This is a genomic window from Aquabacter sp. DMC10 (assembly GCF_056314145.1).
On the sequence record NZ_JBQUYX010000006.1, the window covers coordinates 113,994 to 225,035 of the forward strand.

At 67.2% G+C, this 111,042-nt stretch carries 107 protein-coding genes, 1 tRNA gene and 1 riboswitch (2 of these 109 running past the window's edge); of the genes, 58 read left to right on the top strand and 50 right to left on the bottom strand.

Translation table 11 applies throughout. The annotated features are described in order from the left end of the window. From tssG to thiC, 3 genes are all read left to right on the top strand, one after another. Window positions 1-919: the 3' portion of a type VI secretion system baseplate subunit TssG gene (tssG, locus tag ACT54L_RS16835; protein ID WP_476086797.1), read on the top strand. It extends 86 nt beyond the left edge of the window; only the last 919 of its 1,005 coding nucleotides appear in the window; its start codon lies off the left edge, out of view; the stop codon is at window positions 917-919. Between the two features lie 29 nt (window positions 920-948). Beyond that, on the top strand, window positions 949-2,508 hold the full coding sequence (locus tag ACT54L_RS16840; RefSeq protein ID WP_476086798.1) for a class I SAM-dependent methyltransferase: 1,560 nt from the start codon (window positions 949-951) through the stop codon (window positions 2,506-2,508). A 65-nt stretch (window positions 2,509-2,573) separates the two neighbouring features. Next, window positions 2,574-2,709, top strand: a riboswitch (TPP riboswitch). A gap of 88 nt (window positions 2,710-2,797) precedes the next feature. Continuing rightward, window positions 2,798-4,663 carry a phosphomethylpyrimidine synthase ThiC gene (gene thiC / locus ACT54L_RS16845; RefSeq protein WP_476086799.1) on the top strand — a complete coding sequence of 622 codons (1,866 nt, stop codon included), beginning with the start codon at window positions 2,798-2,800 and terminating at the stop codon, window positions 4,661-4,663. A 101-nt stretch (window positions 4,664-4,764) separates the two neighbouring features. Here thiC and ACT54L_RS16850 read toward each other — a convergent pair whose 3' ends face one another. Together ACT54L_RS16850 and ACT54L_RS16855 are read right to left on the bottom strand one after the other, a co-directional pair. Next, window positions 4,765-5,718, bottom strand: a complete 954-nt coding sequence (locus ACT54L_RS16850; protein ID WP_476086800.1) for a DnaJ C-terminal domain-containing protein — start codon at window positions 5,716-5,718, stop codon at window positions 4,765-4,767. Window positions 5,719-5,800: 82 nt separating this feature from the next. Next, window positions 5,801-6,310, bottom strand: a complete 510-nt coding sequence (locus ACT54L_RS16855; protein ID WP_476086801.1) for an RT0821/Lpp0805 family surface protein — start codon at window positions 6,308-6,310, stop codon at window positions 5,801-5,803. Window positions 6,311-6,327: 17 nt separating this feature from the next. Between ACT54L_RS16855 and pdxH the strand changes: the two genes are divergently transcribed. Both pdxH and ACT54L_RS16865 read left to right on the top strand, forming a co-directional pair. Further along, on the top strand, window positions 6,328-6,966 hold the full coding sequence (gene pdxH, locus ACT54L_RS16860) for a pyridoxamine 5'-phosphate oxidase (RefSeq protein ID WP_476086802.1): 639 nt from the start codon (window positions 6,328-6,330) through the stop codon (window positions 6,964-6,966). A 42-nt stretch (window positions 6,967-7,008) separates the two neighbouring features. Continuing rightward, window positions 7,009-7,758: an SDR family NAD(P)-dependent oxidoreductase gene (locus tag ACT54L_RS16865; protein WP_476086803.1), complete on the top strand. Its 750-nt coding sequence runs from the start codon at window positions 7,009-7,011 to the stop codon at window positions 7,756-7,758. Between the two features lie 6 nt (window positions 7,759-7,764). On the opposite strand, the gene ACT54L_RS16870 is transcribed toward ACT54L_RS16865, so the two are convergent. Together ACT54L_RS16870 and ACT54L_RS16875 are read right to left on the bottom strand one after the other, a co-directional pair. Then, on the bottom strand, window positions 7,765-8,742 hold the full coding sequence (locus ACT54L_RS16870; protein WP_476086804.1) for a magnesium transporter CorA family protein: 978 nt from the start codon (window positions 8,740-8,742) through the stop codon (window positions 7,765-7,767). Window positions 8,743-8,832: 90 nt separating this feature from the next. Then, window positions 8,833-9,039 (bottom strand): hypothetical protein, encoded by a 207-nt coding sequence (locus ACT54L_RS16875; protein ID WP_476086805.1) that lies wholly within the window; start codon window positions 9,037-9,039, stop codon window positions 8,833-8,835. A gap of 401 nt (window positions 9,040-9,440) precedes the next feature. On the opposite strand from ACT54L_RS16875, the gene ACT54L_RS16880 reads away from it, so the two are divergent. Continuing rightward, the gene (locus ACT54L_RS16880; protein ID WP_476086806.1) at window positions 9,441-9,953 is read left to right on the top strand and encodes a L,D-transpeptidase; all 513 of its coding nucleotides are present in this window, start codon (window positions 9,441-9,443) and stop codon (window positions 9,951-9,953) included. A gap of 334 nt (window positions 9,954-10,287) precedes the next feature. On the opposite strand, the gene ACT54L_RS16885 is transcribed toward ACT54L_RS16880, so the two are convergent. Continuing rightward, the gene (locus ACT54L_RS16885) at window positions 10,288-11,517 is read right to left on the bottom strand and encodes an extensin family protein (RefSeq protein WP_476086807.1); all 1,230 of its coding nucleotides are present in this window, start codon (window positions 11,515-11,517) and stop codon (window positions 10,288-10,290) included. Window positions 11,518-11,727: 210 nt separating this feature from the next. On the opposite strand from ACT54L_RS16885, the gene ACT54L_RS16890 reads away from it, so the two are divergent. The 3 genes from ACT54L_RS16890 to ACT54L_RS16900 all read left to right on the top strand — a co-directional run bounded on the left by ACT54L_RS16890 (window position 11,728) and on the right by ACT54L_RS16900 (window position 14,007). Further along, a complete protein-coding gene (locus ACT54L_RS16890; protein ID WP_476086808.1) occupies window positions 11,728-12,432 on the top strand; it encodes an HAD family hydrolase in 705 nt (234 codons plus the stop codon). 7 nt (window positions 12,433-12,439) lie between these two features. Further along, window positions 12,440-13,225, top strand: coding sequence for a DUF1499 domain-containing protein (locus ACT54L_RS16895; protein WP_476086809.1), 786 nt, complete (start codon window positions 12,440-12,442; stop codon window positions 13,223-13,225). A 209-nt stretch (window positions 13,226-13,434) separates the two neighbouring features. After that, on the top strand, window positions 13,435-14,007 hold the full coding sequence (locus ACT54L_RS16900; RefSeq protein ID WP_476086810.1) for an HPP family protein: 573 nt from the start codon (window positions 13,435-13,437) through the stop codon (window positions 14,005-14,007). Between the two features lie 6 nt (window positions 14,008-14,013). Here the strand turns inward: ACT54L_RS16900 and clcA are convergent, their stop codons facing one another. From clcA to ACT54L_RS16915, 3 genes are all read right to left on the bottom strand, one after another. Next, entirely contained in the window at window positions 14,014-15,381 is a 1,368-nt protein-coding gene (gene clcA, locus ACT54L_RS16905) for a H(+)/Cl(-) exchange transporter ClcA (RefSeq protein ID WP_476086811.1), read from the bottom strand. Between the two features lie 122 nt (window positions 15,382-15,503). Next, window positions 15,504-17,261: an ABC transporter ATP-binding protein/permease gene (locus ACT54L_RS16910; protein WP_476086812.1), complete on the bottom strand. Its 1,758-nt coding sequence runs from the start codon at window positions 17,259-17,261 to the stop codon at window positions 15,504-15,506. Window positions 17,262-17,431: 170 nt separating this feature from the next. Continuing rightward, complete coding sequence (locus ACT54L_RS16915) at window positions 17,432-19,057, bottom strand: acyl-CoA synthetase (RefSeq protein WP_476086813.1); 1,626 nt, start codon at window positions 19,055-19,057, stop codon at window positions 17,432-17,434. A 193-nt stretch (window positions 19,058-19,250) separates the two neighbouring features. Between ACT54L_RS16915 and ACT54L_RS16920 the strand changes: the two genes are divergently transcribed. After that, the gene (locus tag ACT54L_RS16920; RefSeq protein WP_476086814.1) at window positions 19,251-21,170 is read left to right on the top strand and encodes a propionyl-CoA synthetase; all 1,920 of its coding nucleotides are present in this window, start codon (window positions 19,251-19,253) and stop codon (window positions 21,168-21,170) included. A gap of 95 nt (window positions 21,171-21,265) precedes the next feature. Here the strand turns inward: ACT54L_RS16920 and ACT54L_RS16925 are convergent, their stop codons facing one another. Beyond that, on the bottom strand, window positions 21,266-21,577 hold the full coding sequence (locus ACT54L_RS16925) for a hypothetical protein (RefSeq protein WP_476086815.1): 312 nt from the start codon (window positions 21,575-21,577) through the stop codon (window positions 21,266-21,268). Between the two features lie 253 nt (window positions 21,578-21,830). On the opposite strand from ACT54L_RS16925, the gene ACT54L_RS16930 reads away from it, so the two are divergent. Further along, window positions 21,831-22,742, top strand: coding sequence for an MBL fold metallo-hydrolase (locus tag ACT54L_RS16930; protein WP_476086816.1), 912 nt, complete (start codon window positions 21,831-21,833; stop codon window positions 22,740-22,742). On the opposite strand, the gene ACT54L_RS16935 is transcribed toward ACT54L_RS16930, so the two are convergent. Both ACT54L_RS16935 and ACT54L_RS16940 read right to left on the bottom strand, forming a co-directional pair. Then, complete coding sequence (locus tag ACT54L_RS16935) at window positions 22,739-23,554, bottom strand: ChbG/HpnK family deacetylase (protein WP_476086817.1); 816 nt, start codon at window positions 23,552-23,554, stop codon at window positions 22,739-22,741. The two genes, ACT54L_RS16930 and ACT54L_RS16935, sit on opposite strands and share 4 nt — an antisense overlap. Before the next feature lie 15 nt (window positions 23,555-23,569). Next, window positions 23,570-24,616, bottom strand: coding sequence for a glycosyltransferase family 2 protein (locus ACT54L_RS16940; protein WP_476086818.1), 1,047 nt, complete (start codon window positions 24,614-24,616; stop codon window positions 23,570-23,572). A 304-nt stretch (window positions 24,617-24,920) separates the two neighbouring features. Between ACT54L_RS16940 and ACT54L_RS16945 the strand changes: the two genes are divergently transcribed. Beyond that, window positions 24,921-25,751: a universal stress protein gene (locus ACT54L_RS16945; RefSeq protein ID WP_476086819.1), complete on the top strand. Its 831-nt coding sequence runs from the start codon at window positions 24,921-24,923 to the stop codon at window positions 25,749-25,751. A gap of 108 nt (window positions 25,752-25,859) precedes the next feature. On the opposite strand, the gene ACT54L_RS16950 is transcribed toward ACT54L_RS16945, so the two are convergent. Next, window positions 25,860-26,801, bottom strand: coding sequence for a diacylglycerol/lipid kinase family protein (locus ACT54L_RS16950; RefSeq protein WP_476086820.1), 942 nt, complete (start codon window positions 26,799-26,801; stop codon window positions 25,860-25,862). Between the two features lie 311 nt (window positions 26,802-27,112). Between ACT54L_RS16950 and ACT54L_RS16955 the strand changes: the two genes are divergently transcribed. From ACT54L_RS16955 to ACT54L_RS16965, 3 genes are all read left to right on the top strand, one after another. After that, window positions 27,113-27,511 (top strand): hypothetical protein, encoded by a 399-nt coding sequence (locus tag ACT54L_RS16955; protein WP_476086821.1) that lies wholly within the window; start codon window positions 27,113-27,115, stop codon window positions 27,509-27,511. Window positions 27,512-27,664: 153 nt separating this feature from the next. Continuing rightward, on the top strand, window positions 27,665-27,874 hold the full coding sequence (locus ACT54L_RS16960) for a DUF1328 domain-containing protein (protein WP_476086822.1): 210 nt from the start codon (window positions 27,665-27,667) through the stop codon (window positions 27,872-27,874). Between the two features lie 162 nt (window positions 27,875-28,036). Further along, window positions 28,037-29,143 (top strand): polyamine ABC transporter substrate-binding protein, encoded by a 1,107-nt coding sequence (locus tag ACT54L_RS16965; RefSeq protein WP_476086823.1) that lies wholly within the window; start codon window positions 28,037-28,039, stop codon window positions 29,141-29,143. A 180-nt stretch (window positions 29,144-29,323) separates the two neighbouring features. On the opposite strand, the gene rnhA is transcribed toward ACT54L_RS16965, so the two are convergent. The 3 genes from rnhA to ispH are packed head-to-tail and all read right to left on the bottom strand — an operon-like array spanning window position 29,324 to window position 31,755. After that, window positions 29,324-29,785, bottom strand: coding sequence for a ribonuclease HI (gene rnhA / locus ACT54L_RS16970; RefSeq protein WP_476086824.1), 462 nt, complete (start codon window positions 29,783-29,785; stop codon window positions 29,324-29,326). Beyond that, window positions 29,782-30,747: a homoserine kinase gene (gene thrB, locus ACT54L_RS16975; RefSeq protein WP_476086825.1), complete on the bottom strand. Its 966-nt coding sequence runs from the start codon at window positions 30,745-30,747 to the stop codon at window positions 29,782-29,784. The genes rnhA and thrB overlap by 4 nt, the downstream gene beginning before the upstream one ends. A gap of 3 nt (window positions 30,748-30,750) precedes the next feature. Next, a complete protein-coding gene (ispH, locus tag ACT54L_RS16980) occupies window positions 30,751-31,755 on the bottom strand; it encodes a 4-hydroxy-3-methylbut-2-enyl diphosphate reductase (protein WP_476086826.1) in 1,005 nt (334 codons plus the stop codon). Between the two features lie 240 nt (window positions 31,756-31,995). Here ispH and ACT54L_RS16985 point away from each other — a divergent pair, with 240 nt between their 5' ends. Then, the gene (locus tag ACT54L_RS16985; RefSeq protein WP_476086827.1) at window positions 31,996-32,676 is read left to right on the top strand and encodes a DUF1013 domain-containing protein; all 681 of its coding nucleotides are present in this window, start codon (window positions 31,996-31,998) and stop codon (window positions 32,674-32,676) included. Between the two features lie 138 nt (window positions 32,677-32,814). Here the strand turns inward: ACT54L_RS16985 and eno are convergent, their stop codons facing one another. Continuing rightward, complete coding sequence (gene eno, locus ACT54L_RS16990) at window positions 32,815-34,098, bottom strand: phosphopyruvate hydratase (RefSeq protein WP_274773945.1); 1,284 nt, start codon at window positions 34,096-34,098, stop codon at window positions 32,815-32,817. Between the two features lie 186 nt (window positions 34,099-34,284). Here eno and queF point away from each other — a divergent pair, with 186 nt between their 5' ends. From queF to moaB, 4 genes are all read left to right on the top strand, one after another. After that, on the top strand, window positions 34,285-34,737 hold the full coding sequence (queF, locus tag ACT54L_RS16995; protein ID WP_476086828.1) for a preQ(1) synthase: 453 nt from the start codon (window positions 34,285-34,287) through the stop codon (window positions 34,735-34,737). Between the two features lie 41 nt (window positions 34,738-34,778). Further along, window positions 34,779-35,795, top strand: coding sequence for a hypothetical protein (locus ACT54L_RS17000; protein WP_476086829.1), 1,017 nt, complete (start codon window positions 34,779-34,781; stop codon window positions 35,793-35,795). A gap of 142 nt (window positions 35,796-35,937) precedes the next feature. Beyond that, a complete protein-coding gene (ypfJ, locus tag ACT54L_RS17005) occupies window positions 35,938-36,819 on the top strand; it encodes a KPN_02809 family neutral zinc metallopeptidase (protein ID WP_476086830.1) in 882 nt (293 codons plus the stop codon). Then, window positions 36,819-37,382, top strand: a complete 564-nt coding sequence (gene moaB / locus ACT54L_RS17010; protein ID WP_476086831.1) for a molybdenum cofactor biosynthesis protein B — start codon at window positions 36,819-36,821, stop codon at window positions 37,380-37,382. Before ypfJ ends, moaB begins: the two co-directional genes overlap by 1 nt. 3 nt (window positions 37,383-37,385) lie before the next feature. On the opposite strand, the gene ACT54L_RS17015 is transcribed toward moaB, so the two are convergent. Next, a complete protein-coding gene (locus ACT54L_RS17015; RefSeq protein ID WP_476086832.1) occupies window positions 37,386-38,159 on the bottom strand; it encodes an HXXEE domain-containing protein in 774 nt (257 codons plus the stop codon). Window positions 38,160-38,262: 103 nt separating this feature from the next. On the opposite strand from ACT54L_RS17015, the gene ACT54L_RS17020 reads away from it, so the two are divergent. From ACT54L_RS17020 to ACT54L_RS17105, 18 genes are all read left to right on the top strand, one after another. After that, on the top strand, window positions 38,263-39,915 hold the full coding sequence (locus tag ACT54L_RS17020; protein WP_476086833.1) for an acyl-CoA dehydrogenase family protein: 1,653 nt from the start codon (window positions 38,263-38,265) through the stop codon (window positions 39,913-39,915). Between the two features lie 107 nt (window positions 39,916-40,022). Next, window positions 40,023-41,081: a histidinol-phosphate transaminase gene (hisC, locus tag ACT54L_RS17025; RefSeq protein WP_476086834.1), complete on the top strand. Its 1,059-nt coding sequence runs from the start codon at window positions 40,023-40,025 to the stop codon at window positions 41,079-41,081. Between the two features lie 180 nt (window positions 41,082-41,261). Next, entirely contained in the window at window positions 41,262-41,543 is a 282-nt protein-coding gene (locus ACT54L_RS17030) for an acyl carrier protein (RefSeq protein ID WP_209098436.1), read from the top strand. A 15-nt stretch (window positions 41,544-41,558) separates the two neighbouring features. Beyond that, window positions 41,559-42,032: a 3-hydroxyacyl-ACP dehydratase FabZ family protein gene (locus tag ACT54L_RS17035; RefSeq protein WP_476086835.1), complete on the top strand. Its 474-nt coding sequence runs from the start codon at window positions 41,559-41,561 to the stop codon at window positions 42,030-42,032. Further along, complete coding sequence (locus ACT54L_RS17040) at window positions 42,025-43,218, top strand: beta-ketoacyl-ACP synthase (RefSeq protein ID WP_476086836.1); 1,194 nt, start codon at window positions 42,025-42,027, stop codon at window positions 43,216-43,218. Before ACT54L_RS17035 ends, ACT54L_RS17040 begins: the two co-directional genes overlap by 8 nt. Before the next feature lie 147 nt (window positions 43,219-43,365). After that, on the top strand, window positions 43,366-44,649 hold the full coding sequence (locus tag ACT54L_RS17045; RefSeq protein ID WP_476086837.1) for a beta-ketoacyl-ACP synthase: 1,284 nt from the start codon (window positions 43,366-43,368) through the stop codon (window positions 44,647-44,649). A 25-nt stretch (window positions 44,650-44,674) separates the two neighbouring features. After that, window positions 44,675-45,439, top strand: coding sequence for an SDR family oxidoreductase (locus ACT54L_RS17050; RefSeq protein WP_476086838.1), 765 nt, complete (start codon window positions 44,675-44,677; stop codon window positions 45,437-45,439). A gap of 14 nt (window positions 45,440-45,453) precedes the next feature. Continuing rightward, window positions 45,454-46,476, top strand: a complete 1,023-nt coding sequence (locus ACT54L_RS17055; RefSeq protein WP_476086839.1) for a zinc-binding dehydrogenase — start codon at window positions 45,454-45,456, stop codon at window positions 46,474-46,476. Between the two features lie 17 nt (window positions 46,477-46,493). Further along, window positions 46,494-47,429 (top strand): lipid A biosynthesis lauroyl acyltransferase, encoded by a 936-nt coding sequence (locus ACT54L_RS17060; RefSeq protein WP_476086840.1) that lies wholly within the window; start codon window positions 46,494-46,496, stop codon window positions 47,427-47,429. 203 nt (window positions 47,430-47,632) lie between these two features. Next, window positions 47,633-48,511, top strand: a complete 879-nt coding sequence (locus ACT54L_RS17065; protein ID WP_476086841.1) for a diguanylate cyclase — start codon at window positions 47,633-47,635, stop codon at window positions 48,509-48,511. A 208-nt stretch (window positions 48,512-48,719) separates the two neighbouring features. Next, window positions 48,720-49,202, top strand: coding sequence for a 5-(carboxyamino)imidazole ribonucleotide mutase (purE, locus tag ACT54L_RS17070; RefSeq protein ID WP_476086842.1), 483 nt, complete (start codon window positions 48,720-48,722; stop codon window positions 49,200-49,202). Window positions 49,203-49,207: 5 nt separating this feature from the next. Beyond that, complete coding sequence (locus ACT54L_RS17075; protein WP_476086843.1) at window positions 49,208-50,302, top strand: 5-(carboxyamino)imidazole ribonucleotide synthase; 1,095 nt, start codon at window positions 49,208-49,210, stop codon at window positions 50,300-50,302. Window positions 50,303-50,516: 214 nt separating this feature from the next. Further along, window positions 50,517-51,506 (top strand): sialic acid TRAP transporter substrate-binding protein SiaP, encoded by a 990-nt coding sequence (locus ACT54L_RS17080; protein WP_476086844.1) that lies wholly within the window; start codon window positions 50,517-50,519, stop codon window positions 51,504-51,506. Window positions 51,507-51,618: 112 nt separating this feature from the next. Continuing rightward, window positions 51,619-52,203 (top strand): TRAP transporter small permease, encoded by a 585-nt coding sequence (locus ACT54L_RS17085; protein WP_476086845.1) that lies wholly within the window; start codon window positions 51,619-51,621, stop codon window positions 52,201-52,203. A 1-nt stretch (window position 52,204) separates the two neighbouring features. Continuing rightward, window positions 52,205-53,611, top strand: a complete 1,407-nt coding sequence (locus tag ACT54L_RS17090) for a TRAP transporter large permease (protein WP_476086846.1) — start codon at window positions 52,205-52,207, stop codon at window positions 53,609-53,611. Between the two features lie 180 nt (window positions 53,612-53,791). After that, window positions 53,792-54,205: a DUF5330 domain-containing protein gene (locus tag ACT54L_RS17095; RefSeq protein ID WP_476086847.1), complete on the top strand. Its 414-nt coding sequence runs from the start codon at window positions 53,792-53,794 to the stop codon at window positions 54,203-54,205. A 104-nt stretch (window positions 54,206-54,309) separates the two neighbouring features. After that, entirely contained in the window at window positions 54,310-54,729 is a 420-nt protein-coding gene (locus ACT54L_RS17100) for a SufE family protein (protein WP_476086848.1), read from the top strand. Window positions 54,730-55,039: 310 nt separating this feature from the next. Next, window positions 55,040-56,056 carry an NAD-dependent epimerase/dehydratase family protein gene (locus ACT54L_RS17105; protein WP_476086849.1) on the top strand — a complete coding sequence of 339 codons (1,017 nt, stop codon included), beginning with the start codon at window positions 55,040-55,042 and terminating at the stop codon, window positions 56,054-56,056. Window positions 56,057-56,070: 14 nt separating this feature from the next. Here the strand turns inward: ACT54L_RS17105 and pdxR are convergent, their stop codons facing one another. Then, window positions 56,071-57,498 (bottom strand): MocR-like pyridoxine biosynthesis transcription factor PdxR, encoded by a 1,428-nt coding sequence (gene pdxR / locus ACT54L_RS17110; RefSeq protein ID WP_476086850.1) that lies wholly within the window; start codon window positions 57,496-57,498, stop codon window positions 56,071-56,073. A 90-nt stretch (window positions 57,499-57,588) separates the two neighbouring features. On the opposite strand from pdxR, the gene ACT54L_RS17115 reads away from it, so the two are divergent. The 4 genes from ACT54L_RS17115 (at window position 57,589) to ku (ACT54L_RS17130) (ending at window position 60,691) form a co-directional block, all read left to right on the top strand. After that, window positions 57,589-58,293: a glutamine amidotransferase gene (locus ACT54L_RS17115; RefSeq protein WP_476086851.1), complete on the top strand. Its 705-nt coding sequence runs from the start codon at window positions 57,589-57,591 to the stop codon at window positions 58,291-58,293. Then, complete coding sequence (locus ACT54L_RS17120; protein WP_476086852.1) at window positions 58,290-58,988, top strand: MOSC domain-containing protein; 699 nt, start codon at window positions 58,290-58,292, stop codon at window positions 58,986-58,988. The genes ACT54L_RS17115 and ACT54L_RS17120 overlap by 4 nt, the downstream gene beginning before the upstream one ends. Window positions 58,989-59,095: 107 nt before the next feature. Further along, a complete protein-coding gene (locus tag ACT54L_RS17125) occupies window positions 59,096-59,815 on the top strand; it encodes a GntR family transcriptional regulator (protein ID WP_476086853.1) in 720 nt (239 codons plus the stop codon). 60 nt (window positions 59,816-59,875) lie between these two features. Beyond that, a complete protein-coding gene (gene ku / locus ACT54L_RS17130; protein WP_476086854.1) occupies window positions 59,876-60,691 on the top strand; it encodes a non-homologous end joining protein Ku in 816 nt (271 codons plus the stop codon). A 6-nt stretch (window positions 60,692-60,697) separates the two neighbouring features. On the opposite strand, the gene ligD is transcribed toward ku (ACT54L_RS17130), so the two are convergent. Both ligD and ku (ACT54L_RS17140) read right to left on the bottom strand, forming a co-directional pair. Next, the gene (gene ligD, locus ACT54L_RS17135) at window positions 60,698-63,247 is read right to left on the bottom strand and encodes a DNA ligase D (protein ID WP_476086855.1); all 2,550 of its coding nucleotides are present in this window, start codon (window positions 63,245-63,247) and stop codon (window positions 60,698-60,700) included. Between the two features lie 18 nt (window positions 63,248-63,265). Beyond that, the gene (gene ku, locus ACT54L_RS17140; protein ID WP_476086856.1) at window positions 63,266-64,147 is read right to left on the bottom strand and encodes a non-homologous end joining protein Ku; all 882 of its coding nucleotides are present in this window, start codon (window positions 64,145-64,147) and stop codon (window positions 63,266-63,268) included. 146 nt (window positions 64,148-64,293) lie between these two features. Here ku (ACT54L_RS17140) and ACT54L_RS17145 point away from each other — a divergent pair, with 146 nt between their 5' ends. The 5 genes from ACT54L_RS17145 (at window position 64,294) to fghA (ending at window position 68,068) form a co-directional block, all read left to right on the top strand. Next, on the top strand, window positions 64,294-64,611 hold the full coding sequence (locus ACT54L_RS17145) for a hypothetical protein (protein ID WP_476086857.1): 318 nt from the start codon (window positions 64,294-64,296) through the stop codon (window positions 64,609-64,611). A 182-nt stretch (window positions 64,612-64,793) separates the two neighbouring features. Continuing rightward, window positions 64,794-65,036, top strand: coding sequence for a hypothetical protein (locus ACT54L_RS17150; protein ID WP_476086858.1), 243 nt, complete (start codon window positions 64,794-64,796; stop codon window positions 65,034-65,036). 103 nt (window positions 65,037-65,139) lie between these two features. Further along, a complete protein-coding gene (locus ACT54L_RS17155; protein ID WP_476086859.1) occupies window positions 65,140-66,021 on the top strand; it encodes a DMT family transporter in 882 nt (293 codons plus the stop codon). An 89-nt stretch (window positions 66,022-66,110) separates the two neighbouring features. Next, window positions 66,111-67,223: an S-(hydroxymethyl)glutathione dehydrogenase/class III alcohol dehydrogenase gene (locus ACT54L_RS17160; RefSeq protein ID WP_476086860.1), complete on the top strand. Its 1,113-nt coding sequence runs from the start codon at window positions 66,111-66,113 to the stop codon at window positions 67,221-67,223. An 8-nt stretch (window positions 67,224-67,231) separates the two neighbouring features. Next, complete coding sequence (gene fghA, locus ACT54L_RS17165; protein ID WP_476086861.1) at window positions 67,232-68,068, top strand: S-formylglutathione hydrolase; 837 nt, start codon at window positions 67,232-67,234, stop codon at window positions 68,066-68,068. A gap of 75 nt (window positions 68,069-68,143) precedes the next feature. Here fghA and ACT54L_RS17170 read toward each other — a convergent pair whose 3' ends face one another. From ACT54L_RS17170 to ACT54L_RS17185, 4 genes are all read right to left on the bottom strand, one after another. Then, a complete protein-coding gene (locus tag ACT54L_RS17170; RefSeq protein WP_476086862.1) occupies window positions 68,144-69,472 on the bottom strand; it encodes a hypothetical protein in 1,329 nt (442 codons plus the stop codon). 346 nt (window positions 69,473-69,818) lie between these two features. Further along, on the bottom strand, window positions 69,819-71,105 hold the full coding sequence (locus ACT54L_RS17175) for a hypothetical protein (RefSeq protein WP_476086863.1): 1,287 nt from the start codon (window positions 71,103-71,105) through the stop codon (window positions 69,819-69,821). A gap of 339 nt (window positions 71,106-71,444) precedes the next feature. Continuing rightward, window positions 71,445-72,728: a hypothetical protein gene (locus tag ACT54L_RS17180; protein WP_476086864.1), complete on the bottom strand. Its 1,284-nt coding sequence runs from the start codon at window positions 72,726-72,728 to the stop codon at window positions 71,445-71,447. Between the two features lie 147 nt (window positions 72,729-72,875). After that, window positions 72,876-73,250, bottom strand: a complete 375-nt coding sequence (locus ACT54L_RS17185; protein WP_476086865.1) for a tautomerase family protein — start codon at window positions 73,248-73,250, stop codon at window positions 72,876-72,878. Between the two features lie 95 nt (window positions 73,251-73,345). Between ACT54L_RS17185 and ACT54L_RS17190 the strand changes: the two genes are divergently transcribed. After that, window positions 73,346-74,203: a LysR family transcriptional regulator gene (locus ACT54L_RS17190; protein ID WP_476086866.1), complete on the top strand. Its 858-nt coding sequence runs from the start codon at window positions 73,346-73,348 to the stop codon at window positions 74,201-74,203. 76 nt (window positions 74,204-74,279) lie between these two features. Here the strand turns inward: ACT54L_RS17190 and ACT54L_RS17195 are convergent, their stop codons facing one another. Then, window positions 74,280-74,963: a L,D-transpeptidase gene (locus tag ACT54L_RS17195; protein ID WP_476086867.1), complete on the bottom strand. Its 684-nt coding sequence runs from the start codon at window positions 74,961-74,963 to the stop codon at window positions 74,280-74,282. 239 nt (window positions 74,964-75,202) lie between these two features. On the opposite strand from ACT54L_RS17195, the gene ACT54L_RS17200 reads away from it, so the two are divergent. The 3 genes from ACT54L_RS17200 (at window position 75,203) to ACT54L_RS17210 (ending at window position 78,164) form a co-directional block, all read left to right on the top strand. Further along, window positions 75,203-75,865: a response regulator gene (locus ACT54L_RS17200; RefSeq protein ID WP_476086868.1), complete on the top strand. Its 663-nt coding sequence runs from the start codon at window positions 75,203-75,205 to the stop codon at window positions 75,863-75,865. Beyond that, window positions 75,862-77,172, top strand: coding sequence for an ATP-binding protein (locus ACT54L_RS17205; protein WP_476086869.1), 1,311 nt, complete (start codon window positions 75,862-75,864; stop codon window positions 77,170-77,172). Before ACT54L_RS17200 ends, ACT54L_RS17205 begins: the two co-directional genes overlap by 4 nt. Window positions 77,173-77,246: 74 nt before the next feature. Next, window positions 77,247-78,164, top strand: coding sequence for an NAD(P)-dependent oxidoreductase (locus ACT54L_RS17210; RefSeq protein WP_476086870.1), 918 nt, complete (start codon window positions 77,247-77,249; stop codon window positions 78,162-78,164). Window positions 78,165-78,238: 74 nt separating this feature from the next. Here the strand turns inward: ACT54L_RS17210 and ACT54L_RS17215 are convergent. The 5 genes from ACT54L_RS17215 to ACT54L_RS17235 all read right to left on the bottom strand — a co-directional run bounded on the left by ACT54L_RS17215 (window position 78,239) and on the right by ACT54L_RS17235 (window position 81,921). Next, window positions 78,239-78,315 (bottom strand) — tRNA-Arg (locus ACT54L_RS17215). A 201-nt stretch (window positions 78,316-78,516) separates the two neighbouring features. Continuing rightward, on the bottom strand, window positions 78,517-78,822 hold the full coding sequence (locus ACT54L_RS17220; protein ID WP_476086871.1) for an ETC complex I subunit: 306 nt from the start codon (window positions 78,820-78,822) through the stop codon (window positions 78,517-78,519). A 152-nt stretch (window positions 78,823-78,974) separates the two neighbouring features. Next, entirely contained in the window at window positions 78,975-79,391 is a 417-nt protein-coding gene (dksA, locus tag ACT54L_RS17225) for an RNA polymerase-binding protein DksA (protein WP_209098356.1), read from the bottom strand. Between the two features lie 249 nt (window positions 79,392-79,640). Further along, complete coding sequence (locus tag ACT54L_RS17230) at window positions 79,641-80,504, bottom strand: MipA/OmpV family protein (RefSeq protein WP_476086872.1); 864 nt, start codon at window positions 80,502-80,504, stop codon at window positions 79,641-79,643. Between the two features lie 121 nt (window positions 80,505-80,625). Further along, window positions 80,626-81,921, bottom strand: a complete 1,296-nt coding sequence (locus ACT54L_RS17235; RefSeq protein ID WP_476086873.1) for an FAD-dependent oxidoreductase — start codon at window positions 81,919-81,921, stop codon at window positions 80,626-80,628. A 247-nt stretch (window positions 81,922-82,168) separates the two neighbouring features. On the opposite strand from ACT54L_RS17235, the gene ACT54L_RS17240 reads away from it, so the two are divergent. Genes ACT54L_RS17240 through ACT54L_RS17250 form a run of 3 tightly spaced genes read left to right on the top strand, consistent with a single transcriptional unit; the run spans window position 82,169 to window position 85,214 of the window. Then, a complete protein-coding gene (locus ACT54L_RS17240; protein WP_476086874.1) occupies window positions 82,169-82,690 on the top strand; it encodes a SixA phosphatase family protein in 522 nt (173 codons plus the stop codon). A gap of 4 nt (window positions 82,691-82,694) precedes the next feature. Further along, a complete protein-coding gene (locus ACT54L_RS17245) occupies window positions 82,695-84,152 on the top strand; it encodes a YcjX family GTP-binding protein (RefSeq protein WP_476086875.1) in 1,458 nt (485 codons plus the stop codon). Window positions 84,153-84,176: 24 nt separating this feature from the next. Further along, window positions 84,177-85,214 carry a YcjF family protein gene (locus tag ACT54L_RS17250; protein ID WP_476086876.1) on the top strand — a complete coding sequence of 346 codons (1,038 nt, stop codon included), beginning with the start codon at window positions 84,177-84,179 and terminating at the stop codon, window positions 85,212-85,214. Here the strand turns inward: ACT54L_RS17250 and ACT54L_RS17255 are convergent. Together ACT54L_RS17255 and ACT54L_RS17260 are read right to left on the bottom strand one after the other, a co-directional pair. Next, a complete protein-coding gene (locus tag ACT54L_RS17255; protein ID WP_476086877.1) occupies window positions 85,172-85,762 on the bottom strand; it encodes a hypothetical protein in 591 nt (196 codons plus the stop codon). The genes ACT54L_RS17250 and ACT54L_RS17255 overlap by 43 nt on opposite strands. A 75-nt stretch (window positions 85,763-85,837) precedes the next feature. Beyond that, window positions 85,838-86,323, bottom strand: a complete 486-nt coding sequence (locus ACT54L_RS17260) for an SAM-dependent methyltransferase (protein ID WP_476086878.1) — start codon at window positions 86,321-86,323, stop codon at window positions 85,838-85,840. Between the two features lie 85 nt (window positions 86,324-86,408). On the opposite strand from ACT54L_RS17260, the gene mazG reads away from it, so the two are divergent. Both mazG and ACT54L_RS17270 read left to right on the top strand, forming a co-directional pair. Next, window positions 86,409-87,236 (top strand): nucleoside triphosphate pyrophosphohydrolase, encoded by an 828-nt coding sequence (mazG, locus tag ACT54L_RS17265; RefSeq protein WP_476086879.1) that lies wholly within the window; start codon window positions 86,409-86,411, stop codon window positions 87,234-87,236. A gap of 101 nt (window positions 87,237-87,337) precedes the next feature. Next, window positions 87,338-87,760, top strand: coding sequence for a YciI family protein (locus tag ACT54L_RS17270; protein WP_476086880.1), 423 nt, complete (start codon window positions 87,338-87,340; stop codon window positions 87,758-87,760). A 36-nt stretch (window positions 87,761-87,796) separates the two neighbouring features. Here the strand turns inward: ACT54L_RS17270 and hflX are convergent, their stop codons facing one another. From hflX to dusB, 10 genes are all read right to left on the bottom strand, one after another. Beyond that, window positions 87,797-89,173: a GTPase HflX gene (hflX, locus tag ACT54L_RS17275; RefSeq protein WP_476086881.1), complete on the bottom strand. Its 1,377-nt coding sequence runs from the start codon at window positions 89,171-89,173 to the stop codon at window positions 87,797-87,799. A 6-nt stretch (window positions 89,174-89,179) separates the two neighbouring features. Beyond that, the gene (gene hfq, locus ACT54L_RS17280) at window positions 89,180-89,431 is read right to left on the bottom strand and encodes an RNA chaperone Hfq (RefSeq protein ID WP_209105373.1); all 252 of its coding nucleotides are present in this window, start codon (window positions 89,429-89,431) and stop codon (window positions 89,180-89,182) included. 146 nt (window positions 89,432-89,577) lie between these two features. After that, window positions 89,578-90,438, bottom strand: a complete 861-nt coding sequence (locus ACT54L_RS17285) for a D-amino-acid transaminase (RefSeq protein ID WP_476086882.1) — start codon at window positions 90,436-90,438, stop codon at window positions 89,578-89,580. An 11-nt stretch (window positions 90,439-90,449) separates the two neighbouring features. Continuing rightward, entirely contained in the window at window positions 90,450-91,868 is a 1,419-nt protein-coding gene (locus tag ACT54L_RS17290; RefSeq protein ID WP_476086883.1) for a hypothetical protein, read from the bottom strand. Window positions 91,869-91,881: 13 nt separating this feature from the next. Further along, complete coding sequence (gene trkA, locus ACT54L_RS17295) at window positions 91,882-93,258, bottom strand: Trk system potassium transporter TrkA (RefSeq protein ID WP_476086884.1); 1,377 nt, start codon at window positions 93,256-93,258, stop codon at window positions 91,882-91,884. Window positions 93,259-93,358: 100 nt separating this feature from the next. Next, the gene (gene ntrX, locus ACT54L_RS17300; RefSeq protein WP_476086885.1) at window positions 93,359-94,723 is read right to left on the bottom strand and encodes a nitrogen assimilation response regulator NtrX; all 1,365 of its coding nucleotides are present in this window, start codon (window positions 94,721-94,723) and stop codon (window positions 93,359-93,361) included. Between the two features lie 3 nt (window positions 94,724-94,726). Next, complete coding sequence (locus ACT54L_RS17305; RefSeq protein WP_476086886.1) at window positions 94,727-97,138, bottom strand: sensor histidine kinase NtrY-like; 2,412 nt, start codon at window positions 97,136-97,138, stop codon at window positions 94,727-94,729. Between the two features lie 176 nt (window positions 97,139-97,314). Then, the gene (gene ntrC, locus ACT54L_RS17310; protein ID WP_476086887.1) at window positions 97,315-98,757 is read right to left on the bottom strand and encodes a nitrogen regulation protein NR(I); all 1,443 of its coding nucleotides are present in this window, start codon (window positions 98,755-98,757) and stop codon (window positions 97,315-97,317) included. 7 nt (window positions 98,758-98,764) lie between these two features. Further along, the gene (locus tag ACT54L_RS17315; protein WP_274774007.1) at window positions 98,765-99,892 is read right to left on the bottom strand and encodes a two-component system sensor histidine kinase NtrB; all 1,128 of its coding nucleotides are present in this window, start codon (window positions 99,890-99,892) and stop codon (window positions 98,765-98,767) included. Next, on the bottom strand, window positions 99,889-100,890 hold the full coding sequence (dusB, locus tag ACT54L_RS17320) for a tRNA dihydrouridine synthase DusB (protein ID WP_476086888.1): 1,002 nt from the start codon (window positions 100,888-100,890) through the stop codon (window positions 99,889-99,891). The genes ACT54L_RS17315 and dusB overlap by 4 nt, the downstream gene beginning before the upstream one ends. A gap of 229 nt (window positions 100,891-101,119) precedes the next feature. Between dusB and ACT54L_RS17325 the strand changes: the two genes are divergently transcribed. Together ACT54L_RS17325 and ACT54L_RS17330 are read left to right on the top strand one after the other, a co-directional pair. After that, a complete protein-coding gene (locus ACT54L_RS17325) occupies window positions 101,120-102,289 on the top strand; it encodes a bifunctional 2-C-methyl-D-erythritol 4-phosphate cytidylyltransferase/2-C-methyl-D-erythritol 2,4-cyclodiphosphate synthase (RefSeq protein ID WP_476086889.1) in 1,170 nt (389 codons plus the stop codon). Continuing rightward, window positions 102,286-102,777 carry a CinA family protein gene (locus ACT54L_RS17330; protein ID WP_476086890.1) on the top strand — a complete coding sequence of 164 codons (492 nt, stop codon included), beginning with the start codon at window positions 102,286-102,288 and terminating at the stop codon, window positions 102,775-102,777. Before ACT54L_RS17325 ends, ACT54L_RS17330 begins: the two co-directional genes overlap by 4 nt. A gap of 3 nt (window positions 102,778-102,780) precedes the next feature. On the opposite strand, the gene ACT54L_RS17335 is transcribed toward ACT54L_RS17330, so the two are convergent. From ACT54L_RS17335 to ACT54L_RS17370, 8 genes are all read right to left on the bottom strand, one after another. After that, window positions 102,781-103,494, bottom strand: coding sequence for a GntR family transcriptional regulator (locus ACT54L_RS17335; protein ID WP_476086891.1), 714 nt, complete (start codon window positions 103,492-103,494; stop codon window positions 102,781-102,783). A gap of 75 nt (window positions 103,495-103,569) precedes the next feature. Then, a complete protein-coding gene (gene hpxZ, locus ACT54L_RS17340) occupies window positions 103,570-103,956 on the bottom strand; it encodes an oxalurate catabolism protein HpxZ (RefSeq protein ID WP_476086892.1) in 387 nt (128 codons plus the stop codon). Window positions 103,957-103,964: 8 nt separating this feature from the next. Next, window positions 103,965-105,407, bottom strand: a complete 1,443-nt coding sequence (locus ACT54L_RS17345) for an AtzE family amidohydrolase (RefSeq protein WP_476086893.1) — start codon at window positions 105,405-105,407, stop codon at window positions 103,965-103,967. 14 nt (window positions 105,408-105,421) lie between these two features. Further along, on the bottom strand, window positions 105,422-105,634 hold the full coding sequence (locus tag ACT54L_RS17350) for an AtzG-like protein (protein ID WP_476086894.1): 213 nt from the start codon (window positions 105,632-105,634) through the stop codon (window positions 105,422-105,424). Window positions 105,635-105,685: 51 nt separating this feature from the next. Beyond that, window positions 105,686-107,434, bottom strand: a complete 1,749-nt coding sequence (locus tag ACT54L_RS17355) for a dipeptide ABC transporter ATP-binding protein (RefSeq protein ID WP_476086895.1) — start codon at window positions 107,432-107,434, stop codon at window positions 105,686-105,688. An 11-nt stretch (window positions 107,435-107,445) separates the two neighbouring features. After that, window positions 107,446-108,345 (bottom strand): ABC transporter permease, encoded by a 900-nt coding sequence (locus ACT54L_RS17360; protein WP_476086896.1) that lies wholly within the window; start codon window positions 108,343-108,345, stop codon window positions 107,446-107,448. Beyond that, on the bottom strand, window positions 108,342-109,355 hold the full coding sequence (locus ACT54L_RS17365; protein ID WP_476086897.1) for an ABC transporter permease: 1,014 nt from the start codon (window positions 109,353-109,355) through the stop codon (window positions 108,342-108,344). Before ACT54L_RS17365 ends, ACT54L_RS17360 begins: the two co-directional genes overlap by 4 nt. A gap of 180 nt (window positions 109,356-109,535) precedes the next feature. After that, a protein-coding gene (locus tag ACT54L_RS17370) for an ABC transporter substrate-binding protein (RefSeq protein ID WP_476086898.1) crosses the window boundary here: on the bottom strand, window positions 109,536-111,042 show its 3' portion. Its footprint extends 110 nt past the window's final position; 1,507 of the gene's 1,617 nt are visible here — the last part of the coding sequence; its start codon lies off the right edge, out of view; its stop codon occupies window positions 109,536-109,538.

Below are 111,042 nucleotides of genomic sequence, written 5' to 3' on the forward strand. Positions count from 1 at the left end.
GGGAGAGGCGGCGAGGGATCCCGTGCGCTTTATCGGCGAGGTATCGCTGCGCTACCCGGAGGCAGCGATCTCGGATGCCCGGCGCATGGACGACGGCCGGGTCCGCCTGACGGTCGCGCTCATGGGCCTCATGGGTCCGCAGGGCGTCCTGCCGTTCAGCTACACCACCCATGCCATCCAGTCGCGGCATGAGAATGACGAGGCGCTCAACGACTTCCTGGATATTTTCCAGCATCGGGCCATCAGCCTGTTCTGCGAGGCCGCCCGGAAATACCGCATCGCCCTGGCGCAATATCCGGGCGATGAACAGAACAACACGTTCAACACCGTATTGGAAAGCCTCGCCGGGCTCGGCTTTGCGACCATGCAGGGGCGCATGGAGGTGCACCATAGCGCGCTGTTGGGCAGCGCCGGGCTTCTCAGCGCCCAGGCGCGGCCAGTGGCGGGCCTGCAGGCCCTGCTGACGCTGGCGCTGGGCGAACCGGTAACCATCCATCCCTTCGTTGGCACCTGGATGGCCTTGCCCCCTTCCGAATGCACGCGGCTCGGCGGCGCGGTCGACCCGGAGGGCCAGCACGCACGCCTTGGCGCCGGCGCCATGCTGGGCGATCGCGCCTTTGTGGCGCAGCAGCATTTCCGCATCGAGATCGGGCCCGTAGACTGCGCGCGCCTTCACGCCTTGCTTCCGGGCACGCCGGCGGCTGCGCGTGTGCGCGATCTGGTGGAGCTGTATTGCGGCCTGGAATTTTCCTTTGAGCTGAATGTGAAGGTGGCCGCGCCCGAAGTGCCCGCCGCCCGGCTGGCCGCCGGAGCGGACGATCCCGGCGCGGCCCGCCTCGGCCAGACCGCCTGGCTGCTAGATGCGCCGAGCCCCGTCTCCCGCCACGATGCCCTGTTTCGCCCGGGCACGCTTGGCTGAGCTCATTTCCGACCCCTAGAGGCCCCCCCATGACGTGCAATTGGTCGTCCGGCTATGTGAGTGACGTGGAGTATCTGCCTGGTCTCTATGTTGAGCAGGCGCCGGGCCATGTGATCCTGACCTGCCTTCTCAACGGCATCGCCCCGCCGCGCGTCGGACCGGACTTCACCTATTGCGAGCTTGGATGCGGGCAGGGCGTCACGGCCCTCGTGATCGCGGCCGCCAATCCCGGCATCCAGGTGGTAGCCACCGATTTCAACCCCGCGCACATCGCCCGCGCCCGCGACGCCGCGGCCTCGGCCGGCATCGACAACATCACCTTCCTGGAATTGAGCTTCGCGGACATGGCCAGTGGCGAGGGCCTGCCCGATTTCGACATGGTGACCATGCACGGTGTCTGGTCCTGGATCGGTGCAGCCGACCGCGCCCATATCACCGCATTCCTGGCCCGGCGGCTCAAACCCGGCGGTGCTGTCTCCCTGTCCTATAATGCCATGCCCGGCTGGACGGCCCTCCTGCCCATGCAGCGTCTTCTGGCAAGCCAGGCGGGCCTCATGCATGGACGCTCGGACGAGCGGGTCCTGCACGCCCTGGACTTCGCACGTCGCGTTCAGGACGCAGGCTCCGGCGTGGTGGGCGGACCGGCCCTGCTGGACCAGATCCGCACCGGCAGCGGCAAGGTGGCGGCGGCGGACCGGGCGGTCTATCTCGCCCATGAATATCTCAATGCCAATTGGCAGCCCCAGTACCACATGGATACGGCGACGCTCTTGGCGGAAGCCAAGCTCGCTTTCGCAGGGTCGGCGGCGCTGATGGAGAATTTCGCTGATCTCAATCTCAAGCCCGCCCAGCGGACCCTGCTGGACGAGGTGCCGCCCGGCCCCTATCGCGAGACGCTGAAGGACTACATGGTCAACCGCCCGTTCCGGCGCGACGTGTTCGTGCGCGGTGCGCGGCGCCTGTCGGACCGCGAGCGGGATGCGCAACTGGCGTCATTGGGCCTTGTCCTCACCGCCGTGCGCAGCGCCTGCCGGCTGACGCTCGACGTGCCGGTCGGCACCGCTCAGTTGCCGGCCCGTCACTACGACCCCATCCTGGACGCTCTCGCTACGCGGCCGCACACCTTGGGTGAGCTGGCTTCTCTGCCCGCCCTGAAGGACGACCCCGCGGCCCCCTCTTTGGTGGAGATGGCGGGCATCCTGATCGGCTCGGGACAGGCCCTGCCGGCGCCGAGTGGCCTCACCCCCCCGCCGAGCACCTCCGCCCGCCGGCTCAACCAGGCGGCGGCGCGGGCGGTGGCGGAACAGCGTGCGGCGTCGGCGGAGATGGCGTCCCCGCTGACCGGCTCCGGCACCACTCTCACCACTGTCGAAGCGCTGGTGTTCGATGCGCTCGCTCACGGCGCGCACCGCGAGGCGACCGCGATCTTTGCCCACATCACGCCGGCCCTTCTGGGTTCGAGCACGCCCCTCATGCGCGATGGAAAGGTGATCTCCGCGCCAGAGGAGCGCTTGGAGGTGGTACGGGACGCGGTCGGCTGGACGCTGGCGAATCGCGTGCAGCTCTGGGAGGCGATGGGGCTCTTGTGAGCCCCGCGCCCGCGGCATTGCTGCAGCGCAAGATTGACAGAAAAATCCTCCATGGCCCATGCTGGCATTATTCCAAGGGGAGCCCTGCGAGGGGGCTGAGAGATCGCCTTCCGGTTTGGTCGTCATGACCGCCGGCGCCGCGATGACCCTTCGAACCTGATCCGGGTCATGCCGGCGAAGGGATCGGAACCAGCCCAAGCCAGTGCTCCCGGTGGGAGTCCTATTGGGCAAACCGCCTCCTGAAGCTCATCCCGGATCTCATTTGCAGCGCGAGCTGAAGGAGATCCGCATGCTTGACGAAGCCTCGACCTCGTCCCTGAAGGTCACGACCGGGCCCCTGCCCCACTCCAGGAAGGTCCACATCGCCTCCGGCCGTCCCGACGTGCAGGTGGCCATGCGGGAGATCACGCTCTCCGATCCGGCTGAGCGCCCCGTTCGGGTCTATGACACGTCCGGCCCCTATACCGACCCCACCACCCTCATCGACCTCACCAAGGGCCTGCCGGACCTGCGTCGCGCCTGGATCCTGGAGCGGGGCGACGTGGAAGAGGTGGAGGGCCGCGCCCGCAAGCCCGAGGATGACGGCCTCAAGCCCGGCCAGGTGAGCCACCTGCCCGCTTTCGACCGCGGCGACCGCAAGCCCTTGCGCGCCAAGGCGGGCAAGCGCCCCACCCAGATGGCCTATGCCCGCGCCGGCATCATCACGCCCGAAATGGAATATGTGGCCGCGCGCGAGAATCTCGCCCGCGCCAATGGCGGGGCCCATCCCCATCACCAGGCCATGAGCCTCGGCGCCGCCATCCCCACCGATATCACCGCCGAGTTCGTGCGCCAGGAAGTGGCGCGCGGGCGGGCCATCATCCCGGCCAACATCAACCATCCCGAAATCGAGCCGATGGCCATCGGCCGCAACTTCCTGGTGAAGATCAACGCCAATATCGGCAACTCAGCCGTCACCTCCGGCGTCGCCGAGGAAGTGGACAAGCTGGTGTGGGCCATCCGCTGGGGCGGCGACACGGTCATGGACCTGTCCACCGGCAAGAACATCCACACCATCCGCGAGTGGATCGTCCGCAACTCGCCGGTGCCGATCGGCACCGTCCCGATCTACCAGGCGCTGGAAAAGGTCGGCGGCGTGGCGGAGGACCTGACCTGGGACATCTTCCGGGACACCGTCATCGAGCAGGCCGAGCAGGGCGTGGACTATATGACGGTGCATGCCGGCGTCCGGCTGCCCTATATCCCGCTGACGGCCAACCGCGTCACCGGCATCGTCTCGCGCGGCGGGTCGATCATGGCCAAGTGGTGCCTCGCCCACCACAAGGAGAGCTTCCTCTACGAGCATTTCGAGGAATTGTGCGAGATCCTGTCCTGGTACGACGTGTCCTTCTCGCTGGGCGATGGCCTGCGTCCCGGCTCCATCGCCGATGCCAATGACGCCGCCCAGTTTGCCGAGCTGGAGACGCTGGGCGAACTGACCGAGATCGCCTGGAAGTATGATTGCCAGGTGATGATCGAGGGCCCCGGCCATGTGCCGCTCCACCTCATCCGCGAGAATGTGGAAAAGCAGCTCAAGGTCTGCCACGAGGCGCCCTTCTATACGCTTGGCCCGCTGGTCACCGACATCTCCCCCGGCTACGACCACATCTCCTCGGCCATCGGCGCGGCCATGATCGGCTGGTTCGGCACCGCCATGCTCTGTTACGTGACCCCCAAGGAGCATCTGGGCCTGCCCAACCGGGACGACGTGAAGGCCGGCGTCATCTCCTACAAGATCGCCGCCCACGCGGCGGACCTGGCCAAAGGCCATCCGGCCGCCCGCATCCGGGACGACGCGCTCTCCCGCGCCCGCTTCACCTTCCGCTGGCGCGACCAGTTCGCCCTCTCCCTCGACCCGGAGACGGCCGAATCCTTCCACGACGAGACCTTGCCGGCGGAGGGCGCCAAGGTGGCGCACTTCTGCTCCATGTGCGGGCCGAAATTCTGCTCCATGAAGATTTCCCAGGAGCTGAAGATCGAGGCCGGCGACATCGCCCGCGCCGAGGCCGACAACCAGGCGGCGGCCGGCATGGCCGAGATGTCCAAGAAGTTCCGCGACGGCGGCAGCGAGATCTATCGCCCCGCCCCCGACGTGGCCCCCCCGCCCTCCGCCTGAGAAAGGCCGGGCTCATCCCATCGGGGATGAGCCCGCAAACGCGAAAAGCCCGCGCCGGTCGAACCGGCGCGGGCTTTTTCATGGAGTGGTGTGGGCCGCGCTCAGGCGCTGGCGGCGCCGCGGCGCTTGCGCATGAGCTCGGCCAGCGCCTCGTCATGGTCGGGCGGCAGCGCCACATTGACGGTCACCAGCAGGTCGCCATGGCCACCGGCCGCCTTGGGCAGCCCCTTGCCGCGCAGACGGAAGGTGCGCCCGCCGGAGGTCCAGGCCGGAATGTTCAGGTCTACGGCGCCGGACAGGGTTGGCACGCGCACCTTGGCGCCGAGCACCGCATCTTCAAGGGGGACCGGCGCCTCGTAGCGGATGTCCTCGCCTTCGCGCTTGTAGCTGGCGTGGGGCGCATAGGAGATGGTCACATAGGCATCGCCCGGCGCGCCGCCCATGGGGCTCGGCTCGCCCTGGCCCTTCATGCGCATGCGGTGGCCTTCCAGCGTGCCGGCGGCGATCTTCACCTCCACCTGCTTGCCGTTGGGCAGCACCACGCGCTTGGTGGCGCCGTGCACCGCTTCCTCATAGCTGACGGCCAGCGTCAGCTCGGTGTCGGCGCCCGCCTGGGGCGCGAAGCCCCCGCCCGCAGACCGCCGCTGCTTGCCGAAGCCGCCGAAAATGTCGCCCAGGTCCTCGAAGGCCGCGCCAGCGCCCCTGCGGCCCTGGCGGCGCACGCCTTCCGGACCAAAGGAGAAGCTTTCGAAAATGGTATCGCCATCGAAGCCGGAAAAGCCGCCGGGACCCCGCCCGCCACCGCCGAAACCGGCGAAATCGTGCATCTTGGGCTTGCCGTCGGCATCGATCTCGCCGCGGTCATATTGGCCGCGCTTGTCCTTGTCGGACAAGATCTCATAGGCGGAGTTCAGCTCCGCAAACTTGTCCTGCGCCTTCGGGTCATCCTTGTTGGCGTCAGGATGCAGCTTCTTCGCCAGACGCCGATAGGCGCGCTTGATCTCGGCTTCGTCGGCGCCCTTGGCAACGCCGAGGATGTCGTATGGATCGCGCATGAATTCTCACCTCTGGGTCCCCGCTCCCGGGGGACCGCACCCGTCATTTGGGGGCGATGTTGCCCGATTGCAACGCCCCTGCTCAAGCGCGTCCGAGAACCCGGACCTGCGACAGACTGGTCTCGCCCCTGCCGTCCTTGCACGCCTCGCCCTGCACCCAATGTTCGCCCGTCGTGTCGACAATGCCAATGCGGAAATCGCGGCAGCCATTGTCTTTCACCGCGCCGAGCGGGGTCGCCGTGCCCCGGGCACCGGTGGCGGGGTTATCCCACGGCATGCTTGCGCCGGCCTCGCGCACCTGGAGCGCCTGGGCCAGCGCCAGCTTGGCGTGGGACCAGTCGCTGGCGCCGATGCCCTGGGGCACCGGACCGTCCGGCACCGGAGCTGAGACGGGCTGCACCTTGACCGAGCCCGTCACCATGGAATCGGAGTCCAGGAAGGACAGAGTCCCGCAGCCGCCAACACTCGCCACCGCCAGCAGGCCCAATGCGCCTTTCAGGCACAGGCGCAGTGCTGGGCGCAGGCTGCCAATACCCTTATATAGGCCCGATCTCGCACGGCCGTACGCCGGACTGACTTCAAGACGCGACACGGGAAGGGCCCCCATACATGACCGATGCCACCAAGGAAGCCCCAAATCCCTTAACGTCCGGTGATTTCACCCTCGCCGACGAACCATTTCGTCTTTTTTCTGAATGGCTTTCGGACGCCGAGCGGTCCGAGCCGAATGACCCGAACGCCATGACGCTGGCGACCGTGGACGAGACCGGCCTGCCCGACGCCCGCATGGTGCTGCTGAAGGGCCTTGATCCCCGCGGCTTCGTCTTCTTTACCAACACCGAGAGCGCCAAGGGCCGCGAACTGGCCGGCAATCCGAAGGCGGCCCTGGTGTTTCATTGGAAGTCGCTCCGCCGCCAGGTGCGGGTGCGCGGACCTGTTGAGCAAGTCACCGACCAGGAGGCGGACGACTATTTCGCCACCCGTCCCCGCCTGTCTCAGATCGGCGCTTGGGCGAGCCGCCAGTCGCGCCCGCTGGAGGGCCGATTCGCCCTCGAGGCTGCGGTCGCGACCACCACGGCCAAATACGCCATCGGCACCGTGCCGCGCCCACCCCACTGGACGGGCTTCCGCATCGTGCCGGTGGCGGTTGAGTTCTGGCACGATCGCCCGTTCCGCCTACATGACCGGGTGGTGTTCCGCCGCCCCTCGCCCGATACCCCTTGGGAGCGCACGCGCCTCTTCCCCTGAGCCCGGCGCCTGCCTTTTTCTCTCTGTCACAGGACGAACCCGATGCCCCCCGCCTCCAACCAGCCTCCGCGCATCATGCTGCTGACCGGCGCTTCCCGGGGGATCGGGCATGCGACGGTGAAGCGATTCTCCAGCGCGGGATGGCGGGTCATCACCTGCTCGCGCCATCCCTTCCCGGAGCAATGCCCCTGGGCGGCGGGCCCGGAGGACCATATCCAGGTGGACCTGTCCGACCCCGACAACACCATGGAAGCCGTGCAGGAAATCAAGAATCGCCTGCCGGCCGGCGAATTGCATGCCCTGGTCAACAATGCCGGCATCTCGCCCAAGGGGCCGGGCGGCGTACGGCTGGATACGCTCGACACCAAATGGAGCACCTGGACCCAGGTCTTCCAGGTGAATTTTTTCGCCCCCATCCTGCTGGCAGGCGGTCTGCGGGAAGAGCTGCGCAAGGCCAAGGGGTCGGTGGTGAACGTGACCTCCATCGCCGGCTCGCGGGTGCACCCTTTCGCGGGGGCGGCCTATGCCACGTCCAAGGCGGCGCTGGCGGCCCTGACACGGGAGATGGCGCGGGACTTCGGCCCCATCGGCGTGCGCGTGAACGCCATCGCGCCGGGCGAGATCGACACGGCGATCCTTTCACCGGGCACGGAAAAGATCGTCGCCGAAATCCCGATGCGGCGCCTCGGCACCCCGGACGAGGTGGCCAAGATCATCTATGTGTTGTGCACGGAGACCTCATCCTACCTGAATGGGGCGGAGATCCACATCGACGGCGGCCAAGCGGTGTGAACGGCGTTAAAGCCAGCCGCGCCACTTGAAGAACAGGTAGGGCGTGATCGCCGACACCACCATGGCGGTCAGCGCCAGGGGATAGCCGATCGTGGCATGAAGCTCCGGCATGTGCTGGAAATTCATGCCGTAGATGGAGGCGATGAGGGTCGGCGGCATCAGCACCACCGAGAGCACCGCGAAAATCTTGATGATGTTGTTCTGCTCGAGGCTGACCATGCCGATCGTGCCGTCCAGCAGGAATTGCAGCTTGTTGGCCAGGAAGTTGGCATAATCCGCAAGACCCGCCACGTCGCGGTTCATGGATTTGAGGGCCGAGCGCTGCTCCTTGGAGATGGGTGGCGCATCCTCCAGCTCCGCCCCCAGGAACGCCAGCATGCGGCTCAGGGACGACAGGCTCTCGCGGGCATAGGAGGTGAGCCCCTCCTTGCGTCCCACATGGGTGAGGATGGCGCGATAGTGCCGGTTGGCCTTGCTCCCCTCTTCCCGCTCGAACACCCGCTTGGAGAGCCGCTCGATGTCGGCAGCGCAGTGCTCCAGCACGTCGGCGGTGCGATCGATGATGGTGTCGAGGAACTCGAACAGCAGCACCTCTCCCGTCACCCGTGCCGGGCAGGCCTTCTGCATGCGCTGGGCGAGAAGAGGAAACGCCCGCGGCTCGGCATAGCGCACGGTCACCAGCTTGCCATTGGCCAGGATGAAGCTCACCGGTGTCACGGAGGGCGTGTCCGTCAGCGCACCGCACAGGACGGACAGCGTCATGTAGCGCGCCCCGCCCTGCACATAGAGCCGGCTCGACGGCTCGATCTCCTGCATTTCTTCCCGCGTCGGGATTTCTACCCCGACGGCGGCTTCCACCCGATCATCCTCGTTTTCCACCGGCGATACGAGATCAAGCCAGACGGCATCCGAGGGGGCCGCATCCTGCGGACCCACGACCTGGGCTTTGAGAACCCCATCTTGGGCAACATAGGCAACGAGCATCTACCGCATTCCACTCCGGGCCGGCGCGCGCGAGGCTAGTGTTGTGGGGTTCGGGCATCGCCCCCGGCGGCGGAGCGCCGGGGCGTGCGATCAGCCCGCGAAATAGTCGAGGTCGCGGAGGGTTACGACCTTGTTCTGCTTGGCAGCGGCGGCGGTCTTGGTGTCGCCGGCGTAACGGGCGGCGGCGGCCACGGCGGTGATGCCGATATCGCGCCACTGGCTGACCTGGGCGGCGTGACGCTCCTGGTGCGATTCAGGACGGGCCTGCTGCTGCTGGCTCGGCTGGGACTGGTCCATCTACCCTTCTCCGTAATGGGGCGCTCTGCCTAAGCCAGATGCGCCTTGCTGTGAAGACACCTCACAGATGGTGAGCAACTGCGTCGAAACTGTGCAAACGCAGGGGCGTCACCAAGGTCTTAGTTCGTAAGCATCGCCCAAAGCTTGCAATGACGTGTTAACGGGACGGAAAGGGGAAACGCTGAGACATTTTTGCTACACCCTTGCCGCACTGCATCGTGGCGCGTTTGCGGCCTCTTCAAGGCTGCCTCGCATTCCGGTAATCCATTCGCCACAAGTTGATTCCGTTCACCATAATTCACGAGGCGGTCATGACGATGCGGACGGTCCCGGCTGTTCTGCTCGCGGTTTTGCTGGCAGGTTGTGTCACGGAGACCCCTTCTCCGGCGCCTGAAGCCGCGATGAAGCCTCGGGACAAGCAGCTCCTGGCGAGCGCGCCCTATGCCAAGGTCAAGCCCGACGGCCAGTATGCTCGGCACATCGTCGAGTATAAGGGCCCCGAGAAGCCCGGTACGGTCATTGTCGATACCGACAAGAAGTTCCTGTATCTGGTGCAGGCCGATGGCACGGCCATCCGCTATGGCGTGACGGTGGGCGAAGAAGGCCTCGCCTTCCACGGCACGGCGAAGGTTGGCCGCAAGGCGGAATGGCCGAGCTGGACGCCCACTCCTGAAATCCACCAGCGCATTGCCGGCCTGCCGGCCTATGTGGGCCCCGGGCCGCACAATCCGATGGGCGCCCGGGCGCTGTATCTCTATCAGGGTCCCAAGGACACCCTGTTCCGCATCCACGGCACCAACCAGCCGGAACTGCTGGGTCAGGCTATCTCCTCCGGCTGCATCCGCATGCTGAATGAGGACGTGATCGATCTTTATAACCGCGTGCCCACGGGCGCGACGGTGGTGGTTCTCTGAGGACTTCGTCCTTCAGGGGCTGGGGAAGATGGCCGGCGCTCCTGCGAGCGCCGGCCATCTTTGTTTTTGGGGCGACGTGGCAGCCGCCAGTGCACAGCCGCACTCCCATGGAGGCGGGCATCCTCGTCACATGTCCCGCTAAAACAAGTGGATGCCCCGAGAACTTCAGATCTCGCCGCAACATAGGCAGCGGTCAGCGGCGGACAATGCAGGCCGGCTCCCTGCCGATAGACGGCCAAAGAAGCGAGCTTTCAGCCGGCATCACCGCCGCACGCCGCTCTCCGCGCAAGGGTCGGCCGGTTGGCACAGCCACTGACAGCGTCGCTGGAGGTCCCTAGCCGCCCTTGGCCCGGCTCGGCCTGTCGCCCGGCAAGGGCGGCCGGGGGGTGGGGAATGGCACGGGCGAGGCATCGGCCACCCGCTGGTCTGGCGCGCCGGCCGCCGGATTTGCCGCACGCGCCACGACGGGATCAGCCGGCGGCGCGCCCTTGATGGTCCAACGGCACAGGCGGATGTCGAGGCGCCGCTTGGCGATGTCCACGTGGATATGATCCTCGTGGTAGCCGTCTGAACCTGGTCCGAGCACGGTGGTAAAACGCTCGCAGGCTGAGGTCTTCATGGCCGTCTGGAGGCTCACCGGGAGACCATTCTGCTTCACCTCCAGCACGCGCTGGTCGGACAGGACGAACCCGCCCACATCAATGGCATTGCCACGCCCGTGTTCGCTGATCTGCGCCCCCCGGATGCGATTGCGCGGACGGCAGTCATAGGACGCCGCCACCTTGATGGCCTCCAGCTTGGCTCCGAGGGTCTCTATGGCCGGCGCCATGTCCTCCCGCATCCAGTTGGTGAAATCCACAGCGGTCTCGCAGGCCAGAACGGCGGCGGGCTGGAGGGTGGCCAGATTGCCATCCTGGAGGCGAATGGCAGACACCTTCACCGCCACCGGCAAGCCGCAGGCACCGTTTGATTCGATGGGCGCAACCCGGACCGCCATCATGGCCTGCTGGGCCACCAGGCTGGCGCAGGGCCCCGGCAAGTCCTCCCCGGCCACCGCCTCCACGGGCGGCGGCCTTTGGGGACGTCCCACCTGGCTGCCGCTCGGCGGCGGGGGCGGAACGAGAAGCGGAGCCACCTCCGGCTCGGGAGTGGCAGCTGCCTGGGCGGCGGGAGCGGCGGCTGCGGCCGCCGGGACGTCCTCCTCGGTCTCGTCCAATTCCAGCGGCCGGGGTTCGGGCAGGGGCACATAAGCCACGCGCTTCCCGCCGATCATGAGCGGCTGGGACTTGGCCGAGTTCCCCGACGCCGGGCGCAGCTCAGGCTCCTCGGCGGCGGCTGTCGCCTCGGGCGCCGGCTGCGGGGTGGGCGATTGGAAGATCTGGAAAAAATTCGGCGCCGGCTGGGCCGGTGCAACCTCAGCCTGGGTCTCCGTCTCGCTCTCTTCCCCCAGTTCCGCCTCGATGTCCGGGCGCGGCACCGGCAGGGGAACCGCCCGCGCAGGTGCCATGGGCATCAAAAGGAAGGCAAAGGCCAGTGCGGCGGAGGTGGCTCCCGGCGACGGCATGAAAAGGCCGGGACGGGAGGGCGTCCACCGGCGGCGCGGCGGAGGGGGGACGGTGGATCGCAGGCACATTCGGGGCATTATAGTTAAAAAAGCCTGAAAAATGAATTCCCCTCCGTCGCGCCCGCCGGCTGGTTGTCCCGCGCGCCGGATCATGGTTCTTGAAGACGTGGTGGCACCGCCGTTTCGATCGGTGCCGATGCAAGGTGATTCATGCGCGGCCTGAAGGCGCTCCTGTTCGACAAGGACGGCACGCTGGTGCATTTCGACCGCACCTGGGGGCCCTCGGCCGGCCATGTCATGCGCGTGCTCGCGGACGGGGACGCCGCCGCTCTTGCCCGACTGGAAGCGGTCAGCCACTATCTGCCGGACCAGGAGCGCTTCCTGCCCTCTTCTCCCCTGGTGGCCGGCTCCTCGGCCCATTACGGCCCCCTCTGGGCGGAGGCCCTTGGCCTTCAGGCCGAGCAGGGCCTGTATGACCGCATCGACCATCTGTTCCGCGAAGCCGGCATGCGCCACCTGACCCCCATCGGCCACCCGGCACAGGCGCTGGGCGCGCTGCACGCGCGGGGCCTGCGCCTTGCCATCGTCACCAATGATGCCGAAGCCAATGCCCGCGAGCAGGCCGCAGCCCTCGGGCTGACACCGTTCGTCGACCGCGTGCATGGCTATGATTCCGGCTTCGGCTCCAAGCCCGATCCCGGCATGGTCACCGCGGCGGCGGAGGCCTTCGGCTTGGCGCCCGACGCGGTGGCGGTGATCGGCGACAGCGCGCATGATCTGTCCGCGGCGCGGGGGGCGGGCGCGCGCTTCATCCTGGTGCGCTCCGGTCCGGCTTCGGTGGAGGACTTGCTGCCCCACTCCGACCTGGTGGTCGATTCCATCGACGACCTGCCCTTCCAGCTGCAGAACGGGTGACGCCCCCATGGTGCTGAAGCGCAGCCTCTATGTGGAAGAACGCCAGTCCGCCCTTGCGGCCTGGAGCCTGCGGCTCGCCGTATTTGCCATCCCGGTCATCGCGCTCGCCGCCGGACTTTATCGGGCGGGGCTCCTGACCTTCGAGCCGGCCCTCGCGGCGCTCGGCACCGGCCTCGTGCTTGCCCTGTGCGGAGGGGTGCTGGGGCTGGTCGCCTTCATCTCCGTCTGGGAGAGCGGGTGGAAAGGCATGGGAAAGGCCATCGGGGCGATCTCCATCGCGCTGGCGCTGCTGGCGGGACCCGCCGCGGTGCTGGCGCGCGGGGTGATGCTTCCCCCGATCACCGACATCACCACGGACCCATCCGACCCGCCCCGCTTCCGGGCCATGGGCTTTGCCCGCCCGCGAGATGCCAATCCCGTGGATTATGCCGGCGCCACGGCCGCCGCCCTGCAGCGGGCCGCCTATCCGAGCATCAAGCCCATTGATCTTGATGCGACCCCGGAGGAGGCCTTCAACACGGTCCTGGCCCTGGTGCAGAAACGGCACTGGCGCATCGTCGATCTCGTCCCGCCCCGCGGCGGAGTGCGGGACGGGCAGATTGAGGCGATTGCCACCAACCCCATCATGGGCTTTCGCACGGACGTGGTGATCCGGGTGCGGCCGACCGCCAAGGGCGCGCGGGTGGACGTGCGCTCGGCGTCCCGCTACGGCATTCACGATCTCGGGGAAAATGCCTGGCGTGTCACCAGCCTGATGACAGACCTCAGTGCCGAGCGCCGAAAGAAACGCTGAGTCGTCCGGTCTCGGGCCGCAAGCCTTGCTCCCCAGACGCCCCGCGCCTATCCCGCTCCATGCCTCAGCCCGTCGTGAGGGTCGGAGATGCCGGCACGCCGGCCCGAACGGAGAAACGGCGCGGCGCTTGTGCAACACGGGTCGAGAACGACGGCCGCCTCCCCTCTTGCCTGTTGCTGCATGGGCTTAGCTCTTATTTGATGGCGGTCATGACTTCGGAACGCCCGCCTCGCCAGGACCATCACGGCTCTCACTTCTATGCCCGGACCATGGAGCAGGGGCGGGAAGAGGACGGGGAATCGGCGCGCGCCCTCCCCCTGGGCCGACAGCTTTTGATCTGGGGGTGGCGCGCGCTCGGCGCGGCGCTGGCGGTGGGGGCCATGGAACTGGCCGCGAAGCTGGGGGAGACTCCGGTCTCCCTCATCCCCTTCGCCACCTCCATTGCTGTGGTCATGGGCATGCCCGACGCCGACCCCGCGCAGCCGCGCGCCCTGATCGGAGGCCATGTGATTTCCAGCCTCATCGGGCTGTCGGTCTTGTGGGTGGCGGGTCCATCCTATCCCGCGGCCGCTGTGGCAGTGGGCATCGCCTTCTTCGCGATGCAGGCCACGCGGACCTTGCACCCGCCGGCGGGTATAGATCCGCTCATCATCGTCCTTGAGCAGCTCTCGCCGAGCTTCCTGCTGGTCCCGGTGGCAGCGGGCTGCGTCCTCCTGACCGCTTATACCTATGTCTGGCACACCCTCGGCGGGGGTCCAGCCTGGCCCCGCCGCTGGCTTTGAGGCCGGTCAGGACCGCCGCTCCGTCTCGTCCCATCCCCCGATCTGATCTTCAGAAACCGGCGGAGGCGGCGTCTGCCCGGCCAGGCGCAGGGTCCGGTTGAGCAGCAATTCATAAATGGGCTCACCGCCAAGTGCGTCCGCCACCATGTTGGCGAAGACGCAGGTCAGGATCACCGGAACAAGCAAGGTGTAGGCACCGGTCAACTCGGCCACCAGCACCATGCCCACCAGCGGCGCCCGCACGGCGGAGGAAAACAGCCCGCCCATGGCGGCGATTCCCAAGGCGGCCAAGGCCCCCGCAGGCAGGCCGACCACCGCGTCCAGCGCGGTGCCGAACAGCACGCCGATGGACGTGGCCAGCGCCAGGATCGGCGCGAAGATCCCACCAGGAACGCCCGTGGAATAGCTGGCCATGGTCATCACGAAACGGATGACCACGATGCCCGCCAGGACAAGGAGCGGAAGGCGCTCCTGAGCCAGGGCCACGGCGAGCAGTTCGCCGCCCAAAGTGGCTTCCGGCCGCACGATGAGCAGCACGCCAATGATCGCGCCCACCACCGCCGGCACCAGGTAGAAGGACGCTTTGAGCCCCACCGATCGGGCGGCATCCAGCGACCACAGCACCGCCCTGTTGAACACGACGCCCACCGCGCCCAGGATGGCGCCCAGCACCACGAAAGCCGGGAGCATGGCCAGCGGCATGCCGGGCACATCGATCCGCATGTCCGGCCCGACGCCGGCAATGCTTTCGGTGACGATGGCGCTCATCACCGAGGCCAGGATCACCGCCGTATAGGTGCGCAGGCCATAGGGAAACTGGCGCCGTGTCTCCTCGATCACGAACAGGATGGCGGCAAGCGGCGCGTTGAAGGCGGCCGCAAGGCCCGCGGCGCCGCCAGCCGCCAGGAGGCCGCGCAGGTCGCGCTCAGACAGGCCGAATTTCTCGGCGCAGGCCTGGGCCACCGAGGCGCCCATATGGATGGTGGGACCTTCGCGGCCCACCACCAGGCCGGACCCGAGCGCCAGGACGCCGCCGACGAACTTCACCGGCAGGATACGCCGCCAGCGCACCTGCCGCAGGCCCTCCATGGCGCCCTCGATCTCCTGCACGCCGGAGCCCGCCGCTTCCGGGCAATAGGTGCGCACCAGCCAGACGGCGGCGACCACCATGATGGCGGCGATGGCCGCCATGCCCGGCAGGAGGAAGGGACCGCTCAAGGTGTCGTGCACAAGAGAAGGCCAGTTGGCCGCGCCGGACGTTGCCAGGTGAAAGCAGGTCCCGATGGCCCCCACCACCGCCCCGACCAGCAGGGCGATGGCGTAATAGGCGGAATCATGCACGCGGCCGGTTGTCTCGGTTGTCCTCTCGTGCACGGATCCCGCCTCCCCTTACCGCGGAGACGCGCGTCTCCCCAAGGACGAGATAAAGGAGGCCGCTCGCCCCTCGCAAGGCCAATCGACGCGGGTCTGCCGCGCCCGATGGGATCCCGGCGCCTTTAGGCCTCCGCCGCCAGCACCGGTGTGCCTGCCTCCGCAAGGTGGCGGGGCGCACCGTCCCCTTGCAGGACCAGGATGCGGTCATGCAAGCCCTTCAGCGTGGCCCGGTGGCCGATGGACAAAAGCGTGGTGCCGGGCATGCGGTGGCGCAGCAACTGATAGACGGCGGCTTCGGAGGGCTCGTCCAGCGCGGCGGTGGCTTCATCCAGCAGCAGGATGGCGGGCTTGACGAGCAGCGCGCGGGCGAGTGACAGGCGCTGTTGCTCGCCCAGCGAGAGCACGTGGGGCCACAGGCCCGTTTCCTCCAAACGCCCGCACAAGGCGGCCAGCCCCACGGCGTCCAGCGCCGCGCACAGCTCGTCGCGGGTATGGATCTGCGGATCCTGCGGATAGGCCAGGGCGGCATCCAGCCGTCCGACGGGAACGTAGGGCTTCTGGGGCAGGATCATGAGGCGGCCGGGAGCGCCGATGCTCAGGCGCCCCGACCCAAACGGCCAGATGCCGGCGACGGCGCGGAACAATGTGGTCTTGCCCGAGCCGGACGGCCCCATCACCAGCACGTGCTCACCGGGCCGAATGGCAATGCCCGCCACCTTGATGATGGGGGCATCGGTGGGCAGGCGGATGTCCATGTCCTCCATCACCACCGCCTGGGATCCGTCAGCAGGCGCTGGCGTGCGCACGAAGGCCGGGGCCTTTGCCTGCACCTTCGCCGCGGTCATGGAGGCCTCGAAGCCGGTCAGCCGGTTCACCACCGCGGTCCATTCGGCGAGGGTGGAATAAGAGGTTATGAAGAAGGAAAAGGAGCCCTGCACCGAGGAGAAGGCGCTCGCCGTCTGCATGAGCGGCCCCAGCAGGATTGCGCCGGAGAAATAGGCCGGCGAGACCACAACGAAGGGAAAGATGGTGGAGATCTGGTTGTAACCGGCGGTGAACCAGGTGAGTCGCTTCTGCGCCCGCATCAGGTCGAAGAAATTGCCCCAGATGCGCTCGAAGCGGCCGGACAGGTGCCGCTCTTCGGCCTGCTCGCCCTTCAGCAGCGCGATCTGCTCGCTGTTCTCGCGCACCCGGACGAGATCGACGCGGAAATCGGCTTCATAGCGCTGCTGATTGTAATTGAGCCGCACCAGGGGACGGCCGATGAGATGGGCCAGCCAGGTGCCCACGGCCGCATAGATGAGGGCGGCCCAGAACAGATAGCCGGGCACCACCATGTCGGTGCCGAACAATTGCAGGTCATAGGACCCGGACAGGCCCCAGAGGATGACGCTGAAGGAAGCCAGCGAAACCACCGTCCCCAGGAGGCCGATGCCCACTCCGATGGTCTGCGACACGAACAGATTCACGTCCTGCGCGATGCGTTGGTCGGGGTTGTCGGCCGGGTCGCCGGACAGGCGCAGGCGATAATGGGTATCGTCGGAAAGCCAATGGCCCATATAGCGCGTGGTCAGCCATCGCCGCCAGCGGATCTCTAGCCATTGCTTCAGGTAGATCTGATACACCGCCACAGCAATGGCACAGACGGCAATGGCGCAGAAGATCAGCAATTGATGCTTGAACTCGGCGTAATTCTTTTCCTGGATGGCATTATAGAAGGCGGAGTTCCACTCATTGAGTAGAACGGTGGCATAGACCCACGCCAGCTCCAGCGCGATCACTGCGCCGAGAAGGCCGAGCGCGATCCAGCGCTCCTCGCTCTTGAAGTAGGGAATCGCCAGCCGGCGGATGTCGCCGAGGAGAGTGAAGAAGGCTTTCATGCGGGCAAGGTTCCGATTCAGGCCGGCACCTTACTCCACTTTCTCCCGGCAGAAGGATGACCGGCACATTACCGGTTCTTCATTTCCCGCAACCGTGATCGGGCGCGGCGCCGACCTGACGCTCCGGCATGGAGACTTCCGGTCGGCCTCCGCGCGCGGGTCTGCCCCCCTCAGATCTCCTTGGCCATCTCGCGCAAGCGGAACTTCTGGATCTTGCCGGTGGAGGTCTTGGGGATCTCCTCGAACACCAGATGGCGCGGGCACTTATAGTGGGCCAGATGGGCGCGGCAGTGGGCGAGCAGTTCCTCCACCGTCGCCGTAGCCCCCTCGCGCAATTCCACAAACGCCACCGGTGTCTCGCCCCACTTGTCATCGGGGCGCGCCACCACTGCCGCGGCGGCCACGGCCGGATGCTTGTAGAGCGCATCCTCCACCTCGATGGATGAGATGTTCTCGCCACCGGAGATGATGATGTCCTTGGATCGATCCTTCAGCTGCACATAGCCGTCGGGATGCTTGACGCCCAGGTCCCCGGAATGGAACCAGCCCCCTTCGAACGCCTTCTGCGTGGAAGCGGGGTTCTTCAAATAGCCCTTCATCACAACGTTGCCGCGGAACATCACCTCACCCAGGGTGGTCCCGTCCGCCGGCACCGGCTCCATGGTTTCCGGGTCCAGCACGTCGAGCGCCTCAAGGGCGGAATAGCGCACGCCCTGCCGTGCCTTCTTCACCGCGCGCTCGTCCGCCGGCAGGTCGTTCCATTCCTCGTGCCAGTCATTGACCACGGCCGGTCCATAGACCTCCGTCAGGCCATAGACATGGGTCACGTTGAAGCCGGCCTCCTGCATGGCTGCCAGCACCGCTTCGGGCGGCGGCGCGGCGGCGGTGATGAACTCCACCACATGCGGCAGGGGCCGCTTGTCGGCCGCCGGCGCATTCAGCAGCGTCGACATGACGATGGGCGCGCCGCACATGTGGGTGACGCCGTGGTCGGCAATGGCGTCGAAGATGGGCTTTGCCCGCACCTGGCGCAGGCACACATGGGTGCCGGCCACCACCGAGACGGACCAGGGGAAGCACCAGCCGTTGCAGTGGAACATGGGCAGCGTCCACAGATAGACCGGATGCTTGCCGAGCGTGCACGTCACCACATTGCCCACCGCCAGCAGATGGGCGCCCCGATGGTGATAGACCACGCCCTTGGGATCGCCGGTGGTGCCCGACGTGTAGTTGAGCGCAATGGCATTCCATTCGTCGGAAGGCATGGCCCAGGTGTAATTGGCGTCGCCGCCGGCGAGGAACTCCTCGTACTCCAGGGCACCGATGCGCTCGCCCGCGCCGGTAAACTCGGGGTCGTCATAGTCGATCACCAGCGGCTTGACCTTGGCGATGGCCAGCGCGGCCTTGATGACCGGCGAGAACTCCCGGTCCGTAATCAGCACCTTCGCCTCGCCATGGTCGAGCGTGAAGGCAAGAATGGCGGCGTCGAGCCGGGTATTGAGGGAGTTCAGCACGGCGCCGCACATGGGCACGCCGTAATGGGCCTCCAGCATCGCCGGCACATTCGGCAGCATCACGGCGACCGTGTCGCCGACGCCGACGCCCCGTTGCTCCAGCGCCGAGGCCAGCCGGCGGGTGCGGGCGTAGAAGTCGGCATAGGTGCGGCGCAGCTGGCCGTGGATGATGGCCGTGCGATCCGGGAACACCCGCGCCGCCCGCTCCAGGAAACCGAGCGGGGTCAGAGGCTGGTGATTGGCCGGGTTCCGGTCGAGATCCCTGTCATACATGCCCACCATCGCTTTCCCCCTCGGCCTGTGCGTTTATGATCTGGTCCGCCAGCGCGGCCGGCGCTGAAACTAGCTGAGCGGTTCGCCCGCACGCAATCGTCCGGCGGATCGACGAAGGTCTTACGCATTAGAGCGGACTTGTGCGGGCGCAACTTCCGCGCATCATCCGCCACAATCACAAGACTCGCGAGGGGAGGTCGCCATGGTCGAGCCCACATCCAGCCGGTATTCCGAGGTCTATGCCCGGTGGAAAGCCGACCCGCAGGCCTTCTGGTCGGAGGCCGCAACCAACATCGATTGGATTGCCCAGCCGCGCGCGGTGTTCGACGCCAATCTAGGCGTCTACGGTCGCTGGTTCGTCGGCGGCGTCTGCAACACCTGCTACAACGCGGTGGACCGGCATGTGGCGGCCGGGCGCGGCGGCCAGGTGGCGCTGATCCACGACAGCCCGGTCACGGGCAGCAAGTCCGCCCTCACCTATTCGGAACTGCTCGCGGAGGTGCGTACACTCGGTGCCATCCTGCGCGACATGGGCGTGGAGAAGGGTGACCGCGTGGTCATCTATATGCCCATGGTGCTGGAGGCGGTGATCGGCATGCTGGCCTGCGCCCGCATCGGCGCGGTGCATTCGGTGGTGTTTGGCGGCTTTGCGGCCAAGGAGCTGGCGGCGCGTATCGATGACGCCGCCCCCAAAGTCATTCTCGCCGCCTCCTGCGGCATCGAGCCCAACCGCATCGTGCCCTACAAGCCCCTGCTGGATGCCGCCATCGACATGGCGGAGGCCAAGCCGTCCGCGTGCCTGATCCTCCAGCGCCCGCAACTCCATGGCGAACTGGTGGAAGGTCGCGATTTCGACTGGGCCGCCCGTCGGGCTGCGGCGGCCGCCGAAGGCCGCGGCGTGGATTGTGCCCCCATGGGGGCCACTGATCCGCTCTATGTGCTCTATACCTCCGGCACCACCGGCAAGCCCAAGGGCGTGGTGCGCGACAACGGCGGCCACATGGTGGCGCTGCGCTGGACCATGGAAAACCTCTATGGGCTCAAGGAGGGCGAGGTCTTCTGGACCGCCTCCGACGTGGGCTGGGTGGTGGGCCATTCCTACATCGTCTACGGCCCGCTGCTCATGGGCTGCACCTCGCTGGTCTATGAGGGCAAGCCAGTGGGCACGCCCGATCCCGGCGCCTTCTGGCGGGTGATCGAAGAGCACAAGGTTGCCGCCCTGTTCACTGCGCCGACCGCTCTGCGCGCCATCAAGAAGGAAGACCCTGACGCCACCTATCTGACGGGGCGCGATCTGTCCTCTTTCCGCACGCTGTTTCTGGCGGGCGAGCGGGCCGACCCGGACACGGTCAAATGGGCTGAGACCACGCTGAAGGTGCCGGTGGTCGACCATTGGTGGCAGACGGAAACCGGCTGGGCCATTGCCGGCAACCCGGTGGGGCTCGGCCTGCTGCCGGTCAAGCTGGGCTCCCCCACGGTGCCGATGCCAGGCTACGACCTCCAGATCGTGGACGAGGCCGCCAAGCCGGTGCCGGCTGGCACGATGGGCTCCATCGTCATCAAGCTGCCCTTGCCTCCCGGCTGCCTCCCGACCCTGTGGCAGCAGGATGAACGCTTCGCCGAGAGCTACCTCGCGGAGTTCCCCGGCTATTACAAGACCTCGGACGCTGGCTTCGTGGACGCGGACGGCTATGTCTTCGTCATGGGGCGCACGGACGACATCATCAATGTGGCCGGCCATCGGCTCTCCACCGGCGGCATGGAAGAAGTGCTCGCCTCCCACCCCGACGTGGCCGAATGCGCCGTCATCGGCGTGAAAGACAGTCTGAAGGGCGAAGTCCCGTGCGGCTTCGTGGTGCTCAAGGCCGGAGAACGGCGGGCCCCCGAAGTCATCGAGAAGGAATTGGTGGAATTGGTGCGCGAGCGGATCGGGCCCGTGGCGGCGTTCAAGCTTGCCTTGACCGTGCCGCGCCTGCCCAAGACGCGCTCGGGGAAGATCCTGCGGGGCACCATGAAGAAGATCGCCGATTCCGATCCCTGGACCGCGCCCGCGACCATCGATGATCCCGGCGCGCTTGAGGACATCACGGTCATTCTCAAACGGCGGGGCTTCGGCGCCTGACCGGAAGAACCGCCCGGGAACGGGGGGCCTGATATGAGAAAGCGGAGGACGGGCAAAGTCCTCCGATTTTGGTTTTCAAGTCGCGGTTTCAAGGATCAGCGCGCGCCCACATCGGTGCTCGGGTCCCAGCAGGTATAGCCGACGAAGCATTGCGCCACGTCCTTGGTCTTAACCCAGCCGGGCTTCGTCACCATGGCCTGCGGGCAGTAGGCCATGTCTTTCACATAGCGATCGAAGACATTGGGGCCGGTGGCCAGAACGGAAGCCCCGGAGCTATTAACCAGCGCCTGCGTCTGGCTGCAGGTCATGTTCAAGGTCTGGGCCATGCCCTGGGCCATGGCCGCCTCGGACAGGGCGAGGGGCGTGAGGGCGACACCCACGCAGACGAGCGTACGGACGAGAAACATTTGATCCTCCAAGGCCGGCGGCCTTTTGCCTGTGAGGCGAGCGAGCGCCTTCCGACCGTTCATTGTGCCGATCGAGGGTCTTTTATCCCAAGGTCAAGGCGCCGGCATTGACCTTCATGCGCATCACCCGTCCCTCCCGCAAAGGTGATGTGGATGCGCACATGCCTCGGCGGGAGCGTGACACCTTGGTATAGAGAGCAATGGTTTCAAGTCTGCGGGCGTGGATCGTCCCCCTGGCGTGCAAGGTATAGGAATGAGCGACGACATCGCATTCAACCGCAACTTCGACAGCGAGCCCGGCCGGGTGGAAGACGTCGCGCCCCATGTGCGGCGCGTGCTGGCGCCCAATCCTTCGCCGTTCACCTTCACCGGCACCTGCACCTATATTGTTGGCCGCGGCAAAGTGGCGATCATCGATCCCGGCCCGGACAATCCGGCCCATGTGGCCGCGGTGCTGGATGCTGTGCGGGGAGAGAGCGTGACCCATGTGGTGGTCACCCACACCCACCGCGACCATTCGCCCGCCGCCCCGGCCATCGTGGCGGCGACCGGCGCCCGGACCGCAGGCGAGGGACCGCACCGCCCCTCCCGCCCGCTTTTCATCGGCGAGGCCAACCCCATGGATGCCAGCGCGGACATGGACTTCCGCCCGGACATCGTGCTGGGCGACGGGGATGTGCTGGAAGGGGCGGGCTGGACCTTGGAGGCGGTGACCACACCGGGCCATGCGGCCAACCACTTGGCCTTCGCCTTCAAGGAGGATGATCTCCTCTTTTCCGGTGACCATGTGATGGGCTGGGCCACCTCCATCGTGGCGCCCCCCGATGGCTCTATGGGGGATTATATCCAGTCCTTGGAGAAGCTTACCACTCGGCCCGAGACGGTCTACCTGCCCGGCCACGGGCCCGTGATCCGGGGGGCGGACCAGTTTGTTCAGGACTATCTGGCTCACCGCCACGCCCGCGAAGCAGCGATCATGCGGGGGCTGGAGCGGTCCAGCACCATCCCGGATCTGGTGCGAGGCATCTATATCGGCCTGGATTCGCGCCTGTTCGGAGCAGCTTCGCTGACCGTGCTGGCCCATCTGGAGCACCTGGTGGGACAGGGCCTGGTGCGCACCGAGGGGCAGCCCGCCATGGACGGGGCCTTCCGCATCGCCTCCTAGGCGAGAGAAATACCGTTCTCGATCAATAGCTTACCGAACTCCTCGCCGGCCAGGACCTGGAACTCCGCCTCCCGCTGGTCGGTCACCGGATCGCGGGCGGCGAGCACGCCATCCACATGGCCGGGATGCACCATCACGGCGCCGCCCTCGGGCAAACCGGCCAGGGCGCGCTGGAGGACTGCCCGGAAGGCATTGGCATCGTTGAAGGAATAAGCGCCTGCAAAGCCGGTGTTGGCCTTCAGCCCGGCCGCTGCCGCATCGCGCGCAAGGCCTGCCGAGAACAGTCCGATCAGCTTCCCCTTCAGGTCCAGGCCTTCCCCGACGCCGGGCGCCGGGGAACTGTCGCGGACCCAGGCGGCAGGGGCATGGCGGCGGGTGGCGGCCAGCAGCAGCGGGCGGATTCCGGGCAGCACATGGGCGTGCTGATGGCCGTCGACATGGCTTGGAGGACGTCCGAACAAGGCAGAGAAAGCGCGGAACTGGGCTTCGATCTCGTCTTCTACCGCGGCAAGATCAAGGCGGCGGACATAGGCTCTCCCAATCAGGTCCCGCAGCCCCGGCAGAGGCCCCTTTCCAAGGGGGGAGGCCACGAGGGGCGTGAAGCCGCCGGTCAGGGTCAGGTGGAGGCCGACGCCGAGGCCGGTGGTCTGCGCCACCGTCAGAAGCGCCCGAGCCTCGGCCTGCAGGTCGGGAAAGAGGGTCATGACCGATGTGGCGTTCAGCCGCCCCTTCAGGGCCAGTTCCCGGATGGCGCGGGAGACGCCCGGGGCCAGGCCGTAGTCGTCGGCGCAGATGACGATGCGGCGGGTCATGGCCGACTCCTGGGATCAGGAGGCGGCCTTTGGCCGCTCGGAATAAGCCGGCGGCTCCATCGCCGCTCCATGGGCGGCGCCATGGCCGCCATCATGGCCGTCTTCTCCCGCCTCGCGGTGGCGCAGGGCATGGTCGGCGACGAAATAGACCGGGCGTGCCTTGATCTCCGAGAGGATGCGGGCGATGTATTCGCCCATCACACCCACAACCAGAAGCTGCATGCCACCGATCACCATGATGCCCACCACCAGGGAGGGATAGCCCGGCAGAGGGATGCCCCAGATCAGGCGCTCCACCACGATCCAGGTGCCATAGAGGAAGGCCGCGCCCGCCAGCAGCGCGCCGGCGATGCCGGCGATGCGCAAGGGGGCGGGCGAAAACGAGGTCAGCCCCTCCATGGACAGGCTCAGAAGCCGCAGGAAGGACCAGCTGGAGCTGCCGTGCACCCGCGCCTCGGGCCGGTAGGGCACGGCCACCTGGCGGAAGCCGATCCAACTGGACAGGCCCTTGAAGAAGCGGTTGCGCTCGGGCATGCGGCGCAAGGCGGCGGTGGCGCGGGGCGAAAGCAAGCGGAAGTCGGCGCCATCCTCGGGGATGCGGGTGGGGGCGCCGTAATTCAGCAGGCGATAGAACAGGCGCACGAACAGGCGGCGGGAGGCGGGCTCATCGGAGCGGTCGGCCTTCACCGCATAGGGCACGTCATAGCCCTTGTCCTTCCACAGGGCGACAAAGGTCTCGATCATTTCCGGCGGATGCTGGCCGTCGCCGTCCATGAACATGAGGGCGTCGCCGCGGGCATGGTCGAGGCCGGCGAGCAGGGCCGCCTCCTTGCCGAAATTGCGGGAGAGGGCCACCACCTGCACGTCCACGCCCAGCGGCGGCAAGGTGGCGGCGACACCGGCGCTGTTGTCGCGGCTGCCATCGTCCACATAGACGATCTCGATCCGCATGCCCCGCGCGGCTCCCACCTCCCGTGCGCACCGGCACAGGCGCTCGTGGAAGAAGGGCAGGCCCGAGGCCTCGTTATAGACAGGGACGACGATGCTCAAATCGGGCGTCATAGGAGGGGCACCTGTTGCGCTCCTGAGGCGCTCCGACCACCCTTTAGCGGGGTTCTCGGCGTCGTGCGAGATGCTCGAAATTTTTTTCATTTTCGTCGGAACCCGGCGTACGGCTCAGCGTTTCATCCTCGGACCGGTCAGAACCCCCGCCTGACCGTGCCGTTTCGGGCGCGGCCGCCTTCCCCCGGGCGGCCGCGTTTCCGTTTTCGCGGTGTGCATAAGTTGCTCCCGGTCAAAGTGCTTTTTCGCGAACGCATTAGGGTATTGTGGTGTCGCCGTTGCGGCTGAAGAGAGACACCTCACAATGATCCGGGACATCCTCGTCAACTTGACCCAGGGCGCCGATACCGATCCGGCCGCCAGCTTCGCGGTAAGCCTTGCCAAGGCACATGGGGCGCATCTCACCGGCCTCGCCGTCACCTATGAGATCGACGTCCCCCCTTTCTACATGGGCGCCGTGCCCACCGACTTCATCGACGCCCAGATGAAGGAGAATGCGGAAGCCGCGGCGAAGGCCGCCGAGGCCTTTAAGGCGGTGGCCGTTGCGCAGGGCGTGACCTGTGACATCCGCACGCTCAGCGCCTCGCTGGGCCTGGCCGCCAATTCCTTCGCCGAAATGTCCCGCCTGTTCGACCTGACGGTGGTGGCTCAGCCCGACCCGGACCGGCCCGGCCCGGAAGAGGTGGTGGCCGAGACGGTGCTGCTGGATTCGGGCCGCGCCGTGCTGCTCGTCCCCTATGTGCAGACCGCTCCCTACGGCGCCGGCCGTGTGGTGGTGGCCTGGGATGGCAGCCGCGCCGCCGCCCGGGCCCTCAATGAAGCCCTGCCGCTGCTCCACAGGGCGCAGCAGATCGAAATCTTCTCGGTCCATCGCGGCAACGCCCCGGTGGAAGAAGGCGGCGCCGAGGTGGCCCGTCATCTGGCCCGCCATGGCCTGGCCGCGCAGGTGCGCTCCCTGCCGCTCGGCTCCGGCATCGGCGTGGCGGAAGCCATCCTCAACGAGGTGGCGGACCAGGGCGCCGACCTGGTGGTGATGGGCGGCTACGGCCATTCGCCCCTGCGCGAGCTGGTGCTCGGCGGCGTCACCCGGGAAATCCTCTCCACCATGACCGTTCCGGTCCTGATGGCGCACTGACGGCTTTTGCGGATGGCGCCGGTTCGCCCCGACCGAATCGGCGTCCGCTGGCAATTCCCGAGACCGGCATGAAGGACGGCCGGCGGAGCTTCCGCCGGCCGTTTCGTTTCAGGCGGCGCCCGTCTTTGCCCCTTCCCTGGTGGCGGAGGTCCCCCATTGGTTGGCCTCCGGCGGCAGAAGGAGGGACAGGGCGCCGGGGGCCACTTCATAGCGCAGCGGCAGTGTCTCGCGGGTGATCTCCCCGTCGGTTGCCACCCAGGCCCGCCGGCGGCGCAGGCCGTGAATGGTGACGGCCTTGGCCTGGAAGGAGTGGATGCCGGGATTGTCGCGCCACGCCTCCACCAGGAGGTCGGCGCCCGCCTTGATGCGGGCCAGCGCGCCGCGGTCCTCGGCCACATGGATTTCCAGCACCCCGGCATCCAGGCGCGAGCGATGAAATCCGGACCGGTCGAAGACATTGTTGGTCACAAGGGCCGCATAGGCATCCACGGGCGCCCGCTGGCCCTCGATCTCCAGTTCGAGCGACAAGCGCCCGGAGCGCACCACCGCGCGCCCCAAGGCCAGGAACCACCCCAGGATGCGGCCGCGCGTGGATCGCATCTGCTCGCGGGCCATGGCCATCTGGGTGAAAAAGCCGAGCCCCGAGACGCCGTGGAACGCCCGCCCGTTCAGCGTCGCCAGATCGATGCGCTTGGCCTTGGCGGCGCGCAGGGCCTCGAGCGCGGCGGTCAGATCGCGCGGCAGGCCGATGTCATAGGCGAGCAGATTCATGGTGCCGAGCGGCAGGACCCCCAGTGTGACATCGGTGCCGCACAGGACGGATGCGGCAAAGCTGACGGTCCCGTCCCCTGCCCCCACGATCACCGTGTCATAGCCGGCGGCGCGCGCGGACCGGATCGCGGCCACCATGCCGGCGCCTTCCAGCACCTGCACGTCCGCCTCCTGGCCCGGCAAGGTCAGGGCCTCGTCCACCTGGACGCGGATCTTCTCCGCCCCCACGTCCCGCACGGTGCCCGCCTGCGCGTTCAGCACCACTAGGGTCCGCCCCATGCCTCATCTCCTCATCGCCCCTCGGGCGCTTCGACCGGCCTGACTGCCGCCGCGATCAAGCTCGCCACCCGGCTGGCGGTTCCATGTCACCAAGGAATGGCGCACCCCCGGATTCTGCCCGCGTGCGGTGGTCGATCCGCCCGACACCTTGTCCCGCGACGGCCTCGGGAAACAAGGGGCCGCTGCGGCCCTCGCGAATGCCCCCTCTCCCGCCGCGGCCTGTTGTCCGTGCGGCGCGCTCTTGCCGCGCTTTCCCATCCGGCGGGCGGAGGCTAGGGTCGGCGATCGTTGGTCGCAGGGGGAGAAACGCCATGACCATGTCTCACAATGCCGGTCCGCCCTCCATCCTGCGCCTGCGCGCCGGCCTGCTGCTGCTTGCCACCGTCTCCCTCTTCTCCATCTCCGCCGGCCGCTATGCCGCCGTCACCTTCGGGCTGGGCTGGGGCTGGGGCCTGGCTCTGGTGCTCGCCTTCGTGCTCCTGGTGGGCTTTGGCATCTGGCGTCTCACCCGCAAGGTCTATCTCATCATTGCCGCCGCCGTGACGGCCCTGACCACCTATTTCGCCTATGACTTTCTTCAAGGCGCGGTGGGGGTGTCCTCGACCACCGCTTTGATCCTGTCCCTGGTCCCTCTGGTGGTGGTGGGCGCCGCCTTCTGGGATTTCCTGCGCCTCAAGGAAGAGATCCGGCGCTGGCTCAACAGCCGCTGAAGCTTTCCCCGCGCGCCATGAACCGGCTGGAAGGGAACCTGCGCCAGAGGTGCGCGGTTCCCGCTGCGATCCACCCTTAAGACACGCGGCAGCGCCTCCAGCGCGGGAACGCGGCGTCTCTACCGGCGGATCATGGCCCGCTGGAGAGAGCCCATGCTCAAATATGCCGTCATTTTCCTCATCGTCTCAGTCATTGCCGGCGCCTTCGGCTTCATGAACATCTCGGCGTTGGCGCGCCGCATTTCGATGATCCTGTTCGGCCTGTTCCTCGGCCTTGCCCTCCTGGTGCTGCTGTTCTTCCTGTTGCTGGACAAGGTGACCGAGCAGCATTCGCTTTTGATGCTGGCCACCGCCTGGGTCTGACGGCGAAAACCAGCGCCTGCCTTCCCTTGCGGCGCCTCGTGGCGGGATGCCGCAACGCAGCGCCCCGGTGGATAAGCAGTTGAGCGGCGCCCGTCCTCGCAATAGCCTGACCGTGGCGAAGCCGGTTCAACGGCTATCGTGGACCTTCTAGAGGAGCCTTACATGCGTCGCCTCGCCCTCCTGGCCGCGCTCGGCACGATCGCCTTCGGCGCCGTGCCAGCGCTCGCCCAGCAAAAGGTGGTGAACGTCTACAACTGGTCCGACTATATCGACGAGTCGGTCATCGAGGCGTTCACCAAGGAAACCGGGATCAAGGTTCGCTACGACGTTTTCGACAGCAACGAGGTGCTGGAGACCAAGCTGCTGGCCGGCAAGACCGGCTATGACGTGGTGGTCCCCACCGGCTCGTTCCTGCAGCGCCAGATCAAGGCGGGCGTGTTCCAGAAACTGGACAAGTCCAAGCTGCCGAACCTGCAATATGCCTGGCCGGAAATCACCAAGCGCCTCGCCGTCTATGATCCCGGCAACGAGTTTGCCGTGAACTATATGTGGGGCACCACCGGCATCGGCTATAATGTGGATGCCGTGAAGGCGCGCCTCGGCGACATTCCCATGAACACCTGGGACATCGTCTTCAAGCCGGAGAACCTCTCCAAGCTGAAGGATTGCGGCGTCTACATGCTGGACGGCCCGGAGGAGGTCATCCCCTCCGCCCTGCGCTATCTCGGCCTCAACCCCGATTCCAAGGACCCGGCCGACATCGCCAAGGCCGGCGAATTGCTGAAGAAGATCCGTCCCTACATCCGCAAGTTCGATTCCTCGGGCTATATCAACGCGCTGGCGCGCGGCGACATCTGTCTGGCGGTGGGCTGGTCGGGCGACGTGTTCCAGGCCAAGACCCGCGCCGCGGAAGCCGCCAAGAAGACCAAGAAGAAGCCGGTTGAAATCGCCTATGCGCTGCCGAAGGAAGGCGCGCTGATGTGGTTTGACAACTTCGCCATCCCGAAGGATGCGAAGAATGTGGACGAGGCCCTCGCCTTCATCAACTACATGATGAAGCCGGAAGTGGCGGCCAAGAACACCAACTACATCTCCTATGCGAACGGCAACTTGGCCTCGCAGAAGTTCATCGACAAGGACATCCTGGACAACCCGTCCATCTATCCCACTGCGGAGACGATGGCCCTCCTGTTCACGGTGACCACCTACCCGCAGGATGTGCAGCGCGTGGTCACCAAGACCTGGACGCAGTTCAAGAGCGGCAAGTGACGAACGGCAAGTGAAGGCCGGCAAGTGAAGGCCGGCAAGTGAGATGAGACAAGCCGGCGCCGGGCCTCCGGCGCCGGACTGGAAAAAGGTTCCGCCGGGCCTCCGGCTCTGAGCCCAGAAAAAGGGCCCCGCCGGTGCACCGCGCGGGGCCTTTTTCTTAAGCTTGGAGGGATCCGCGTTTCAGGCTGGCGCGCCGCGCCGCGCGGTCTTGAACGGCGCCATGCCGGCGCGGGCCAGTTCATCCGCCCGTTCGTTCAGTTCGTTGCCCGCATGGCCCTTCACCCAGTGCCAGGCCACCTCGTGCCGGGCGATGGCGGCGTCGAGCCGCTCCCACAGATCCTGGTTCTTCACCGGCTTCTTGTCCGCCGTGCGCCAGCCATTGCGCTTCCAGCCGAACATCCATTTGGTGACGCCGTTGCGCAGGTACTCGCTGTCGGTGTGCAGGTCGACGGCGCAGGGCTTCTTCAAAGCCTCCAGCGCGCTGATGGCGGCCAGAAGCTCCATGCGGTTGTTGGTGGTGAGCCCCTCCCCGCCGGACAATTCCTTTTCATGGGCGCCCGCGCGCAGGATGGCGCCCCAGCCGCCGGGACCGGGATTGCCGGAACAGGCGCCGTCGGTCCAGATTTCCACCCGCGCGCTCATGCGCCGAGCCCATAGTCGCGGGCACTTGCGATGGTGCGGTGGAAGCGCAGCTTGCGCAGATATTCCTTGGGGTCCTTCGGGCGCACCAGGGCGCCGGGGGGCACGTTGAGCCAGTCCACCAGCCGGGTCAGCAAGAAGCGCAGGGCCGATCCGCGCGCCAGCCGCGGCAGGGCTTCCCCTTCCTCCGGGCTCAGCGGACGCACCGTCTCATAGGCCTGGAGCAAAGCCCGCCCCTTGGTGGCGTTGTAGGAGCCGTCTTCCTCGAAGCACCAGGCATTCAGGCAGATGGCCACGTCATAGGCCAGGAGATCGGTGCAGGCGAAGTAGAAGTCGATGATGCCGGAGAGGCTGTCGTCCAGGAAGAAGGCGTTGTCCGGGAACAGGTCCGCATGGATGACGCCGGACGGCAGGTCGCAGGGCCATTGCGCTTCCAAATCCGCAAGTTCCGCCTCGATGGTCGCGGCAAGCCCTGGCGCCACCGTGTCGGCGCGGCCGTCGGCCGCCACATAGAGCGGGCGCCAGCCGGGCACGGACAGGGCATTCACCCGCCGCATGGGAAAGTCGGCCCCCGCCAGATGCAGCCGCGCCAGGCCTTCGCCCAGCGCCGCGCAATGCACCACCGCGGGCCGGCGCACGGAGACGCCGGGCAGGAAGGTGACGATGGCGGCGGGCCGCCCCGCCAGTTCGCCGAGCATCGCCCCGTCCCGCGCCGCCACCGGCTGCGGGCAGGACAGGCCGCGCGCGGCCAGATGCTGCATGAGACCGAGGAAGAAGGGCAGGTCCTCAAGCGCCACGCGCTTTTCATAAAGCGTGAGGATGAAGGTGCCGGCGGTGGTCTGGATCAGGAAGTTGGAATTTTCCACCCCCTCGGCGATGCCGTGAAAGGACACGAGGGTCCCGATGTCATAGCGCGCCAGAAACTGCTCCAGATGGGGAGCGGACACATCGGTATAGACAGCCACCTTTTACTCCGCGGCGTCGGGACGAAGAGCCCGGGGCAAGGGGAAGAACACATCCTCCTCGGCCGCGGTCACGGTTTCCACCTCCAGCGCATAGCGCGCGGCGAAGGCATCGAGGATTTCCTCCACCAGCACCTCGGGCGCCGAGGCACCGGCGGTGACGCCCAGCGAGGCGATGCCGCCAAACAGCGACCAGTCGATGTCGCCGGCCCGCTGCACCAGCACGGCGACCGCGCATCCCGCCCGCTCCGCCGCCTCGCGCAGGCGCTGGGAATTGGAGGAATTGGGCGCGCCCACCACCACCATGGCGTCCACCTGAGGCGCCACCTTCTTCACCGCTTCCTGGCGGTTGGTGGTGGCATAGCAGATGTCTTCCTTGTGCGGCGCCGCCATGGCGGGAAAGCGTTCGCGCAGGATGGCAACGATCTCCGCCGTGTCGTCCAGCGACAGGGTGGTCTGCGTGACATAGGCGAGGTTCGCCGGGTCTTTCGGCACCACGCGCCGGGCATCCTCGGCGGTCTCGATCAAGGTGACGGCGCCATCGGGCAATTGGCCCATGGTGCCGATCACCTCGGGATGACGGGCATGGCCGATGAGCAGGATATCCCGGCCCTTGCGATGATGCACCTGGGCTTCCCGGTGCACCTTGGTCACCAGCGGGCAGGTGGCGTCGATGGCGAACATGTTGCGCGCCGCCGCATCCTCCGGCACCGAGCGGGGCACGCCATGGGCAGAGAAGATGACGGGCGCGTTGCCGGCCGGCACCTCGTCCAGTTCCTCCACGAACACGGCGCCCTTGCGCTTCAGGCTCTCCACCACATAGCGGTTGTGGACGATCTCGTGGCGCACATAGACCGGTGGGCCATAAAGGGTGAGCGCCTGCTCCACCGCATCGATGGCGCGCACCACGCCGGCGCAGAAGCCGCGCGGCGCACACAACAGCACGCGCAAGGGGGGCAGGCCGCCGTCTGGCGCGCCGGAAGGCAGGGACGAGAGATCGGAGCCGGTCATGGGTCCATGAATGGGCGCGGCCGGCAAGGGGAGTCAAGAGCCGCCATGGCCTGGCACGTGGCCCGCGCGCCCGCCGGCTTGCGCGGCGCCGGCCCAATGCCCATTTGCATAAAGGTCCGGTCCCAAGTATGGTCGCACCATCCCGGACATTTTGAGATCCGCGGTTCGCCCCCACGGCGGGGGCGAGCACAAGACCCTTATGTCCGTCGCCCAGAACAAGAGAACGCCGAGAGGCTCCCCATGTCGAACACCCCTTTGATGCCGAAGGCGACCGCCGTATGGCTGGTCGAGAACACCGCGCTCACGTTTGAGCAGATCGGTGACTTCTGCAAGCTGCACCCGCTCGAGGTGAAGGGCATTGCCGACGGGGAAGTGGCGCAGGGAATCAAGGGCCTCGACCCCATCTCCACCGGCCAGCTCTCCCGCGATGAGATTTCGCTGGCCGAGAAAGATCAGAATCGCCGCCTGCGGCTCCTGGAATCCAAGGTCCGCCTGCCGGAGAAGAAGACCCGCAAGGGCCCGCGCTACACCCCGGTCTCCCGCCGCCACGACCGGCCGAACGCCATCCTGTGGCTCACCCGCAACCATCCCGAGCTGAAGGACGCCCAGATCATCCGCCTGGTGGGCACCACCAAGTCGACGATCCAGTCCATCCGCGAGCGCACCCACTGGAATTCGGCGCAGCTTGCTCCCATGGACCCGGTGACGCTGGGCCTGTGCAGCCAGATCGACCTGGACATGGAAGTCCAGCGTTCCGCCAAGGACCGCCCCGCCCACATGGGCCACGAGGACAAGGGCGAGACCCTGCTGCCGGCGGATGTCACCACCCGCTACGACGAGCCGGCGCCCAGCCGCAAGGAAAGCCTCGACCTGGAGACGGTGTTCGCCAAGCTCGGCGGCTCCAAGAAGGGCGAAGAGTGAGGGTCACCTCCCCCGGCCTTTTTCGTCGTTAAGGTCTAGCGCCCCGCCCCCCGGCGGGGCGTTTTGCATCTCAGGGCCTCAAACGAAAGAAGCCGGACCTTTCGGCCCGGCTCCTTCCAAACTTGAGCGACCAAAGGCTCAGGCGAGGGCCTTCAGCGCCGCCTTGCCGGCATATTTGGCCTGGCTGCCCAGTTCCTGCTCGATGCGCAGCAGCTGGTTGTACTTGGCAGTGCGGTCCGAGCGCGCCAGCGAGCCGGTCTTGATCTGCCCGCAGTTGGTGGCCACCGCCAGGTCCGCGATGGTGGAATCCTCGGTCTCGCCGGAGCGGTGGGACATGACGGCGCGATAGCCGGCCTTGTGGGCCATCTCGACCGCCTCCAGCGTCTCGGTGAGCGAGCCGATCTGGTTCACCTTCACCAGGATGGCGTTGCCGGTGGCTTCCTTGATGCCGCGCGACAGGCGCTCCACATTGGTCACGAACAGGTCGTCGCCCACCAGCTGGCACTTGGAGCCGATGGTGTCGGTGAGCAGCTTCCAGCCCGCCCAGTCGTCCTCGGCCATGCCGTCCTCGATGGTGACGATGGGATAGGCGCCGACCAGCTCGGCCAGGTACTTCACCTGGGCTTCGATGTCGCGCACCTTGCCCTCGCCCTCATAATGATAGGCGCCGTTCTTGAAGAATTCGGTGGAGGCGCAGTCGAGGCCGATGAACACGTCGGCGCCGGGCTTGAAGCCGGCCTTCTCAACCGCCTTCATGACGAAGTCCAGCGCGGCCTCGGCGGAGGCCAGGTTCGGGGCAAAGCCACCCTCGTCGCCCACATTGGTGTTGTGGCCGGCGTCCTTCAGGCCCTTCTTGAGGGTGTGGAAGATTTCCGCGCCCCAGCGCAGGCCTTCCGCGAACGAGTCCGCGCCGGCGGGCAGGATCATGAATTCCTGGAAGTCGATGGGATTGTCCGCATGGGCGCCGCCATTGATGATGTTCATCATGGGCACCGGCAGCACGCGCGCGTTGGCGCCGCCCACATAACGGTAGAGCGGCAGCGCGCTCGCCTGGGCAGCCGCCTTGGCCACCGCCAGGGACACACCGAGAATGGCGTTGGCGCCGAGGCGGGCCTTGTTGGGGGTGCCGTCCAGGTCGATGAGGATGCTGTCGACCTTCACCTGGTCCTCGGCATCCAGGCCACCGATGGCGTCGAAGATCTCGCCATTGACCGCCTCGACCGCCTTCTGGACACCCTTACCCAGATACCGGCCCTTGTCGCCGTCGCGCAGTTCCACCGCCTCATGGGCGCCGGTGGAGGCGCCGGAGGGCACGGCGGCGCGGCCGAGGGAGCCGTCCTCCAGCACCACGTCCACCTCGACGGTGGGGTTGCCGCGGCTGTCGAGGATCTCTCGGCCGATAATGTCGACGATGGCGGTCATGGAACGAACCTTCCCTTCACGAGCCAGGATTTCCGCGAGGGCATGCGCGCGCCCCCGTCTTCGGCGCCGCTTCTAGCGCGTGCGGCGCGGAATGCGAAGAGGGCGTGGCAGCGGCACGGTGCCGTTTGGGCTATGGTCCGCGCCGAACCGCCCGGCATCGCCGGGCCAGATCCTGAAGGACGCCTTATGACGCAAGACGAGCTCCAGCTCGGCCGGCAGACCGCCCTGCCCGACAACCCGGACACCGCCACCCTCGACCGCGTGCCCAATCCGCATCCCGATACGGACTATGTGGCCCGCTTCACCTGCCCGGAATTCACCTCGCTTTGCCCGGTGACCGGCCAGCCGGACTTCGCGCACCTGGTCATCGACTATGTGCCCGACCTTTATCTCGTGGAATCAAAGTCACTGAAGCTCTACCTCGCCGCCTTCCGCAACCACGGCGCCTTCCACGAGGATTGCACGGTGGCCATCGGCAAGCGCCTCGTGCAGCTTCTGCAGCCCCGCTATTTTCGCATCGCCGGCTATTGGTATCCGCGGGGGGGCATCCCCATCGACGTTTTCTGGCAGACTGGCACACTGCCGGCGAGCGCGTGGCTGCCGGACACCGGCGTCGCCCCCTACCGCGGGCGGGGCTGAGTCAGACGGCCCGCAGGCAGGGGCCCAATACGGAGAGGCAAATGGCCAGGCTGATCGTCACCAACGGGGATTCCGCCGCCGCCAACATCCGGGCCGGCGGTGTGAAGGGCCGGGTGCTGGAATGGCGTGACGTGCTCCATGACGGCCCCGTGCCGGCGCTGGAGAGCCTCGACCTGGTGTCGGACGCCCGCGCGGAGTATCTGGCCGCCGTCTTCGGCCTCGATTTTGCCGATGTGCGCGGCGACTTCGCCGCGCGCGACGGGCTCATCACCGCCCATATCGCCTATAGCGACGTGGAATTGTGGTTCGAGCACGATCTGTTCGACCAGCTCCAGCTGGTGCAGCTGCTCGCCTTCTTTGCCCGCGAGCCGGAGCGGGTGGGGCTGAAGCTCATGCAGGCGGACACCTATCTCGGGGCCTTGTCTCCCGATGCGGCCGCCGATCTTGCCCCCGGCGCCGTGCCGGTGACCACCGTGCAACTGGAGGCCGGCCGCGCCACCTGGGCGGCGGTGACCGAACCGACGCCGGAGGGCATCGCCGCCCTCGCCGAGGCCCCGGTGCCGGACCTGCCCTTCCTCGCCCCCGCCCTGCGCCGCTGGCTGGGCGAATTGCCCGCGCCCGCATCGGGCCTGTCGCTGACGCAGGAGCGCACCCTCCAGGCGCTCGCGGACGGGCCGATGATCGTCGGCCGCCTGTTCGGCGCCGTGACCGAGCAGGACGAGGCCAAGTTCCTGGGCGACATGAGCTTCTTCCTGCGCCTCGACGAGATGGCGTTCGGCCCGGTGCCGCTCATCTCCGGCCTGCCCTGCCCGGTGCATGAGGTCCCCCGCTTCACCCCCGCCACCGCCGGTGACGTGCCCACCGCCGAGGAATTGTCCTATCGGGCCTATGCGGCGAGCACGGTCGCCCTGACGCCTGCCGGGACGGCGGCGCTGTCCGGCACGCTGGACCATGCAACCGCCAACGCCATCGACCGCTGGCAGGGCGGCACCCATCTGCGCCTCGGCCACATCTGGCGGTTCGATCGGTCGGCGGGCCACTTGGTGGCACCGGGCTGAGCGATCGCTCCGCTCCGTCAGGGCCACCGCCTGTCTTGGAATTTGCCGCAAAGGCATGCTTTGTCGCGCCTGAGGGCGAACCTTCGGCTTCACCGGACGTTGTGCCGCCAGGGCCATCCGGCCGGGCGCAGGAGAGACAGGCATGAAATGGGAGGATTTCCGCTCCAGCGGCAATGTGGAGGATCGGCGCGGATTCTCCATGCCCGGCGGGCGGGGTGGCGGCATCGGAATTGGCACCCTGATCGTGGTTGGCCTGGTGGGCTGGGCGCTGGGCATCAATCCGCTGGTGCTCCTCTCCGGCCTTGATGCCATCCAGGGCGGCGGGAGCGGCTATTCCCAGCAGAGCGCCCCCACCCAGCAGGGCACGCGCGGTGCGCCCTCCGACGAGCTCGGCCGCTTCGCCTCCAAGGTGCTGGCGCAGACCGAGGACGTGTGGACCGACATTTTCCGCCAGCAGGGCAAGACCTATAAGGACCCCACCCTCGTCCTTTTCTCCGGCACCACCCGTTCGGCCTGCGGCGGGGCCTCCTCGGCCATGGGGCCCTTCTATTGCCCCAACGATCAGAAGGTCTATCTGGACCTGACCTTCTTCCAGGAGATGAAGACGCGCTTCCGCGCGCCCGGGGATTTCGCCGCCGCCTATGTGATCGCCCACGAGGTGGGCCACCATGTGCAGAATCTGATCGGCATCCTGCCCAAGGTGCAGGAGGCCCGCCGCAACGCCCGCAGCGAGCGGGAATCCAACGCCTTGTCCGTGCGCACGGAATTGATGGCCGATTGCCTTGCCGGCGTGTGGGCGCACCATGCCGATGCCCGCTTCCAGGTGCTGGAGCCGGGCGACGTGCAGGAAGCGCTGAACGCCGCCGCCGCCATCGGCGACGACACGCTGCAGAAGCGTTCCCAAGGCACGGTGGTGCCCGACAGCTTCACCCACGGGTCTTCGCAACAGCGGGTGACCTGGTTCACGCGCGGGCTGAAGACGGGTTCCATGCAGCAGTGCAACACTCTCCAGGGACCCATCTGATGGCCGGCCTCGACACCACCCGCCCCTTCGTGCCCGTGCGCATCGCGGTTCTCACCGTCTCCGACACCCGCGAACTGGCGGACGACCGCTCGGGCACCGTGCTGGCCGAGCGCATCGCCGGGGCCGGACATGTGCTCGCCGGCCGCAGTATCGTGAAGGACGATGTGGAGGAGATCCGCGCGGCGGTGGGCGCCTTCATCGCCGATCCCGCCGTGGACGTGGTCATCACCACCGGCGGCACTGGCTTTACCGGCCGCGACGTGACGCCCGAAGCGGTGGAGCCCTTGTTCGAAAAGCGGATGGAGGGCTTCTCCACCGTCTTCCACATGGTCTCCTTCGCCAAGATCGGCACCTCGACCCTCCAGAGCCGCGCCACCGCCGGGGTGGCCAACGCCACCTACATCTTCTGCCTGCCCGGCTCGCCGGGCGCCTGCAGGGATGGCTGGGACGAGATCCTGGTGCACCAGTTGGACGTGCGGCACCGGCCCTGCAATTTCATCGAGATCCTCCCCCGCCTGGACGAGCATCTCAAACGGGCGAAGGCCCAGGGCGCGACCGTCTGAGCCTCACTCCACCGGCGGCGGTGCCGGCCGGGGCGCGCGCCGCCGGGTCGGGCGGGACGCCGGGCGAGGGGGCGCGACCGGCACCGGCCGGTCCGGCATGGCGAAATACATGAGAGCGAGCGGCACGAGGCCGTTCAGCGCCTGGGTCACCGACAGCACTTCCGGGCCGATATAGCCGCGCAGGAACAGCATGAGCGAGCCGAGCAGGACGCCGTGCACGATCAGCCCCCCCGCCACCAGCAGCGACAAGGCCTTGAGCCCGGCGCCATAGCGCTTTACCGCCACGAACAGCACCCACAGGCAGACCGGCGCGAACAGGCTCATCGCCGTCACCAGCCCGGGATTGTAGCGGGAATTCATCACCGCCGGCCCCGCATGGGCGAAGATGTTGACCAGCGGCACCGCGAAGAAACTGAGGCCCAGCAACGGCCGGCGTGGCGCCAGCAAGGCCGCCAGGATGCCCGCCAGCCACACCCCGCCCACATTCACCGAGGTGATGAAGGACAGGGGCACCGGGCAGGCGATGGGATCGCGATAGCTCAGCTCCGCGCACAGGGCTCCCCGGAAGGCATAGGGCCGGCCGAACAGGTCGACCCCATGCTCCTCGAACTGGTGGATCATATAGATGGCGACGCCCAGCCAGGTGAGCCAGCCCATGTCCAGCCAGCGCCGCACGCTGCGATCCGCCGCAAGGCCATCGCCCGCCGCGAGCAGGATGACGAGGATGCCGGCGGCGCCGAGGCCGATCCAGGGCCAGGTGGTTGCGAACAGGGGCATGGGCGCGCAGCTTAAGGAGGGGAGGGTTTCGCAAAGGTTCAGATGCGAATCCTCGTTCGCAAAAGATAGCACGGCCAGGAACGGCCGGCTCCGGGAGGACGCCATGGCAGGATCGGTTTCCAGCGCGGCACAGGCGCAGGCGCAGTGGCACAGCGCGGGCGAGGAGACGGTGCTGAACCAGTCGCCCCCCTTCGCCGATTTCAATTTGGCGGCCCTCGACGCGCCCCTGCGCGAACAGGCTGCCGGGGGAGAACCGGCCGCCGCCTTGCTGCGGTTCGGTGCCGCCTGGGGCGGGGCGGACCGCCTGGCATTGGGACGCCTCGCCAATGAAAACCCGCCCCGTCTGCGCACCCACGACCCCCATGGGCGGCGGTTGGATCTGGTTGAGTTTCACCCATCCTATCATGCCCTTATGGCCGAAAGCTCGGTGGGTGGGTTAAGTGCCTCCACCTGGCAAGGGGGCACGCATCTCGCCCGGGCCGCCCGGCTCTACCTCGTCTCTGGGGTGGAGGCGGGCCATGTGTGCCCGCTCACCATGACCCATGCCGCCCCCGCCGCACTCGCCGCCGCACCCGCCCTTGCCGCCGAATGGCTGCCGCGCATCAGGGGCGGGCATTATGACGGGCGCTTCCTGCCCTTCTGGGAAAAGAGCGGCGTGACCCTGGGCATGGGCATGACGGAGAAGCAGGGCGGTACGGATGTGCGCGCCAATCTCTCCAGTGCCAGGCCCGTTGGCGGCGGCGAATATGAGATCGCCGGCCACAAATGGTTCTTCTCGGCCCCCATGAGCGATGCCTTCCTGGTGCTGGCCCAGGCGCCGGGTGGCCTCTCCTGCTTCCTCATGCCGCGCTTCCGGCCGGACGGCAGCCTCAACGGGCTGCATTTCCAGCGGCTGAAGGACAAATTGGGCAACCGGTCCAATGCCTCCGCCGAGGTGGAGTTCGACCGCGCCTTCGCCTGGGGCGTCGGAGAGGAGGGCCGGGGCGTCGCCACCATCCTGAACATGGTGCAGATGACGCGGCTCGATTGCGCCGCCTCCTCCGCCGGCCTCATGCGCATGGCGCTGGCCCAAGCGCTGCACCATGCCCGCCACCGGGCTGTTTTCGGCAAGGCGCTCATCGACCAGCCGGCAATGACCGCGCTGCTGGCGGACATGGCCCTGGAGCTGGAGGGCGCGGTCGCCCTGGTCATGCGGCTCGCCCGTGCTTTTGATGCGGCCGCCCATGATCCGCAGGAAGCAGCCCGCGCCCGCCTGCTGACCCCGGCGGTGAAATTCCTGGTCTGCAAGCTGGCGCCGGGCTTCATCTATGAGGCCATGGAGGCGCTGGGCGGCAATGGCTATGTGGAAGAAAGCCCCCTGCCCCGGCTCTATCGGGAGGCCCCGGTCAATTCCATCTGGGAAGGCTCCGGCAACGTCGTCGCCCTCGACCTGCTGCGCGCGGCCGGCCGGGAGCCTGAGGCCGCGCGGGCGCTGCTTGTGTCCCTTGTCGAAGAGGCCGAAGGGCTTCCTGGCGTCACGGAGACCGCCGCGTCCCTTGCCGCGCTCCTGGCCTCGCCCGATCGGGAAAGGCAGGCGCGCAGCCTCGCCGAGGGCCTTGCCACGCTTGCCGCGGCGGCCGCCCTCGCACAGCGGGCCCCCTCCCCCACCTCCGAGGCCTTTGCACGCACGCGCCTTCAAACCAGACGCGGGATGCTGGGCACGGCGGACCTCACCCATACGGCGGATCTGCTGCTCGCCCGCGCCTTCGCCGCCTGAGGCGCGCCTGTGGGGTGGATGAAAGGCGCCATCCGTGGCACAGACACGCCCGTGCTGGCGGGCGTCCGCCGGCATGGCAAGATGCGTGCGTTCAAAGGCCCCGTTCCATGAGCAGCTATTGGAGTTCCATCGTTCACGGCCTGACCCCCTATGTCCCCGGCGAGCAGCCGAAGGTGGACGGGATCATCAAGCTGAACACGAACGAGAATCCCTATCCGCCCTCGCCCCGCGTGGCGCAGGCGGTGGCCGGCGCGGTGGAGCAACTGCGGCTTTATCCAGACCCCACTGGCCTTGCCCTGCGCTCCGCGCTTGCCGGTCATTACGGGGTGGCGGCCGATGAGGTGTTCGTCGGCAACGGCTCGGACGAGGTGCTCGCCCACGCCTTCCAGGCGCTGCTGAAGCACGAGGCGCCGCTGCTGTTCCCGGACATCACCTATTCCTTCTATCCGGTCTATTGCGGGCTCTATGGAATCACCTTCGAGGCCATTCCGCTGGACGACGGCCTTAAGGTGAACATCGCCGATTATGACCGCCCCTGCGGCGCCATCATCCTGCCCAACCCCAACGCCCCCACCGGCATCGCCCTGCCGCGCGTCGAGATCGAGGCGCTGGTGAAGGCGCACCCCGACGCGGTGGTGGTGATCGACGAGGCCTATGTGGATTTCGGCGCCGAAAGCGCCGTGCCGCTGGTGGCCCGCTATCCCAACCTGCTGGTGGTGCACACCTTCTCAAAGTCCCGCGCGCTTGCCGGCCTCCGGGTGGGATTTGCCATCGGCCAGCGGCCCCTCATTGAGGCCCTGGAGCGGGTGAAGGACAGCTTCAACTCCTACCCCCTGGACCGCCTGGCGCTTGCCGGCGCCACGGCGGCGGTGGAGGACGAAGCCTGGTTCCGCGACACCTGCGGGCGCATCATCGCCAGCCGGACGCGCCTCGCCGCCTCCCTTTCCGCGCTCGGCTTCGAGGTGCTGCCCTCGTCCGCCAATTTCCTGTTCGCCCGGCACCCGGCCCATGAGGGTGGCGCGCTGGCGCAGGCGCTGCGGGCCCGGGCCATCGTGGTGCGGCATTTCTCCAAGCCCCGCATCGCCGATTTCCTGCGCATCACCGTGGGGACGGACGAGGAGTGCGACCGTCTGGTGGCGGCGCTGACGGAAATCCTTGCCACCTGAGCCCCCTGCCACCGGATAGCGGTAGGGGTCGCCATTGAAACCTCCCGCCACGTTCGCTATAGGGGCGCTCGACTTATTCGCAGGGCCGGTCGGCCGTCCCTCGGCCGTGACCGCATTTCTTGCTCCCCGCGGGCTGGATGCGGGCGGGCCAGCAAGCCGGACATTGAAAGAGGCGCATCCATGTCTTCGACGTTCGATACCGTCGCCAACATCATCGCCGAGACGTGCGACATCCAGCGTGACACCATCACGCCGGAGAGCCACGCCATCGACGATCTCGGCATCGACAGCCTCGACTTCCTCGACATCGCCTTCGCCATCGACAAGGCCTTCGGCATCAAGCTGCCGCTGGAGCAGTGGACGCAGGAAGTGAACGACGGCAAGGCCACCACCGAGCAGTATTTCGTGCTCAAGAACCTCTGCGCGCGCATCGACGAGCTGGTCGCTGCGAAGTCGGCCTGAGGTCGGACGGAGCTGATGCGCCCTGAAGTCTTCAAGATGGTGGACCGGATCGTCAGCATCGATCCGGGCCTCAAGACCATCCACTGCCAGGGGCTGGTGCCCGAGGAAAGCTCCATCTTCGAGGGCCATTTCCCCGGGTATCCCATCATGCCCGGCGTGCTGCTCATCGAGGCCATGGCCCAGACCACGGGCTGGCTGGTGCTGGCGCGCAACCGATTCGACAAGATGCCCTTCTTGGCCACCGTCAAGGAAGCCAAGCTGCGCACCTTCGTCGTGCCCGGTCAGAATCTGGACCTGCACTCCGAGATCCTGCACGAAGGCTCCGGCTTCGTGGTGGCCAAGACCCATGCCACCCTCGAAGGCAAGCCCATCTGCAATGCCGAGCTGACCTTCCGCGTGCTCTCCTGGCCCGAGGGCCGCATGAAGAGCACCGTGCTGCGGGTGGCCGAGCATGTCCATTTCCCCGTTACGGAATATGTCGATGACTGAGCGCGGCGCCGGCAAGCGCGAGGTCTGGATCACCGGGATCGGGCTCGTCTCCTCTCTGGGAGAGGGGCTCGATGCCCATTGGGACGCCCTGAATGCGGGCCCTGTCCCGGTCACCGACGCGGAGCGATTCGCGCCCTATGTGGTGCACCCGCTGGTGAAGCTCAATTATGACAGCCAGATCCCCAAGAAGGGCGATCAGCGTCAGATGGAGCCCTGGCAGCGCATCGGCACCTATGCGGCGGGCCTTGCCCTCGACAGCGCCGGCATCGCCAAGAACGCCGACATTCTCGGTCGCACCGACATGATCGTGGGCGCCGGCGGCGGCGAGCGCGACCATGCGGTGGACGCGGCCATCCTGAACGATCTCGTGGGCGCCAACGAGCCCGGCCGGCTGCTGAACGAGCGCCTGCTGGCGGACCTGCGGCCGACGCTCTCCCTGGCCCAGCTCTCGAACCTTCTGGCCGGCAACATCTCCATCGTGCACGGCGTGACGGGTTCCTCTCGCACCTTCATGGGCGAGGAGAGCGCCGGCGTGGACGCGACCCGCGTCGCCCATGCCCGCATCGCCGCCGGCCAAAGCGAGATCGCCCTTGTGGGCGGCGCCTATAATGCCGAGCGCGAGGACATGCTGCTCCTCTATGCGCTGAACGATTTCTGCATGACTGGCAGCTTCCGCCCGGTTTTCTCGCAGGGTGACGCCCCCGGTATTCCCTCCGGCTCCATGGGCGCCTTCCTGGTGCTGGAATCGCCCGAGCATGCCAACGCCCGCGGCGCCAAGCCCATCGCCAGGCTGACCGGCGTCTGGTCGGAGCGCGCGCGGCGCAATGAAGAAGGCGACCTCGCCGCCGTAATTTCCGGGCTCGTCGCCAAGGCGGGTTCAGACAGGGCCACCCTGGTGCTGTCCGGTGCCACCGGCGCGCGCGGCGCAACCGAGGCTGAGCGCGGCGCGCTGACCTCGGCTGGCCTGCCGGTGCGGGCCCTGGCCAATCGCATCGGCCACGGCTTCGAGGCGCAATTCCCCGCCGCGCTCGCGGTGGCCGCGCTCACCGTCTCCCGCGGGTCCCTCTTCCCCGTCGTGGCGGGAGACGAGGTGGAAGCGGGCGAGGGCGCGGTGGACCGCGTCCTGGTGACCGCCGTCGGCCATTGGCGCGGCGAAGGGGCCGCCTTGGTCGAGAAGGTGGCCTGAGGGCCATCTGCCCTCGCCGCCCGGCGCGCGACATGCGTGCCATGCACGGGCGGCAGCCAGGCTCAAAGGGATGACGCAGGCGCCCCCCGGTGCCATAAGACGGCAAATGGTGCGCCGGGCGGGGCGCCGTCGGATCAGGAGGCGCCCATGGCGCAGGCGTACACGGACAAGTTCGGCCGGCCCGTCGTGGTCGTCACCGGCATCGGCATCGTCACCTCCCTGGGCCAGGGCAAGGAAGACAATTGGCGCCGCCTCACCGCCGGTGAATCGGGCATCCACCGCATCACCCGCTTTCCCGTTGAGGGCATGCGCACCACCATTGCCGGCACGGTCGACTTCCTGTTCGACGGCCGGGTGCCCGCGCCGGACCTGTCGCAGAAGCTCGCGACGCTCGCCGCCGAGGAGGCCGTCGCCCAGTCCGGCGTCGGCGGCAAGGGCCGCTTTCCCGGCCCGCTGTTCGCCGCCGTCCCGCCAGTGGAGCTGGAATGGCCGGAAAAGCGCCAGCTGGCTGATGTGGTCGACCATAAGCCCCTGGTCTATCATGACCTTTTGACCGCCGCGTCCACCGGCAAGTTCCGTCCCTGGCACGAACGCTTCCTGTTCGGCTCGGTGGCGGACCGGCTAGCCGACCATTTCGGCACGCAGGGCCAGCCCATTTCGCTGTCCACCGCCTGCGCTTCCGGCGCCACCGCGATCCAGCTGGGCGTGGAAGCCATCCGGCGCGGGGAATGCGACGTGGCGCTCTCGCTGGGCACCGACGGCTCGGTGCATCCCGAAGCCCTCATCCGCTTCTCGCTGCTTTCGGCGCTGACCACCGCCAATGACAAGCCGGAAGAGGCCGCCCGCCCCTTCGCCAAGAATCGCGACGGCTTCGTCATGGCCGAAGGCGCGGCCGCCCTGGTGCTGGAAAGCCTGGAGCATGCGGTGGCGCGCGGCGCCACCATTCTGGGCGTGGTGGAAGGCTGCGGTGAGATGGCCGACAACTTCCACCGCACCCGCTCCAGCCCTGACGGAAAGCCCATTGTCGGCTGCATCAAGAAAGGCCTGGAGGATGCCGGCGTCACCCCGGCCGACGTGAGCTATATCAACGCCCACGGCACCTCGACGCCTGAGAATGACCGGATGGAATATGTGGGCATGAAGGCGGTGTTCGGCGACGAACTGCTGGCTGGCATCCCCATCTCGTCCAACAAGTCCATGATCGGCCACACGCTGACGGCAGCGGGGGCCATCGAGGCGGCGGTGTCGCTCTTGACCATCGCCAATGGCCGCATCCCGCCCACCATCAACTACCACCTGCCCGATCCGGCCATTCCGCTGGACGTGGTGCCGAACGTGGCGCGGGACGCTGAGGTGAAGCGCGTCATCTCCAATTCGTTCGGCTTTGGCGGGCAGAATGTGAGCCTGGTGCTGGCGGGAGAGCCAGCGTGAGGCTCTCGTGCCCGGCGGCCAGGGCATGAGCCTCGCCCATAAGCGCATACTGGTGACCGGCGGCGGCCGGGGCCTCGGGGCGGCCATCGTGCGCCGCCTGAGCGCGGCCGGCCATGCGGTGACCTTCACCTATCGCAGCGCGGTGGCCGAAGCCGAGGCGCTGATGGATGAGATCCGCGCCGCCACGCCCGACGCGCGCCTGATCGCCCGTCCGGTGGACTTGGCGGACCGCGCGGCCGTCGAGGCCCTCGCCGACGAACTGGAGGCGGACCCGGAGGCCTATTACGGCTTCTGCCACAATGCGGGGGCCTCCTACGACACGCTGGCCGCCATGATCGACCAGGACAAGGCCGAGGCGGTCATGCAGGTGAATCACTTCACCTTCGTGCGCCTGACCCGCGCCCTGGTGCGGCCCATGACGCGGGCGCGCGAGGGCCGGATTGTCGCCATCGGCTCGGTGGCGGCGTTGCAGGCCAACCAGGGCAATGCGGCCTATGCGGCCTCCAAGGCGGCGCTGCTCGCCCATGCCCGCGGCCTCGCGGTGGAGACCGCCCGGCGCGGCGTGACGGTGAATTACGTGGCCCCCGGCTTCATCGATACGGGCATGCTGGCCAAGTTCGCCGATTATCGCGACCGCATGGCCGCCCAGATCCCCGCCGGCCGCTTCGCCACCCCCGACGACGTGGCACAGGTGGTGGCCTTTCTCTTCTCACCCGGGGCAGGCTATATCACCGGCGCCGTGATCCCGGTGGACGGGGGCCTCTCGGCCCAGCTCGCCGCCCATCGCTGACCTTCAGGAAGACCATGCGCGCCCTCCAGCTCGTTTCCGACCGCAATCTCCAGATCGTCGACCTGCCCGAGCCCCCGCCGCCCGGCGCGGGAGAGGTGCAGATCGCCGTCACGGCCGTCGCCCTCAACCACATCGATGTGTGGGGCTGGCGCGGCATGGCCTTCGCCAAGCGCAAGATGCCGCTGGTGGTGGGCGCCGAGGCCGCCGGCGAGATCATCGCCGTGGGCGCGGACGTGCGCGGCCTCAAGGTGGGCCAGACGGTGGCCATGTACGGCGCCATGACCTGCGGCCACTGCAAGCAGTGCATCAATGGCCGCGACAACCTTTGCGAGAATGTGGGCGGCGTGCTCGGCTTCCACATTGACGGCTTCGCCTGCGAGCGCATCAACATGCCCGAGCGCCTGGTGATCGCCGCCCCCGCGGGCGTCACCGGCGAAGAGGCCGCCTGCGCCGGCATCACCTTCTCCACCGTCGAGCACATGCTGTTCGACAATGCCAAGCTGGAACACGGCGAGACCGTGCTCATCCATGCCGGTGGCTCCGGCATCGGCAGCGCGGCCATCCGCCTGGCGAAGGACGTGGGCGCCACCGTCATCACCACCGTGGGCGATGACGAGAAGGCCATGAAGGCCGAGCTGCTGGGCGCGGACCATGTGATCAATTACCGCGAGGAGCGGTTCGAGCACATGGTGCGCAAGATCACCAAGAAGGTGGGCGTGGACGTGGTGTTCGAGCACGTCGGCGTCGACACCTGGAACGGCTCGCTGCTCTCCATGAAGCCAGGCGGTCGCCTGGTGACCTGCGGCTCCACCTCGGGCGTCTCTGTGCAGATGAACCTGATGCAGCTGTTCCAGCGCCAGTACAAGATTTTCGGCTCGTTCGGCGCCACCATCCGCAATGTCGCCAATGGCCTGGAAAAGATGGGCCGGGGCGTGAAGCCGGTCATCGACACCGTGGTACCCCTGGAATCCTTCAACGAGGGCCTGGAGCGGCTGGAAAGCCGCCGGGTGTTCGGCAAGATCCTCGTGCGCTTCTGAGCGCGGGAGGCGGGGCAGTGACATCCCTGAAGGCTCTCGCCGTGCGCGCGGCGCGGCGCACCCGCTCCGCGCTCGCCCCCTTGTGGGAAAGCGTGGTGGTGGGCCTGCTCCAGGGCCTCGTCTGGTGGTCGCGCCTGTTCCCGGTGTCCTGGTCGCGCACCATCATCCGCAGCTTCGCCTGGCTGCTCGGACCGCTGTTCGTGGTCTCGCGCACGGCCCGGCGCAATCTGCGGCTCGCCTTTCCCGAGAAGACCTCCTGGCAGATCTGGTGGATGGTCGCGGGCGTCTGGGACAATCTGGGCTGCATGGCGGCCGAGTTCGCCCATCTCGACCGCATCTGGGATTATGATCCCGACCATCCCGGCAACGGCACCATCGAGATCGTCGGCGCCGACATCATGGCGCGTCTGCGCGATGACAGCCGTCCCGCGCTCTTCTTCACCGCCCACACCGGCAATTGGGAATTGAACGCCATCACCGGCGCCAAGCTCGGCGTGCCCGGCGGCGTGCTCTACCGGGCGCCCAACATCAAGAAGGCGGCCGACCTCATCACCGAGATGCGCGCCCAGACCATGCCGGGCCTCGTCAAGGCCAGCCGCAATGCCGGCCGCCAGATGGCCCGCATGCTGGAGGATGGCGAGCATATCGGCATGCTCGTCGACCAATATTGGGGCCAGGGCGTGGTGGTGGACTTCTTCGGCCGCCCCGCTCACACCAACCCGACGCTCGCCCGCCTCGCCCGGCAATTCGATTGCCCGGTCCATGGCATGCGCGTCATTCGCCTGCCCCACGGCCGCTTCCGCATCGAGATCACCGAGGAAGTGCCCCTGCCCCGCGATGCAGAAGGCCGCATCGAGGTGGAAGGCGCCATGCAGGCGGTCTCCAACGTAATCGAGGGCTGGGTGCGCGAATATCCCACCCAATGGCTATGGCTGCACCGCCGGTGGCGGTGAGGCACCGGGTCTGACGTCTGACCCCGCCTCATCATCTGCGTGTCTTCAATAGACGCTCTGACACTTCAAATTCATTTCGGTCCGATTTTCGGCTTTTGACCGAATATATCCATTCGTTTTGGATGCAATATTCTTATAGTGCGCCAGCACTTTTTTGACCTTTCGGATATATTTCTTTCAGAAGTATGCTCGAAGGTGGTCCCATGCGCGTGATGTTGGTGGAGCCCAGCAAAGTCAGCCTGAAACTGATGGGCCGGATGATCGAAGACATGGGCCACACGGTCTGTCCCTTCTCTGATGGCGCCGACGCCTTGCACCATCTGCATGAGGACACAAACCTCGACGTGGTGATGACCAGCTTCGAGGTGCCCAGCGTGTCCGGCATTCAATTGTGCTGGGAGGCCCGGGTCATCGCCAACAAGGGCCGGCCCATCTATGTCATCGCCATGTCGTCCAGCAATGACACGACGCATCTGGTGGAAGCCCTGGACAGCGGGGCTGACGACTTCATCCGCAAGCCCCCGGACAAGATCGAGCTGGAAGCGCGCCTGCGCGGAGCCGAGCGCATGAACCAGGCGCGCCGGGAGCTGGTGCGCTGGGCCACCCATGACGCGCTCACCGCCCTGCTGAACCGCCGCGCCTATTTCAACCTCGCCGAGGAAATGATCCTGGGCGGAGGCGACCTGTCCCTGCTGCTGTTCGATATCGACCACTTCAAGAGCGTGAACGAAACCTATGGCCATGCCAGCGGCGACCTCGTCCTGGTCGCCGTCTCACGGGTGCTGTGGGCCCATGCGGGGCGCGCTGCGCGCGTGGGCGTGAAGGAATTCGCGATCCTCCTGCCCGGCACCACGGAAACCGTTGCCAGCGACATTGCCGAGGCGCTGCGCTGCGAGATCGCGGGCATGGCCGTGTTCCTGCCGTCGGGCGAGCGCCCTTCCGTGACCATTTCCATTGGCGTTGCCGAGCATCTGCCCGGCGAAGACGTGGACGATTGGATGAAGCGGGCCGACGACGCCCTCGCCGCCGCCAAGGACGAGGGCCACAATCGCGTGGTCGTGGCGGGACAACTGGTCGATTGACCGGGCACGGCGGGCACGGCCTGCGGACAGGAGACGGCGGCGGGGGCCGCAGGGGCCCTCGTGCCTCAACTGTGCCGACAGCGCGACCTGCACCCCTGTCGGCCCACACGGTTTGCGCGGGGGACGCGCAGCCCGCGTGCTTCTTTCCCTTGCCCCTGCGGCCCCAATCCGATAAAGCCGCGCTTTCCGTTTTTCAGGGATGGAAGCGATGAGTTCGCGGCCCGTGGCCGTCATCATGGGCAGTCAGTCCGATTGGGACACCATGCGCCATGCGGTCGAGACCCTTGAGGCGCTGGGCATCGGCTGCGATCCCCGCATCGTTTCGGCCCATCGCACGCCCGATCGCATGGTGGCCTTCGCCAAGTCCGCGCGCGCGGACGGCTTCAAGGTCATCATCGCCGGCGCCGGCGGGGCCGCCCATCTGCCGGGCATGGTGGCGGCCATGACCACCTTGCCGGTGTTCGGCGTGCCGGTGGAATCGCGCACCATGTCGGGCCTCGACAGCCTCTATTCCATCGTCCAGATGCCGGCCGGCATTCCGGTGGGCACGCTGGCCATCGGCAAGGCGGGGGCCACCAATGCGGCCCTGCTGGCCGCATCCGTCCTTGCTTTGTCCGATCCCGAGCTCGCCACCCGCCTTGAGGCGTGGCGCGCCGCCCGTACCGAGGCCGTGGCCGAACGGCCGGTGTGATCTGCATGCTGAAACCCGGTTCCACCATTGGCATCCTCGGCGGCGGCCAGCTCGGCCGCATGATTGCCCTCAAGGCTGCCCAACTCGGCCTGCGTACCCAGATCCTGTGCCCGGACCCGGACAGCCCGGCCTTCCGCGTGGCGGACGGCCATATCTGCGCCGACTACGAGGACGAGACGGCGCTGGCGGAACTGGCGGGGCGCAGCGACGTGGTGACCTACGAGTTCGAGAATGTGCCGCTGGAGACCGCCGAGTTCCTGGCGGCACGGGTCCCGCTGCGCCCCGGTGCGCGGGCGCTGGCGGTGACGCAGGACCGATTGGCGGAAAAGCGCTTCGTGCGCGATCTCGGCATCGAGACCGCCCCCTTCGCGCCCGTGGACAGCCTCGCCGACCTGGAAGCGGCGGTGGCCGCCATCGGCCTGCCGGCGGTGCTGAAGACGCGCCGCTTCGGCTATGACGGCAAGGGCCAGGTGACCATCCGCCCGGGTGACGACCTTTCCGCCGCCTGGCGCACCATCGGCGCCCAGAGTGCCATCCTGGAAGGGTTCATCGCCTTCTCCCGCGAAGTCTCTGTCATCGCCGCCCGCTGCTCGGACGATGCCTTTGCCGCCTTCGACGTGACGGAGAACGAGCACCGCAACCATATCCTGCACCGCTCGACCGTGCCGGCGCGGCTCGGGGCCGAGGCGGCCAAGCAGGCCCGCGGCATCGCCTGCCGCATTTCCAGCGCGCTGGATTATGTGGGCGTGTTCGCGGTGGAGCTGTTCGTGGCGGGCGAAGGCCCCAGCGAGCGGGTGATCGTCAACGAGATCGCGCCGCGCGTGCACAATTCCGGCCATTGGACCATGGACGGCGCGGTCACCTGCCAGTTCGAGCAGCATGTACGCGCCATTGCCGGCTGGCCCCTGGGCGATCCCGCGCGGCTCGGCCATGCGGAAATGGTCAATCTCATCGGCGACGACGTGGACGCCTGGGCGCACATTCTCTCCGAGCCCGGGGCCCACCTGCACCTCTATGGCAAGGACGAGGCGCGCCCGGGCCGCAAGATGGGCCATGTGAACCGCCTGCGGCTGGACGGGCTCGACGACGGCGGCTGCTGACCGCCGCGCGATTCCCTTCCCCCTTACCGTGCGAACCCTCGGCGCGTCCCCGAAGGCACGCCGCTCGGGAAAGCCGCGTCCGATCGCCCCTTGCCCCGGCGGTCTTCCATAGTACCATGGCAGAAGATGGGAGCACGGGGACGCCAGATCCGCGGCTCAAATCGATTTAACCGGCACGCCAAACCTCACAGCCGGGCCATTGTGGAGGAAACAGATGTCCGTTCTTCGTTGCGGGCTCACGGCCGCGCTCGCCCTCGGGTCCGCCCTCCTGTTGGCAGGACCCGCCAGCGCCCAGACCAAGCTGAAATGGGCCCATGTCTACGAGACCTCGGAGCCCTTCCACACCACCTCCGTCTGGGCGGCGGAAGAGATCAACAAGCGCACCAACGGGCGCTATGTGATCGAAGTCTATCCCGCCTCGCAGCTGGGCAAGGAAAGCGACATCAATCAGGGCCTGTCGCTGGGTACCGTGGACATGATTATTTCCGGCTCGTCCTTCGCCGGAAAGGCCTATCCGCCCATCGGCGTGACCTATTATCCCTATACCTTCCGCGACGCCGACCATCTCATCGCCTATGCCAAGAGCGACGTCTTCAAGGACCTCGCCAAGGGCTATGAGGACAAGACCGGCAACCATATCGTGGCCGTCACCTATTATGGCGTGCGCCAGGCGACCTCCAACAAGCCGTTCAAGACCTGCGCCGAGATGAAGGGCCTGAAGATCCGCGTGCCGGATGCGCCCGCCTATCTCGCCATGCCCAAGGCCTGCGGCGCCAACATCGCCCCCATCGCCTTCGCCGAAGTCTATCTGGCGCTCCAGAACGGCACGGTGGATGCGCAGGAAAACCCGCTGACCACCATCGAGGCGAAGAAGTTTTACGAGGTGCAGAAGAACATCATCCTCACCGGCCACATCGTCGACCACCTCAACACCATCGTGTCCAAGGGACTGTGGGCGAAGCTGAGCCCGGAGGACCAGAAGATCTTCACCGAGGTGACGCAGGAGGCCGCCGAGAAGGCCTCCAAGCAGGTGCAGGCCCGCGAGAAGGAACTGCTTGAGGTGTTCAAGCAGAAGGGCATCACCATCATCGAGGTGGATACCAACGACTTCCGCGATCAGGTGATGAAGACCATCACGTTCGAGAGCTTCGGCTACCGCAAGGCCGATTGGGACCGCATCCAGGCCATCAAGTCCGGCTCGTGAGGGACTGGCCGGGCGCCCGCCGCGCCCGGCCTGCGCCCCCGACCATCGCCGCACCGGCGGGGGCCCTGGCGCCTGCCGGATGCCCCTTCTTGTCGCGCCGACCGGAATCCCCATGGCAGAACAGGCTTTCACCCGCGAAGTCCACACGCAGGTCACCGGCGAAGAGCTGGCCCACACCTTCGAGGAAACCGCGCCCGTCGACCTCTCCCCCTATGCGCCGGAGGACTGGGTCACGCTTCTCGTCTTCTGGGCCATGGCGGGCCTGGTCTTCACCCAATTCTTCACCCGCTACGTGCTGAATGACAGCTTCGCCTGGACCGAGGAGTTGGCCACCTATTGCCTGGTGGCGGTGGTGTTCCTGGGCGCGGCCATGTGCGTGCGGCTCTCGCGGCACATCCAGGTGGACCTGCTCTATCGCTTCCTGCCGGCCCCCGTGGGGCGGGTGATGGCCATCGCGGTGGATGTCTTGCGCACCGCTTTCTTCGCTTATGCCTGCTGGCTCATGGTCCGCTACATCGACCTGGTGGGCGATGAACCCATGGTGATGGTGAACGCGCAAAAGAGCGTCGTCTATTACGCCGTGCTGGCGGGCTTTGCGCTCATGTTCGTGCGTTCGGTCCAGGTGATGGTCGCCAATCTCAGGCGCGGCTATTCCATCCTGGAGCGTCCCGAGGCCTTCGACGGAACGGAGGCCTGACATGTGGATCCTGATTGGCGCCTTTCTCGGCCTCATGATCTGCGGCGTGCCCGTGGCCCTTGCCATGGCCGGCTCGTCCCTGCTCTATATCCTCGTCTCCGGCACGGTGCCGGACGTGGTGATCGCCCAGCGCATGATCGCGGGCGTTGAGAGCTTTCCCCTCCTGGCCGTGCCCTTCTTCATCCTGACCGGCAATCTCATGAACATCGCCGGGGTGACCGGGCGCATCTACAGCTTCGCGGTCGCCCTGGTGGGCTGGATGCGCGGGGGCCTGGGGCAGGTAAACATCATCGGCTCGGTGGTCTTTTCCGGCATGTCCGGCACCGCCATCGCAGATGCGGCCGGGCTCGGCACCATCGAGATCAAGGCCATGAAGGACCATGGCTATTCCACCGAATTCGCGGTCGGCGTCACCGCCGCCTCGGCGACCCTCGGCCCGATCATCCCGCCGTCCCTGCCGTTCGTGATCTACGGCATGATGGCCAATGTCTCCATCGGCGCGCTGTTCCTGGGCGGCGTCATTCCCGGCCTGTTCATGACGGTGCTGATGATGGCGACGGTGGCCTATTTCGCCCATCGCAACGGCTGGGGCAGCGACGCCAAATTCTCCCTCCGGCGGCTGGCCAGCGCCGGGCTGGAAGTGGTGGTCGTCGCCTGCTTCCCGCTCGGCGTCTACATCCTCACCGAGCTCGGGCTCACCACCAACCAAGCGGTGCTCATTTCGCTAGCGGTGCTCCTCGCCGCGGACTGGTATTTCGACTTCTCCGCCGTGATGGCGCTGATGGCGCCGGTGATTCTCATCGGCGGCATGACGCTTGGTTGGTTCACGCCCACGGAGGCGGCGGTGGCGGCGGTCATCTGGTCGCTGTTCCTCGGGCTGGTGCGCTATCGCTCCATGACCTTCAAGGGCCTGGCCAAGGCCACCTTCGACACCATCGAGACCACCGCCTCGGTGCTGTTCATCGTCACCGCCGCCTCCATCTTCGCCTGGCTGCTCACGGCCAGCCAGGCGGCGCAGATCCTCTCGGACGCGATCCTCGGCTTCACCCAGAACAAATGGGTGTTCCTGCTGCTGGCGAACCTCCTGATCCTATTCGTGGGCTGCTTCATCGACACCATCGCCGCCATCACCATCCTGGTGCCGATCCTGCTGCCCATCGTGCTGAAGCTCGGCATCGACCCCATTCATTTCGGGCTGGTGATGACGCTGAACCTGATGATCGGGCTGTTGCATCCCCCGCTCGGCATGGTGCTGTTCGTGCTGGCGCGGGTGGCGAAGCTGTCGGTGGAGCGCACGACCGTGGCCATCCTGCCCTGGCTGGTGCCGCTTTTGATCGCGCTTGCCGCCATCACCTACATTCCCGACCTGACGCTCTGGCTGCCCCGCACCATGGGCCTTGGCCGATAGGGCCATGGCGCTCCCGTCCTCCCGGCGGGGGCGCCGCGCCTTGGCGCGTGACGCAGGCCTTTGGCAACAGCGTTAACGATGTCTTGCGATGAGGGGAGCCGACCGGCTGCCCTGCCCCGCCAGCTTTGCTAGGATGGGATCGCCTGGCATGGGAGGCGCGCCAGGCCTGTCGAGGGATCGATGTTCTTCCTGTTGCGCATGGCCTTCTGGCTGGCCCTCATTCTCCTGATCCTGCCCATTGGCACGTCCAGCGACGGCGGCCGGCAGATCGGGGCATGGCAGGCCCTCAGTGCCGCCCAGTCGGTGCTGGCGGACGCGCGCGGCTTCTGCCAGCGCCAGCCAGACGCGTGCGCCGTGGGTGGCGAGATGATGTCTCATATCCTCGACAAGGCGCAGATGAGCGCCAAATGGCTCTATGACAATTTCGGCGCCCATTCCGGTGCCGAGGCGCCGCGGGCGCCCGAGGCCCATGGCGGCAGCACCCTGACGCCCCAGGACCTCCTGCCGAACTGGGGCGGCGACCCCGCCGCGCCTGGCGCCGCGCCCCAGGCCCCGAGCTTCAGCGTCCCCCTGCCCCAGCGCCGGCCCGCCTGAACACTTTTCCTTCCCGTGTGCGGCTTCTATATGCTGGTCACGGCGCGCATGGTGCGGCGCCGCAGACATGTCCGCCCTGCGCGGACCGTGCAGGGACGGGCGAGATGGACGCGGAAGACCTCGTTGCGGACTTCGAGGTGCTGGACACCTGGGAAGACCGCTATCGCTATGTGATCGAGCTCGGCCGCAACCTGCCTCCCTTCCCGGACGCCGAACGCACGGAAGCCAACAAGGTGCAGGGCTGCGCCAGCCAGGTGTGGCTGGTGAGCCATCGCGAGACCGGCCCTGACGGCCCGGTCCTGAGGTTCGAGGGGGATTCCGACGCCCATATCGTGCGCGGCCTTGTCGCCGTGCTGCTGACGCTGCTGTCGGGCCGCACGGCGCGGGAGATCCTGGCCACCGATCCCCTGGCCGTGTTCCGCCGGATTGGTCTGGAAGGCCACCTCACGCCGCAGCGGTCCAACGGCCTGCGCTCCATGGTGGAGCGCATCCGCCACGATGCGCAGTCCGCCCTGGCGGCCTGACACGGGCCGCCTGGACCCGCAAACACAGCATATTACCTCCCAGCACTTTGTCGTTCACAGGCGATGCCGCCGCTTGCCTTACGTCCGTCTTGAACGGGCCTCACAGCCGTGCTTGGGAAGAACGGGGGCGTGACCCCTCCGGCTACGGATCAGGGTCCGCGGGCGGAGAGCAAGAAAAGAAGCGATCCGGCGCCCGAGCCGGCCGTTGCTGAACGTCCGGGTGCCGGAGCGGACGATTTGGACGGTTGGAACAGGGCCGTCCGCCACGGGGCGGGCGGGCGCGCGACGCGCCGGATGCCCTGAGGAGTGAATGATGGTGCGCGTTCTGGTCACCGGCACGGCAGGCTTTATCGGCTGTGCCGTCGCCCGGCGCCTGTTGCGGGATGGTGCGGAGGTGATGGGCATCGACTGCCTCACCCCCTATTATGATCCTTTCCTCAAGGAGGAACGGGTCAAGGTCCTGCGCGGCTGCCCCGGCTTCATCGAGCGGCGCATCGACCTTGCGGACGGCCCGGCGACCCTTGCCGCCGTGCGCGAGTTCCTCCCCGACGTGGTGGTTCATCTGGCCGCCCAGGCGGGCATTCGCTATTCGCTGGATGATCCGCGGAGCTATACCCATTGCAACGTGGAGGGCACGCTCTCGGTGCTGGAGGCCTGCCGGGCCGTGCCCGTCAAGCACCTCATCTATGCCTCCTCCTCCTCCGTCTATGGCGCCAACACCCGCGTGCCGTTCCGCGAGACCGATCGGGTCGACGCGCCCGTCTCGCTTTATGCCGCCACCAAGCGCGCCAACGAGCTGATGGCGCAGACCTACAGCCACCTGTTCCGAATCCCCGCCTCGGGCCTGAGATTCTTTACCGTCTACGGCCCGTTCGGCCGGCCGGACATGGCCTATTTCAAATTCACCAAGGCCATTTTTGAGGGCGACGAGATCGACGTCTTCAATCACGGCCGCATGAAGCGGGACTTCACCTATATTGACGAGGTGGTGGAGGCCATTCAGCGCCTGATGCTCCTGCCGCCGGTGGATCGCCTGGGCGAGGGCGAGAGCGAGCCGGGGCGCGTGCATCCCGACGTGCCGCACCGCCTGTTCAATGTGGGCAATCACACGCCCGTCCCGCTGGAGCGGTTCATCGACGTGCTAGAGGAGATCATCGGCCGCAAGGCGCGCCGTCGCCTTCTGCCCATGCAGCCGGGTGATGTGGTGAGCACCTTCGCGGATGTGAGCGCCCTTGAAACGACCGTGGGTTTCACGCCGAGCACCCCCATCGAGGTGGGGCTGGCCGAGTTCGTGGACTGGTACAAGGCCTTCTATAAGGTCTCCTGAGCCCCCAAGAAACGTCAAGGCGCCGCCCGCGCCAGCAGGTCCACGGCGGCGTGCATCTCGTCCGTGTCGAGCCCGGCAAAGCCCAGTCGGAAGGCTTGGGGGGCGTGTGACGCGTCCAGGCAGAAGGCGCGGGCGGACGTAACGCTGAGGCCGAGCGCTTCAGCCGCCTCGCTCCAGCGATCGGCCTCAAGCCCGGGCGCCAAACGCGCCCAGATGGCAAGGCCCCCCACCGGCGGGGCAAAGGCCAGGCGGCTTCCCATTTTCTGCCGCAGCAGGGCGCACAGCAGGTCCCGCCGGGCCTCATAGATGCGCCGGCTCTTGCGCAGGTGCCGCCCCAGGTCCCCCTCCCGCATCAGCTGGGCGACCGCCAGTTCCAGCGGCAGGTCGCCCTGCCGCTCGATGGCCTGGCGCAGGTCCGCCATGGCCTGGAGCACCTTAGGATCCGCCACCGCATAGCCCAACCTCAGGCCCGGCGCGAGCAGCTTGGACAGCGAGCCCACATAGACAAGGCGCACATCCGCGCCCGCCCGCGCCGCCAGGGGAAGGACAGGCCGCCCATCAAAGCGATAGTCGTGGTCGTAATCATCCTCGATGAGCGCCAGGTCATGGCGCCGCGCCAGCGCCAACAGGGCCACCCGCCGCGCTGCGCCCAGCGTGACCGTGGTGGGATATTGGTGGTGGGGCGTCACATGCACCGCCCGAATGGACGGGTCGGCCCGAACCGCCCGCTCCAGCGCGGCGATGTCCAGCCCGCCGCCGTCCACCGTCACGCCGACCACCCGAAACCCCGCCGCACGGAAGGCGGATGCTGCGAGAGGATAACCCGGCTCCTCCACGGCAATGGCCTCGCCCGGGAGGGCAAGGGCGCGGGCCGCCAGGAAAAGCGCCATCTGGCTCCCGCGCGTGACCATCACGTCCGCCGGCCCGATGGCCAGGCCCCGATGGCCGGCCAGATGCCGGGCAAGCTCATCACGCAAGGCCAGTGCGCCGCGCGGATCGCCATAGGCCCCGGCGGCCCGCAGGTCCGGCCCGCGCAGAACCCGCCGCACGGCGCGGGAAAGCTCCGCAACGGGCAGAAGGCGGACATCCGGCGCCCCGTCGGAAAACGAGAGGACCGCACGGGCCCGCCCCGGGGCCTCGACACGGGGGAGCGCGGGGCCGCCCGGCGGGTGGGAGACTGTGGCGCCTGGCGGCAAGCCGCTGGCCACAAAGGTGCCGCTGGAGGGGCGGGCCTCCAGCCATCCCTGGAGCATCGCCTCCTGATAGGCCGCATCCACCGTGTGGCGGTTGAGGCCCAGCATGCGCGCCAGGGCGCGGGTTCCCGGTAGGCGTTGCCCGGGCCGGAGCCGACCCGCCGAAATGGCGGCGATCAGCGCCTCCGCCAAGTGCAGGAACACCGGACGCGGTGAGCCGGGCTCCAGAGAGAAGACGATTTCCTCCATCGACCGGCCCAGTCACTTTATTCAAACCGGCCCTTTTTGCTCCTCCGGTTGGTCCCTATCAAGCCACCCATCCGCCGCGGAGGAAGGACCATGCTGAAAACCGCCGTCGCGCTCCGGCACGTTCATTTCGAGGACCTCGGCACCTTCGGCCCCGTGCTCGAAGCCGCCGGCTACCGGGTGCATTATTATGATGTGGGTGTGGATCCGCTCTGGACCTTGGACCCCGTGCGGACCGATCTGGTGGTGGCGCTGGGCGGGCCGATCGGCGTCCACGATGCCGCCGCCTATCCCGTCCTGCACAACGAGCTGGATCTTCTGCGCCAGAGGCTCGCGGCCTCGCGGCCCACTCTGGGCCTGTGCCTGGGGGCGCAACTGATGGCGGCGGCCCTGGGCGCGCGGGTGGGCACCATGGGAGCGAAGGAAATCGGCTTTGCGCCCCTGGCCTTGACGCCGCAGGGCACGTCCGGTCCCCTGCGCCACCTCAGCAACGTGCCGGTCCTCCATTGGCATGGCGACATGTTCGACCTGCCAGCCGGTGCAGACCATCTGGCGTCCACGCCCCTGTGCCGCCATCAGGCCTTTGCGATAGGACCGAATGTGCTCGGGCTTCAATTCCACCCGGAGGCGGATGTGGGACAGTGCTTTGAACCGTGGCTGATCGGCCATGCGGCGGAACTGGCCACCGCCGGATGCGATCCGGCGGCCTTGCGCCGGGCCGCCGCCCGGCATGGCGAGGGCCTGCGCACGGCCGGCACGGCCGTGCTGGCCGAATGGCTTGCGGGTCTTGAGCCATGACGGTGGTCTTGCAGACCCTCCTTGTGGGCGAAGTCCGCCCCTTCGGCCCGCGGGGCGATCCGAGTGGCATCGCCAAGCGGCCGGTGGCGGGGCCGATCGTCCTGTCTCGCCTCGGCCTTGCCGGCGACGGCCAAGGCGACCTGCGCCATCATGGCGGGCCGGACAAGGCGGTGCATCATTACTCGATCGCGCATTACGAGGCCTGGCGGGCCGAGATCGGCCCAAACCCGGTACTGGATGAACCCGGCGCCTTTGGAGAGAATCTCTGCACGCGCGGGCTCACCGAGGCCGACATCTGCCTTGGCGATGTCTTCCGCCTCGGCGGCGCGGTGCTGGAGGTCAGCCAAGGCCGCCAGCCCTGCTGGAAGCTGAATCACCGCTTCGGCGTTCGCGACATGGCGGTGCTGGTGCAGCGGAGCGGACGCACCGGCTGGTATTATCGGGTGCGGGAGGAGGGCCGGATCGCGCCGGGTGACGCCTTCACCCTCCTGGATCGTCCCCTTCCCCATTGGCCTCTCGCCCGCCTGTGGCGTCTGCTTTATGTGGAGATGTGGGACCGGGCCGGGCTCGAGGAGATGGCCCAGCTGGCCCCCTTGCCGGACAGCTGGCGCCGCATCGCGCACCACCGCCTGGACACCGGCCGGCTGGAGGATTGGACGTCGCGTCTGGAAGGGCCGGAGCGCAGGGGGGAGTGAGCGGGACGGTCTTTGCATGCAAAGATATACAAAAAAGCCTGCCGCCCTCCGCCCCGCCTGCTATAAGGGCGCGTGCCCAACCTCGGGCGCCCCGGACGGATGGAGACATGGCCGGAACGCCCGCTGCCGATCGTGACGCACGGCCAAATCCCGAGCCCTCCGAGGGGGGCGACGGGCAGCCCTTCGCCCATCTGTCGCGGAGCGAAGCCGCCTATCGTGCGATTCTCGAACAGATCCGGGAAGGTGTCCTGAAGGCCGGCGACCGCCTGCGCGAACAGGACATCGCCGCCCGGTTCGGCATGAGCCGGACCCCAGTGCGGGAAGCGCTCGGCCGCCTTCTGGAGAAGCGCCTCCTGGTGACCGCCGGCGGGCGGGGGCTGACGGTGCGGGCGCTCGCCCCTTCCGAGGTGATCGAGCTTTATTCCATGCGCGAGATCCTGGAAGGCGCCGCCGCCCGCCTTGCCGCCCAGCACGCCTCCCCGCCGGAACTGGCGGCCCTGGCGGACCTTGAGGCCGCCTTCGGCCGCGACGGCGCGGATTATGCCGAGCTTGCGCGTCTCAATCGCGACTTCCACGCCGCCATTCATCGTGCCGCGCGCAATGCCTATCTGGACGAGGCGACGCGGGTGCTGGACGACAATATCGCCCTGTTGGGTATCAGCACCTTCTCCGCCTCCGGCCGCCCCGACGCCGCCCGCGCCGAGCATCGGGCCATCGTGGACGCCATCACCGCCCGAGATGCCGATGGCGCCGAGCAGGCGGCCCGCGCCCATATGCGCGCGGCCTTGCGCACCCGCCTGTCGCTGGCTCCCTCCCATCGCCCCTGAGCCGGCGGGAACCGATGGCCACCTGCCGTGTTCGCACCACGAACTCACAGGAAACCGGCCATGGCCCCGCGCACCTTCTGGAAGGGCTATCTGAAGCTCTCGCTCGTTACCTGCCCGGTGGCCATGACCCCGGCCACCACCGAGGGCGCCAAGGTGCGCTTCCACACCTTGAACCGCGCCACCAGCAATAGGGTGGTGAGCGAATATGTGGACGCGGTCTCCGGCAAAGTGGTCGAGGATGATGACCTCGCCCGCGGCTATCCCACCGGCGAGGACAGCCATGTGATCGTCGAGGACGAGGAACTGGAGGCCGTGGCGCTGGAAAACCGCCGCACCCTCGACATCGAGATGTTCGTTCCGGCCGATAGCATCGGCTGGATCTTCCTCGACCGCCCCCATTTCCTCACCCCCGACGACAAAGTGGGCGAGGAGGCCTATTGCGTCATCCGCGATGCCATGGAAGCCACCGGCCAAGTGGGCATTTCCCGCCTCATCCTCCATGGCCGCGAGCATGCGGTGATGCTCGCCCCGCGCGACGGGGGGATCGTGGTGTGGACCTTGCGCTATGGCGACGAGGTGCGCGATCCGCAGGAAGTGTTCGAGGCGATCGACAAGGCCGCGCCCGACGCCAAGGCCATGAAGCTGATGACGACCCTCATTGCCGAGCGCGTGCGGGACTGGTCGCCGGATTTCGTCTCCGACCCCGTGCAGGCCAAGCTCCTGGACATCATCGCCGGCAAGAAGACGAAGAAGCCCCGCAAGCCCTCCAAGGCCGCGCCCGCGCCGAAGGAGACCGGCGGCGACAATGTGGTCGACATCATGGAGGCGCTGCGCCGGAGCATCGCCGGCGACAGTTCGGCCAAGCGCAGAAAGTGACGCCTTCTATTTGCGCGCCTTCGCCTTGGGCAGAGGCGCGGCGGCGGCCCGGAAGCCGTCCCAGGGTCGTCGGGGAAGGGCATCAAGGCGGCCGGGCGTGTTGAGGATGGTGAAGGCGGCCGGGCCGATGGCGGGGGTGAGTTCCTCCCACGCCAGCGGCATGGAGACGGCCGCGCCCACCCGCGCGCGGGTCGAATAGGCCGCCACCGCCGTGGCGCCCCGCTGGTTGCGCAGATAATCCACCAGGATGCGGCCCACCCGCTTCGACTTGGTGATGGTGGCCGTATAGAGGTCCGGGCTGTCAGCGGCCATGGACTGGGCAATGGCCTTGGTGAAGGCCTTGGCCTCGGCCCAGCTGGCGCGGGGCTTCAGGGGCGTCACCACATGCAGGCCCTTGCCGCCGGAGGTCTTCACGAAGGCCGCCAGCCCCGCCGCCTCCATGCGCGCCTTGATTTCCTCGGCGGCGGCGATCACCCGCGTCCAGGGCACGTCCTCGCCGGGATCGAGGTCCATCACCAGGGTGTCGGGCCGCTCCCAATCTTCGATGGTTGAGCCCCAGGGATGGATCTCCAGCACCGCCGCCTGGACGAGGCCCATGAGCCCGTCGAGGTCGGCGATGGCAATGAGGGGTTCACCGGATGTGTCCTTGGGGTCGGTGACCTGGATGATGCGCGGATTGAGCCCCTTCCAGGCATGCTTCTGGAAGAAGCGCGGGCCGTGGATGCCATCCGGGCAGCGCACGAGGGCGAGCGGGCGACCGATGAGGAAGGGCGCAATGACCGGCCAGACCTGCGCGTAATAGTCCGCCAGGCCTTCCTTGGTGATCCCCTCCTCCGGCCAATAGATCCGGTCGGGGTGGGTGAGTTTCACGGTGCGCCGTGGCACGGTGTCTTCCTTCGCCTTGGTCTTGGTCGTCACCCGGCCGGCGGGCCGCTCGGCCACCACCTCGGCGGCCGCCTTGTCTTCCCGCAGGCCCCGGAAGGAGGCGTGGCGCAGATGGCCATCGCCGGTCCAGGCGCGGAACTCCACCTCGGCCACCAGTTCGGGACGCACAAAGGTGACGCCCCGCCGCGCCTCCGCCGACAAGGGCTCGGCAAAGGGGGAGCGCTCCACCTTAAGGGCAGCCAGGCGCGTGTGAAGGTCCCGCGCCACCGCTGCGCTGAAGCCAGTGCCCACGCGGCCCACGTGGCGCAGCTTGCCCTCCTCATTCACCCCGAGCGCGAGGGACCCGATGAGATCCGCGCCGGTCGTGGAGGGCACGAAGCCGCCGATAACGAATTCCTGCCGCGCGGTGCATTTGGACTTCACCCAGGCTCGACCCCGGCCTGACCGATAGGGTGCGTCCCGCTCCTTGGAGACCACCCCTTCCAGCCCCAGCCGGCAGGCATGGCGCAGCACGGTGGCCCCGCTCTCATCGAAATGGCTGGAGAAACGCAGCGGGCCGCTCCGGCCTTCCAGGAGCGTGGCGAGGCGGGCCTTGCGTTCGATGAGGGGCAAGGGGCGCAGATCCTGGCCGTCCAGATACAGGAGGTCGAAGGCATAGAAGACAAAGCGGTCGTCGCGGCCCTCGGAGAGGTCCGCCTGCAAGGCCGAGAAATCGGAGGCCCCTGCCCCGTTCTCCACGATGACTTCCCCGTCCAGCAGCGCGTTGCTCAGGGGCAGCGCGGCAAGCGCCTCCGGAATTGCGCGGCCGAAGCGGGCCGTCCAGTCCAGCGCGCTGCGGGTCAGGAGCGTGACGGCGCCGCTTTCAACCCGGGCGATAAGTCTGTAGCCGTCAAACTTTACCTCGTGCAACCATCCTGTGCCGGTGGGTGCCTTGTCCACCAGACGGGCGAGCATGGGCGCGACGAAGTCGGGCGGAGGCTTTGGCTGGACTGCACTTTTCGCGTTCACCTTGGCTTTTGCACGGGCCGCCCCGGGGCGCGTGGGAGCGGATTTGGCATTTTTAGCCGGCTTGGTTATGGGTCCTGTCTTGGACGACCAGCCGGGGGGTTCCCCCTCCACATCCGCAATGACCCGCCCCGTCTTCACCGATTGCGGGGCCTCGTCCAATATGTCGCCGACCCCCTCGGGGCGGGCGGCGTCATCCTCGCCCTTGATGAGCAGCCAATTGTCCCGCGTCTCGCGCGGCTTGCGGTGCATGCGCACCAGATGCCACCGTCCGCCGAGCTTTTCCCCGTGCAACTGGAAATCCAAGTGGCCGGCTTTGAGCCCCTCATGGGGATTGCCGATGGGGTCCCAGGTGCCCCGGTCCCACAGAAGCACGGTACCGCCGCCATATTCGCCCTTGGGAATGGTGCCCTCGAAATCGCCATAGGCGAGGGGATGGTCCTCCACCTCGACAGCCAGACGCTTTTCGCCGGCCACCAGGCTGGGGCCGCGCGTGACGGCCCAGCTCTTGAGCACCCCGTCCAGCTCCAGGCGCAGGTCATAATGCAGGCGGCGGGCGGCGTGCTTCTGGATGAGGAAATGGGCGCCCTTCTGTGCCCCCTTTCGCCCCTTCGGCTCGGGCGTGACCTTGAAGTTGCGCTTCTTGCGGTATGTGGCGAGCGACATGGGAGGCCCTTCGGCAAGCTAGCTCGCCTTGCGGCGGGTGGGAGCGGACTTGGGGGGCGCCTTCTTGGCGGCGGGCTTGCGGGTGCCAGTGCCGGCCTTCTTGGCCTTAGGCTTGTCCGCCCCCTGCCCGGCCAGCCGCGCGCTGTCGCGGAGCGCAGACATGAGGTCCACCACCTTTGCGCTCTTTGGCGCGGCGCGGGGCTTGATGGTCTTGCCGGCAAGCTTGGCCTTCACCAGCTCGGCCAAGGCGGCCTCGTGGGCGTTCTCATAAGTGGATGGATCGAACCGTCCGGCCTTGGTGCGGATGATATGCTCCGCCAGGTCCAGCATCTCGCCGCCAGTGCGCTTGTGCGGCACGTCGGCAAAGGCCTCTGCGGCGGACTTCACCTCATAGTCGAAGTTCAGGGTGGTGGCGACGAATCCCGGTCCATGGGGCCGCAGCAAGAGGGTCCGCACCCGTCGGAACAGGACCGCGCGGGTCAGCGCCGCCACCTTGGCCTTGCGCATGCCGTCGCGCAGCAGCGCAAACACGTCCTGCCCGCTGGGGTCGGCAGGGGCCAGGAAATAGGGCTGGTCGAAATAGACCGTATCCACGTGGGCGCAGGGAATGAAGGCTTCCAAGGTCAGGCGCTTGTCGCTTTCGGGCACCGCCTGCGCCACCTCCTCCGGTTCCAGAATGACATAGGAGCCGGCGGACGTCTCATAGCCCTTCACCTGCGCGTCCCGCTCCACCTCCTCGCCGGTGTCGATGTCCACGAACTGGCGATGCACCCGGTGGCCGGTCTTGCGGTTGACGGTGTGGAAGGAGATGCGTTGCGAGGTGGCCGTCGCCGCGTAAAGGCCCACCGGGCAGGTGAGCGCCCCCAGATCCAGAACTCCCTTCCACAGCGCGCGCGGCATGACATCTCTCCTGAGCGCAGGAATGCAGGAGCGGCGGGACCCGTTCCCCTGGCCGACGTTCCTTTATTCGCAGCCAAGGTGAAACGCGGGGTTTTCCCGCGCGTTGGAAGGGCGGGGCTGTCCAATGACAAGATGAGGAAAGCCGCATGACCATGAACAAAGACCAGCGCGACCAGCTCCAGCAGGGCATGCAGCGCCATGAGGACATTCCGCGCAAGCCCATCTCCACTGAACGTCCCGACCCCAGCCGCGCACCCGGCGCCGCCCAGCAAGGCCAGGGCCTCCCGCAGCCCGGCCCGGCGGGCCAGCAACAGGGCGGTCAGACCCAAACGCAGAAGGACCAGCAGGGCCAAAGCGGGGGCGCCAGCGGCCAGCAGGGCGGGTCTGGCGCACCGCAGGAGCAGCGGGGGGTGAAGGATGACATCCGCACCGACCTGAGCCGCGACAATCCTTACAAGTCTTGAGCCCCGCCCAATCCGGCCGGCGGCAGCCCGGCCTCCCGGCACGACGCGGTTGGACCCTGCCTGAAATCCGGGGCGCCCGTGGAACCCCATGGACGCCCCGGCGTTACGCCTTCAATAGCGCGCCTTCGGGCACGAGGAGTGCGCTTGTCCTGGACTCAAAAGAACAAGAAAGGAGACTGCCCATGCAACCGGTCAGCTCTGCACCCATGACCCTCCTGGTGGATGGATCCCGCGTGGTCTTCCGCTCGCTCGACGATGCCGTCGGCTTCATGAAGGGTCACCCCTCCTACGAGCATGCGGAAATGCTCATGGACCAGATGGAGGCCGCCTCCCACCCGGAGCTGGAGCGCCGCGCCTGGATGGCCTTCGCCACTTTCACCGAAGCCATGGGCATTTCCTCCGGCGCCCCTGCGCGTCTGTCCTGACGGACCTTCCTGAGCTGAGGCATGCCGTTTCCGCATGACCTCACCTAAAGCACCCGCACCGACGTAAGAGCCCCGATCGGGGCTCTTCGTTCATAAGGGGCAGATGCCGCCCCGCTCCCTCTCCCTCCCCGGTCTCGCCTTCCTGCTGGTCACGGCCACCGGATGGGGCGTGGCCTGGGTGATCTTCAAGCTCATCCTGTCCGAATGGCCGCCTTTGTTCGCGCGCGGCATGGCCGGCGTCACGGCGGCGGGCCTGCTCGCCCTGATCGCTTTGGCCATGGGGCAATCCCTCGCCGTTCCCAAGGGCGCCCGCCTCCGCCTCGCCGTGGCGGCCTTCGTGAACGTGTTCGTCTGGATGGGCTTTGCCTCGCTGGCGCTGCAATGGCTCACCGTGACGGAAGCCACCCTCATCACCTTCACCATGCCGCTGTGGGCCTCGCTGATCGCCTGGCCCGTGCTTGGCGAACGGCCGAGCTGGATGGGCTCCGCGGCGCTGGTGATCGGCTTTTCCGGCATCGTCCTGCTGGTGGCCGGACCGGGCGTGAGCCATCACAGCGCGCAAGTGCCCGCCATGCTTCTTCCCCTGACGGCGGCGGTGCTGTTCGCCCTCGGCAGCGTGATGGCGCGCACCCCGCTGCCCTTGCCACCCATCGCCTCCGTCGCCTGGCAGACCGGCCTCGGCTGCCTGCCCATGGTTCTGCTGGCGCTCGTCTTCGAGCGGCAGCAGATCGGTCCGCTCAGCCTCAAGGGCTTGGGCGCCATGGCCTATATGACGCTCATCCCCATGGCCGTGTGCTACCTGTCGTGGTTCGCGGCGCTCCGCCGCCTGCCCGCCTCCACTGCCGCGCTCGGCATGCTCCTCGTGCCCGTCGTGGGCACGGCGGGCGCGGCGCTGGTGCTGGGCGAGCCGCTGGGGCCGCGCCAGTTGCTCTCCTTCGCCCTTGTGATTTCCGGTGTGGCGCTCGGCCTGCGCGCCCGCGCGTGAGCGCCGGCAAAAGCGCGGCTGGAGGACGCGGATGTCATCCTTTATGTCTATGCTCACGCCAAAATTTCTGACGCAAGAAGGGACAGCCCATGAAGACCCGCGCCGCCGTCGCCTGGGAAGCCAAGAAGCCGCTCACCATCGAAACCATTGAGATTGGCGGCCCCAAGGCCGGCGAGGTGCTGGTGGAGATCATGGCCACGGGCGTCTGCCACACCGACGCCTACACGCTGGACGGCCTCGATTCGGAGGGCAAGTTCCCCGCCATCCTCGGCCATGAGGGCGCCGGCATCGTGCGTGAGGTGGGCGCGGGCGTGACCTCGCTGAAGGTGGGCGACCACGTTATTCCGCTCTACACGCCGGAATGCCGCCAGTGCAAAACCTGCCTGTCGCAGCGCTCGAACCTGTGCACCTCCATCCGCGCCACGCAAGGCCAGGGCCTGATGCCCGACCGCACCTCGCGCTTCTCCTGCGATGGCGGCGAGATCTTCCACTATATGGGCTGCTCCACCTTCTCGAACTTCACCGTGCTGCCCGAGATCGCGCTGGCCAAGGTCCGCGAGGACGCCCCCTTCGACAAGATCTGCTACATCGGCTGCGGCGTGACTACGGGTATTGGTGCGGTCGTCTACACCGCCAAGGTCTGGCCGGGGGCAAACGTGGCCGTTTTCGGTCTCGGCGGCATCGGCCTCAACGTGATCCAGGGCGCCCGCATGGTGGGCGCGGACAAGATCATCGGCATCGACATCAATCCCGCCAAGGTGGAAATGGCCCGGAAGTTCGGCATGACCGACTTCATCAACCCGCTGGAGGTGGGCGCCGACAAGGTGGTCTCGGCCATCCAGGACCTGACCGACGGCGGCGCGGACTTCACCTTCGACTGCACCGGCAATGTCACCGTCATGCGCCAGGCGCTGGAAGCCTGCCATCGCGGCTGGGGCACCTCCATCGTCATCGGCGTGGCGCCGGCGGGGGCGGAAATCTCCACCCGGCCGTTCCAGCTGGTCACCGGGCGCAACTGGCGGGGCTCGGCCTTCGGCGGCGCGCGCGGGCGCACGGACGTGCCGAAGATCGTCGACTGGTACATGGAGGGGAAGATCAACATTGATGATCTCATCACCCACACCATGCCGCTGGACGAGATCAACACCGCCTTCGACCTGATGCACGAGGGCAAGTCCATCCGCTCCGTCGTGATTTATTGAGGCGGGTGATGGAGACCGTTTCCACCGCCAAGTCCCACGGCGGGGTGCAGGGCGTCTATCGCCACGCTTCCGCCGCCACGGGCACGCCCATGACCTTCGCCGTCTTCGTCCCGCCCCAGGCGGCGGCGGGGCCGGTGCCGGTGTTGTGGTATCTGTCCGGCCTCACCTGCACCCATGCCAATGTCATGGAGAAGGGCGAATACCGGGCGGCCGCGGCCGCACTCGGGCTGATGATCGTCTGCCCGGATACCTCGCCGCGGGGCCCCGGCGTGCCGGACGAGCCGGACAATTGGCAGTTCGGCTCAGGGGCCGGCTTCTATGTGGACGCCACGCAGGCGCCCTACGCCGCCAACTACCGCATGGCCTCCTACGTGCTGGACGAACTCTCCCGCCTGGTGGCGGAGGCGTTCCCGGCGGACATGGGGCGGCAGGGCATTTTCGGCCATTCCATGGGCGGCCATGGCGCGCTCACGGCGGCGCTGAAGCATCCCGGCCGCTTCCGCTCCTGCTCGGCCTTCGCGCCCATCGTTGAGCCGTCCACCGCGGACTGGTCCCGGCCGGCGCTGGAAAAATATCTCGGCGCCGATCCCAAGGCCTGGCGGGCCTATGACGCGGTGGCGCTGATCGAGGACGGCCACCGCGTGCCCGACCTCCTGGTGGATCAGGGCACGGCGGACCCGTTCCTGGACACCGGGCTGCGGCCGCAGTTGCTCGCCGCCGCCTGCGAGAAGGCGGGCATCGCCCTCACGCTCAACATGCGCGAGGGGTATGACCATTCCTATTACTTCATCTCCACCTTCATGGCCGACCATCTGGCGTGGCATGCGGCCCGGCTGCGGCCCTGAAGGCGGGCCGAGCGACGGGAAGATGAAGGGGGACGCCCCATCGGGACGATCCATCGGGCGAGGGCCCGATGGATGTCACGGCATGCGGAAGCTCTGGCGGAGGTCGGCGTCCTCCTCCTCCTCGCTCATCTGGTTCTTGACGATCTCAAGCACAACGAATTCGCGAATGTTGTCGGCCACGCTGTAGTAGGACAGAGCATCCCCCAAGAGGATCATGATCTGATCGCGGGTCGCCCGGCGCACTTCACCGAAATTGGGATCCATGAAGGTCCACGAGCCCATGCCATCGGTGGAAATTCCCATGGCATGTCCGGTGACCTTGCTCTCCAGGAAGTAAGGGGCAAGAGCACCCGTGCCACTTTCCATGCCGTTGCGGGTCCCTGTCTCAAAGCAGACGATATAGGCATGGCGACCGGCGGCAGACAATTCCTGAGATAGTTTATTTACCGCGCTGGTGAGCACGGAAGAGCCCGGGTGACGGCAATAAAAGAATTTGCTTCCGGACGTCGCGGGTATCCGACGCAGCTTCTTGATTTCCACCCCGCGATATTCCATCGACTTCAGATTGATGTAGCCCTGGACGCTGCTGTAGATATTCTTCGTCCCCAGAGCGGCGCGTTTCTCATAAAGGGCATGCAGGCCCCTCACCCGCTGGCCCGTGTTATGCCGCACATCCTCCAGAATGAGTGCGTCGACGGGGATGCTCTCTTTTTCATTGAGCTGCGAAACCAGGTCTTTCCGGGATTGAAGGTGATAGATGAAGGGTGCCTTCTTCACCATTCGCGCACTGTCCGACGTCCGGGCGGTGGGATTCCCCAGCGCATCCGTCGACTTGGCCGTCCCGAAAGACTTCTTTCCCTTGACGATAATTCTCAGACACCAATGGGTGGCAATGCCGAACGAGGCATTAAAATCCAGGGGTCTAAGGTCATTCGAGTCGACGAAACTGTCCTGGCTGAAGCGTTTCGTCATGCGAGCATTGATCCGGTCGTAAAAATGGGACCGGACCTGATATTCCACTTCAGGGAAACTGCGCTTAATCATCACGCCAACGCCAGGGCCCAAAGTCGCCCTGCCCTGTGAGGTTGGCTCGTCCCGGCTGACAAAGCGACGCTGCAAATGAAAGGACAAGCCCCGCAGGGCGTGGAACAACAACTTCAGCTTTGCGTCTTTCGCTTTGTCGCTGCCCGCATCGGCGCTCGCGCTGCTGCGAAACACGTTCGTGACTTCCTTGAAGTCGTTCTCTCGCGTGAAGTCGTTATACTTGCGGCTGGAAAAGACATATTTATAGGCCGAGACGGTATCCAACTCCCAGCTTCCGTTCGACATCAGGAGTTCGGCAACAGGGTTATAGTCCATTTTAGCCAGCAAATTGAGTTTGGCGTCGTCAGATTTGGCCACCATAACTTATCCCCATACCGCTCCGCGCATGGCATGGAATAGCGGATTTGCATATCATTCCTGTGACTTTATCCAGGTTGACTCTCCCCTAGCGGCCAGAAGACCCGCCGGTGCGATGGCCGCGGATAGAGAGAAAAGAGCAAAGCGGCGGTGCCACCGCCGTCCGCGGCAGCAAGGCTCTGTTACTGGCGCTGATTGAGGACAGGGCCAAGCGGCATGCCCTTCCACTGGCCCGGCCGGAGCGGCTGCCGCGGTGAAGGGGAAAGCTGGAAATCTTAAAGCGCAAAGCTCAAGGGCGGAGGAACTCGGGGCGGGCGGAACATGACCCCAACGGCCTCCCCCAACTCCGCTAAGTGCTGATCTCCAGCACGGTGACGGCATTGACGTGGCAATAGGCCACGTATACCGCGATAATATTCCTAACGGCCTCTTTGATCTCGCTCAACGTCTTGCGATCGATCTCTCCGTAGTTCGGATCGATCAGACTCCAATGCCCGTTTCCTGCGGATATCACCCCAATGGCGTGTCCGGATGCAACATCCCGTATGAAGTAGGGCGCCCGATGTTTATTTCCCTCGAAACTGAAACTGGAGGCGAAATTCATGCCAATGATGTAGGCACCACACCGCGCCCCCATCATCACATTAAAAATACGCTCCACCACTGACTTCAGACGTTTATCATTCGGACTGAAACTGTACAAAATACTTCCTGGGATCGATGTCCTCTGCATTCGCAAGTTCGTGATCTTGGCAGAACCGAACTTCGCGACCTGCCGATTGAGGTAGGACTGGACATCGCTGTATTTGTTTGAACTCGATGAAACAGGCCCATGCGCGTACAGAAGATGCAAATCCTGCTGCATGGACTGGGATAATTGCTGAACCCCGCTGGTACCAACAAGATCCCGAATGTGGATATGGTCCGCCGGAGCCAGACGTTCCATGCGAACTTGTTGCTTTTGGAGATGGTAGATGAAGGGGGCCTTCTTGGCCAAACGGTCCTCGATCGAAGGTGGATCGGGGCGGTCCTTATGTTTGCTTTGACCGTATGACGTCTTCCTGCTCGTGACAAATCTGAGGCACCAATAGGTGGTGATCCCAAAACACATACCGCCACCGCGCACATCCTCCTCCGGAATGAAGGCTCTCTGGGAGAAGGTTTTCGGGAAGACGAGTGCCGCATTCTTGCGTTTCTGATAGCGCACCACCATCCGTTCTATGCGCTGAAATCGCTTTCGGATGACGTCCGCCGCCCCAGGTGGCAGGACCCCAGCCTTGGCGGCCGGGCTTTCAGGGGTTCCGAAGCGATGGAACAGGTGCCCGGAAAGTCCTCTCAGCGCGGGGAACAGGAGGTCGGCATGATGCGCCTCTTTATAATTATTGGCCCGCGCTGCTTCTATGGCCGCTTCAAAAGCGATGTCGACAAGGTCAAAACTCTCTTTACTATCGAACTGGATATAGCTGTAGCCCTTGATCTGCTTGTAAGTCCAAGAAAAATCCACCTGCCACGCACCTTTGGAGTTGATGCGCAGTTCCGCATTCGGAGAGTCCATCTGCGCGAGAGCACGTAACCGCCCCTGGAAGTCGATTACATCCGGCAGTTTCGAGGGACTCGTGCTCCAGGAAAACACCAAACGCTACCTCCATACCCCTCCGCAAATTCCAGGAAATAGCAATGTTGCGTTTCAATCCTGTGACGTCTTGCGCGCGCACGTAGCGCTGCCCCGCAGCTCAGCCTTCAGCAGGCTCGGCACGACTGAGCACCGAGAGACCGCCCAGAAGGAGCATGGCGCGCCCCGCACCGAGCGCCGACATTCGCACCGCTCAAGCATGCGCCGATCAACCAGCACCCCAAGCGGGTCGGATCGCGCGTTCTCTATCACTGACAAGCTCTCTGATGCCTCGCACCCGCGCGCCTCGATCCTTCGCGCCTTGTCAGATGGCGACCGTCACTCAGCTGCTTCCGGCAATTGTCAAGCGGGCCCGACCTCCAGGAGCGTTACGCGATAAAGTCGGCACGTCACCAAGTAGGCCGCAAGGATACGGCAAAGCGCCTTTTCAGCGCCCCCCTTCAGCACAGCCTGCACCTCCCCATAATTGGGATCAAGCAGGCTCCATCTGCCAGACTCAAGGGCTAGGATCCCGAAGGCATGCCCTGTCGGTTTGTCTTCCGCAAAGTAGTCGATGGCGACCACATCGCCGTTGACCGGCAGGCGGCTTGAAAAATACGCCGCAAGCACATAGGCCCTCGACCCGGCGCCGCTCATTTGCACGAAAAGCCTATGAACAAGATCCATGAGATCCCCACTATTGGGACCCATGCTATAAAAGACTTTATTCCTGTTCAGCCTGTGTGTCTTCTTGTTGGAGATGATCAGCGGATGGTATTTATCAAAATTCCTTGAGGCGGCTCGCTGTACGGAATCGCGCGGATTTTCAGCGCTCACGCCCTGAACGGACTGGGTGTGATAATTGTGCAGTGGATTCATGGGCTGTTCGCCCAAGATGTCAGCCACGGTCTTTGTCTCACCAGACCTTTCTGTTATTTTGTCTTTTCGATCTTGAAGCCGGTGAATTAAGGGTGTTTTTCTGGAAATGCGATCTCCCTCCGCAACCGGGACTTTCCCATTTTTTTTCGTTTCCGTGTATGATTTCCTGCGTCCGTTGATAAACCTCAAGCACCAATAGGTCGAAATCCCGAAGCACGCCCCCTCGGAAGCAAAAGGACTTCTCATGATAAAGGGATGTTGCGTGAATTTTTCTGTAATTTCTTCTTTCAGAACTATTTCAACATAATATTTGTGGAGTTTATCTTCTATCGCCTTGAACCAGACGAGGAGATCCGTACCACTCGTTGTCCTCAAACGCGGATTTGACGGCGCCCGGGTGCGGAATCGGATGTGGAAATGGTAGGAAAGGCCGCGGAGCGCATTGCTTGCGGCCTCGCAGGCTAAGTCCCTTGACCGCTCCGCATCGCCTGCCCCGGCTAAGACGTCGTCAAATGCCTTTTTGATGGACGCCAAATGTTCGGCGTCCTGGAACGTCACCTCTCGGCTTTTTCCTTGTGGCAGGCAAGGAGAGCCAGACGTCACCTGCCAAGTCCCGTTTTCTTTCACAGACAGCGTAGCTCGGGGGGCCGTGTCCAGCCGGGCAAGCAAGCGCAGTTTTTCGAGGGGGGCATCCTGTGGGCGCTGACATATTAAGCCGAACATGGCGATGTATCTCCCTACCTCTCTCAGGATAACATCAACCTGCATGGGCTGCCTATCCGCGTGGTCCCGCGGTCGTGACGGCACGCGGCGGCGCCCCCACCCCATGGGCGCGGCCTCGCCCGCTCCGAGATGGACGCCGCCCCAGGGCAAGGGCGGCGTGGCATCCCGGAGCGGGCGCCGGCGCCTCCCGCCCTACGCCACCGGCAGGCCGTGGCCCACCGACCAATTCTCCTTCGGCTCGTCGTGAATCACGATGAAAACATCTTCCGGGCGCAGCCCCGGATTCTCGCTCAGCACCTCCACGATGCGCCGAAACAGAGCCTTCTTCTGCGCCGCCGTGCGGGTGTTAAAGACGGTGATGTCGATATAGACCACGTCATCGGAACGCAGGACGCCATAAGCGGGGCCGGTGCGGAAGTTCGCCCCGGCATGTTCGCTCAGCGTCATGAAGTGGTCGCCCTCCGGCACGTCGAGGGCGTCGCGCAGGGCGACATAGAGGCCGTCCAGGATCGCCTGGCGAAAGGCGGCCGGCTTTCCGCTGCGCATGGAAACATGAATGAGGGGCATGGGGTGACCTTTCCTGATGCAAGGACAGGAAGGGTAGGCGCGAGTGCATCATTTCCATATGCTATCTCTGAATATATCAGAGATAACGCCTTTCAATGATAGAGCCTTCCCTGCCCCTGGATGCGGTGCGCGCCTTTGTGGCCATCGCCGATCTCAACAGCTTCACCCGTGCGGCCGAGGCCATGGGGAGCACCCAGGCCGCCATGAGCCTGAAGCTGAAACGGCTGGAGGAGCGCCTTGGCTGCCGGCTGGTGGAACGCACGCCGCGCCATGTGCAGCTCTCGGCCCGGGGCGAAGCATTCCTCGAACATGCCCGCGCGCTGCTGGAGGCCCATGATCGCGCGCTGGCCGCCTGGACCGACCAGCGCCAGCGGCTCGCCATCGGCATCAGCGATCATGTGGCAGGCCCGGAATTGCCCGGCCTCATCGCCCGCATGAATGCGCAGGACCCGCGCATGCTGATGGAGATCCGCATCGGCTCGTCGGGCGACCTGCTGCGCAGCTTCGACCGGCGGGAGCTGGACACGGTTCTGGTGCGGTTCGAGGCGGGGCGGGAGGATGGGACCGAGATTGCAGAGGAGGCATTCGGTTGGTTCGCGGCCCCCGGCTGGCAGCACCGCGCCGGCGAGCCCCTGCCGCTTGCCACCATGGCCGAGCCATGCGGCGTCCGCGCCCTGGCCGGCCGCCTGCTGGACGAGGCGGGGCTGGCCTGGAGCGAGGTGTTTGTGGGCGGCGGGGTGGCCACGGTGGCGGCGGCGGTCATGGCCGGGCTCGGCATTGCCGCCCTGTCGCCGCGCATGCTGCCCCTCGGGGCGGTGGAGGTGGGGCGTCGACTGGGCCTGCCCGCCTTGCCGCGGCTGCCGGTGGTGCTCCACACCCGCGTTGCGGATGCCCGCTCCCGCGCCGCGCTCGATGCACTCTCTGCCGCCTTCCGGGGAGCCGTGCGCGGCTAGCCCCGGATTCTGGCGCATCTCCAAGCGAAGGCGCCCCCCTTCGCAGGAAGGACTGCGTCAAGGCAAAGACGAGGCCCTAGCCGGGCAGCACCACCACCTTGGTGCCGTCGGGGACGCGGTCATAAAGGTCGATGATGTCCTGGTTCATCAGGCGGATGCAGCCCGAAGACACGGCCTCGCCGATGGACCAGGGCTCGGTGGTGCCATGGATGCGGTAAAGCGTGTCCTGCCCGTTCTTGAACAGGTAGAGCGCACGGGCGCCCAGCGGATTGGTGGGGCCGCCGGCCATGCCGTTCTTCCAGGGGCCGTTGCGCTCCGGCTCGCGGGCGATCATGGCGTCGGTGGGACGCCAGCTCGGCCAGATCCGCTTGTAGCCCACGGTGGCATTGCCGGAGAATTCCAGCCCGGCCTTGCCGACGCCCACCCCATAGCGCAGCGCCATGCCGTTCTCCTGCACCAGGTAGAGGAAGCGGTTGGCGGGATCCACCACCAGCGTGCCCGGTCCGTAGCCGGTGGTGTTGGGCACCAGCTGGCGGATATAGCGCGGCTTCAATTCCATCGGATCGATGCCGACGATCTCATAGCCATAATCCAGCCGCGCGGCGTAGCGGGCGGCATCGGCCGGGGCGACCTGCGGCTGCGGCGGAGGCGCCGGGGGCTGCCGATCCGTCACGCAGGCCGCCAGCACCAGGGGCGAGGCAAGGACGCAGAGCAGCGTGCGGCGCGAAAGGGGGCGCGTTTCGTCGGAAGGGGCAGTCATAGAGGGGACGACCTCACATCGCACCGACCCGCGCGGCGCGGGCTCGGGTGTGGCATTCGGAAGGTTAGGGGTACTGGTGCCGCACCCGCGTGGCGCGCGAATGACAGCAGAACGAGGCGAGAGGGGGGCGAGAGGAGGGAGGGCCGAACGTTTTCAACATCATGCCGCACTGCATCCATCCGCCACCTTAAGCCAGCCTTAAGCTGCGGCCGGCAGGTGTTCACAGGTAGGAGAGAGACATGCGCATCCTCGTGGTGGAGGACGATCCGGTCCTGATGAACGGCCTGAAGGTGGGCCTTGCCCTCTCGGGCGCCACCGTGGACGGGGTGACCAATTGCGCGGATGCCGAAGCGGCCCTGGCCACCGGCGGCTTCGACGCCGTGGTGCTGGACGCCATGCTGCCGGACGGCTCCGGCTTCGATGTCCTGGCGCGACGGCGCGCCGCCCATGACGCCACCCCGGTGCTCATGCTCACCGCCCTCGACGAAACACCGGATCGCATCCGCGGTCTGGATGCCGGGGCCGATGACTATCTGGGCAAGCCGTTCGACCTTGACGAACTGGCCGCGCGCCTGCGCGCCATCGCGCGACGCGGCCATGGCCGGGCCGCGCCCCTGCTGCGCGCGGGCGGCCTCGTTCTCGCCCCCGCCACCCTCACCGCCACCTTAGACGAGGTGCCGGTGCCCTTGTCGCGGCGCGAGTTCGCCGTGCTCTGCGCTCTTATGGAGCGGCCCGGCACCATCCGCTCCAAGGCCGAGATCGAGGAGCGCCTCTATGGCTGGCAGGAGGAGGTGGAGAGCAATGCCGTGGAGGTGCACATCCATAACCTGCGGGCCAAGATCGGTCGCGACGCCATCGAGACGGTCCGTGGCCTCGGCTATCGCATGAGGGGTGGCGCATGACGTCGCTCCGCCGCCGCCTGTTCCTGGTTCTGTTCGCGGCCACCGGGCTCATCTGGCTGAGCGCCGTGGCCTGGATTTCGCTCTCCAGCCGGGGCGAGCTGGAGCATGTGCTGGACGCCAGGCTTCAGGAAGCCGCGCGCATGGTGCATTCCCTAGTGGCGGCGGGGGGCCTTGCCACCACGCCGCCGCAAAACCTCGACCAGCAGGCCTATGAGCACGTCTCCTGCCAGATCTGGTCCCTGGACGGCCGCCTTCTCGCCCGCTCCTCCGGCGCGCCGGAGGAGGCCCTGTCGGCGCCGATGCAGGGCTTTTCCTCCCGGGTGCTGAAGGGCGAACAGTGGCGGGTCTTCACCATCACCGACACCCAGAAGGGCGTACGCGTGATGGTGGGCGACCGGGTCGGCATGCGCGACCGGCTGGTGCGCGACCTGATTGCCGGACTGTTGGCCCCGGCGGTGCTGATCGCCCCGCTGCTGGCGCTTTTGATCTGGGTGAGCCTCGCCCGCGGTCTTGCGCCGCTGTCGCGCATGGCCGCCGAGATCGCGGCCCGGGACGGCGAAGACATGCGCCCCGTGGCGGTGGACCATGCCCCCTCCGAGGTGCGCCCCCTTCTGGAGGCGCTCAACAGCCTGTTCGCCAAGGTGGAGGCAGCCCGCCAGCATGAGCGCGACCTCACCGCCTTTGCCGCGCACGAATTGCGCACCCCGCTCGCCGGCCTGAAGACCCAGGCCCAGATTGCCCTCGCCGCCCCCGACGCGGCCATCAGGGACGATGCCCTCCGCCAGATCCTGGTCTCCGTGGAGCGCTCCGCCCGTCTGGTGCGCCAGTTGCTGGCTCTTGCGCGGCTGGAGGCAGCCCCGACCCATAAGTCCGCCGACGAAGCGGTAAATGTGGGGCAGGCCCTGCGGGAGGTCGTCCACCAGGCGCCCGCCCCCGCCGGCGTTGCAGTGGAGATTGCACCGGGGCTCGATGATCTCGCGCGAAAGGCCGATCGCGAGGCGCTCCATCTGGTGCTGCGCAACCTGCATGAGAACGCGCTTCAGCATGTCTCGCCAGGTGGTCGGCTGCGCTGGGCGCCGCTGCCGCAGGGCCTGTGCCTGGAGGATGACGGCCCCGGCATTCCCGTGGACGAACTGCCCCGCGCCACCGAACGCTTCTTCCGCGGCCGCAACAAGACCTTGTCCGGGAGCGGCCTGGGCCTGACCATCGCCAGCCTGGCGGCGGCCCGCATGGGCGCGCGGCTGGAGCTGGCGAACCGGGAGGAGGCCACGGGCCTGAGGGCCTCCATCCTGTGGCCCGCCCCGTGAGGCGGACCGGCACCGTTCGGGACCTGACCTCGGCGGGGAAGTGCATATAGACTGCCACCGACAGGGAGTCGCCCATGCGTGCCGTTTTCGTCGATGCCAGCCCCACCCTCGCGGACGTGATGGAGCGCCTTCATCGCGCCGACGATCCGGCCATGACCATCAATCGCACGCCGAACGTGACTCCTGCCGAGCTTCCCGCCGCCCTGGACGGCGCGCAGATCGCGGTGATCGACCACACCGCCTTGCCCACCGACATCGCCCGCCAATGCGCCGGCTTGAAGCATGTGGTGTTCCTCGGTACCGGCGCGCGCAGCTATATGAGCCCGGAGGAATTGGCCGGGCTCGGCATCGCCGTCCACACCATCAAGGGCTATGGCGACACGGCGGTGGCTGAATGCGCCTTCGCGCTCATGTGGGCGGGCGCGAAGGGTTTTGCCTATATGGACCGGGGCGTGCGCGCCGGCCGCTGGCTGCGCACCGACGGGGTGCAGTTGACCGGCAAGACGCTGGGGCTCGTGGGCTTCGGCGGCATCGCGGCGGAACTGGCGCGCCTGGCGCTGGGCGCCGGGATGCGTGTCGTCTCCTGGAACCGGTCCCCCCGGGCCTTTCCGGGCGTCACGTTTGCGTCCCTGGAGGAGGTGCTGGCGCAAAGCCACGTCCTCTCCCTCCATCTTCTGCTCACCGACGAGACCCGGGGCTTCCTCTGCGCGGACCGCATCGCCGCCTTGCGGCCCGGTGTCATTCTGGTGAACACCGCCCGTGGCGCGCTGATCGACGAGCCGGCCCTCATCGCGGCGCTGGAGCGTGGCCATGTGGCCCATGCGGGGCTTGATGTCTTCACCACCGAGCCGCTGCCGGCGGACCACCCCTTCACCCGCCTGGAGAATGTCACCCTCTCCGCCCACTCCGCCTTCCGCACGCCGGAAGCCAGCGACAATCTGATCGAAGCCGCCCTCGCCCATTGCCGGCGCATCCGGGCGGAGGGGAATTAGGCGAGGCCGACGGGCTGGCGCGACGGCCTCGCATCACCCGGAAAGGCGCCTTTTGGCATTAGGAGCGGATGGAATGGCGACCCCGGCTGGGCTCGAACCAGCGACCTAGTGCTTAGAAGGCACTTGCTCTATCCAGCTGAGCTACGGGGCCGTCGGGAGACTTCTAGAGCCAGACGCGGCCGGATTGAAGCACCTGATGGTGATTCAGCACTGCCACGTGCATAGTCCCGCGCCTTCGCCACCGCAACAGGATGGCCGCAGCGCCATCTTCACCCCTGGCCGGGCGTCCCCAAAAAGCAGAAGGGCCGAAGACAGTGCTTCGGCCCTGTTCATTCAATGGCGCCCCGCACCCTCAGTGGGTCCACTGGCCCACGCGGCGGAAGGCGAAATTGTCGGAATAGGCCATGCGCCGGCGGGCCGGATCATGGGGCTCGAAGACCTGGTAGGGAATGCCTTCGCGCTCGGCATAGGCCACCGCTTCTTCCTTCGTCTCGAAGTCGAGGCGGATCTGGCTCTGCATGTCGGTGGAGCTGGTGTAGCCCATCAGCGGGTCGATGGAGCGCGGACGCTCCGGCTCATATTCCAGAACCCAATGCTTGGTCTTCGCAACGCCGGACTGCATCGCATTGCGCGCCGGCTTGAAGATGCGTGCCACCATCGCTTCGCCGTCCCCGATCCTGCCTCGGCCCCGCCCTGTCGGCGCGTCCGATCCTACCGCTTTGACTCATTCTATATTCAGCCCCGGCCCGCGGCGCAACGCAGGAACGGGGTGGCGTGACGCGGCCGGGGCTTCACGGCCGCGCCTGCCGGTCAGTCGTCCCGATAGACGCGCTCGCGCCGCTCGTGACGCTCCTGCGCTTCCACCGAAAGGGTGGCGATGGGACGGGCTTCGAGGCGCTTGAGGGAGATGGGCTCCCCGGTGTCCTCGCAATAGCCGTAGCTGCCGTCCTCGATGCGCTGCAGCGCGGCGTCGATCTTGGCGATCAGCTTGCGCTGCCGGTCCCGGGCACGGAGCTCGATGGAGCGATCCGTCTCGGAAGAGGCCCGATCGGCCAGATCGGGGTGGTTCTGATTCTCATCCTGAAGGTGCTGCAGCGTCTCACGCGCCTCGCGGAGGATGTCGTCCTTCCAGTTCAACAGCTTGGTGCGGAAATACTCCCGCTGCCTGTCGTTCATGAAGGGCTCGTCCTCGCGGGGGCGATAGTCTTCGTCGACTTGAACCGACATCAGCACTGTCCTCGATACACCGTTGCTGACCCCCGGCGGGTTGGCGCGCTTATATCCACCCCCTCGCCGGTGGACAACTCCCATGTGCGCGGCAGCGCAAGCCAGCGGCAAGGCGGACCGGCGGCGCTCAAGGTGCAACGGTATCAAGGAAGGGGAAACACCCCGGCGCGGGGCGTCGGCCACAGGCCCAAGCCGGCGCAAGGGTCGCCCGCCGCTGCCGATGCAAGCGACGCGATCACGCCTGCGGCATCACCACCAGGACTTGCCCATGTTGAAGGTGTAAGCGAGCGAAAGCCCCACGGAATATTGGTTCGCGCTCTCCACCAGCGGCGAATCTGCCGCACTGCCGACGAGGCGCCCGTAGCTGCCCCAGACGCCCGCCAGGAAGCCATTGCCGAAATTGCGCTCCAGCTGGGCCGTTACCCCCCAGCCGTTGATGCCCGAGCCGGCATTATAAACGGGCAGCGGATTGCCGAGGAATGTCGCGCTCAGCGACTGGAACGGCGTCACCCCGAAATAGGCCTCGTTGAAGGCGGACGAGGCAAAGCTGAGGCGTGGACCGACCGCGAATCGCCAGTCGTTCATGGGCACGATGACGTCGGCGGCGGCATTGCCGACCCAGCCCTCATAGCCACCGAACCCATAGCGCAGCTCGCCGCGCAGGCGCAGCCAGTTGACCGGGAACCACTCCGTGAAGCCGCCCAGCTCCAGCGAGGGATCCACATTGCCAAGGCCCGTCAGGCGGTCATTGGCATCCTCGTCGCGGCCCCAGTCGATGCGGCCGACGGCGCCGACGCGGAACGTGCCGGTATCAAACAGGGCCACCGACGGATTGTCGTCCACGGACCGGAAGGCGTTGAGGCCGCTGGCCTTTGCCACGCGGAAGACGAGGCCGGGACGCACCCCGTAATCGTCGCTGCCGGGATATTGGGGAACGATGCGGCCGGAGACGCCGAGGGTGAGATACCAGTCCTCCTGCCCCTTGGCCGCCGGCATGGCGGGCGGAACGGCCGTCGCGTCCGCCGCCTGCACGGGCGAAGGCGCAGAAGACATCACCGCCGCGGTGGCGCTCAGGCCAAGGCCCAGAAGGATGCGGCGGAGGACGGGGATCATGGGCATCTCGTGCATACCGGCAGGAAAGATGACGTAAAGTTAGCCGGAGCCAGGTGGCACGTGGTGGCAGAAATGTCACTGACGCCAAGCATTTGGCCAATTGCCCCGCGGTTAGCTCGCACTAGCCTTCCGCAACGTCATTTTCTCGCGCCCTGCGCCTTTCCGCCGCATCGGACATGCGCCCGGTCCAATAGGCCACAGATCGGGCCAAGGCCGGGGCGATCTGCCGCGACCGCTCGGCGGCAAAGGGGCGGAACAGGTGAATGGTGTCATCCCGGTCGGCGATGGCCGCAGCGAGGAGATCGGCGGCCAGGGCGGCATGGCCGACCGGCTGGCGCCCCAGCGCCACCGCGTACCACACGCCCGCACGGGGCGACCCGATGAGCGGCAGGCCATGGCGGGCGATGCCGTAGCTCACCGACCGCGCCTCGCCGGTGACTGCATTCCTCAGGGCGGGAAACAGGCGCGCCCCATGGCGGCGCAGGATCACGGCTGCGGCCCCGGCGCTGCCGGCCTTGGTGGCGGTGGGCGCGCGCAGATGGAGCTTGCCGCCCTGCCAGGCAAAGGCAAGCCCGCGCTCGCCGCCTTCCTGCACCGCCTCGTCGGCACGGCCGCGCAGCGCGCGGGGCGCGAAGACCCCCTCCACGTGGTGCGACCGGCCAAGCGCCCGGGCGAGCCAGGGCGCCGGGCCGGCAAGCCCGCGCTCCGCGCAAAAGGCCACATGGTCTGCCCGGACCCGAAGGGTGGGACAGGTCAGATATTTGCGCACCCCGTTCAGGTCCGCCCCCAGAACCGGCAGGCGGGGCAGGAGGCGCGCGCCGGCGGCCATGGCGGCTTCGGCGAGCCGGCGCGGCAGGTCGCGAACGTCAAAGGTGGCAGCCTGGGGATCGTGCAGGGCGCCCACATAGGCGCGTGTGCCCAGCAGCGCGGCGGTGTGCCCCGCGCCCAGTTCCGCCACGCTGGCAAGCCCCAGCGTATCCCGCGCCGCCGCCTCGTCGATGAGATCGAGCCGGCCGCGCGGCCCGGGCGCATGAATGTAACCTTCGGCCTCGGGCTCGAACCCCAGCGCCTCCAGCAGGCGCATGGCCCGCACATGCGCTGTCTCGGACAACTGGTGCAGCCGCCGCGCCGTATCCCGGTCGGCCCTCGCGCAGAGCGCCGTGGCGGTCAGACCGAGGCCCGGCCGCAAGGTTTCCCGGCCGAGGCTCAGATCCGCAGCCGGCCCGTCACCGGGGTCCAGCACGACCACGTCACGGCCACGCAGCGCCAAGGCCAGCGCCAGCCACAGGCCGGCGAGCGTTGCCCCCACCACGCACACATCGCAGTCGATCTCGCCGCGCACGAGCATGCCGGGCCCGCCGGCGCCCTGCGCGGCGGATGCGGCGCGGCGCTCCGCCCGTTCGTCCACGAACGTCATGACCCATTCAGCCCCTGACGGCGGCCTACGCCAAGCAGGAGCATGCCCCCGCAGCGTCCGGCCTTCCCGATCTCCAGCACCATGATGGTGACGCAATTTACCGATGCTGTCGCCTGCGAAGGCGGAGGGCGCAAGGTAAGGTGCCGTTTCCGCCCGGGCGGGGCCCTCCCGGGGCCGCGCTTCGTCTTCCTGTCGGAAACCGGCTCTAAACAGCCCCGATCGTGCCTCTGACCTGGAATCGTTCCCCATGCGCCGCCTGATCCTGCTTCGCCACGCCAAATCCGACTGGCCGAACGGCACCCCGGATCATGAGCGTCCGCTGGCCGAGCGGGGACGGGACGCGGCGCCGGTGATCGGCGCCTATATGGCGCGCGAGGGGCTGGTGCCCGACCGGGTGCTGGTATCCAGCGCCCGGCGCACCCAGGAGACCTGGGCGCTCGTGGCCCCCCAGTTGCGCTCGACCCCCGAGGTGGAGCGGGAGCCACGCATCTATGAGGCGAGCGTGGCCGCCCTGTTTGCGGTTCTGCATGCCCAGCCGGTGGAATGCCACACCCTCATGATGGTCGGCCACAACCCCGGCTTCGAGGACTTGGCCGGCCGGCTGGTTGAGAGTGGTCCGGCGGAGGCGCGCCTTGCCATGGCCGCCAAGTTTCCCACCGGCGCGGTGGCCGTGATCGACTTGCCGGTGGACCGCTGGGAAGATGTCACCCCCAAGTCCGGGCGGCTCGATCGCTTCATCACCCCCCGCGCCCTGAAGACGGACGGCTGACGCCTTGGCTCCACCCCTGCCCTTTCTGGAAGAGGCCCGCATCGGCCTGCGCGCCCTGGCCGACCGGGTCGAGGATCTCGCCCGCCCCACCTTGCGCCTGGGGGTGACCGGCCTTGCCCGTTCCGGCAAGACCATCTTCACCACCGCCCTCATCCAGGCCCTGGTGCAAGGCGGGCGCCTGCCGGTGTTCGAGGCGATGGCCTCCGGCCGCATCGCCTCGGCGCGGCTGGAGCCACAGCCCGACGATGCCGTGCCGCGCTTTCCGTTCGAGGACCATATGGGGCGCCTCGCGGCGCGGGACTGGCCGTCTTCCACCACCCGCATCAGCGAATCGCGCCTGTCCATCCGCTACGCCCCGAAGCGCGGCGGCCTGCGCACCTTGACCCTGGACCTGGTCGACTATCCCGGCGAATGGCTGCTCGACCTGCCCTTGCTGGACAAGAGCTTCGGCGATTTCTGCCGGGAGAGCCTGGCGCTCGCCCGCGCCCCCGCCCGGCAGGCGCTGGCGCAGGAGATGCTGGCGGCGCTCGCCGCCACCAATCCCTATCTACCTGCGGACGAGGCCAAGGCCCGCGAGCTCGCCGCCCGCTTCACCACCTATCTGTCCGCCTGTCGCAGCGAGCGGGTGGCCATGAGCCTTTTGCCGCCCGGCCGCTTCCTCATGCCCGGCGACCTGGAGGGCTCGCCCGCCCTCACCTTCGCGCCCCTCGACATCCCCGCCGATGCGAGCCTGCCTCCCGGTTCGCTCGCCGCCATGATGGCCCGCCGATACGAGGCCTATAAGAACGCCGTGGTGCGCCCCTTCTTCCGCGATCACTTCGCCCGGCTCGACGCACAGATCGTCCTGGTGGACCTGCTGGCCGCCCTGAATGCCGGTCCGGCCGCCCTGGCGGACCTGGAGCGGGCGCTCGATTCCATCCTCACCGCCTTCCGGGTGGGGCGAAACAGCCTGGTGTCGGCGCTCTTTCGTCCGCGCATCGACAAGGTGCTCTTCGCGGCCACCAAGGCCGACCATCTCCACCAGACCAGCCACGATCGGTTGGAAGCCATTTTGCGGCGCCTGGTGGAGCGGGCCGGCGAGCGGGCCAAGGAGAGCGGCGCCGCCTTGGACGTGGTGGCGCTCGCCGCCATCCGCGCCACGCGGGAGGCGCAGGTTTCGCGCGGCGGGCGGCAGATCCCCGCCATCATCGGCACGCCGGAAGCCGGGCAATCGGCGGGCGGGCAGGTGTTCGACGGCACCGAGGACGTGGCGCTCTTTCCCGGCGAATTGCCGGAGGCGCCGGACGCGCTCTTTTCCGGGCGCGCCGACGCCTTTCGGGGCCTTTCCAGCGGCGACCATGGGGACGCGGACTTCCGCTTCCTGAAGTTCCGCCCCCCGCCCGGCCTTGGGATGGCCACGCCCCTTCCCCATATCCGGTTGGATCGGGCGCTGCAGTTCCTGCTGGGCGACCGGCTGGCGTGAGCGCGCGCCAAAACAGAGGTGGTGATGGCGGAAGCTGACGAAAGCGGGCGGGGGCGGCCGGGCCTGAAGCCTCAGGTGTTTCGCCTGGACGAGGCGGGCATCACGCTGGCCCCCGAACCGGAGGTGGCGGATACGGCGCTGGTGCCGGTTCCCCCGGCCCGCACGCGCGGGATCAGCCTCGGCGGCCTGTTCTGGACGGCGCTGGGCGGCCTCGTCAGCCTGGGCGCCGGACTGGCCGTCACCCGGCTGGTGGAGGACCTGTTCTCCCATTCGGAGTGGCTCGGCTACACGGGCCTCGGCTTCGCGGCGCTGCTCGCCTTTGCGCTCATCGCCATCATCGCTCGCGAGGGCGCGGCCCTGATGCGCCTCTCCAGCCTCGACCGGCTGCGCGATGCGGCCACCGCCGCGATCGCCGCCGATGACCGCAAGGCCGCGGAAGCGGTCACGCGCGATCTGCTGGCCCTGTCGGCGGAAATGCCGGCGCTTGCGCGCTCCCGCGCTGAACTTTCCTCCCATCTCGGCGCCATCATCGATGGCGCGGACCTCATCCGCCTGACCGAGCGCAGCCTCATGGCGCCGCTGGACAGCCAGGCGAAGCAGATGGTCTCGGACGCCGCCAAGCGCGTATCCGTCGTCACCGCCGTCTCGCCCCGCGCGGCGGTGGACCTATTGTTCGTGCTCTATACGGCGCTCGGCCTCGTGCGCCGGCTGTCCCAGCTCTATGGCGGGAGGCCGGGGACGCTGGGCATGCTGCGCCTCATTCGGCATGTGGTGAGCCATTTGGCGGTCACCGGCGGCATGGCCGCCGGCGACAGCCTGGTGCAGCAGATGGTGGGCCATGGCCTTGCGGCACGCCTCTCCGCCCGGCTGGGCGAAGGCGTGGTGAATGGCCTTCTGACCGCCCGCCTCGGCCTTGCCGCCATTGCGGTGACGCGTCCCCTGCCCTTCACCGCCTTGCCCGCCCCGCGCCTCGCGGACGTGGCGGCGGGCCTCCTGCGCAAGGCGGAGGAAGAGCAGGCTCAGGCCGGCACCAAGCGGCTCGGCAAGGCGGAGGGGGCATAGCGCACCGGCTGGTTCCGCCACAGCATCTCCGCCACCGGCCAGCCCAGCAGCAAGGACAGGATCACCACCACCGCCGCCACGGCCCATTGGCTGGCAAGGGCAACCGTTGCCAGAACCGCCAGAAGACCAGCCATGGTCAAGGTGGTCAGCCCCGCCATAAGCCACCAGCGCCACGCCGGCAGGCCGCCTGAAAACGTGATGCCAGCGGCATGAGGGGCCAGCCCGGCGTGAAGGGCCTGGATGAATGGGACATATTGCGCCCGGTGGTCCTGCACCTGGGCGACCGCCGTCCGGCTGAGCGAGCCGATGCGCACCGTCTCCCCGGACCTTCCGGTGAGCCGCATCTCATAACTGGGCGAGGCCAGCTGGCCCGGACTGTAGAGAAGACGCACCTTGGTGACGTCGGCAAGCGCCAGCTTGCCCGAGCGCGCGCCCACATCCCACTCCAGCACCCCGCCGGTCAGACGGAAGCGCGAGCCCGGCCCGATCATCTTGCTGCGATAGGCATAGGTCAGCGCGCCCGCATCGTCCTCGTCGACCTTGCCCATCGGATGCGCCGGCTCCCTTCGCCACTTGACCTCCCCTTAAGGGAGAGCCGCGCCGCTGACAAATTTCGCGCCGCCTCAGGTCGAGGCGTGGGCACAGATGTCCGGCTTCACGTCGATGAGCGGGGTCCCATCGAGGCAGTCGAGGCCGCGCACCAGCATGTGGGTGCCCTCAATGCCCACCAGCTCCACCACCGACGAGGCAATGGGATTGGGGCGCACCGGGGAGCGCAGCGAGAAGGTGCCGGCCAGCTTGCCGCTATGACCCGGGCTCTGGAGCACCAGGTCGCGGCGGGCCTCGTGCATCCAATAGAGCACCTGGAGGCGCGGCTTGTCGGCGACACCAGCCAGCGCCTCGCCCCAGCGCGGATCGATCTCCAGCCGGCACACGGGACCGGCCACCGGATCCCCTCGGCGCGGACATTCGGAGCGGCGCGTCCAGGGGGTGCGGATGCGGCCGATGAAATAAAGGCTGGCATCAAAGGCGTCCGGCAGCGCCACCTTCACCTCGCCGGCGCGCATGCCCTCTTCCAGAATGCCCGTTTCCGCCGCCGCGCCACTCATGCCTTGTCCTCCGTACCGAGGGCATCATAAACCACGGCGCACGCCTGCCGAGGCCCCACGCCGCGGCAAAACACCGGAGCTTGCCATGCAACCGTCCCGCGACATCAGCCGCCTCATCGAGATCATGGCGCGGCTGCGCACGCCCGGCACCGGCTGCCCGTGGGACCTGGAGCAGGACTTCTCCACCATCGCCCCCTACACCATTGAGGAGGCCTATGAGGTGGCCGACGCCATCGCCCGGGGCGACAAGGCGGATCTGGCCGATGAGCTTGGCGACCTGCTGCTCCAGGTGGTCTTCCATGCCCAGCTCGGCCAGGAGGAAGGCAGCTTCGATTTCGGCGACGTGGTGGAGGCCATCACCACCAAGCTCATCCGCCGCCATCCCCATGTGTTCGGCGAGGCCCGCGACCTGCCGCCGGACGTGGTGAAGGCCATGTGGGGGCAGATCAAGGCGCAGGAGAGGGCCGAGAAGGCCCAGCGCCGCATCGCAGCGGGCCTGCCCGCCGAGCCCCCTGCCCGGATCCTCGATGGAATCCCGGTGGGCATGACTGCCCTCACCCGCGCCCTGAAGCTGCAGGAGAAGGCGGGCAAGGTGGGCTTCGACTGGAACGATGCCCGCCAGGTGCTGGCCAAGATCCGGGAGGAGACCGACGAGGTAGAAGAGGCGCTCGACGCCGAGGACCACCAGGGGCTACAGGGAGAGGTGGGTGACCTGCTGTTCGCCGTGGTGAACCTCGCCCGCCACGCCGGCGTCGACCCCGAGGCCGCCTTGCGCGCCACCAATGAAAAGTTCACCCGTCGTTTCGGCCATGTGGAGGACAGCCTCGCCGCGCAGGGCCGTCGGCCCGACGAAGCCAGCCTCGACGAGATGGAAGCCCTGTGGGTGGAGGCCAAGGGTTTGGAGCGGCCCTGACCGGCCGGCGCAAAAATCTCGCCTCCCTGTCGGCGCGCCCGCATCTTCCGCGTTCTTGGGACACGGGCAGCACACGCCCGCTTTGAACGGGAGACACTGCGATGCGCGTGATGGTGATCGTGAAGGCGACGGCGGACAGCGAAGCCGGGCTCCTGCCGGCGCCCGAGCTGCTCGAAGCCATGATGGCCTTCAACGAGGAACTGGTGAAGGCCGGCGTGATGCTGGCCGGCGACGGCCTGAAACCCTCCTCCGCCGGCAAGCGCGTGGCCTTCGAGGGGGCGAACCGCACGGTCCTGGATGGCCCCTTCGCCGAAACGAAGGAGCTGATCGCCGGCTATTGGCTGTGGCAGGTGCGGGACATGGAGGAGGCCGTCGCCTGGGTGAAGCGCTGCCCCAATCCCATGCCGGGGCCGAGCGAGATCGAGATTCGCCCGCTCTACGAGATGGACGACTTCGCCGACGTGACCACCCCTGAAGTGGCGGCCAGCGAAGCGCGGCTGCGGGAAAAGCTCGGCGGCGCATGAGCCGCGCCGCGTCAGGGGGCGGGGAGACCCCCGCCCTCAGGCCTCGTGCACCCGGTCTGGACCGAAGCGGCGCGTCACCAGAGGGGCGCGCTCGGGGAGGATCCGCAGCGCCACCCGCATGACGCCCTCCGCGTCAGTGTGGCGCTCCAGCACCTCGCCGTGGCGATAGAGCCAGCCGAGACCTTCGCCATCTTCCGGAGCCAGCGTCACGTCCAGGGTCACACGGCCGGCGGTGATGTGGCCTTCAACCAGATCCAGCAGAGGGCCTGTGCCCTCGCCAGTCAGAGCGGAGACCAGGACGGGGCGATGCGCCTCGTCCGCGCGCACGGCCACGTTGAAGATCCGCTCGCGCTCCTCGTCCGGCAAGGCGTCGATCTTGTTCCAGACCTCGATCACCCGGCCGCCGCTCTCCGCATCGATGCCGAGATCGGAAAGCACGTCCTTCACATCTTCCGCCTGGGCATCGGTGTCCGGGTGGGAGATGTCCCGCACATGCAGCACCACGTCCGCCTCGATCACCTCTTCCAGCGTGGCGCGGAAGGCGGCGACCAGCTGGGTGGGCAGCTCGGAAATAAAGCCCACCGTGTCGGACAGGATGATGCGCGTGCCGTGGGGCAAGTCGACCGCGCGCAGCGTCGGATCGAGGGTGGCGAACAGGAGGTCCTGCGCCATCACCTCAGCCTTGGTGAGGCGGTTGAAGAGCGTGGACTTGCCCGCATTGGTATAGCCCACCAGGGCCACCACCGGGTAGGGCACGCGCTTGCGGCTGGTGCGGTGCAGGGCGCGGGTGCGCTTGACCTGCTCCAGGTCCTTCTCGATGCGGATGATGCGCTCGCCGATCTGGCGGCGGTCGGCCTCGATCTGGGTTTCGCCGGGGCCGCCGAGGAAGCCGAAGCCACCGCGCTGGCGCTCCAGATGGGTCCAGGAGCGCACCAGGCGCGAGCGCTGATAGTTCAGATGGGCCAGTTCCACCTGGAGCGCACCTTCCTTGGTGCGCGCCCGGCGTCCGAAGATCTCCAGAATCAGCGCGGTGCGGTCCACCACCTTGGTGGACCAGGCCTTTTCCAGATTGCGCTGCTGCACGGGCGACAAGGCGGCATCGAAGAAGACGAGGCCGATCTCCTCGGCGGCGACGATGCCGGCAATCTCTTCCACCTTGCCGGAGCCCAGATAGGTGGCCGGCTTCACCTCGGCGAGCGGCACCAGGCCCCGGTAGACCACCTCGAGTTCGATGGCCAAAGCAAGGCCCACAGCCTCGTCGAGGCGCGCCTCTGGAGTGCGCCGCTCGGGGGTGCCGCGCGGCGCTCGCTTGCTGAAATAGGGCGTGATGACGGCGCACCGAGTGGGCGGAGCCTGTCGATCGACACCCTTTCCGCCGACGCCCGGAGCGCCCTTAGCGGCTCCAATCTCCAATGCGTGTTACGCCTTCTCCGTGTCGTCCGTGGGATCGAACAACTGAACCGGGTGTCCCGGCATGATGGTGGAGATGGCGTGCTTGTAAACCAGCTGGGAGTGGCCATCGCGCCGCAGCAACACGCAGAAATTGTCAAACCACGTCACGACACCCTGCAGCTTGACGCCGTTCACCAGGAAGATGGTGAGGGGGGTCTTGTTCTTGCGGACGTGGTTGAGAAACGTGTCCTGAAGATTTTGTGTGCGTTCCGCCGCCATTTTCGTGTCCGTTTCTTCGGCGTTGCCCCACCCTCCCCCGTGCCGGAACCGGCCTCGGAGCGAGCGGGAATTGATACGCTAAAATGGCACAGGGAAAATTGCACGCAACATTATTTTGCCGCGCAGCATGGACATGATGCAGCGCGTCAGACCGAAGTCTCTGCAAAATGATAGAATTCCTCGCGCAACCGCTGGGCCACGGCGCCGGGCTTTCCGTCCCCCACCATGGCACCATCAAGCTTCACAACCGGCACGATGATGTTTGACGCGGAGGTGAAGAAGGCCTCCTGCGCCGCGTGCGCCTCCTCCAGCGTGAAGGGGCGCTCCTCCAGCCTGAGCCCGGCGGCGGCGAGGATGTCGAGCATCACCGTGCGGGTGATGCCACGCAAAATTCCGTGGTCCGCCGGCCGGGTGACCACCGTGCCGTCCTTGGTGACGATCCAGGCATTGGTGGACGACCCCTCGGTCACATAGCCCGCCGCATCCACGAACCAGGCTTCCTTGGCCCCGGCCTCCTTGGCCGCCTGCTTGGCGAGCACATTGGGCAGCAGGCCGACGGTCTTGATGTCCACGCGATCCCAGCGGTTGTCGGGCACGGTAATCACGCTGACGCCGGTCGCGGCCGCCTTGTCGCGCTTGGCGGGATCGGCAGAACGCGCGGTCACCACCACCGAGGCCGGGACAGGCTTGTCGGGAAAGGCATGGTCCCGGCGGGCGATGCCGCGGGTGACCTGAAGATAGACGATGCCGTCCCGCACACGGTTGCGTCGCACGGTCTCCCGCAGCACCACCGACAAGGCCGCCCGCGACATGGGCGGGGTAATCCGAAGCTCGGAAAGCGAGCGGTCGAGGCGGTTGAGGTGGCGGCGCTCGTCGATCAGGTGTCCGGCGCGCACTTCGCACACTTCATAGACGCCATCGGCGAACTGGAAGCCGCGATCCTCCACATGGATGGTGGCGTCGCGATGGGGCACGTAGCGGCCGTTCACATAGGCAATGCGGGACATGATGGGAGGACTCACTTGCGCCAGACGGCGAGATGAAGCAGCACGAAGATGCCGACGGTTTCGAGGCGGCCGGCAATCATGGCAAAGGCCGCCGCCAGCACCGACCAGGGCGGCAAGGTGGCGATGGGCGGCCAGCCCGCCCCTGAGGCATCATAGAGCGGCCCAGTATTGGTGAGGGCAGCCACCGCCCCCGTCAAAGCCGCCTCGAAGGAGGGCATGGAGGTGCTCATGAGAATAAGCACCACCGCCAGCGCGCTGACCACCGCCAGCAAAGTCACCCAGATGCCGCGCATGGCCGAGCCGACGCCGCCCTCCCCGGTGCGGGTGGGCTGGACGAGATTGGGAGACAGCAGCCGCAACAGGTCGCCCTGCGCCCGCAAGGTCAGGGCGCGGACGCGGAAAATCTTCAAGCCCGCCGCCGCCGAGAGGGCGCCACCGCCCACCAGAGCCAGGATCAGTTGCAGCGAACGGGGCAGCTCCTCATAGGTGCCCGGCTCGGGGGGGATGCCGCTGGTGGCGATCAGCGATGCCGCGGCAAACAGGCCGGAATTGATCGCCTCGCCCGGCGGGATGATGGAGGGGAGGCGGTAGATGATGACGCCGAGCAGGATGCCGGCCACCGCCCAGTAGCACAGCAGAAGAAGGCTTTCCGACTGTTCGGGCGCGGCGTGGATGCGCCGGCCCACCAGCGCCTTGTGCCACCGCACGGATGTCGCGGCCCACAGGAAGAAGGGGATCAGCGCCCAACGCGTCGCCTCGCCGCCCTGGATCGCCTCCCGCGCCTCCGGCGGCAAATGGGCGCCGGCCGATGTCACGGCGCTGGCGATGCAGAAGGCCACATAGGGGCCGTGGCCGGCCACCAGCATGGCGAGGAAGGCCACCACCGTCGCGGCCGCGTAGATGGGCGTGACGTCCCGCAGCGCCGCCAGCGTTTCCACCGCCTGAACCGCATCCAGGGGCTGCGATGCCCGGTGGGGCAGACCGCCGATGGAGGCCGGCGCCAGCACCGCGATGGCGCACACGATGGTCAGGAGCCCGCCGCTCCATTGCAGCAGCGCGAACCAGGCGAACAGGCTGCGTGGCCCTCGCTCAACCAGGGTGAAGCCCGTGGTGGTGAAGGCGGACAGGGCCTCGAACCAGGCCTGGCCAAGCGGCAGGTCGGCGCCATAGGCGATGACCGGGGCGGCCATCACCGGCACCAGGACCCATAGGCTCGCGAGGGCCACAAACACCTGGAAGCGCCGCAGCCGGCCGCCGAGGCCGGCGCTGGCAAACCGCATGGCGCCCGCCAGGAAGATGCAGGCCAGGGCGGTGGCGAGGAATGCGGGGGCAAGCCCCTCCCCCCACCGGGCCGAGACCAAGGCGGGCAACAGGCTCGCGATGCCGGTCCATGCCAGCGCCACGGCGAGGAGGCGGACGATGGACGCCATGGCGGGATCGTTCTCAGAAGAATTCGAGGCTGACGCGGAACAACTGCTCCACGCGCTTGATCTGGTTGGACAGGGCAAACAGGATGACGCGGTCCTGGGCGCGCACCACCAGATCGCCAGTGGGCAGGATCACCTCCCCGTTGCGCACGATGGCGCCCACGCGAAGCCCCTCCAGCAGGTCGATGTCGCGCAGCGGCCGTCCGACCAGCGGCGAGGTCTCCAGCGCCTCCGCCTCGATCATCTCGCCCGCTCCCTCCAGCAGGGAATGCACCCCGCGGATGCGCCCGCGCCGCACATGCTGGAGCACCTTGGAGACCGTGATCTGGCGCGGGTTCACATGGGCGTCGATGCCCAGGCCCCGCGCGAAGGCGGCATAGCCCTGCTCGTTCACCAGCGAGAGAATCCGTCGCGCACCCAGCTGCTTGGCCAGCAGGCAGGAGAGAATGTTGATGCGGTCGTCATTGGTCAGCGAGATCATGGTGTCGGCATCGGGCACGCCGGCCTCGTCCAGGATCTCGCGGGCGAGCGCGTCGCCATTGAGCACCACGGCCCGGTGAAGCACCTCGGCAATGGCCTGGGCCCGTTCCGGCGAGCTTTCGATCAGCTTGACCTTGGCCGCGCTGTTCCGCCGCTCCAGTTCCTGCGCCACGTAGAGCCCGATATTGCCGCCGCCGGCAATGACGATGCGCTGGCCGGGAATTTCGTCATGGCCGAAGATGGACAGCGTGCGCTTCACCTGCCCGGAGGCGGCGACGAAATAAGCGACATCCCCGGCCTGGACGACATCGGTGCTCTTGAGCACCACGGGCTTGCCCGCCCGCTGCACGGCCACGATGGTGGCCTGGAGGTCTGGGAAAAGCTGGGTCAATTCGCGCAGGGGCGTGTCGAGGATGGGGCAATCCTCGGCGCAATAAACGCCGGCCACCACCACAGCTCCGTCGGCGAAATTCACAGTGTCGATGGCGCCCGGCAAAGAGAGACGCCGCAGCACCATCTCGCCCACCTCCACCTCGGGGGAGATGATGACGTCGATGGGCAGGTGATCGCGGGAGAACAGGTCCCGCCATTCCGGCTGCAGATAGGTCTGGGCGCGGACACGGGCGACCTTGGTGGGCACGTTGAACAGGGCATGGGCCACCTGGCAGGCCACCATGTTCACTTCGTCATGGAGCGTGACGGCGATAATCATGTCCGCCTGCTCCGCCCCGGCCTTGGCCAGCACGTCGGGATGGGAGCCATGGCCGACCACCCCGCGCACATCCAGTTGCTCGGTGGCGAGCTGGATGCGGCGCGGGCTCGCATCGACGATCGAAACGTCGTTCTGCTCGCCTGCGAGGCGCTCGGCGATGCCGAACCCAACCTGCCCCGCTCCGCAGATGACGACCTTCATGGACGATTCCCCCAGCCTGGAACCAGATTAGCCGTTCGCCGCCGCTGCGCCTACAGGCTCTTCCGTCACGTCCGGTGCCGTCGCGCCGGACCGCTCGCCCTCAGCCGACGCCGAGGGCCTTCAGCTTGCGGTGGAGCGCGGACCGCTCCATGCCCACGAATTCGGCCGTGCGCGAGATGTTGCCGCCGAAGCGGTTGATCTGGGCGGACAGATATTCGCGCTCGAACACCTCCCGCGCCTCTCGCAGGGGCAGGCCCATGAGATGCTCGCCGCCATTCCCGTTCGGCAGGTTGGGCACCAGCGCGCCCACGTCCGGGGGCAGCATGGAGGCGGTCACGATGGCCTCAGGGTCCCCACCGGCCAGGATCAGCACCCGCTCCACATTGTTGCGCAGCTGGCGCACATTTCCAGGCCAGTCATGGGACTGGAGCACGGCCATGGCGTCGTCGGCGATGCGCCGGCGGGCAAGACCGGTGGTCTGCGAGATGAGTTCGATGAAGAAATCCACCAGATCCGGGATGTCCTCGCGCCGTTCGGCCAGCGGCGGCACGCGGATCGGCACCACCGAGAGGCGGTGGTAGAGGTCTTCGCGGAACCGGCCGCCGGCGATTTCCTCCTCCAGGTTGCGCCCGGTGGAGGAGATGATGCGCACGTCCACACTCACCTTGGCGGTGCCACCGATGCGGGTGAAGGTCTGCTCCACCAGCACGCGCAGCACCCGGTTCTGGGTTTCGCGCGGCATGTCGGCCACCTCGTCCAGGAAGAGGGTGCCGCCATGGGCCTCCTCCAGGGCGCCGCGATGGGCCTCGCGCCCTTCCCCGGCTTCGACGCCGAACAGCTCGAACTCCAGCCGCTCGGGGGTGATGGCGGCGGCATTGATGACCACGAAGGGTCCCCGCGCGCGGGTCGAAGCCGCATGGATGAGGCGCGCGGTCAGTTCCTTGCCCGAGCCGGAGGGACCGACAATGAGGATGCGGGAATTGGTGGGACCGACGCGGTCGACGGTGGCGCGCAATTGCTGGATGGCGCTGGAGCGGCCCACCATGGTGTGGGGCTGGGTGAGCTGCTTCAGCTCCTTGACTTCCCGCCGCAGCCGCAAGGTTTCAAGGGCGCGCTCGGTGACCACCACCAGGCGATCCGCATTGAAGGGCTTCTCGATAAAGTCATAGGCGCCGCGCTTGATGGCGGCCACCGCCGTCTCGATGTTGCCGTGACCGGAAATCATCACCACCGGCACGTCGGGGTGATCGGCCTTGATGGTGTCGAGCAGTTCCAGCCCGTCCATCCGGCTGCCCTGGAGCCAGATGTCGAGGAAAATCAGGTTGGGGCGGCGGCTGGCGATGGCGGCAAGAGCACTGTCCGCGTCGCGGGCGGTGCGGGCCGTATAGCCTTCGTCCTCCAGGATGCCGGCAACGAGGCCGCAAATGTCGGCTTCGTCGTCGACGATGAGAATGTCATGGGCCATGGCTCAGGCTCCCTTGGAGGGTGAGGAGGCGGCGCTCGGGGCTGCCGCGTCGCTCAGGCCGGCTTCCGCAGGAGCGGCCGGGGCGGGAGTGGGGGTGGACTCGGTGGCGGGCGGGCGTGCCGCGTCTGGGGTGGCGGGGGTAGCAGAGGCAGCGGGAGTGGCGGAGCCGGTGGGCGCACTGGCCCGGGGCACGGCCTTGGGCTGGGGCTTGACGGTCTCCAGAGGAATGCCGTCAGCCCTCAGGCGCAGGCGAATCCAGGCGCCCCGGCCCTCCGGCGCGTCGTTCAGTTCGATACCGCCGCCGTGCTCTTCCATGATCTTGCCGACGATGGCGAGGCCGAGGCCCGTGCCCTTTTCGCGGGTGGTCACATAAGGCTCCAGGAGGCGGTTACGGCTCTCCTGCGGCAGTCCGGTGCCGTTGTCGATGACATCCACGATCAGGTCTTCTCCTGCGCGCACCGCGCTGACGCGAACCCGCCCCTTGCCGCGCAGGTCGGCGGGCACGGCCTCGATCGCCTCGGCGGCGTTCTTGATGATGTTGGTTAGGGCCTGGGAAATGAGGCGGCGGTCGAAGCGGGCCGGCAGTTCCGGCGGCACCTCCGCCTCGAAGCTCACATCCGGGTGCCCCACCCGCATGAGGAAGATGGTCTGCCGGATGGTCTCCGCCAGATCCTGGCTGTCCACCACGGGCTTGGGCATGCGGGCGAAGGACGAGAACTCGTCCACCATGCGCCCGATGTCCCCCACCTGCCGGATGATGGTGTCCGTGCACTGGTCGAACACATCCCGGTCCTGGGTGATGTGCTTGCCATACTTGCGCTTCAAGCGCTCGGCGGAGAGCTGGATGGGGGTCAGCGGATTCTTGATCTCATGGGCGATGCGGCGGGCCACGTCCGCCCAGGCCGAGGTGCGCTGGGCGGCTATGAGGGCGGTGATGTCGTCCAGCGTCACCACCCAGCCGTGGCTCGCCTCCCCCGACTGCTCGGTGGTCAGGCGCACGGTGAACACCCGCTCGCGCCCTTCGCGATTGACGGTGATGGTGCCCTGGACGGTGCGCTGGCGCTCGTCGGCCTTCGCCTCGGCGATGAGATGCTCCGCCTCCGGCACCACCTCCGCCAGGAGCTGGCCGAGGACATCGGCCTCCCGCACCCCAAGCAGACGCTCGGCCGACCGGTTGAGGATGGTGATCTGCAAATCGGGATCGATGCCGATCACCCCCGCGCCCACCCCGGAGAGCACCGCCTCGGTAAAGCGGCGGCGGCTGTCCATCTGGTCGTTGGCCCGCAGCAGGGCATCGCGCTGCTGGCGCAATTCGGCGGTCATCTTGTTGAAGGTCTCGCCCAGCGCGGCCAGATCGCCCTCGGCGCGATAGATGGGCACCTGCACGTCGAGATTGCCGGCGGCCACATGGTCGGCTGCGGACATCAGGCGGCGGATGGGCGCCACCAGCCATTTGGAGAAGTTCAGCCCCAGCCAGACCGCCGAGAGCAGCACGATCAAGGTGATGACCGTGTACATCAGCGCGAACGCCACCTGGACGCCGAAGCGCCGCTCCTCCAGGCTTTCATAATCGGCGAGCGTGTCGCGTGTGGCCTTCAGATAGCCGATCACGCGGGGGTCGATGGGCCGGGCCACGTAGAGATAAAGGTCGTCATAATCGCGCAGTTTGACCACCGCGCCCACATAGTCCGCATCGGAGGGCAGGTAGATGACCGGCTGCTCCACCGTCGCCTCGCCGATGGCGATGTTGCTGGGCACCAGGAATTCGCGCCCTGCATTGATCTGGGCGCGCTCGATGACCTTCAGTTCCTTGTCGATGATGACCGAGCCCGGGAGATTTCGCAGCGCCGCCTGGGCGGTGAGGATCTGGCGGAAGCGCTCGCGGTCGTTGTCGAACAGCGGCTTCAGGCGGGTCAGGTCATTGCCCATGGCCAGCACGTCGCCGCGAATGTTCAGGGCATGCTCGCGCACATAGGTCTGCGCCACCTGCACCGCGCTTGCCACGATCTCGCGGGTGCGGACGGAGAACCAGCGATCCAGGCCCCGGTCGAGGGTGAGGCTTGCCACCACCGCCACCAGGATGGCCGGCACCACCGCCACCACCGCGAACAGGCTGACGATGCGCACGTGCAGGCGGGCGGCCGCGCGGCCGCGCTTGCGGGCGCGCATGATGCGCCACACTTCCCGCCCCACCATGACGGAGAGCACCGCCACCGCCAGCGCATTACCCGCCAGCAGGCCGATGACCACCTCATGAGTGGGCACCACCGGTGTCAGGCCCATGAGGATCAAAAATGTGGCAAGGGCTGAAATGAGCGCCAGAAGCACCATCAGCGGGGCGAAGTAGCCGAACCCCATGCCCGAATTGACGCCAAAAGGGCTGCCTTCGGTGCGGTCCTGCGAGGTCAGGCTCATGATTTCCTTCACCGCTGTCGCGCCACGAGTCGCCGCGCACTGATGCAGTGGAACGACACTGGTGCAAAAATGTGACAGCGGTCCAGCCCGCAAGACCCATTTTTAGCAACGGGTCAAAAAATACCCATCCTGTGGGTAAGGGACGGGCCCGGTCAGGCCCGCCCCATCCGGCGCGCTCAGCGCGAGGTGCGGATCACCTGGATGTCCAGGTCCCGGATCTTCTTGCGCAGCGTGTTCCGATTGAGCCCCAACAGCTCGGCTGCCTTGATCTGGTTGCCCCGCGTGGCGGCCAGGGCCGCCGACAGGAGCGGGTACTCCACGTCGCGCAGGATGCGATGATAGAGGCCGGGCGGGGGCAAATCCTCCCCGAAGCCGCCGAAATAGGTGTTCAGGTGGCGTTCCACCGAGGCGCCAAGGGTGGCATCCACCGGCCCTTCCTCGGACATGGCGCTCGGCTGGGGTTCCGAGAGTTCCGCCTCGATGATGGAGGGGGTGATGATCTCCTGCGGGTAGAGCGCGGCCAGGCGCCGCACCAGGTTTTCCAGCTCGCGCACGTTGCCCGGCCAGCGGTAGCGCTTCAGCCGGTCGAGGGCGGCGCTGTCGATCTGCTTGGCCGGCAGCCCCTCCCGCTCCGCCTGGAGGAAAAAGTGGCGCACCAGATCCGGCACATCCTCGGACCGCTCGCGCAGCGGCGGCAGGCGCAGCGGCACCACATTGAGGCGGAAGAACAGGTCCTCGCGGAACAGGCCTTGCTGGATGAGGGTGCGCAGGTCCTTGTTGGTGGCGGCGATGATGCGCACGTCGGTCTTGATGGGCGTGCGCCCGCCCACCGTCGTGTACTCGCCCTGCTGGAGCACGCGCAGGAGGCGGGTCTGCGCCTCCATGGGCATGTCGCCGATCTCGTCCAGGAACAACGTGCCGCCCTCCGCCTGCTCGAAGCGGCCAGGATTGCGGGTGGTGGCGCCGGTGAACGAACCTTTCTCGTGGCCGAACAGCTCGCTCTCGATCAGGTCGCGCGGGATGGCCGCCATGTTGATGGCAACGAACGGACCGGAGCGGCGCTTGCCATAATCGTGCAGCGCGCGCGCGACCAGTTCCTTGCCGGTGCCGCTCTCGCCCGCGATCATGACGGTGAGGTCGGTCTGCATGAGACGGGCAAGCAGGCGGTAGATTTCCTGCATGGCGGGGGAGCGGCCCACCAGCGGGATATTCTCGTTCTCCTCGGAACCGTGGGCGCGGTGATCGGCCTTCTTGGGCTCCGCCAGGGCGCGGCCGACGATGGAGATCAGCTCCTTCAGGTCGAAGGGCTTGGGCAGATATTCGTAAGCGCCGCGCTCGGAGGCGCGGATGGCGGTCATGAAGGTGTTCTGGGCGCTCATGACGATGACCGGCAGGTCCGGCCGCGCCTTCTTGATCCGCGGCAGCAGATCGAACGCGTTCTCGTCGGGCATCACCACGTCGGTGATGACGAGATCGCCATCACCCTGGCTGACCCAGCGCCACAGGGTGGCGGCATTGCCGCAGCTGCGCACCTCATAGCCGGCGCGCGAAAGGGCTTGGTTGAGCACCGTGCGGATCGCGGCGTCGTCGTCGGCGACCAGGATGCTTCCGGTGGGCATGGATACCTCAGTTCTGGTCAGAGGCGGCGCTCTTGCCGCGGTACATGGGCAGGAGCACGCGGAAGGTGGTGCGGCGGGGCTGGCTGTCACATTCGACGATGCCGCCATGGTCGCCGATGATCTTCGCCACCAATGCAAGGCCGAGGCCACTGCCGGTGGGCTTGGTGGTCACGAACGGGTCGAACAGATGGGGCAACAGGTCGTCGGGGACGCCCTTGCCATTGTCCCGCACGCAAAATTCCAGCGGCAGGCTGACCCGCGAGGAAGCGCCGGGGACGGTCAGCCGCACGCCGGGGCGGAAGGCGGTGGTCAGCTGGATCTCGCCGTCGGTGTCGGGCTCGATGGCCTCGGCGGCGTTCTTGACGAGATTCAGGAAGACCTGGATCAGCTGGTCCCGATTGGCCAGCACTGGCGGCAAGGAGGGATCATACTCCTCCACGAAGCGGATGTGGCGGGCAAAGCCGGACGAGGCCAGCGTGCGCACATGCTCCAGCACCGCATGAATGTTGACCGGCTCGCGCTCGATGGGCCGCTCGTCGGAGAACACCTCCATGCGGTCCACCAGCTTCACGATGCGGTCCGCCTCATCGCAGATCAGACGGGTCAGCGCCCGGTCCTCATCCCCGGCCGACTGCTCCAGGAGCTGGGCGGCACCGCGAATACCGGACAGGGGGTTCTTGATCTCGTGCGCGAGCATGGAAGCCAGGGCGCTCACGGAGCGGGCGGCGCCGCGATGGGTGAGCTGGCGGTCCATCTTGTCGGCGATGGTGCGCTCCTGGAGCATCACCACCACATGGCCGGGCCGCTCGGCGACAGGGGCCACATGAATGTCCACCACCCGCTCGGTGCCATTGCGCGGCGTGCCGAGGTCCACGCGATATTCGTTCACCGGCGCGCCGCGCGCCCGCACCTGGTCGATGAGGCCCAGGAGCGGCGTGCCGAAGGGCAGGAATTCGGCGAAGGCCCGGCGGCGCAGCACCGGAAGGCTGACCTCGAAAAAGGCCTCGGCGGCGACGTTAGCATCCACGATCTGCCCGGTCTCGGAGAGCGTCACCACCGGATGGGGCACCGAATCGAGGATGGCCCGGGTGAAGCCCGCATCGGGCTCGGGGCGACGCTTCATCTCGGCTTTCATGCGGCAGCCCTCCAGCTGAGATCGTCATAGGCATCCACGATGCCGGCCTTGACCATGTTCGGATCCTCCATGGTCAGAAGGCGGGCTCGCCACGCCTTCACCCATTCCGCCGGACGCCCTGCGGTGTGCGCACCCGCCTCCAGCGCCCAGCCCACATGCTTGCGCGCCTGCCGCACGCCGAGGCTGGCGCCGTAAAGCGACAGCCAGCCGTCGAACAATTCCAGGAGCACGTCGCGCTGTTCGGCCAGGGCAGGCTCCGGCGGCTCGAGGCCGGTGGCGAGGAAGCGCGCCACCCGGCCGGGGAACCAAGGCCGCCCCTGTGCGCCGCGCCCGATCATCACGCCGTCGGCGCCGGAAGCCTCGAGCATGGCGGGCGCGTCGCCGCAGCGGGTCAGGTCGCCATTGGCGATGATGGGGATGGTGACGGCGTCCTTCACCGCCCGGATGGCGGCCCAATCGGCCGTGCCGGTGTAGAATTGAAAGCGGGTGCGCCCGTGAATGGTCACAAGGGCGATGCCGATCTCCTGCGCGAGGCGCGCCAGATGGGGGGCGACCGTCGCGCTTTCGTCCCAGCCGAGGCGCGTCTTCAGCGTGACGGGGACCCCGACCGCCGCGCGCACCGCCTCCAGGATGGCTACCGCCAGCGGCAGGTCGCGCAACAGGGCCGAGCCGGCCGCGCCCGTCGTCACCCGCTTGGCGGGGCAGCCCATATTGATGTCGATGATATCCGCGCCCTGGCCTTCTGCGAAACGCGCCGCCTCCGCCATCCAGCGGGGATCATTGCCGGCCAGTTGCACCGCATGGAGCGCATTGCCCGAGCGGGCGGTCTTCAGGTTCATTTCCACATGGCCGTCGAGCAAAGCCTCGCTCGCCACCATCTCGGACACGACGAGACCTGCCCCGTAGCGCAGCGCCATCTCGCGCACGGGCGCATCGGTAATGCCCGCCATGGGGGCGAGCACCACCGGGTTCGGCAGCTCATGCGGGCCGATTCGCACGGGAGAGGACGGAAAGAGCGCGTTTGCTTGCACAGAAATTAGGCCACCTAACGAGTGCCTACATTCTAGACATTCATTCGACCCATGCAAGGGCATGCTGAACGAATGGGCGCCGAGTGGTCCCGGCACGGGTCCGGCTCCAGTTCACAGGGTCCGTCTTTCCGCTTGCGCGGAGCGTGTGGCGGCTGTTCAAGGGGCTGATTTTTCTGCCGGGAATGGACCATCGGTCATGCAATGTGCCGTCATCATCGTGGCCGCCGGGCGCGGCTCCCGGATGGGCGGGGACGTGCCGAAGCAGTACCGCAAGCTGAACGGCGAGAGCGTCATGCGCCGCGTGCTGCGGCTTTTTTGCGACCATCCAGCCATTGCCACGGTCCAGGTGGTGATTCACCCCGATGATGCCGCTCTCTTTGCCGAGGCGGGCGCCGGCCTGCCCAAGCTCCTGGCCCCAGTTCCAGGCGGGGCGGAGCGCCAGGATTCGGTGCGCGCGGGCCTAGAAGCCCTCGTGCCCCATGCCCCGGAGGTGGTGCTCGTCCACGATGCCGCCCGCCCCTTCGCCAGCCCGGCGCTCATCGCCCGCGCCGTGGACGCGGGGGCACGGTTCGGCGCGGCGGTGCCGGGAATCGCCGTCACCGATACCATCAAGGTGGTGGACGACCAGGAGCAGGTCACCGGGACGCCCGCGCGTGCCTCCTTGCGCGCCGTACAGACGCCCCAGGCCTTCCGCTATGAGAGCCTGCGCCTCGCCCATCAGCGCGCCTGTCAGGAAAACATCGCCGGGCTCACCGACGATGCGGCGGTCATGGAATCGGCAGGGCATAAGGTGACCGTGTTTGAAGGGGAGACCAGCAACGTGAAGCTCACCCATCCCGAGGATCTGGCCCGTGCCGGCGCTTCCCGCCCTCTCACCGACGTGCGCACCGGCACGGGTTTTGACGTCCACGCCTTCGGCCCCGGCGACCATGTGATGCTGGGCGGCATCCCCCTGCCCTTCGACAAGGGCCTCGATGGGCATTCGGACGCGGACGTGGGCCTCCACGCCCTGACAGACGCCGTGCTTGGCGCCTTGTGCGACGGCGACATCGGCGCCCATTTCCCGCCCTCCGACCCCCAATGGAAAGGCGCCACTTCCGACCGCTTCCTGGCGTTCGCGGCGGAAAAGGTGCGGGCCCGGGGCGGGCGCATTGCCCATCTCGACCTCACCCTCATCTGCGAGGCGCCCAAGATCGGCCCGCACCGTGAGCCCATGCGCGCGCGCATCGCGGAAATTGCCGGAGTGCCGGTGGAGCGCGTCAGCGTGAAGGCCACCACCACGGAGAAGCTGGGCTTTGCCGGCCGCCGGGAGGGCATCGCCGCCATGGCTTCCGCCACCATCCGCCTGCCGGAGGACGAGGCATGATCGACGCCGACATCTATGCCGCCGCCGAACGGGTGCTGACCGCCTGCCGCGCTGCCGGCCTCACCCTCGCCACAGCAGAATCCTGCACCGGCGGCCTCGTGGCTGGCGCGCTGACGGCGGTGCCGGGCTCGTCGGACGTGGTGGACCGGGGCTTCGTCACCTATTCCAACACCGCCAAGATGCAGATGATCGGCGTGCCCGAGGCGACGCTGGCCGCTTATGGCGCGGTGAGCGAACAGACCGCCCGGGCCATGGCGGAAGGCGCCCTCGCTGCGGCTGGCGTCGGGGTCAGCGTCGCCATCACGGGCGTGGCGGGGCCAGGCGGCGGATCGGCGGAGAAGCCCGTGGGCCTCGTCCATTTCGCCAGCGCCCGCAAGGGCGGCGTCACGCGCCATCGGGAGATGCGCTTCGGCCCGCTCAGCCGCGACGAGATCCGCCGCCGCTCCGTCCTGGTCGCCCTCGACATGCTGGCGGAGGCGGCGGACTGAGGGTCAGACGCTCTCGGCGTAGCGCTCGTAGGCCACTTCAACGGTCAGGATGTGGGCCCGCATGGCGGTGGCAGCCTCGGCCTTGTCGCCGCGCAGGATGGCGGTGACCACCTTGTCGTGCTCCGCATAGGACAGAGCCAGACGCCCCAGATTGCGGAACTGCGCCCGGCGGAACGGCTGGAGGCGGGCGCGGGTGGCGAGCGTCAGCTCGCAAAGGTAGTCGTTATGGGCGCCACTATATAAGAACGTGTGGAAGCGGTCGTTCAGGAAGGTGTAGTGGGTCTCGTCTCCACGGCGGGTCAGATCGGCCAGATCCGCATGGATCGCCTGGAGCTGGCCCCGTTCGGACGGCGTCATATGCACGGCGCACAGGCCCGCGCAGAGCGCCTCCAGCTCCGCCATCACCTCGAACATGCCACGCAGCCGGTCCAAGGTGGGCTTGGCCACCAGGGCGCTGCGGTGGGGGCGCGTCTCCACCAGGCCCGAGGCCGCCAGGTCCCGGATCACCTCGCGCACCGGCGTGCGGGACACGCCATAGCGCTTGGCGATGTCCATCTCCTCCAGAGGCGTACCCGGCGCGATGCGGCCGCGCACGATGTCGTCGGCGATCTGGAGCCGCAATTCCTCCGTGCGCGTGACCGCGCGGACCGCCGCGCGGCGGCGACGGGTGCGGGGCGGCCGTTCGGGAGCGACGGGCGAGGGGGCAAGGGTGGTCATGCAACGCCAAACGTAACGGGATTCTCAAAGGAGGCGAAGCGCGGGCCTTACCGGACCCGCGCGCCGCAACGGGTGTCAGAGCGGGTCGGGAATGACGCTCACATGGGCCGCCACCACGCGCCAGCCTTCCGGGAAGCGCACCCAGGTCTGCTGCTGGCGGCCAATCTTGCCGGGCCCATTGTCCCGTACGAACAGCGTGGAGGCCACCGCCATGTCATGGCCATAGGCGGTGATGACGGTGCGCTGCAGCGTCCGCATCAGCCCCACGGGAGAACGGCCGCGGCGGAACGCGCGGATCTCATCCATGCCGTAGAGGTTCTCCCCACCGCCATAGCGGATAGTGGTGGGGTGATCGTGGAACAGCGCCTCCAGCGTCTCCACATCATTGGTCACCAGGGCTTCTTCGTAGCGCGCAAAGGCGGCCGTCACCTCGGCCACCACGTCGGGAAGGTTGATCTCCACGTTTGTCCTCACAGCTTGGCCACCGGCGCCCGGCAGACACCTGCCTGCCAGAGCGCCTCAGCAACACGCAACACAGCATCCTCCCGCCAAGGCGCGCCAATCACCTGCACGCCAAGCGGCAGCCCCTCGTCCAGCCACACCGGCACCGCCGCCACCGGCAGGCCGATGAAGGAGATGGGCTGGGTAAAGAGGCCAAGATTGGGCCGCACCAGCATCGTCTCGCCATCCAGAACGAAGGTCTTCTGCCCCAGTTCCGGCGCCCGGCAGGGAGTCGAGGGGGCAAGGATCACATCCACCTCCTCGAACAGCTTGAGCACTTGCGCCCGATAGACCCGCCGGAATTTCTGCGCCGCCGTGGTCCAGGCGGCGGGAATGGCAAGGCCGGCGATCAGCCGGTCGCGCACGGCGGGGTCATAGTCGCCGGCGCGGGCGTGGAGGCGACGGGCATGGAGGGCGGCGCCGTCTGCCGCCGTGATGACATAGGCGGCCGCACGGGCCCGGGCGGCCTCGGGTATCTCCACCATGCGGCTGGCATCAAGCGCGGCGGCGACCGCATCGACGGCGGCAAAGGCTTCCGGCATGCCCTTGGCGCGGAAATAGCCACCGGCCACCGCCACCTTCAGGCCGCCAATACCTTCCGACAGGCGCGCGGCGGTGGGCTCGAACGGCCGGGGCGTCAGGCAGGGGTCGGCCGGGTCCTCGCCCTGCATGGCATCATAGGCGAGCGCCAGATCCTGCGGGCAACGGGCGAAGGGGCCGAGATGGTCGAAGGCCGAGACGAAGGGAAAGGTGTGGGCGCGGGAAAGGCGGCCATAGGTGGGCTTCAACCCAAAGATGCCGCATAAAGCCGAGGGCACCCGGATGGAGCCGTTGGTGTCGGAGCCGAGCGCGAGCGGCACCTCGCCCGCCGCCACCGCCGCCCCCGAGCCGCCGGAAGACCCGCCGGACATATGTCCCAGCGCATGGGGATTGCGCGAGGGGCCATCATGGGCATTTTCGCCCGTGAAATCATAGGCATATTCGCCCATGTTCAAGCCGCCCACGAGCACGGCGTCCGCCGCCTCAAGCCGTGCCACCAAGGTCGCGTCCTGCGCTGCCGGCGGATGTGTGCGGTTGATGAGCGAACCCGCGCGGGTGGGCAGGCCGGCAATGTCGAACAGGTTCTTCACCGCGAAGGGCACGCCCGCGAGGCGCCCCAGTTCGTGCCCGGCGGCGCGGGCGGCATCCACCGCATCCGCCTTGGCGCGGGCCCGCTCAACGGTGACATCGGTGAAGGCATTCACCTGCGGTTCCAGCGCGGCGATGCGCTGGAGGCTCGCCTCCAGCACCGCGCGGGCGCTGACCTGGCCGGACTTCACCGCGGCCGCGATTTCATGGGCGGGCGCGGTAGCGAATGCGGACGCATCCGCCTGGGACGGCGCGGGTGCGGCCGGATCGAAGGGCTCAAGCATGGGGTGCTCCGCTCTCAGGGCCGATAGACCGGCGCGGGGTCGCACTCGTCGCCCACGTCATAGGCCATGACGAAGGCGGCGGCGTCCGCGATGTTGCGCAGATAGGCCATGGCTTCCCGGTGCCATTCCGGCTCCACGGTGAGGGCGAAGGCCCCGATGGCGCCGTCCAGGAGGCGCTCCAGATCGCGCTCCTCGGCGGCTGGCACGGGCGTGAGGGGATCGGACATCCGCGTCTCCTTGGGACGAGCGGGAAGGGAAGGAAGGCAAGGCCCCCGGCGTCACACCGGGGGATGGGGAATGGCGGCGATCAGTTCGCGGGTATAGGCATCCTTCGGCGCGTCCAGCACCTGGTCGGACGTGCCCTCCTCGACCACCCGCCCCTGGCGCATGACGATGACCCGGTCGCAGAGCAGCTTCACCACATGCAGGTCGTGGGACACGAAGAGATAGCTCATGCCCAGCGTCTGCTTCAGCTCCTCCAGCAGGTTGAGCACCACCGCCTGGACGGACACGTCGAGCGCGGCCGTGGGCTCGTCGAGGATCACGAGATCGGGTTTCAGGGCGATGGCGCGGGCGATGCCCACGCGCGCCTTCTGGCCGCCGGAGAGCTGGTGCGGAAAGCGATCCAGCAGCTCGCCGGGAAGACCCGCCATAGCGGCGAGTTCCTCGACCTTTGCCCGCAATGCCGCTCCGCCGGACATGCCGCCCATGCGCAGCAGGGGGTCGGCGATGGCGCGGGCGGCCGTGTAGCGGGGATTGAGGCTTTCGGTCGGGTCCTGGAACACCATCTGGATGCGCCGGCGCATGGGATGGTGGGCAAATTCCCGGGCGGGAATGGCGCCGATATCCTCGCCATCGAAGGTGATGCGTCCGGCTGTGGGGTCGATCAGGCGCATGACGATGGTGGAAGTGGTGGACTTGCCGCAGCCGCTCTCGCCCACGAGGCCAACGCTCTCGCCCTTCTTGACCTCGAACGAGATGCCGTCCACCGCCTTGAAGATCATCTCCTCGCGCGGCGGCTTCTGGCCCATGAGGCCCTTGAGAAAGGCCACCGGCGCACCCTGGCGGGGATATTCCTTGACGAGGTTTTCCACCTTGAGCAAGGGCGTGCCGCTCGCTGCCACCGTGGCGGCGGTGGGCGCTGGGGCAGCCCCCGCCTCCCCTTCCGGCAGCAGGTCCTTCAGCGTGATGCCGGGGCGAGGCGTCGCCCGCATCAGCTTGCGGGTATAGGGGTGCTGGGGCGCGCGGAAGATGCGCTCGGCCGGCGCCGTCTCCACCACCTCGCCCTTTTCCATCACCATCACGGTGTCGCAATAGGTGGCGGCAAGGCCCAGATCGTGGGTGATGAGGATGGTGGACATGCCCCGCGCGCGGGTCAGTTCCGTCACCAGGTCCATCACCGCCTTCTGGGTGGTCACGTCGAGACCGGTGGTGGGCTCGTCGGCGATCATGAGCTGGGGCCGGCAGGCGAGCGCGAGCGCGATGACGATGCGCTGGCACATGCCGCCCGACAGTTCGAACGGATAGGCGTGGTAGCGCTCCTCCGGCCGGGCGATGCGCACCTGCTTCAGGATGTCGATGACCTTTTCCTCCACATTGGAGGGCTGCGCCTGGAGATGGTGCAGCAGCACGTCGCCGATCTGGTGGCCCACCTTGCGGATGGGGTTCAGCGCGGCGCGCGGATTCTGGAAGATCATGGACATTTCCCGCCCGCGCAGGTCGCGCATCTGGCGCTCGGGGGCGTCCGCAATGTCGATGCCCGAGAAGGTGATGGAGCCCTCCGCGATGCGCCCCGCCCGATCGAGGATGCGCATGACCGTATAGGAGGTGACGGACTTGCCCGAGCCGCTCTCCCCCACAATGCCCAAGGTCTCGCCCTTGGCCACGGTAAGGTTCACGTGCTTGACCGCCTTCACGATGCCCTTGCGGGTGGAAAACTCCACCGTCAGGTCGCGAACTTCCAGCAGCGGGCCCTTGGGGGTCTCTCCGGCGAGCGCCGCGGTGGCAGGATCGATGACGCCATGCATGGTCGCCTCCCTCAGGTGCGGCGCTGGGGATCGACGATGTCGCGCAGACCGTCGCCCAGCAGGTTAAAGCAGAAGACGGCGAACATCAGCGCGAGGCCCGGAAACAGGGCGATCCACCATTCGCCGGAAATGATGTAGGAGGCGCCCTCTGCCACCATGATGCCCCACTCCGCCGTGGGCGGGCGCACGCCCAGGCCGATGAAGGACAGGCCGGCGGCGTTGAGGATGGCGTAGCCCATGGTCAGCGACATCTGCACCATCATGATGGGCATGATGTTGGGCAGGATCTGCGTGAGCATGATCCGCCATTCGCCATTGCCGGTGAGGCGGGCAGCCTGGATGAAGCCCGCCTGACGGCGGATCGCCGCCTCGGCACGGGCGACGCGGGCATAAAGCGGGAAATTGATGATGGCGGTGGCAATGACGATGTTGGTCACCGTATTGCCCAGCGCCGCCACGATGCCCATGGCCAGCACGAACAGCGGAAAGGCCATGATGGTGTCGGAGATGCGCCCGACGATCCGGTCCGTCCAGCCGCCGAAAAAGCCCGCCGCGATGCCGGCAATGCCGCCCACCGCGAACACCAGCGCCACCGAGAAGACGGCGATGGCAAGGTCAAGGCGCGTCGCCACCACCACGCGGGAGAAGATGTCCCGGCCCAGTTGGTCGGTGCCGAACCAATGGGCCCAGGACGGGGCCTGGAGGGCGATCTTGGTGTCGCTGGCCAGCGGGTCATAGGGCACCACATAGGGGCCGATGAGCGCGGCAAGGATGAGGATCACCGCCATGCCGAAGGCGAGCCCGGTGACCGGATTGTCCGAGATCACATATTGGGCATGCTTCAGGGTGGCGACGAGCGGGCTCTGGCTGCGGGACGGCCCGGGGGCGTCGGCGGGATTGGCGAGGGTCATGCTTCGCTCCGGGCGCGCGGATCGATGATGCCGTAGGCAATGTCGATCACCAGGTTGAGGGCGACATAGAGGATGGCCATGGCGAGCACGAAGCCCTGCACCGGCGCATAATCGGAGGTGATGAGCGCCTCCACCGCATAGGAGCCAATGCCCGGCCAGGCGAACACCTTCTCCACCAGCACGTTGGCGCCCAGCAGGAAGGAGAACACCATGCCGAGCGTGGTGATGACCGGCAGCAGGGCGTTCCGGAACGCATAGACGATGATGACGGTATAGGGGGTCAGCCCCGCCGCCCGCGCCGTGCGCACGAATTCGGAGGAGAGCACAGAGAGCATGGAGGCGCGGGTCATGCGCGCGATGGGGGCCAAAGCGAAGATGGCCAGCGTCAGGGCCGGGATCACCAATTGCGCCAGGGCCGCGCGGAAGGTCTCCAAATCCCCGGCGATGAGGCTGTCGAAGACAAAAAAGCCGGTGACATCATTGGGCGCCGTGGCAAAGGCATCGAGCCGCCCCAAGGGCGCGGGTGCCCACCCCAGCTTGAAATAGAACACATAGACCAGCAGCAGGCCGGTGAAGAAAACCGGCAGCGAAACGCCCGCGGTGGTGATGACGCGGCAGGCATGGTCGATCCACGATCCCTGCTTGACCGCCGCCGCAATGCCGAAGGGAATGGCGATGGCCAGCGCCAGGATCAGACCGGACAGCGTCAGCTCGGCGGACGCCGGCAGGCGGGTCGCGATCTCGTGGGCCACCGGCTGGCCGGTGGAAAGCGAGGTGCCCAGGTCCCCCTTCGCCAGGGCGCCCACATAATCCATGAACTGCTCGGGCAAGGACTTGTCGAGGCCGAGCTTCGTCCTGATCTCGGCAATGGCCTGCGGCGTGGCGGCGGGGCCTGCGAAATAGGCAGCCGTGTCGCCGGGCAGCACGCGGGTGAGCAGGAAGGTCACGATCACCACGCCAATGAGGCTGGGGATCGCGGTGGCGAGGCGACTGGCGATCAGCTTGAGCATGACGGCCTTCTCCTGATGGCGCGCGGTGCGCCTCGGTCCGGTGGCAGGAAGGAATGAAGCAAACTTGGCGCCAGATCGCGCCGCAGGGGCCGGATGGGCGGCCCGGTGGGGAGAGGCACGATCGCAGGCGCCCCCCGGGGTCGCCCCCGGCCTGCGCGCAGCGCCCCTCCCCGTCCGAGATCAGCTCTTCTGGAAGGTCGCGTAGTTCAGGCGGCGGTGGAACCAGTACTGGTACCCCGACACATTCTTCTGCATGGCGACGTTCACATAAGGCTGGAACAGCGGGATGCGCGGCACGTCGGCAAAGGCCAGGTCCACCATGCCCTTGATGTCCGCATCATAGGCCGCCTTGTCGCCATTGGCGGCGGCGGCGCGGGCGCCGTCGATGAAGGCGTCCATGGCCTTGGACTGGTAGCTCATGGTGTTGAACACGGAATTGTTGCCGTGGTAGCACCAGAAGAAGAAATATTCGGGATAATCCAGCCAGCCCGAGAAGACGTTGGTGAAGAGCGGCATCACCTTCTTGTTGAGCTCGGTGCGCCAATTGGCACCCGGGATCTTGTTGATGGTGGTCTTGATGCCGATCTGGGCGAGGTTTTCCTGCACCAGAACGCAGAGCGGCTCGTTGACGCCGGCAAAGCCGAGGTCGAAGGAAATCTCGGTCTCGAAGCCGTCGGGATAGCCGGCCTCGGTCAGCAGCGCCTTCGCCTTGGCCAGATCGGTGGTGTATTTGGTGGGCTGCGGCCAGGCGACCTCGGTCTTATAGTCGGCGGGAGCGCCGAACATGGGCTTGGAAAGGCCGAACAGCACCGCGTCCATGATCTTCTGGTAGGGCATGGCATAGGCCATGGCCTGGCGCACCTTCACATTGTCGAAGGGCGGCTTGGTGACGTTCATGCCCATATATTGCAGGCCGTTGGAGTAGGGCGTGGAGATGATGGTGAGCTTGCCGCTCTCCTTCAGCTCCACGAAATCCTTGTTGGGCAGGTCGTAGGACACGTCCGCATCGCCCCGCTCCAGGAGGGCGCGACGGTTGCCGGCGGAAGGCACCATGCGCCAGATGATGCGCTTCATCTTCGGCACGCCGCCGACCCATTTGTCATTGCGCTCGAAGATGACTTCCGTGCCCGGAGTCCACTTGGTCACTTTGTAGGGGCCGGAGCCGGCGGTGTTCTGCTTGGTATATTCCAGGCCCCAGGGGTCCTTCTCGGTGGCGTTCTTCTTCACCAGCTCCGAATTGTAGATGGACGGCACGATCACCGCGAGATCGGGGATGGTGAGCCGGTCCTTGCGGATGAAGTCCACGCGCACGGTGCGGTCGTCCACCACCACGAACTGCTCGGGCTTTTCCAGCGAGCCGGCCTTCATCTGGAAGGTGGGGAAGCCGCCCACGGAGACCGCGCGGTCCAGCGACCACTTCACATCCTTGGCGGTGATGGGGGTGCCGTCGTGGAAGACGATGTCCTTCTTCAGCTTGAAGGTCACCGACATGTCGCCGAGCACCATGTCCTCGGCCAGCTGGCCCTCGAACTTGTCGCGGTCGTAATAAGGCGTGCCGTTCACGTCCTTCATGGGGTGGGTGATGAGCCGATCATAGGTGTTCCATGCCGCCTCATAGCCGGGCACATTGGTGCCGACGCCCTGAATATCCAGATTGTTGGGCCCGCTTTCGGAGACGATGAGCAAC

Excerpts from the sequence above, each read along its gene's own strand:
- ACT54L_RS17080 (WP_476086844.1), top strand. The coding sequence starts at position 50,517 with ATGTCCGTTCTTCGTTGCGGGCTCACGGCCGCGCTCGCCCTCGGGTCC.
- ACT54L_RS17210 (WP_476086870.1), top strand. The coding sequence starts at position 77,247 with ATGCGTGCCGTTTTCGTCGATGCCAGCCCCACCCTCGCGGACGTGATG.
- ACT54L_RS17255 (WP_476086877.1), bottom strand. The coding sequence starts at position 85,762 with ATGGGCAAGGTCGACGAGGACGATGCGGGCGCGCTGACCTATGCCTAT.
- ACT54L_RS17195 (WP_476086867.1), bottom strand. The coding sequence starts at position 74,963 with ATGACTGCCCCTTCCGACGAAACGCGCCCCCTTTCGCGCCGCACGCTG.
- ACT54L_RS17205 (WP_476086869.1), top strand. The coding sequence starts at position 75,862 with ATGACGTCGCTCCGCCGCCGCCTGTTCCTGGTTCTGTTCGCGGCCACC.
- ACT54L_RS17015 (WP_476086832.1), bottom strand. The coding sequence starts at position 38,159 with ATGCCCCTGTTCGCAACCACCTGGCCCTGGATCGGCCTCGGCGCCGCC.
- ACT54L_RS17000 (WP_476086829.1), top strand. The coding sequence starts at position 34,779 with ATGGCCAGGCTGATCGTCACCAACGGGGATTCCGCCGCCGCCAACATC.
- ACT54L_RS17335 (WP_476086891.1), bottom strand. The coding sequence starts at position 103,494 with ATGACCACCCTTGCCCCCTCGCCCGTCGCTCCCGAACGGCCGCCCCGC.
- pdxR (WP_476086850.1), bottom strand. The coding sequence starts at position 57,498 with ATGGAGGAAATCGTCTTCTCTCTGGAGCCCGGCTCACCGCGTCCGGTG.
- ACT54L_RS16880 (WP_476086806.1), top strand. The coding sequence starts at position 9,441 with ATGAAGCCTCGGGACAAGCAGCTCCTGGCGAGCGCGCCCTATGCCAAG.
- ACT54L_RS17120 (WP_476086852.1), top strand. The coding sequence starts at position 58,290 with ATGACGGTGGTCTTGCAGACCCTCCTTGTGGGCGAAGTCCGCCCCTTC.
- ACT54L_RS17035 (WP_476086835.1), top strand. The coding sequence starts at position 41,559 with ATGCGCCCTGAAGTCTTCAAGATGGTGGACCGGATCGTCAGCATCGAT.
- ACT54L_RS16840 (WP_476086798.1), top strand. The coding sequence starts at position 949 with ATGACGTGCAATTGGTCGTCCGGCTATGTGAGTGACGTGGAGTATCTG.
- ACT54L_RS17030 (WP_209098436.1), top strand. The coding sequence starts at position 41,262 with ATGTCTTCGACGTTCGATACCGTCGCCAACATCATCGCCGAGACGTGC.
- ACT54L_RS16960 (WP_476086822.1), top strand. The coding sequence starts at position 27,665 with ATGCTCAAATATGCCGTCATTTTCCTCATCGTCTCAGTCATTGCCGGC.
- ACT54L_RS17115 (WP_476086851.1), top strand. The coding sequence starts at position 57,589 with ATGCTGAAAACCGCCGTCGCGCTCCGGCACGTTCATTTCGAGGACCTC.
- thiC (WP_476086799.1), top strand. The coding sequence starts at position 2,798 with ATGCTTGACGAAGCCTCGACCTCGTCCCTGAAGGTCACGACCGGGCCC.
- queF (WP_476086828.1), top strand. The coding sequence starts at position 34,285 with ATGACGCAAGACGAGCTCCAGCTCGGCCGGCAGACCGCCCTGCCCGAC.
- mazG (WP_476086879.1), top strand. The coding sequence starts at position 86,409 with ATGCAACCGTCCCGCGACATCAGCCGCCTCATCGAGATCATGGCGCGG.
- ACT54L_RS17100 (WP_476086848.1), top strand. The coding sequence starts at position 54,310 with ATGGACGCGGAAGACCTCGTTGCGGACTTCGAGGTGCTGGACACCTGG.
- ACT54L_RS17155 (WP_476086859.1), top strand. The coding sequence starts at position 65,140 with ATGCCGCCCCGCTCCCTCTCCCTCCCCGGTCTCGCCTTCCTGCTGGTC.
- ACT54L_RS16890 (WP_476086808.1), top strand. The coding sequence starts at position 11,728 with ATGCGCGGCCTGAAGGCGCTCCTGTTCGACAAGGACGGCACGCTGGTG.
- ACT54L_RS16895 (WP_476086809.1), top strand. The coding sequence starts at position 12,440 with ATGGTGCTGAAGCGCAGCCTCTATGTGGAAGAACGCCAGTCCGCCCTT.
- ACT54L_RS16950 (WP_476086820.1), bottom strand. The coding sequence starts at position 26,801 with ATGGGGCGGACCCTAGTGGTGCTGAACGCGCAGGCGGGCACCGTGCGG.
- ACT54L_RS17360 (WP_476086896.1), bottom strand. The coding sequence starts at position 108,345 with ATGACCCTCGCCAATCCCGCCGACGCCCCCGGGCCGTCCCGCAGCCAG.
- ACT54L_RS17105 (WP_476086849.1), top strand. The coding sequence starts at position 55,040 with ATGATGGTGCGCGTTCTGGTCACCGGCACGGCAGGCTTTATCGGCTGT.
- ntrX (WP_476086885.1), bottom strand. The coding sequence starts at position 94,723 with ATGGCCCATGACATTCTCATCGTCGACGACGAAGCCGACATTTGCGGC.
- ACT54L_RS17075 (WP_476086843.1), top strand. The coding sequence starts at position 49,208 with ATGCTGAAACCCGGTTCCACCATTGGCATCCTCGGCGGCGGCCAGCTC.
- ACT54L_RS17170 (WP_476086862.1), bottom strand. The coding sequence starts at position 69,472 with ATGGTGGCCAAATCTGACGACGCCAAACTCAATTTGCTGGCTAAAATG.
- ACT54L_RS17045 (WP_476086837.1), top strand. The coding sequence starts at position 43,366 with ATGGCGCAGGCGTACACGGACAAGTTCGGCCGGCCCGTCGTGGTCGTC.
- ACT54L_RS17185 (WP_476086865.1), bottom strand. The coding sequence starts at position 73,250 with ATGCCCCTCATTCATGTTTCCATGCGCAGCGGAAAGCCGGCCGCCTTT.
- ACT54L_RS16850 (WP_476086800.1), bottom strand. The coding sequence starts at position 5,718 with ATGCGCGATCCATACGACATCCTCGGCGTTGCCAAGGGCGCCGACGAA.
- ACT54L_RS17235 (WP_476086873.1), bottom strand. The coding sequence starts at position 81,921 with ATGACGTTCGTGGACGAACGGGCGGAGCGCCGCGCCGCATCCGCCGCG.
- ACT54L_RS16915 (WP_476086813.1), bottom strand. The coding sequence starts at position 19,057 with ATGGTGGGCATGTATGACAGGGATCTCGACCGGAACCCGGCCAATCAC.
- ACT54L_RS17180 (WP_476086864.1), bottom strand. The coding sequence starts at position 72,728 with ATGCAGGTTGATGTTATCCTGAGAGAGGTAGGGAGATACATCGCCATG.
- dksA (WP_209098356.1), bottom strand. The coding sequence starts at position 79,391 with ATGTCGGTTCAAGTCGACGAAGACTATCGCCCCCGCGAGGACGAGCCC.
- ACT54L_RS17200 (WP_476086868.1), top strand. The coding sequence starts at position 75,203 with ATGCGCATCCTCGTGGTGGAGGACGATCCGGTCCTGATGAACGGCCTG.
- ACT54L_RS16965 (WP_476086823.1), top strand. The coding sequence starts at position 28,037 with ATGCGTCGCCTCGCCCTCCTGGCCGCGCTCGGCACGATCGCCTTCGGC.
- ACT54L_RS17315 (WP_274774007.1), bottom strand. The coding sequence starts at position 99,892 with ATGAAAGCCGAGATGAAGCGTCGCCCCGAGCCCGATGCGGGCTTCACC.
- ACT54L_RS16955 (WP_476086821.1), top strand. The coding sequence starts at position 27,113 with ATGACCATGTCTCACAATGCCGGTCCGCCCTCCATCCTGCGCCTGCGC.
- ACT54L_RS16870 (WP_476086804.1), bottom strand. The coding sequence starts at position 8,742 with ATGCTCGTTGCCTATGTTGCCCAAGATGGGGTTCTCAAAGCCCAGGTC.
- ACT54L_RS17350 (WP_476086894.1), bottom strand. The coding sequence starts at position 105,634 with ATGTCCGATCCCCTCACGCCCGTGCCAGCCGCCGAGGAGCGCGATCTG.
- ACT54L_RS17050 (WP_476086838.1), top strand. The coding sequence starts at position 44,675 with ATGAGCCTCGCCCATAAGCGCATACTGGTGACCGGCGGCGGCCGGGGC.
- ACT54L_RS17190 (WP_476086866.1), top strand. The coding sequence starts at position 73,346 with ATGATAGAGCCTTCCCTGCCCCTGGATGCGGTGCGCGCCTTTGTGGCC.
- ACT54L_RS17330 (WP_476086890.1), top strand. The coding sequence starts at position 102,286 with ATGATCGACGCCGACATCTATGCCGCCGCCGAACGGGTGCTGACCGCC.
- ACT54L_RS16925 (WP_476086815.1), bottom strand. The coding sequence starts at position 21,577 with ATGTTTCTCGTCCGTACGCTCGTCTGCGTGGGTGTCGCCCTCACGCCC.
- ACT54L_RS16900 (WP_476086810.1), top strand. The coding sequence starts at position 13,435 with ATGACTTCGGAACGCCCGCCTCGCCAGGACCATCACGGCTCTCACTTC.
- ACT54L_RS16875 (WP_476086805.1), bottom strand. The coding sequence starts at position 9,039 with ATGGACCAGTCCCAGCCGAGCCAGCAGCAGCAGGCCCGTCCTGAATCG.
- ku (WP_476086856.1), bottom strand. The coding sequence starts at position 64,147 with ATGCCGCGCGCGCTGTGGAAGGGAGTTCTGGATCTGGGGGCGCTCACC.
- hisC (WP_476086834.1), top strand. The coding sequence starts at position 40,023 with ATGAGCAGCTATTGGAGTTCCATCGTTCACGGCCTGACCCCCTATGTC.
- ACT54L_RS16945 (WP_476086819.1), top strand. The coding sequence starts at position 24,921 with ATGATCCGGGACATCCTCGTCAACTTGACCCAGGGCGCCGATACCGAT.
- ACT54L_RS17220 (WP_476086871.1), bottom strand. The coding sequence starts at position 78,822 with ATGGTGGCACGCATCTTCAAGCCGGCGCGCAATGCGATGCAGTCCGGC.
- ACT54L_RS17160 (WP_476086860.1), top strand. The coding sequence starts at position 66,111 with ATGAAGACCCGCGCCGCCGTCGCCTGGGAAGCCAAGAAGCCGCTCACC.
- ACT54L_RS16885 (WP_476086807.1), bottom strand. The coding sequence starts at position 11,517 with ATGCCGTCGCCGGGAGCCACCTCCGCCGCACTGGCCTTTGCCTTCCTT.
- ACT54L_RS17290 (WP_476086883.1), bottom strand. The coding sequence starts at position 91,868 with ATGGCGTCCATCGTCCGCCTCCTCGCCGTGGCGCTGGCATGGACCGGC.
- ACT54L_RS16910 (WP_476086812.1), bottom strand. The coding sequence starts at position 17,261 with ATGAAAGCCTTCTTCACTCTCCTCGGCGACATCCGCCGGCTGGCGATT.
- ACT54L_RS16865 (WP_476086803.1), top strand. The coding sequence starts at position 7,009 with ATGCCCCCCGCCTCCAACCAGCCTCCGCGCATCATGCTGCTGACCGGC.
- ACT54L_RS17040 (WP_476086836.1), top strand. The coding sequence starts at position 42,025 with ATGACTGAGCGCGGCGCCGGCAAGCGCGAGGTCTGGATCACCGGGATC.
- ACT54L_RS17345 (WP_476086893.1), bottom strand. The coding sequence starts at position 105,407 with ATGCTTGAGCCCTTCGATCCGGCCGCACCCGCGCCGTCCCAGGCGGAT.
- ACT54L_RS17145 (WP_476086857.1), top strand. The coding sequence starts at position 64,294 with ATGACCATGAACAAAGACCAGCGCGACCAGCTCCAGCAGGGCATGCAG.
- ACT54L_RS17085 (WP_476086845.1), top strand. The coding sequence starts at position 51,619 with ATGGCAGAACAGGCTTTCACCCGCGAAGTCCACACGCAGGTCACCGGC.
- ACT54L_RS17095 (WP_476086847.1), top strand. The coding sequence starts at position 53,792 with ATGTTCTTCCTGTTGCGCATGGCCTTCTGGCTGGCCCTCATTCTCCTG.
- ACT54L_RS17365 (WP_476086897.1), bottom strand. The coding sequence starts at position 109,355 with ATGCTCAAGCTGATCGCCAGTCGCCTCGCCACCGCGATCCCCAGCCTC.
- ntrC (WP_476086887.1), bottom strand. The coding sequence starts at position 98,757 with ATGCCCACCGGAAGCATCCTGGTCGCCGACGACGACGCCGCGATCCGC.
- ACT54L_RS17055 (WP_476086839.1), top strand. The coding sequence starts at position 45,454 with ATGCGCGCCCTCCAGCTCGTTTCCGACCGCAATCTCCAGATCGTCGAC.
- ACT54L_RS16985 (WP_476086827.1), top strand. The coding sequence starts at position 31,996 with ATGTCGAACACCCCTTTGATGCCGAAGGCGACCGCCGTATGGCTGGTC.
- ACT54L_RS16930 (WP_476086816.1), top strand. The coding sequence starts at position 21,831 with ATGAGCGACGACATCGCATTCAACCGCAACTTCGACAGCGAGCCCGGC.
- ACT54L_RS16940 (WP_476086818.1), bottom strand. The coding sequence starts at position 24,616 with ATGACGCCCGATTTGAGCATCGTCGTCCCTGTCTATAACGAGGCCTCG.
- ACT54L_RS16935 (WP_476086817.1), bottom strand. The coding sequence starts at position 23,554 with ATGACCCGCCGCATCGTCATCTGCGCCGACGACTACGGCCTGGCCCCG.
- ispH (WP_476086826.1), bottom strand. The coding sequence starts at position 31,755 with ATGACCGGCTCCGATCTCTCGTCCCTGCCTTCCGGCGCGCCAGACGGC.
- ACT54L_RS17240 (WP_476086874.1), top strand. The coding sequence starts at position 82,169 with ATGCGCCGCCTGATCCTGCTTCGCCACGCCAAATCCGACTGGCCGAAC.
- ACT54L_RS17260 (WP_476086878.1), bottom strand. The coding sequence starts at position 86,323 with ATGAGTGGCGCGGCGGCGGAAACGGGCATTCTGGAAGAGGGCATGCGC.
- ACT54L_RS17020 (WP_476086833.1), top strand. The coding sequence starts at position 38,263 with ATGGCAGGATCGGTTTCCAGCGCGGCACAGGCGCAGGCGCAGTGGCAC.
- ACT54L_RS17325 (WP_476086889.1), top strand. The coding sequence starts at position 101,120 with ATGCAATGTGCCGTCATCATCGTGGCCGCCGGGCGCGGCTCCCGGATG.
- ACT54L_RS17305 (WP_476086886.1), bottom strand. The coding sequence starts at position 97,138 with ATGAGCCTGACCTCGCAGGACCGCACCGAAGGCAGCCCTTTTGGCGTC.
- pdxH (WP_476086802.1), top strand. The coding sequence starts at position 6,328 with ATGACCGATGCCACCAAGGAAGCCCCAAATCCCTTAACGTCCGGTGAT.
- ypfJ (WP_476086830.1), top strand. The coding sequence starts at position 35,938 with ATGAAATGGGAGGATTTCCGCTCCAGCGGCAATGTGGAGGATCGGCGC.
- ACT54L_RS17355 (WP_476086895.1), bottom strand. The coding sequence starts at position 107,434 with ATGCATGGCGTCATCGATCCTGCCACCGCGGCGCTCGCCGGAGAGACC.
- fghA (WP_476086861.1), top strand. The coding sequence starts at position 67,232 with ATGGAGACCGTTTCCACCGCCAAGTCCCACGGCGGGGTGCAGGGCGTC.
- ACT54L_RS17090 (WP_476086846.1), top strand. The coding sequence starts at position 52,205 with ATGTGGATCCTGATTGGCGCCTTTCTCGGCCTCATGATCTGCGGCGTG.
- ligD (WP_476086855.1), bottom strand. The coding sequence starts at position 63,247 with ATGTCGCTCGCCACATACCGCAAGAAGCGCAACTTCAAGGTCACGCCC.
- ACT54L_RS17250 (WP_476086876.1), top strand. The coding sequence starts at position 84,177 with ATGGCGGAAGCTGACGAAAGCGGGCGGGGGCGGCCGGGCCTGAAGCCT.
- ACT54L_RS17065 (WP_476086841.1), top strand. The coding sequence starts at position 47,633 with ATGCGCGTGATGTTGGTGGAGCCCAGCAAAGTCAGCCTGAAACTGATG.
- ACT54L_RS17125 (WP_476086853.1), top strand. The coding sequence starts at position 59,096 with ATGGCCGGAACGCCCGCTGCCGATCGTGACGCACGGCCAAATCCCGAG.
- purE (WP_476086842.1), top strand. The coding sequence starts at position 48,720 with ATGAGTTCGCGGCCCGTGGCCGTCATCATGGGCAGTCAGTCCGATTGG.
- ACT54L_RS16920 (WP_476086814.1), top strand. The coding sequence starts at position 19,251 with ATGGTCGAGCCCACATCCAGCCGGTATTCCGAGGTCTATGCCCGGTGG.
- ACT54L_RS17230 (WP_476086872.1), bottom strand. The coding sequence starts at position 80,504 with ATGATCCCCGTCCTCCGCCGCATCCTTCTGGGCCTTGGCCTGAGCGCC.
- rnhA (WP_476086824.1), bottom strand. The coding sequence starts at position 29,785 with ATGAGCGCGCGGGTGGAAATCTGGACCGACGGCGCCTGTTCCGGCAAT.
- hfq (WP_209105373.1), bottom strand. The coding sequence starts at position 89,431 with ATGGCGGCGGAACGCACACAAAATCTTCAGGACACGTTTCTCAACCAC.
- ku (WP_476086854.1), top strand. The coding sequence starts at position 59,876 with ATGGCCCCGCGCACCTTCTGGAAGGGCTATCTGAAGCTCTCGCTCGTT.
- trkA (WP_476086884.1), bottom strand. The coding sequence starts at position 93,258 with ATGAAGGTCGTCATCTGCGGAGCGGGGCAGGTTGGGTTCGGCATCGCC.
- ACT54L_RS17270 (WP_476086880.1), top strand. The coding sequence starts at position 87,338 with ATGCGCGTGATGGTGATCGTGAAGGCGACGGCGGACAGCGAAGCCGGG.
- eno (WP_274773945.1), bottom strand. The coding sequence starts at position 34,098 with ATGACCGCCATCGTCGACATTATCGGCCGAGAGATCCTCGACAGCCGC.
- ACT54L_RS17150 (WP_476086858.1), top strand. The coding sequence starts at position 64,794 with ATGCAACCGGTCAGCTCTGCACCCATGACCCTCCTGGTGGATGGATCC.
- ACT54L_RS17285 (WP_476086882.1), bottom strand. The coding sequence starts at position 90,438 with ATGTCCCGCATTGCCTATGTGAACGGCCGCTACGTGCCCCATCGCGAC.
- moaB (WP_476086831.1), top strand. The coding sequence starts at position 36,819 with ATGGCCGGCCTCGACACCACCCGCCCCTTCGTGCCCGTGCGCATCGCG.